The organism is Proteus sp. LHD240705 (genome assembly GCF_047921555.1).
Classification (GTDB): Bacteria; Pseudomonadota; Gammaproteobacteria; order Enterobacterales; family Enterobacteriaceae; genus Proteus.
Window position 1 is genome coordinate 288,358 of record NZ_JBLRMI010000001.1, and the last position, 115,343, is coordinate 403,700.

Consider the following 115,343-nt stretch of genomic DNA (forward strand, 5'->3'; position numbering starts at 1 on the left):
ATCGGTGCGACTTTAATGGTTTGGGCTGATTGGCTTGGGCAAATATTGATTTATCCTGCACAAATTGCCGCAGGAACTTTAGTAGCGATTTTAGGTGGTAGCTATTTCCTTTGTTTAATGCTGTTAAATCGTAGTCGCTGATCGAAAAAAGCCTAAGATATCAACATTAATCTTGCTGATATTCTTAGGCTTTAATTATTATTGATTGTGCTTAAATCTTACTGTTGTGATTATTTATGCGTTTAAAGCCAATAAATGCAATTAACATCACTAAAGTACTTGCGCCAATGGCAACCCATACGCCAGATTGAACACCAGAATAATCAACAAGTTGCCCTGTTAATGTTGCACCAATTGCTGTGCCTACATTTAATCCTGAAAGTAACCATGTCATTCCTTCAGTAAGCTGATTTTCTGGAACTATCTTCTCAATAAGTGACATTGTCACGATATATCATTAACGCTTATTTTAGCAATTGAGTAAATTGCTGATATAGCATATTACCTAATGTTTTTTCGGTATATTCTTCGCTATGATCTAAATTATCAACCGCAGCATGCATACCATGATAAATCAATGTACTGGTTAATTCCGGTTGTGTAACATGCCAAGTTTTATTTTCTGTACCCGAAATTAACAGTGTTTGAATTTGCTGTAATGCTCTATTTTCATGAATATTGCTGCTTTGATGAAATACTTGATGAAAAAGCATGTCGTGTAATTCTTGTTTCTCAACATAAGCAATAACGCTGATTTCACACCACTGTTTTAATTTCTCACGATGATCTTGTTGTGAGCAGGCATCCATGGCGTTATCTATTTTATTTAAATACCAATCCATATAACGTGTTCTGAGCGCATCAAGAACGTCTGTTTTGGCAGAAAAATAGTGATAATACGTTCCTTTTGCTACCCCTGCTTTTTTTACAATATCGCTAACGGGTGTGGCATCAAAACCTTTATCAAGAAATAACGCTTCTGCGGCATTCATTAACTCTTCTAAACGAACCTCTGCGGGTTTTGTTCTTGGTTTATCTGTTATTTGTTCTTCTAATGACATTGCTTATCTCCCTCAAAGTCGCTTGTAAAGAGTACTCTATATTAAAGCGAGTCACAATGATGACAAATGAAACTCATTATCAACACCAATTGACCGACGGTCGGTCGAGTATTATTATGCCATTATTATTCATCATTAAGGCAATAAAAGCTTATGACTTATTTAAAACGACTGTCACTTATCTGTGCCATTTGTTTAGGTACTTTTATGGCAACTCTCGATATTAGTATCGTGAATGTAGCTCTGCCAACTATTCAAAATGATATACATGCTGATATGGCAACCTTGCAGTGGATTGTTGATGCTTATGCGCTTTGTTTGTCAGCCTGTATTTTGTCATCAGGTCCTTTGAGCGATCGCTTTGGGCGAAAAAAGGTATGGCTATGGGGCGTGATTATTTTCACGTTAGGTTCAGTAATTTGTGCGATTGCACAGCAACATGAAATATTAATTCTTGGACGTATTATTCAAGGTATTGCCGCGGCTGCACTTATTCCGGGTGCATTGTCTTTAATTACTCATGCTTTTCCTATTGATATTGAACGGGTTCGCATTATCGGTATTTGGTCTTCAGTCAGTGCATTATCGTTAATTATTGGTCCTATTTTAGGCGGTTTTTTAGTTTATGTGAGTGGCTGGGCGAGTATATTTCTTATTAATATTCCTATTGGCATTATTACCGTCTTATTAGGTTGGTATGGATTAAGTGAGAGTGCTGATCCTGAAAATGTTGCTTTAGATCCTTTTGGCCAATTAACCAGTATGTTGGGATTAGGATTACTGACTTATGGTTTAATTGAAGCTGGCTCTGTGGGTTGGTCACATTATAGAACAGTATCAACACTGATTGCGGGGATTATATTCCTTGCCCTTTTCTTAATGATAGAAAAACGTGTGGAGCGTCCTTTATTACCACTGGCTTTATTTAAAGATCGCACGTTCTTTCAATATAACCTTTCTTCTTTTACCTTGGGTTTTGCTACATACAGTAATGTATTTTTTATCGCATTCTTTTTGCAAAAAGCACAAGGTTGGAGTGCATTAGAAGCGGGTTGGAGAATGGCACCAGAATTTATTGCAATGGCACTATTTTCTATGTCTTTTGGACGGTTATCTTCTTATTTCTCTGTTAGAAAACTTATGATCTGTGGTTTCTTATTAATCGCTATTTCTTCTTGTTTATTAGCGACATTAGCAACAAATAGCCATTATGGAATAACAGGAAGCTATCTGTTTGTATTAGGTGCTGGAATGGGATTAGCAACACCCGCAATAGGTGCTTTAGTGATGAAAAGTGTGTCACCATCTCGTTCTGGTATGGCGTCTGCAACCATGAATGCATTAAGACAAACGGGTATGACAATGGGAATTGCTTTATTAGGCACTTTGATGGTGCAGCAAGCAATTCATTATATGGTGCTCCAAAGTCAGACATTGGGAATATCTGTAAGTTATACCGATATTGTTAGTTTGGTGACTGAAAATACGACAAATAGTTTAGACAAAGGATTTGTCACTCTATTACCAGAGGCATTTAATTCGGGGTTTGCTTATGCAATTGCGATCGCGGGGATCTCATGTTTTGTGACTTTATTTATTGTGCTCTTTCCTGTTAAAGCAAAACATAAGGCACTTACTCAACAAATCACAGATTAATATCTATAAACGTTGAGCTAGAAATTCAAGAAAAGACTCAATATTACGTGAGAGTGTGCTACGAGTTGCATATATTGCCACTAAGTTAATCGTTGCGGGTTGTTGAGGAAACTCGATAGCTCGTAACTTCCCTTCTTTAATCATATCAAGGCAGCAATGCTCAGCTAAAATAGCAAATCCCAATCCTTTTAATACTGCTGATTTTGCTAATATGGCACTGTTTACTCGATAATTACTATTAATGGTTACTCTGATTGGCTTTTTATCTTCATCCATAAATATCCAAGGTTGCCCTTCTAGTGCGCTTAAGCTAGAAATACAAGGCATTTTGCTTAATTGTTCAATATGTGTGGGTATTCCTGTTTTTTCTAATAATTCATTAGATGCCACAACAATACTGCGCCATGATTTAATTAAGCGTGAGTGATAGCTACTATCCGCTAAATTTCCACGATGAAAAGTTAACAGTAAATCAATATCATCATCGATGATATTTCTTGGCATTAGTTGGGTATCACATTGAATAAGTAAATTAGGATGAAGTGCAGCAAAATCAGCCAAAATATCACCAAGTAGCTCACTGCCATATTCACTCGGAATAGTTAAACGGAAAGTACCCGTTAATGGTCCATCACTAGTGATATTGCTTACAACATTGTCTAATTCAGTTAAGGTTTTTATTCCTTGCTGATAGAGTATTTTGCCTTGTTCAGTAAGGCGCATTTTTCGAGTTGTTCTATCAATAAGTTTACAATTGAGTTGCTGTTCAAGCTGTTTAATTGCACGACTGATATTTGAGGTAGGCATAGATAATAGCCGAGCTGCTGCTGCAAATTGCCCTTGCTCTGCTACGGCAGAAAAAATACGTAATAAATTAAGATCGATTTGCATAAATAATTCACTGCCTACTGTATTTCTATTACTCAATATAGGCAGTGTATCATTCATTTTCTTTTCACTCGTTAATAATTAACAGTAACCATGAGACATGAGTTTTTGATAGCGTTTATCTAAAAGTTCTTCGGTTGAATAGCTTTTTAATAAGGCTAAGTCAGTTAATAACTGTTGTTTAAGAAATTCGGCAGCTTGTTGATGATCTCGATGAGCTCCACCTAATGGCTCTGGAATAATGGCGTCGATAATACCTAATGATTGTAATTTAGGTGCTGTCATTCCCATGGTTTCTGCCGCAATTGGCGCTTTATCAGAACTTTTCCACAGAATAGATGCACAGCCTTCTGGTGAAATTGCTGCATAAGTACTGTATTGCAGCATATTAACTTTATCACCAACACCAATAGCTAGCGCACCTCCAGAAAATCCTTCACCAGTAATAGTGCAAATAATAGGTGTTTTTAATCGTGACATTTCAAGAATATTACGTGCGATAGCTTCAGCTTGTCCGCGCTCTTCAGCACCAACACCAGGGTACGCTCCCGCAGAATCAATAAAAATAATTACGGGTAGATGAAAGCGCTCCGCCATTTTCATTAAACGTAATGCTTTTCTATAACCTTCTGGTGACGGCATACCAAAATTGCGAAGAATTTTCTCTTTTGTATCACGCCCTTTTTGCTGCCCAATCACCATAACTGGCATTTTGTCTAAACGCGCTAAACCCGCAACAATCGCTTTATCATCGGCATAAGCTCTATCACCCGCCAACTCCTGAAAATCAGTAAAAACCGCTTTAATATAGTCAAGGGTATATGGACGCATTGGGTGACGAGCGAGTTGCACAATTTCCCAAGCACCTAAATCAGTAAAAATAGATTTTGTCAGCGAAAGGCTTTTTTGCCTTAAACGTGCGATTTCTTCATCTAAATTAATACCTGTTGGTTCATCTTGAGATTGCTTAAAGGTGAGCAATGCATCTATTTTTTCGTCTAATTCAACAATAGGTTTTTCAAATTCAAGATGAATAAAAGACATAACGACCTCAGATTTAATTCAGTAAATAAAACAATGATTGGCTCAGTTTAGAAAAAATAACAATGTGTTAATAGATTGGAATTTGATAAACACTATTATCAAAAATGGGATAATTGAACATTACAACAAGATCAGCAAGAAAAAAGATAAGATCAAAAAGAGCTTTTTTTCTGACTTTAAGCTATACAGTAATTACTAAGTTATGTATTAATATACAGTGCGAATTTGTTCTTTTTTTCACCCGTAAAAAATCGTACGAATTATAAAACACGCCATAAAATACAAATAATTAGAATAAAGATAATATGTTCTCAAAAAAAACACGCTCAACAGCTGCACTGCTATTTTCATCACTTCTTCTTACAATAGGAAGAGGTGCAACATTACCGTTTATGGCTATCTATTTGTCGAGGGAGTATCAATTACCTGTCGATGATATTGGTATTGCCATGTCTATTGCATTAACAACGGGGATTTTCTTCAGCCTTGGCTTTGGCATGCTTGCTGATAAATTTGAGAAAAAACGTTATATGATCCTTGCAATTCTAACGTTTATTTTTGGATTTGCTGCAATCCCTCTTGTTCATAGCACTATTTTAGTCGTTATCTTTTTTTCTGTGATTAACTGCTCTTATTTAGTGTTTTCAACCGTATTAAAAGCGTATTTTGCCGAAACCTTATCAGTTTCAGCAAAACCTAAAATATTCTCTCTAAACTATACCTTTATCAATATGGGATGGACGGTGGGGCCCCCTATCGGCACCTTATTATTAATGTATGGAACACAATTACCTTTCTGGCTTGCGGCTATTTCGGCAACATTTCCACTATTTATGATCCAAGTTTTTGTTCAACGCTCAAAAGCGGTGAATACAGATGAAGAAAATAGTGTGAAATGGGATCCGAAAATAATGCTAAAAGATAGAGCATTAAGTTGGTTTGTACTCTCAACTTTTTTCGGTACATTAACGTTTGGCTCTTTTGCCTCATGTATTTCGCAATATATTTTAGTGGTTTACGATGCAAAATTAGCAGAGTCTGTTATCGCCGTGGTATTACCTGTAAACGCTGCCATTGTAGTCTCTTTACAATATATAGTGGGTAAACATGTTACCGCAGAAAGGCTACGTAAATTAATGACATTAGGTACGTTATTTTTTATGACAGGCTTACTTGGCTTTATGTTTGCTGGTGACAATTTAATCTTTTGGGCACTAGCTATCGCTGTGTTTACCTTTGGTGAATTAATTTATGCACCAGGCGAGTATATGATGATTGATAACATTGCACCGTTAGGAATGAAAGCAAGTTATTTCTCTGCACAGTCACTCGGTTGGTTAGGTGCGGCACTTAATCCACTTGCCAGTGGTTTTATTTTAACTGCATTTCCGCCCGCCTCTTTATTCGCTATTTTAATGGTGGTTTCTGCATTGGCTTGGTTTTGTATGATCCAAGGTATGAATGCCAGCCGAAATAAAATGATATCTGTTTAATATATTAGGTATTAATAAAATCATAACCCCCCATCTTACGAGTGGTTATGATTTTTAGCCGAGTGGGATTTATAGTTTATTCAGTCTCTGACTTTATGCTTTTTTCTGCCAATAGATTAAGTAAAGCATATTTCTTTTCAATATTACGTTGTGCTTGATTCGCTAATGCCATTGCTTTATCAGGATAGATTTTAAATAGTCGACTAAAACGTTGCTCTTTATTTAACACCGCAGAAGCGACTTGGTTAGGAGCTCTTGAATCTAGCGTTAACGGATTTTTGCCCTCTTGTTCACGGCGAGGATCAAATCGATAGAGAGGCCAGAAACCTGATGCAGTCAGTTGCTTCATTTGTTCATAGCTAAAGGCCAAGTCATAACCATGCTCTTCACAAGGACTATAAGCAATAATCAGTGAAGATCCTTGATAGGCCTCCGCTTCTTGAATGGCTTTAATAGTTTGGTTCATTTGAGCACCAATAGCGATTTGAGCAACATAAATGTTGCCATACATCATCATGGTGATACCCAAATCTTTGCGAGCTTTATTTTTTCCATCCTCACCAAATTTAGTAATAGCGCCCATTGGGGTTGCTTTAGATTGTTGTCCACCAGTATTGGAATAACATTGTGTATCTAACACCAGTACATTAACGTTTTCACCGCTACTCAATACATGATCAAGTCCGCCAAAACCAATATCATAAGCCCAACCGTCACCGCCAACCATCCATACAGATTTTTGCATTAAATAGTGCGCATCATGGAGTAACTCTTTGGCTAGTGGATCACTACTGTGACCTAATAAGGTGGATAACTCATTAATTCCATTGCGTTTATCCTGATTAGAATTATTCGTATCAGTCAACGTTTGATAAAGTGAAGCGGGTATTTCTGTTGCAAATCGATTTAATAAGCGCTCAACACGTTTTTTATGCTGATCTAAGGTGAGACGAAAACCTAGACCAAATTCGGCATTATCTTCAAATAAGGAGTTAGCCCAAGCAGGCCCTCTGCCTTCTCTGTTTGTGGTATAGGGTGTGGTTGGGAGATTACCACCGTAAATAGATGAACACCCTGTGGCATTTGCAATTAATAATTCATCGCCATAAAGCTGAGTTAATAATTTAATATAGGCGGTTTCACCACAGCCAGAACATGCACCTGAATATTCAAATAGTGGCGTAATTAATTGTGATGTCCTGATATCTATTTTTTCTAATTCAGAAGGATGTAAATCAGGTAATTGATTGAAGAAATTGAAGTTTTGTTTTTCTTGTTCTAATACACCAAGCTTTTCAATCATATTGATCGCCCTGATGTTTGGATCTTGTCTGTCTTTGGCTGGGCAAACTTCATAGCATAAGTTACAGCCAGTACAATCTTCAGGTGCAACTTGTAAAATATAGTCTAACCCTTTCATTTCACGAGATTTTACAGGAAGTTTTTCAAGGGTTATTGGTGCATTTTCTAACAGGCTAGGCTTGGTCACTTTAGCGCGAATAGCAGCATGAGGACAAGCGGCAACGCAATAGTTGCACTGTGTACATAAAGACGGTTTCCAGACAGGAATAAATTCAGCAATATTACGTTTTTCCCATTGTGTTGTGCCAGTTGGCCATGTGCCATCAGGTGGAAATGCCGAAACAGGTAAACTATCACCAAGCCCTGCTATCATTATGGCGGTGACTGTTTTGACAAAATCAGGCGCATTATCAGCGACAATCGGGGATTTATAAGGACTTTCGGTTAATACAGCCCCAACAGGAACGCGCTCTAATGCAGACAATGTTTGTGAAATCGCCATTAAGTTCGCATTGACCAATGCTTCGCCTTTATTTTGATAACTTTTAATAATTGTCTTATGCAGATAATCATTTATCTTTTCGGCAGGGAAAAGAGATGTTAAGTGGAAAAATGCTGTTTGCATTATGGTATTAATTCGTGCGCCTAATTGGCATTCACGCGCAATCTTATAAGCATTAATAACATAGATGCGCGCTTCTTTTTCAATAAGTAGCGCTTGAACTTCTTGCGGTAATTTAGCCCAAACGGTTGGCGCTGAATAAGGGGTATTTAATAGAAGTGTGCCCCCTACTTTTAATTTCTCAACAATTTGGTATTTATCAATAAACTGCCATTGGTGACAACCAATAAAATCAGCCTGTTTAATGAGGTAAGTTGAGTTAATAGGCGTTTGACTGATCCTTAAATGAGAAACAGTTAATCCACCCGCTTTTTTTGAGTCATAAACAAAATAGCCTTGGGCATATAACGGTGTGTTGCTACCAATAATATTAATATTATTCTTAGTCGCAGAAACAGAACCATCACTACCTAATCCATAAAAGAGTGCGCTAAGTTTATGATGTTCAGGTAATTTGGCATCCATAGGCATAATTGATAAATGTGTTACATCATCATAAATACCAACAGTGAACCGACGTTTAGGTTTAGATTGCTGTAATTCTTTAAACACAGCCATAACACAATCTGGATCGAATTCTTTTGAAGATAATCCATAACGACCAGAAATAGTCAGAGGCAATATTTCACGTTCACCTTGATGATAGGCTTCGGCAAATGCCGTAATAACATCAAGATAGAGAGGTTCAGCCTGTGCGCCTGGCTCTTTAGTTCTATCAAGAACAGCAATAGACTCAACTGAATTTGGAATAGCATCAAGAAAATGACACGCCGAAAATGGGCGATAAAGGTGTACACAAAGTAAGCCGAGTTTCTCGCCTTGTGTATTGAGCATATCAATAACTTCTTTACAAGGACCCGCGGCTGAACCCATTAGAACAATAATTCGTGTAGCTTGAGGATGCCCATAATATTCAAATGGCTGATAAGTACGCCCAGTTACTTTGGCAAACAAATTCATTGCCTCTTCAACATGTTGATAACCACTGTTATACCAAGGGTTCGAGGCTTCTCTAGCTTGAAAATAAGTATCAGGATTGGCGGAAGTTCCTCTTATCACAGGCGATTCTGGCGATAATGCACGTTGGCGATGAGCTTCAATCGCAGAGTATGGGATAAGCTGCTTGAGTTCATCATCAGAAATAGACATTATTTTATTCATTTCATGTGATGTTCTAAATCCATCAAAAAAATGAACAAATGGAATACGGCTATTGAGCGTTGCTATCTGCGCAATCACCGCAAAGTCTTGCGCTTCTTGCACACTATTGGCACAAAGTAGCGCACAGCCCGTTTGTCGTATTGCCATTACATCCGAATGATCACCAAAAATAGACAAAGCATGTGTTGCGACAGTACGTGCAGCGACATGCAATACAAAAGGCGTTAATTCCCCTGCTATTTTATAAAGTGATGGGATCATTAATAATAATCCCTGAGATGAGGTAAATGTGGTGGCTAACGCACCTGTTTGTAATGCACCATGAACCGTTGCTATCGCACCGCCTTCGGATTGCATTTCCATTAATCGAGGTATATCCCCCCAAAGATTGGGCTGGTGAGCAACTGCCCAACGATCAGCATATTCCGCCATCGTCGAGCTAGGTGTTATGGGATAAATAGCAATAACTTCATTTAAGCGATAAGCGATAGAAGCAACAGCTTGGTTAGCATCTGTTGTGATATAAGGGTGCAGTTTATGACTCACAATAATTACCTTTGTTGTTGATCTTTTTTCTTATGCTTTTGAAATTAGCAGAAATTAATTACAAGGAATTATCGTATTTGTGGCTCAAGAGCGATTTATTTGCCAATTAGATGATTTTAGTCAACATTGGCAAATAAATAAAATTGTTATTTAACAATGAATTAAATAATAGTTTTATTGTCGTTGGTGTTGTTTACGGTAACCAGATAAAGAATTACCCGTTTCTCTTTTAAAGTATCGGCATAAATAAGAGGGATCATCAAAATGGAGCTTCACTGATAATTCATTTACCGACAGCGAAGTGCGCATTAATAACGCCTTTATTTCAAGGATAACTTGACGATTAATCAAAGCCTTAGGCGCATCATTAAAGAATTGCTTTGTTATTTGAGATAAATAAAACGGTGTAATGTTAAGCTGATTTGCATAAAAAGCCACCTCCCTATGTGCTAAACAATGCTTGCCAATCAATTCCCAAAACTGCCAGCAGAGCTTTTCTTTACGACTAAATTCTTTTTTGGCGATAGAGAAATGAGCGGGTATTGATTCAGTAATAGCAAAAAAGAGATTTTGTAAGTGGTTTTTTAACATTAATTTTCTGTGTTCAGAATAACTGCTATCTATATGTGTTAATTGTTGAATCCATCTATTTAAGGCTTCATATTGTTCTTTATGTGGATGGCAAATAGGGTTGTCATGGAGAAAAGCAAATAAAGTATTTGAAAGAGAATAAGCAATTTCTGAAGCAAAAGATTTATCGAGAAAACAATAGAATAAGCGAAAATTCGCTGATTTTCGACTCAAAACCGCCATCATATCATCGCCTAAAATAAGAATATCATTCGCTTTGATCACCTGTTTTTGAAAACTAATATTGATTACCGCCCTCCCTTCTAAGCAAATCATGACTACGATATAGGATAATGGTAAAGGATAACCTATTTCATTCATCATATTACTTTCACCCATAATGGCATATTGCGGTGAAGTATTAAGTTGTGACAATACTTGGTTCAGCATAAATCCATTACCTCTTTTGCTCCTGACTTAACCCACTTTATGTTTTTATATTTGACGATATTGAACGTAATAACAAGTATCCCCTCTCATTTAGTTGTCAAAAGTACCGATTTTACCTCTTTTATGACATTCGGTTTTTTAGTTGTTTTCTTTAGAATACATACATCTTAAAGACGTAAGATAATTTGCAGAATATTTGAAAACTAAGAGAAGTTATTGAAATGAAAATATTAAAAACAGAGAGACTTATATTACGACCATGGAAACTTTCTGATGCGTCAAGTTTGTATCAATATGCAAAAGATGAACGCGTTGGCCCAATTGCAGGTTGGCCAGTGCATAGAAGTGTTGAAGAAAGTACCGAAATTATTCGTACTATATTTATGCGTGATGATGTTTATGCCGTTACGTTAATTGATGATGATCTTGTCATAGGCTTAGTTGGATTATCTTTCGCAAATGAGAGTAATTTCCCTATTGGGGATAATGATGCTGAAGTTTCTTATTGGATTGGTGTTCCATTTTGGGGCAAAGGTTTAATACCAGAAGCCGTAAAAGAAATCAGTCGGTATAGCTTTGAAACACTGGAATTAGATAATTTATGGTGTGGCTATTTCGCTGATAATGAGAAATCACAAAAAACACAAGAAAAATGTGGATTTAAATTCCATCACGTCATTGAAGAACAGTACGCAGAATTTTTAGATGAAGTGAAAATTGAAAATATTTGCCGCTTAACTAAAGATGAGTGGATTGAAATCCAAAAACAAGTCTATTAAAACAAAACACCAGAGTGTGAAATTCACATTATCTGGTGTTTTTTAATATTAACAGGGCAATTTAATTAAGCACTTGCTAATGCTTGGGATAAATCAGCAATTAAATCTTGTGGATTTTCTATCCCAATAGATAAACGAATAGTGGTGTCTTGAATGCCAATGCTATGTCGTAATGTTATTGGTACACCCGAATGCGTTGTTGAACCTGGATGACATGCTAGAGATTCCGTTCCCCCCAGACTTACTGCAAGTTTAAAAATTTTCATTGCATTAAGAAAACGGAAAGCTTCACTTTCTCCACCTACAATATCAAATGAGAAAGTTGATCCCGCACCTGTACATTGTTTAGCAAAAAGCTGGGCTTCAACAGAATTTTTATCAGCAAAAGGTAAATAATGAATTGTTTTTACTTTTTCATGATCACGCAGAAACTCTGCAACTAATAATGCATTCTGATTGGCTTTTTCCATTCTAATTTGTAACGTTTCTAAAGAACGGCCTAGCATCCAGCAAGAATGCGGATCCAGTTGTGTCCCTATTGCTCCTCTTAATAATCTGATTTGATTAATAAGTTCACGAGAGCCCATTGCGGCACCAGCGACTAAATCTGAATGCCCACCAACATATTTAGTTAAAGAATAGACTGAGATATCAGCACCTTGTTCTATCGGATGTTGATATACAGGGCCAAGTAATGTGTTATCGCAGACAATAATAGGACGATAGCCTTGCACTTTTTCTAATTGATCAGCAACGTTTTTTAATGCTTCAATATCGACTAATGAATTAGTTGGGTTTGCGGGAGTTTCTGCAAAAATAACGGATACACGCCCTTTTTGACAGGCTTTATCTGCTTGTTCTTGAATAAGTGAACGGTTTAGCCCATCAGTAAATGGTGTGGCTTGGATCCCAAATTTAGCAAGTGTTTTGGCAATTAACGTTTCAGTTCCGCCATAAAGTGGCTGTGAATGTAAAATAACATCACCGGGCTGCGTTAATGCCATTAATGTTGTGGTAATTGCGGACATTCCTGATGAAAATAATACACAAGATTGCGTATTTTCATAAACCGCCAGTCTGTCTTCAACAATTTCACTATTAGGTTGATTAAAGCGAGAATAAACTAAACCGGCTTTTTCACCTTCTGGTAAAGGTTTTCTACCACTTACGGTATCAAAAAAAGCTTTACCCTCTTCAGCACTTTTAAAAATAAAGGTGGATGTTAAAAATACAGGTGGTTTAACTGAGCCTTCAGAGAGTAATGGATCATAGCCATAACTCATCATTAGTGTTTCTGGTGATAGTTTATGCTCGCCGATATATTGTTTTTTCAGTTGAGAGTCAGTCATTTTTTTATTTCTTATGTTTAATGAAGGATCTTTATCATACTGAAAAAAATTCATGTTGTTAGAATGTTTTATATAGAATAAAAACCAGTAGTTATATAAACATAACGCGTTTAAACATAAAAATAACGTTAAATAAAAGGTTCTATTTGTTGAGTGATATTTAATCAAGGTAATTTGACTAGATAAAAGTTGATTATTCTAGTTAAAAAGAAGGAAAAAACAGTAGGATAAACTTAAAGATAAAAAGAATGAGTGCCTCTTTTTACCTTTAAGTTAAGGGCGGTTACCAAGCTCTTACCGCATCACCTTTATACATTTCTTTGAATTTTAACTCGATTTGTCTTGAATGCAGAACTGAAACCAGTTTTTTTATATTTTCATCATTTTTGTTATCTTCACGCGTAACAACAACATTAGCATAAGGTGAATTTTTAGTTTCTAAGATCAGCCCATCACGAGTCGCAATGAGCCCAACTTGAGATGAAAAATTATTGTTGATTATAGCCATTGTGATATTTGGATCATTTAATGCTTCAGTCAGCTTAGGTGTGTCGACTTCAACAAAAGTGATTTCTTTTGCGTTATAGATAATGTCATCTACTGTTGGCGTGAAACCAACATCATCATTAAGAGTAATGAGATGATTTTCTGCGAGTAATAAAAGGGCACGCCCTTTCATGCTGACTTCATTTGAAATTGCAACGACATCACCAGACTTTAATTCATTTATATCGCTAATTTTTTTAGAGTATGCGGCTAAAGGAAAGATATACGTTTTGCTGGCAATATGAAATTGGTAGCCATGTTCTTTTATTTGAGCTTGAAGATAAGGAATTGATTGAAATACATTCGCATCAACTTCTTTATCGTTCAATGCCTTATTAGGCTGAACATAATCATTAAAAGCAACAATCTCAACATCTAACCCTTCAGTTAATTTCGCTAAACGAATTACTTCATCCCAAATCACTTGATCAGGCCCTGTATTAATTGCCACTTTTACTTTATGTGTATCTTCTTGTGAGCAAGATACAGTAAATAGTGATATTGAGGCTAGAAGTAAACCTGTAATAATTTCCTTCATATCTTCCTCTTAAACAGACTTTGATAAAACAGCGCCATAAAAATCATTTTGATTAAGAAATATCCTAACAGTAGATTAATAACAAGGAACAAGAAATGATACAAGTACCCAATGCATATAAAGAAAGGAATATTATTTATATTTACACAATGTGTTGTTTTATAAAACAAAAAACAACACGTCATAATATGATGTGTTTGTTATTTAATTGTAGGTTTATTCATTAATAATTTTGTTTATACAATTATCAGAATACGCATCTTCTACACTAAGATAAGATGATTCAGTTACACAATAGCTATTAAATTGCCATTTAAATTGAATTTCATCACCTTTTTTATTTTCTAAAATAGAATAACTTGAAAAGCGGATTGGAGTGGCTTTTTGTAGGTTGTTTCCTACTTTTTCAGCACTTAACAATACAACGTGATTTTTTTTCTCAATAAATTTGAAATCAGAGATGGTGATATCTGTACCTTTAATCTTATTGTTAAAAAGACTCAAAGCATTAGCATATATGGACGGAACAATATAAACCTTTTGATCACTTCCTTTGATATAAACCGTTGCCAGATCAACAGAGGTTGAATCATTTAATGCTCGTCTAGATTTAACGACAACATCAGGAACACCATCACCATTAAAATCGATAAGATTTACTCCATATTCAAGTTTAATATCTACTGCTGTTGAAGCAAATGGCAACGATAAAAAAAGTAATCCTAGCCCAAGTTTTAATATATTCTTCATTGAATTCACTTCTTTTTTTGCTTATTACTTGCACATCAGACTACTTTGTAACAGTGATTAGTCAAGGGGTTTTATGTTTCAAAATAATACAAAATTTACATTTATATTATTTATAAACTATTTTCATGATAACCACTATACTTATTTGACTATTATAAAAAGAATATATTTTTAGTGGTTATATTTTTTAGATTGAACATTTTTCTTTAATATAGAGCAATATAATTTTTAAGGTCGCTAATTCTTTCTTTTGTTTTATCTTTTAAACAACTGCTATATACCATTGGTGCTAAACTGCCACCTTGATAATAGTCAGCTTCATATTGGCAAGAGAGGTCTCTAAAATTAATCCAAACCAACTGGGCTTGTTTAAGCTGATCTTTTCGATCACCGTCTAATTTAGCGTAATATTGTTGATAAATATGGTTAAGTTCTTCATCTTTTTGCTGAAAATCTTGATGTACACATTGATTAATTTCAGTTTGAGTCGCCGCATTTCGACAATCAAAATTATCTGCTTGTAAATGTATAGACCAAAATAGTATACCGCCAGATATTGCACCGAATAGGATAAGTTTTTTCATCACACCGTCCGTTTTTTGATTAAAAATATCGCTAAAGATATTTACTTCATTCCTTTACTACTTAATTTAAAAGATAAAAACAAAGTAAGCCATTTATCATTTTAGCAATATTTCTTACATGACAATTACGTGAAGATAACGCAAAAATACTCTATTTTAGATAATCCGATTTAGACAACAATATTTAACCTTGAGTAATTATACTGATATTTTGTTTAGAGAGAATATCTATTTAATAAAAATTTAAAAAAATGATAACTCAATATCTCTTTTCTTTAACAATAAATGTCATTTGTAAAAAAACTAAGTAAAACAGTAGTTATATTCTATTGTTTGTTTTTTTGTAGTGAATCACGTTTATTGAAAATATCTAATCAATTTTACTTTAATAAGTAACTCGTCTTACCAGTTTCTATTTAAGCAAATTTTAATAAAATCATTTTAATTAATTAGACTAACCAGTCTAATTGGTACATATTATATGAAATAGAGACATAAATGATTTATTTATATTACTCACGGGTCTACACCCATAGTGGATTTTTCAAGATATGAAAAAATGTTTCAAATCAATTTGGTTTTATTTAGGATTTATTGTACTTCTTTTTGTGATTATCATTAGTCGTGACCAGTATTCTGATTTTGAATTGGATGATCATGCCTTAGCGATAACCCCGATTAATTTTACTTCTAAAACAGATACTTTATCTGGAACATTAATTTTACCTAATCAGAATAATATAAAAGCAGTTGCTATTTTTGTTCATGGTGATGGTGCTCAAGATCGCTTTTCAAATAGTGGATATTTGCCATTAATTAATAGCTTGCTGGATTCTGGCATTGGTGTGTATACATGGGATAAAGCCGGTGTAGGAGAGAGCCAAGGAAATTGGTTGCTTCAATCTATGCAAGATAGAGCAGATGAAGCACAAATAGCATTAAAAATTATTCAAAAAAAATTTACTCATACAGATATTAAAGTTGGTTATTTAGGATTTTCACAGGCTGGATGGGTTATCCCTATTGCAGCGACGCAATCTAAACCTGATTTTTCCGTTATTATTGGTGGAGCTGTGAATTGGCGAGCTCAAGGCGTTTATTATCAGCAAGTACGTTTAAAAGCCGACAATATTGATGATAATGAAATTTCTCGAAGAGTCTCAGAGCAACTGCAACAAAATGATCGTGTGTTTGGTATTAATGGTAACCATGATATTTCAGCGCAAGGAGATATGTCTGACGATCGTTTCTATTTTGTTGTTCAAAACTATTTAAGTGATTCATCTCAATATTTACCGCACATGAATGGGCGGGTACTGGCTATGTTTGGTGAGTTAGATCTTAATGTCGATGCTCCAAAAAACGCATGTTTATATAGAACACTATTAGGAAATCATGTAGATAAAACAGTCACCCTATTCCCCAATGCTTCTCATGGTTTATTAAAAGCGCCTTTCTTTAATTACCAGTTAGATAATCAATGGCCTTGGTGGAAGCAGATGCTTTTCATTTATCAAGGTCAAGATAGTTATTCCCCAGATGCTTTAAATTACTTAACATCGTGGATCACTGAAGAGACGACAATATCTTCTGATTACATTGATTTTAAATGTGAAAATAGGAATACAAATTTAAAATAAAATGTAAATAACGCCTAAATGAGAGTTTCTCCTTAGGCGTTAAAGTGTAAAAAATATATTATAAATCAATTTGATACTCAATGATTTCTCTGATTTTTATTAATGCATCACGCAATAAATTAATATCAATTGAAGCTAGTGCAATACGAATTGCATGAGGAATATTGGTCGTTGTGGCATAAGGCTCAGCGGTTGCAACAGATATTTGTAATATTAGTGTTTCAGCATGGGTAGGCTTAGGCTATGTCTCGCTTTTTAGTATGTTGATTGGCTTTATATTTTGGTACAAAGGATTATCACAAGGTGGGATCGCGGCAGTAGGACAACTTCAATTATTACAACCATTCTTTGGCTTAGGTTTAGCCGCTGTATTACTTCATGAATCTGTCAATTTATTGATGTTGTTAGTCACCATTGGTGTTATTTTTTGTGTCGCTGGCTCAAGAAAATATGCTTAATTAAAGCTTGCTTTAAAAAACTAAAAAACACGCTAAATAGGGTTATTTAGCGTGTTTTATTCTTCAATTAAATTGGCAACTTCAAGCAAGTTATTATCAGGATCACGTAAATAAACCGATATAATAGCGCCAGTTGCACCCGTTCTAGGAACTGGCCCTTCTTCTATCTCTACACCTTGCTGATTTAAATGCTCAATAATCTCTGATAACGGTGTTTGTGTTAAAAAACACAAATCAGCCGAACCTGCGGTTGGTTTTGCTGCTTTGGGAAGAAATTCCTTTCCTAATTGATGAAGATTTATTTTTTGAGAACCAAAAGTGAGTGCTTTGCGTCCTTCTTTAAACGTAATAACGTTAAAGCCTAATACGCGGTGATAAAAATCACAGGTCATCTGAATATCAGCAACCGTTAATACCAAATGATCAAGGTGTGTAATTTTCATCAAGCTCTCACTTTTTATACATCAATTAAAGTTCACACTTCGTTTTTAAAACAGCCGTTTTTCTATGGTGATCTAGTGCTAACTCAATTAATTTAGTAATTAATGATTGATAGCCTAAACCTGCACTCTGCCATAATTTTGGATACATACTAATATTGGTAAAACCAGGTAGTGTGTTTATTTCATTGATCACAACACGATTATCTTGAGTTAAGAACACATCTACACGAGCCATACCTAAGCAATTAAGAACACGGTATGCTTTTAATGCAACTTGGCGAATATTCACACTCGTATTTTCTTCCATTACCGCAGGGACAACGACTCTAGCACCGTCTTCATCGATATATTTTGTATTATAGGCATAGAAAGCATCGTTTAATACGATTTCACCACAAGGGCTAACTTCTGGATCCTCATTACCTAAAACAGCACACTCTATTTCACGACCTACAATAGCACTTTCAACAATCACTTTAAGATCGTATTCAAAAGCCATTGCTAATGCAGCGTTGAATTCTTCTTCATTATTAACTTTGCTAATTCCTACAGAAGAACCTAGGTTTGCAGGCTTAATAAATAAAGGAAGTCCTAATTGACGAACCATTTCGTTGTAAGGAATATCATTAATTTGATGCGCCATAATAGTAATAAATGGCGCAACCGCTAATCCGGCACCATCAAGTAGGCGTTTAGTAATATCTTTGTCCATACAAGCAGCTGAACTCATGATATTTGGTCCTACATAAGGCATATCAATCATGTGTAATAAGCCTTGGAGTGTTCCATCTTCACCGTACGCACCATGGACAATTGGGAATACAACATCAATTTGAGGTAATGCCTGGCCATCTTCAAGTGAAATAAATTGGTTTTTTACACTACCAGGAATAATAGCAACCGCTCTTAAAGGTTTGCTTAATGAAATAGTTTTAGGATTATCGCTATTTAGTAAATAATCAGTTTCTGAATATTCATGCCACTGACCTTGTTCATTAATACCGATTAAGCAAAGGTCGAATTTCGTTCGATCTAATTCATTAATAATGTTTTTTGCTGACTGTAATGAAACTTGATGTTCTGTGGATTTACCACCAAAAATAATAGCGACTCTTAATTTACTCATTTTCTAACCTTTTATAGGACAGCTATAGCGAATAGGTAGCAATATATCATGATAAAAACTCCCAATGTAGGTGGATAGTTCTTATCTGCGAAAAATTACGATAAAATGATGAAATTCTATGATTTAGAGTGTTAAAACATCACTATTTCAAGTTATAGAGTTTCTCTAACGATGACCATGCTATAGAAAAAGAGTAATGCCATGACTGATATAAAACAACCGATTGAGATGGATATTACTGAAGTTGCAAAAGCAACGGGACTCGCCTCTTCCGCGATCCGTTATTATGAGAAAAAAGGGCTTATTCATTCGATAGGTCGCAAAGGACTTAAGCGCGTATATCATAGAGATGTTCTGACTCGTTTAGCGTTAATCTCTTTGGCACAACAAGCTCATTTTTCTTTAGATGAAATAGCCCAACTGAGTCTTAATCAAAAAGTACCTGAAATTGATAGAAATATGGTGCGCTCAAAAATTGAAGAAATTGATATTAAAATTAGTGAATTAATTCAGTTACGAGATGGATTAGAGCATATTTTATTTTGTCCTGAAAAGAATCACTTTCAGTGCAAGCATTTTCAAGATGATCTCGCATTAAGTTTAGAAAAGAATAAGAAACGACTGCTTGAATAATCGACACAATTTTCATTTTTAATAATAAAAACAATATATTAAAAACAACCTTGATCAAACTGCCTTTCTATTGACTTGAAGTTAACTTCAAGTTGTATGATACAAATTCTTTCTTTATTTGTATCAGTGGAGACCTTTTATGCCTAAATCAGTTTGGTGGTTGGCATTTTCTTTAGCACTTTTTATTACAGGCAATGCATTAGTCCTTTCTGTCGCCGTTGTTATTGGTGAACAACTTGCTAAAGATCCTATTTATTCAACAGTTCCATTATTAAGCCAATATATTGGTATTATTTCAGCCACCATTCCTATGGCCTACTTTATGATGAAATATTCACGTAAAGCGGGCTTTATTATTGGTAATCTTGCCGGTTTAATTGGTGCTTTATTTGCTATTGCTGGAATATATTATCAAAATTTAATTTTATTTTCGGTAGGCACATTATTTACGGGTGTTGCGATTGGTACAGCACAACAATATCGATTTGCGGCTATTGAAGAAACACCCCCTAATATGCACGCAAAAGCGATTGGATTAGTCATGAGTGGCGGTATTATTGCTGCTATTATTGGCCCTACCTTAGCGGTTGTTACTCGTCAATTTTTTGCTAATTATCCTTTTATTGGTCCTTTTCTTTCACTTACGGTTATTTATATTTTAGCGTTTATTCTGTTGTGGAAAATTCCATTAAAAAAAGTAGTTAAATTAGTAGCAACACATAAGGAAAAATCCAGAAGTTATTTGCAACTTTATCGCCAGCCACTGTTATTTCTAGTCACAATAGTAAGTGCATGTGGTTATGGTATTTTAGTTTATATGATGGCTGCGATCCCGCTATCTATGAAGCAAAATGGATTTGAATTTGCCACCATTGCTTTTGTATTTCAATGCCATATTTTGGGAATGTTTGCGCCTTCATTTATTACAGGTCAACTGATCCATCGATTTGGTGTAAAGAAATTCTTTTTCTCTGCAATTATTTTACTTATCATCGCATTAGTGATTAATTTAACGGGAATAAGTTTTTATCACTATTTTATCAGCTTTGTTCTTGTTGGAATTTCGTGGAATCTAAATTTGATTAGTTCAACACATTTATTATCCAATACTTACCTACCTCATGAGCGAGCAAAAGTACAAGGAACTAATGATTTTCTGATTTTCTTCTTTGGTGCAGTTGGAAGCATTACGGGAGGTGTCGCCTTTTATCTCATCGGTTGGCAAAATACGAATATCATCAGTATTGTCATTAGCGTCATTATTTTATTGATTGCGATAAAACTACGAAAGTACTTACCTGTTACAACACAATAGAACAACCATGTTAAAACCTGAAAATTAGAGTAGATAAAACGATCCTTTATTTATTCATAATTATCTTAAACCCGCTTAAATAGCGGGTTTTCACACAAAATGACACCTTTTACCTCTTTTATAAGATTGTATGTTGTAACTCTATCTTGATAGAATCACACTACCGATTAACTTTTAAACTTAGAGAAGGAGGCTAATTATGTTTTTGTGTGATCTTATTAAATACTCACACTTCTTTGGTAATCGCCACAGCTCAGGCTTTCACAGTAATTTACTGCGTTAACCTGCCTGAGCGACGTTAACTATTACCTCTCCTCAGCTTACAGGGTTATCGCTTGATATTGCCCAAGGCGTTTTTACGCCTAAAGAATGAGTAAGCTATGAGCACATTATTATCTACACAAAATCTGTCTTTCCATAATAATCACGGTTTATTATTAAACGATATTTCTTTAGCACTGATTAAAGGTGAGAAGATTGGTTTAATTGGTTATAACGGTTGTGGGAAAAGTACTTTATTAAAATTACTTTCACATCAATTATCACCAAGTTCGGGTGTTATTTCTGTCGCTAATCAAACGGTTATGGCGTATATAGAACAACACTTACCCACTGAATTACAGTCAATGACTTTAATGGATGCTGTACTTCATAAATTACCTGAAGAATACAGATCATCTGAAGGCTGGCGAGCTGAATTATTGCTAAGTGAAATGGGATTTAAACTTCACGAAAAAGATCTCCTTGTTTCGCAATTAAGTGGTGGTCAACACACTCGTTTATTATTAGCGAGAGCGTTAATTATTGAGCCTGATTTATTATTACTTGATGAACCAAGTAACCACCTCGATTTACCCACTATTTTATGGTTGGAAACATTTTTAAAACAGTGGCGTGGTAGCTTCATTCTAGTTTCACATGATAATACGTTATTAGACAACGTAACGAATTGCACATGGATTATTCGTGATAAATCGCTATCTATATTTCGGTTACCCTGCTCTCAAGCTCGAGTTGCACAAGAAGAGCAAGATATCAGTGCACAACATCGCTATGATGCACAACAAAAAGAGATAGATAGAATAGCCCAAAGTGCGAAACAACTCGCAATATGGGGGCACGTTTATGATAACGAGAATTTATCTCGTAAAGCTAAACAGATGGAAAAGCATATTGTTCGTTTAAAAGATGAGCAAACTGAAGTGACGTCTGGAAATCAATGGGTATTACAGTTTTCTGGTACGGCATTACGTGCTGATAGGCTCTGCGAATTAAATCAACTTGCTGTTATTCCTGCTGAAAATACACCCGTTTTATATACTGTTGAAAATCAGCGTATAAAAAGTGGTGATCGAGTAGCAATAATTGGGGCTAATGGAACAGGTAAATCATCATTATTAAAAATGATTTGGTCACTTAGTTTAGTTGAGATAAATGAACAAAATGCAATAAAGCTGCATCCCCGAGTTGAATTGGGTTATTACGATCAAAAAATTGCTCAATTAGTTGATAATGATACCCTTTCTGATGCATTAAAACCTTTTGCACCATTAACGGATGAACAGAGAAAAATGGCGCTTATTAGTGCTGGCTTTGTTTATACGCGCCACGGGCAGAAAGTGAGTACATTAAGTGGTGGTGAACGAGCGCGTTTATTGTTTGTTGGCCTGAGTTTAGCAAACTATTCTTTATTAATGTTGGATGAGCCAACAAACCATATTGATATGGAAGGCAAAAAGGCATTATCTGAACAAATTAGTCAATTTCCCGGTGGTGTTTTATTAGTTAGCCATGATAGGGAATTGATTGAAAATAGCTGTAATCGTTTTTGGTATATTCATAATGGTGTTTTAACAGAACATCATGATATTGAAGCGATTTATCAGCTTATTGCTGAAGAAGAAATGCCAGAAACTCTGCTAGTGGATAAACTCAATAATTTGCAGAATATCTCATCAGTTCCATTAGTTTCACATCATGATGATGATGAAAAACTCTTTAAGTTAATTGAGCTAGAAGAAAAATTAGAGGCCGATTTAGCACGTAAAATTAACCATCAAAAACCTGCTTTGCAAGCACAATGGAAATTAGAGATTAACCAGCTAAAGCAAGCACTTAATTTGATTTAAGATAGATAAGATTTTGTTTAAGCAAAAAGGATCACGCTGTGATCCTTTTTTATTTATTCTTATCTTACTAATTGATATTCAATAAGATATAAAGATTTCGTTGTCGGATAAATATCTTTGATAAGCGCTTTCAACACTGGAAGTGTCATGCCTTCCTGTTGTGCGTGATACTCATTGATATCATCATAACGTAAAGGAGATACCGCTATGATTTTCAATTTTCCATAATGAGTACGATGTTCATTAGCAAATAATTCAACAATGCTTCCTGGTTTGTAATTACTTTCACTTTCATCTCTGATAGTAATCACTTTTTTTTCTTCAAGAATGGAAGGGATCAAACGTTCAAAAAAAGTAATTTCTGTTGGTATTGCTGACATAATATTGACTCATAAATTTATTGATAAATTACTGATTATCTTATCATGCAATAACTACTTTTTATTCTTTTTTACCCGCAAGGGTATTATTTAAAGCCTCCGTCTGAAGCAACTTAGCCTTACGTTCAATGCCCCAACGATAACCAGATAATTCACCATTTTGTCGAATAACACGATGACATGGAATAGCAACTGCTAGCTTATTAGCTGCACAAGCATTAGCGACAGCGCGATATGCCTTAGGTGCTCCAATTTTGTCGGCGATTTCTTGGTAAGTCATCGTGCTACCAAAAGGGATATCTAATAATGCCTGCCAAACTTTTTGCTGAAATACCGTACCTTGGATATCAAGAGGTAAAGATAAGGGTTGTTTGGGTAATTCAATAAAACCGATGACTTGTGCAATGACTTGCTCAAACTCTTCATTGGCACCAATTAATTCAGCATGAGGGAATTGTTTTTGCAAATCTTCTAATAACAGCTCTGCATCATCCCCCAACATAATGGCACAAATCCCCTTTTCACTTTGCGCCACAAGGATACTTCCCAAAGAGCACTGAGCGATAGCAAAAAAGATAGCAATATTCTTACCACCTGTACGCCAATTTGTTGGCGTCATTCCTAATATCGCTGTTGCATTTTCATAGAAACGGCTATTCGCATTGAAGCCTGATTGATAAATCGCATCTGTAATACTGCCATCTTGAACTAACGCTTTTTTTATTAATTTTTGACGATAAGCATTAGCATAATCTTTTGGTGTGATCCCCATCGTTGATTTAAATAAGCGATGGAAATGATATGGGCTTGCCATAACATGCTCTGCAATACAGGTAAGCGACACGTCACCGTTATTTTCTTCAATAAAACGGCAGGCTCGCTCAATAAGTTGATTATGTTTACTTTCCATTATGATAGTCCTTTAAATGCGGGATTATGGCTATTATTGACAAACATAATGAATAAAGAACTCCGTTTATTGCTCAATCACTCTGATTCTTTAGATAATGCCCATAGATAAAGCGATGCCGTGGAGCCATAAGGTGAATAGCGTTTTCGGTAACGTTCGAAGCGTACTTTATCTAATGTTTTATGGCGATATAGACGCATAATTCCACGTTGAATAGCCAAGTCTCCCCAACTTAAAATATCTGGCCGATTAAGCGAAGAAATTAATAGCATTTCTGCAGTCCAAACCCCTATACCTTTTAGTTGAATTAAAGTATCGATAACCTCTTTATCTGTCATCTCAGGAATTTTATTTAAATCTAATCTTTCTGAAATAACGGCGTCAGCAATACCGATAATATAACTAGCTTTGCGCATAGTCATTCCACACTGTTGTATCTCTTGTTCTGATAATTTTGCGATACGTTCTGGTGTGTAAATACCGTCACATAAATTGAGTAACCGCTGATTAACGGTTATGGCAGCAGAAACCGAAATTTGTTGTTCAATAATGTTTTTAACTAATGCTGTAAATAAATCAGGTGTTAATGGACGTTTAATTTCTCCTATTCTTTCAATGAGTTTGGCTAAGCGCTTATCACGTTTTTTTAATGTGTTTATCTCTGTTTCGCCATACTGAAAGTGCATAATTTAACTTAATTTAAATAAAATATTTATGTCAGTATAACGTGAAGATAAGTGTATTACGCACTCTATTTCTTGCTTTTTTTTGAATTGAACCTTCTACCTTTTATCGTAGACAAAGAAGATAATATTTGGCAAAAGAGTTTAATTGTTTTTTAGAAGAAGTTAGTCAATCAAAAATATCATCACATTTAAAAACTATAGTTTCATATTAAAAGTTATAAAAAAATATAAAATTTAAATTACCGTCTATACTTTATTTGATTTTTTGAATTTTTACTTAGGTCAATTCTTAGTTATTCTGTAATTTCAGGATTTAATATGAAAAATTATGCACTCAATTTACAAAACAAAGCTGATGCGCTGGCAGTAATGAAAAAAGCAATGAGCTTTACTATTCCTGCCGCATTAAGAGTTGCTGCTAAATTAAATATCGCAGATTTATTAAAAGAAGGTTCTAAGAATATTAATGAACTTGCAGAAAAAACAAACTCCATCCCTGTTGTTTTAAATAGAATATTAAGAATGTTAGCTTCTGAAGGTATATTCTCTGAGTCAGAAGGATCTCGCTATTCTCTTGCTCCTGCGGGATACTTTTTATTAAGCGACCATGAATATAGCTTGCGTGATGCCGTATTAATGTTAACAAATGAAACGCTATGGCGCCCAGTAGGTGATGTTATTGAGTCAGTTCAGGGCAACCCCGCTTTTGAAAACTTATATGGCATGCCTTTTTATCAATATTGGCAAGATAATGTAAGAGATGATCATGATTTTCAAGCAGGTATGAACTCACTTTCAAAGATAGAAAATTATTTTATTATTAAGCATTACGAATTTCCTGAAGATATAACTATCACAGATATTGCTGGCGGATTGGGTGGGCTGTTATTAAACGTATTAAAAGAAAATCCGACTCTGAAGGGACAATTATTTGATAGGCCACATGTGTTGGAAAGAACGTTATTGACTGAATTAAATGACGATAGTCGCTGGAAATTAATATCAGGTGATTTATTTGGAGAGTATCCAGAATCTGATATTTATTTAATAAAATATATTATTCATGATTGGGATGATGAAAGCGTCATTAAATTTTTTAAAAACTTCCGTAACGCAATGAAGCCTAATTCAAAAATACTTATTATTGAACCGGTTATTTTTAAAAAGAATGTACCTGATATGGCTAAATATATGGATCTTCTATGCATGTCTGCATTTCCTGAATCAGGTGAACGTACAGAAGATGAATTTATTGCTTTACTAGATCAAGCAGATTTGAAAATCAATAAAGTGATTAAAACAGGAACATATAACTCAATACTAGAAGTTGTTATTAAATAATCTATTGAAATAGCCATTTATTTGTAGCAAAAAAAAGCCACTTTCAAAAGTGGCTTTTTAAGTTAAAAAAAGATTATGCAGTTAACGCCAGCTTGGCACCAAAAAGTAAGAACACTGCACCAATACAACTATTTGATAATGAAGCTAACCGTTTGTTATGTTTTACTTTATTAGTAATAGCAACACCGCCAAATATAAGAACTGATAAATAAAGCATACTGCATGTTTCTAAAATCGCACCTAATACAAAGAATGGAACACCCGCATTTTCATACTTAGGATCGATAAACTGAATAAAGAAAGAAACATAAAAAATGATCATTTTTGGGTTAAGCATACTCAAAAATAACGCCTTAACATAAAGACCATCTTTTGTTTTTACAGTTACTTCAGACACTTGTTCTGGCGTCTCTTTTTTCTTTTGGAACGTTGCATATAACGTTTTTAACCCTAAATAGGTTAAATAAAGTGCACCAGCATATTTAATGACAATAAAGAAGACGGGTGAAGTCTTGACTAATGAAGCAACCCCCAAAAATGCCAAAAAGATTAATAATGCATCACCCGTAAAAACACCAAGAGCGGCTTTATACCCCCCTTTTACGCCATGCTTCGCACTGGAAGTAAGGACGAAAATCGAGTTTGGACCTGGTACTAAAGTAATAAAAATAACGCCTAAAAGGTATGTCCAAATATTTGAAATACCGATACTTTCTAACATACGACGCCTTTTTTAAAAAAATAACATGCTGAATATGTGAGCTATCATATCTACAATATTTTTTTTGTAAAACAATAATCTTTATACCATCTAAAGATAAGTTAGTTACTCTGCTTTTGTATGTAAAAAGCAGTTTATAAGCCTTTTTTTACAATTAATTTTGGATTAAAAAACCAATTTAAATGTGTGTTATAGTATGATGCTGAAATTAAAATTTATACAGACTTAGTATCTAATTAAGGTCACATATATGGAATTATAAACTGCATAGTGAATTAAATTCAGATGCAATACCCTATTGTTTGTTTTATGTTATGGTGCATTATTCTTTTTGTGACCTTAGGCGATATTTTATTTTTAACATTAAAACAGCCTTACTCATTAATTTTATGAAAAATAAGTGTTTTTATTGATATTAGGTGAGTTAATTAGCACGAAAAGCGAGGGAATAAAAAAGATTATATTTACCAAAACCATTACTCTAAGTTGTTTTTCATTTTTACCTTTATCTTGCATTTATCTTCACACCAGAGATGGAGTTACGCCATTTTGCTCAAAATGAGACTATTGCAGCTGAAGATTACATTGATAATAGTGATGTACATCACCCTGAGCGTATTGCATGCCAAGCACAAGCGACTTTTTATGATAATTTTACACAAACAGGTAAACTAACAATAAAACAGATTGCTGTCGGTGAAAGGCCTATGCCTAAAGATGAAATGCCAATTATTGGAGAAATATCTCCTTATCAGAGATTATATCTTGTTACTATGCACGCCGCCGTGACACTGTCACCTTTATTATGTGAATTAGTTGCACAAGAACTTATTTACGAAAAAGCGGAACCTCTATTAACGCCTTATCGCGTATCACGATTCAGCTAGAGAACCATTATGGATGCACAACTGTATAAAGAATTTAAAATAGTAGAAAAAGCCTTTTGGTCAGAAATTTGTGAAAATAATATTCGTATTGGTGATCATACTCACTGCTTTATGACACCAATGGATGCTGCCATTTTTAACTTTATTTATTTGCGCCAAGGCGCAACAGAAAGTTCATTCCAGCAAGCCAGCACCCTTTTTACTTCGCAGAAAAAAAATCATATTTTGGTATTACCCGAGTCATTGTTGCCTGAGTTTGAAGAAATAATAAAAAATGCAGGTTATACCGGTGATGGTATGACAACCGCAATGTATTTAACATTATCGGAAGCGGTATTTCCATCTTATAGAAATAATCCTTGTGATATCATTTTAACCAATCACAACCTTGAACAGTGGGCACACCCATTAAAAACGGCGTTTCCAGTAGGAGATGATAGTGATGATACGATTGTTAATGAATATATTCGCTATCATCAGAAAGCATTAGATAATGGCGCAGCTATTTTCCATTACGCGTTATTAGTTGATGGTCAGCCAGTCTCTTCATTAACGTTAACAATACACGATAAATTAGCGCGTTTTGATGATATTGGGACAGATATTGCCTATCAAGGTAATGGTTATGCGACACATTTGATTAAGCATGTTTTAGAGTTTTGCCGTGAGCAAGGCGTTGAACGTTGCTTCTTAGATGCATCAGCAGATGGTTTAGCGCTATACCGTAAGTTTGGTTTTAAATCGCTCTTTAACTATCTTAGTTTTATTAAAGAATAAAAGCAGCTATATGAATAGGCTCAATCATGTTTGTTGAGCCTATTTTTTAAATATTAATAAAGACTAAGCTTTTTCTCAGCATCTTGTTTATCTTTATCGCTAATTTGTCTTATCACTCGACAAGGATTTCCAACAGCAACGCAATTAGCTGGAATAGATTTTGTGACTACACTGCCGGCACCTATAACGCAATTATCACCAATAGTCACACCAGGTAAGATAATACACCCTGCACCTAACCATACTGAATTACCGATAGTAATCGGTAATGCATATTCTAATTCACTGTTGCGTATTTCAGGATCAATCGGATGAGTTGCAGTTAAAATACTGACATTTGGCGCACACATCACATTGTGTCCAATTTTTACTGGAGCATAATCTAATATCGTTAGATTAAAATTAGCGTAAAATGATTCACCAATTTCAATTAACTGACCATAGTCACAATGAAATGGTGGCTCAATAGTAAAATTATTGCCCGTTTTTCCTAAAAGTTGTTTTAAATATGTCTTTCTCTTTTCAACGTCAGAAGGACGCGTCATATTAAAATCATAAATAATTTCACGCGCTTTTACTCTAAGTGGTTCTAAACTATCATCTTTACTAGCATGATAAAGATGACCTGATACCATTTTTTCGTATTCTGTCATTGTGATACTCCGAATTTGAAATAAAACAGTTTAGATAAACGTCAATATTGATTTTCTTATTCTAGCGTTAATTGACTTAAATTAGCGGTGTTTTTTAAGTCCATTAAGTGCGGCTTACATTTTATTAAGAATAAATACCATTAAATAGCAGTGAGCCACCAGCAAAAATTAGCATGGCATCTAATAGCCATTGAAAAAGTTTTGGTGTCAGTTTTAATACCAGTTTTTTACCAAAGTAATTTCCTACGGTTAAGCCACAACCTACTAACACTCCACTAATAAAGATAAAGCTATTAACTGCACCTAGTTGGCTAAATGTCAGGGCTTTAGTGAGATAAATAACAAATGAGGCAGCTGCTTCAGTTGCAAGTAATGGCCCTAATGTCAGACCATATGCAGAGAATATTGGAATAGTTAATGGTCCTGTAGAAAACACAATCCCTGTTAAATAGCCGATAACTGCACCCGCAATAATAACTTGGTAAGTTTTCATTTTGATTTGATGTTTGCGTAATAAGTGGATCACGGGGATCATCAATATAAAAAATATTCCCATACCAATATTTAGCCATTTTTCAGACATTATCCATAATGTATTAGCACCAAGAATAACGGCTGGAATACTGGGTAATAGATAATAAAATAGTGGTTTAAAGCGAATACTGTGACGCCATAAATAAATACGTGATAAATTTCCCATCACTGACGCTAATGCCATAATCGGTACGGCTTCCTTAGCACCAAATACATAAGTCAAAGCGGGAATTAATAAAATAGAAGAGCCCGTTCCTACAACGCCACTGATTACACCAGACAATACAGCCAATAAAATAACCGCGATAAAACTCATTATCATCCTTTAAGTTCAATAAGTTAAAGACGTTGTATCATACCCGTCTTCTTTATTTTTACCTGTGATAAAATGTCACGGTATTGTGAGTTTTAATCAGAAAGCCGCTTTATTTATGATGAATAAACTATAATGAGAAAATTATGATGAGAAACCTTCCTCCATTACCTTCATTGCGTGCTTTCTTAGTCGCTTGCCATAGCCAAAGTTATACTGAAGCCGCACAGACATTATGTGTCACTCATGGTGCGATCAGTCGTCATATCCAAGTTATAGAAAAATGGTTTGGTGTCACCTTATTCAATAAACAAGGTTTACGCCGCGTACCCACTCCTTATGCATTGACGCTAGCGCAAGAGTTAAGTGACGTTTTTGATAAATTAAATGATATTGGTTTTCGTTATGGTAATGGTGGAAAAAACGATATTTTAAATATCAGTGTTCCTACAACACTTTGTTTAAAATGGCTTATTCCGCGAATGGAGGATTTTTATCTTCAATATCCTAATGCAAATATCCAAGTTGCTTCTGCAAATAGCGAGCGATTTCATTTGATTAGTCATGATGATCTGATTATTCGCCCTCAACCTCAGCAACAAGAGTATTCATCCGTTGTTTTTTTAGAGGATAAACATTGTTTAATTGCTTCTGAAAAATTCTTAAAACGTTACAATGTCACTAGATTTGAAGATGTTTTTGACTGCCCCGTTATTGATACACTTACCCGCCCTGGTCATTGGCAACAATGGTTAATGGCGACTCATCTTAATACTCAGCGTTCATTCTCACGTCACTATCGCTTTGATCACTTTCATATTTCTCTTCAAGCCATTATTGAAGGATTAGGCCTCGGTATTGGCCCTGTTTCGATTTTGTCGAATGAAATAAATAGCGGTACTTTAAAAGTGTTATTTCCAAATATCCAAATTGTACCGATAAGCTACTACGCTTTAACACCATTGGGTGTACAAAAAACCAAAACACATCTTGATTTTGAACAATGGCTCACCCAACAAAAAAGTTAATTTCACTAATGAAATAAGTAATTTTTTTTCATAGAAATAGCGATTTCAATCCTATGCATTATACTTTTTACAACTAATTTACAGCTATTTTATTAAAAACATCTAATGTTTATCTTCTTTTTGTGAATAGGTAAAAACGCTAATCGTGCTGTTTTTATAATTCGCGATCTTTCTCTGTCATATTATTAAATTTATTTAAACTCAATATATTAAGCTAAAGAAATAAGTAAATTAACTTATTTAAATTATTTTGATTTTAAATAATCTGTTATAAACACTTATTGTTTAACTTAAATTAACGTTCTATGCTGATATTTATATATAAAATTTATTAATTTATTTGCTAGCAACGAAGGACGATAAGATGTCTGTAGCTGTGACAAAAAAAGCAATAGAAAAACTAATTAATGGGTATGAATCTGATCCTTTTGCACTTCTTGGTATGCATGAAACATCGGCAGGTTTAGAGGTTCGTGCTTTTTTACCAGATGCAGTTGCAGTCAGTGTCATCGATAGAAAAAATGGCCGAAAAGTAGCAACACTAGAGCGTAAGCACCCTAGTGGTTTTTTCTGTGGTGCTATCCCCCGACGTAAACGCCGTTTTAGTTACTGTTTAGATGTAACGTGGGAAAATGCACAAGGTGTCGTTGATGATCCCTATCAATTTGGCATTTTATTGCAAGAAATGGATATTTGGTTTTTAGCGCAAGGCCATCACTCCCGACCTTACCAATGTTTAGGTGCACACCCTGCAAAACTGGGTGATATCGATGGTATTACTTTTGCAGTATGGGCGCCCAACGCAAAAAGCGTAAGTGTTGTAGGCGATTTCTCATTTTGGGATGAACGTCGTTTTCCAATGCGATTACGCCGTGAAAGTGGAATATGGGAGCTCTTCCTTCCACAAGCTCATCTAGGTGATTGTTATAAATATTCTATTCTTGATGCGAATGGTGAACGTCGATTAAAAGCCGATCCTTATGCTTTTGAAACACAAATACGCCCTGAAACCGCATCAATTATCAATACATTACCACCAATCAAACCAATGCCATTATCGCGTCAGCAAGCGAATCAGCGTAATGCACCTATGTCTATTTATGAAGTTCATTTAGGTTCATGGCGTAGACATACTGACGATCAAAGCTGGTTAAGCTATCGCGAATTAGCTGAACAGTTAATTCCATATGTTAAAGAAATGGGTTTTACTCATATTGAGTTGCTCCCTATTAATGAGCATCCTTTTGATGGCTCATGGGGATATCAACCATTAGGGTTATATTCACCAACTCGTCGCTTTGGCTCCCCAATGGATTTCCGTGACTTTATTGAAGCAGCACATCAAGCAGAAATTAACGTTATTTTAGATTGGGTTCCGGGTCATTTCCCTGAAGATGATTACGGTTTACGTAATTTTGATGGCACATCACTCTATGAATATGCGGATAGACGTGAAGGCTTTCATCCCGATTGGAATACTTTAATTTATAACTATGGGCGCAATGAAGTGCTGAATTACCTTTCTGGTAATTTATTGTATTGGCATGAGCATTTTGCACTAGATGGTTTCCGTTTCGATGCTGTTGCCTCCATGCTTTATCGTGATTACAGCCGAAAAGAAGGCGAATGGATACCCAATAAACACGGTGGACGTGAGAATTTAGAAGCCATTGATTTTATTCGCCATACCAATAAATTACTGGGCACAACTTGCCCCGGTACTGTCACAATTGCAGAAGAATCTACTGATTTCCCGGGTGTTACCTTACCGCCTGATGATGGTGGCTTAGGTTTTAATTACAAATGGAATATGGGTTGGATGCATGACACGTTAGCTTATATGCAACGTGATCCTATCTACCGTAAATTTCACCACAATCAAATGACCTTTGGCATGCTCTATGCCTATAACGAAAACTTTGTTCTGCCTCTTTCTCATGATGAATTTGTGCATGGTAAAGGTTCGTTGATTGGCCGCATGGTGGGCGATGATTGGCAAAAATTTGCCAATTTACGTGCATATCTCGGTTTTATGTGGGCTTATCCCGGCAAAAAACTGCTATTTATGGGATGTGAGTTTGCACAATGGCGTGAATGGAACCACGACAGTAGCTTAGATTGGCATCTTCTCGAAGAACCAAATAGCCCACATCAAGGTGTTCAACACTTTGTACGTGATTTAAATCTTTCCTATCAAGCTAATGCTCCGCTTTATGAATGTGATTTTGAACGCGAAGGCTTTGAATGGCTTACCGTTGATGATCACGATAACTCTGTCTTTGCTTTTTGCCGTAAAGATGCGCAAGGCAATGAAATTATTATTATCAGTAATTTCACGCCTGTTGTTCATCACAATTACGTTGTCGGCGTAAATAAAGCAGGTACTTATCAGGAAATTCTTAACAGTGATTCTGAGTTTTATAACGGCAGTAATGTAGGAAATTTAGGTGAAATAGAAGCAACCGCAAGTACATTTAATGGCAAACCTCACTCCTTGCCATTGTCACTGCCTCCGCTTGCGACGCTGTATTTAAGATTGAAGGATTAATATGTCTTTAGATTATGGTCGCCATTTTCCTATGGGAAGTCATTATGATGGCTATGGAGTAAACTTTACACTCTTTAGTGAAAATGCCACTAAAGTCATTCTTTGCCTGTTTGATAAAGCAGGCAAAGAGATCCGCTACCCATTACCAGGTAAAACGGGCGCAATTTGGCATGGATATTTGCCTGGTGCAGGGCCAGGTTTACATTATGGTTATCGTGTAGAAGGCGAATGGAACCCAGAGCAAGGATTGTTCTATCAACCTCAGCAACTATTATTAGATCCCTATGCAAAACAGGTGACAGGTATTGTTGATAATACATTGCCTTACACCTCCCCTGTTTTTAATGCATTAGAGCATGATGATAGTGCGATTACACCTAAAGCAGTTATCACAGATGATAGTGGTTGTTTTTGCCATTCTTATAAAGAAAAAGGCACGTATCAGCGTTTAAATACGCCGTGGTCAGAAACCATTATTTACGAAGGACATGTAAAAGGGCTGACAAAGCTTCATCCTGAAATACCCGAGAAAATTGCGGGCACTTATGCAGCATTAGGGCATCCTGCCTTTATTACGCATTTGCAAAAATTAGGTATTACAGCATTAGAACTGTTACCCGTTCAATACCATTTAACAGAGCCACATCTTCATAAAATCGGATTAAAAAATTATTGGGGTTATAACGTATTAGCGCCCTTTGCTTTATCGACACAATATTATTCCAACACAGGTCGGAATATTATGGATGAATTCCGAGAAGCAGTAAGGTGTTTACACAAAGCCAATATTGAAGTGATTTTAGATGTGGTATTCAACCACACAGCAGAATTAAGTGATCAATATGAAGGTTATATTGTTTCGCAGCGCGGTATTGATAATCAAAGCTATTATTGGCTAAACGACGAAAATAAAGCACAAAATTGGACTGGCTGTGGCAATACTCTAAATTTAAGTCGCCCTGAAACAGTGCAGTGGGTTATGGATTGCCTGCGTTATTGGGTGACAGAATTTCATATCGATGGTTTTCGTTTTGATTTAGCGACAAGTCTTGGTCGAGTTCCTTATTTTGATACTCAATCACCACTACTGACAGCGATACGACAAGATCCGCTGCTGTCACGTATCAAACTTATCGCAGAGCCTTGGGACTTAGGCTCTGATGGTTATCAAGTCGGTAATTTCCCTGTTCCATTTACAGAATGGAATGATGGCTATCGCGATGTTATTCGTCGTTTTTGGTTATGGCGTGATGTGGCTATTGCGACATTTGCAGACAATATTACGGGCTCTGCAAAGCTGTATCACAAAAACGGTAGACCTCCCTATTCTAGCGTCAATATGATAACAAGCCACGACGGCTTTACACTACGGGATTTAGTGAGTTATCAGAACAAACATAACGAGGAGAATGGAGAATCAAACCTAGATGGACATAACACCAATTACAGTGTGAATTTTGGTGAAGAAGGTTTGATAGTCAACGAAAAAATAAGTCAACACAGATTGCTTGCAACTCGGAATATGCTTGCAACCTTACTGCTTTCTAGAGGAACACCTCATTTACTCGCCGGTGATGAAGTGGGTAATACGCAATATGGTAATAACAACGCTTATTGTCAGGATAATAAAGTCAGTTGGATCAAATGGTTTCAACAACCTTATGATTTAACTGATTACATTCGCCACCTTATTGAATTACGTCACCAAATTACACCTTTAAGTTCGCTTAAGTGGTGGGAAGAAGATAGCCAAAACGTGGTTTGGTTAAATCAGAATGCTCAACCTATGAGTCATGAAGAATGGCAACAACTTCCACCCTCACCATTACAACTTCTTTTAGCGCAACAATGGATCTTAATGTTTAACCCATTAAGAAACAGCGCTGTTTTTTCTTTACCTGAAGGGTCTTGGTCTTGCTTGCTTGATACGGTTAGCTGGCCTGATTGTCACCCGACACAATCTCAGCATTGTGAAATACAACCTAACAGTATCACCCTTTGGCGAAATAGCGTTTTTTATACTCAGTCTTCTACTGAAAAATTACCCATTATTTCCTCCCAAGTTAAGTAATTTGATTGGAGTGCTATAACTATGATGACAACAGAACAAGGCCAAAAATTAATGTTGGCACAACAACTTCCTAAAGAGGCAATTGCACTCGTTTTAGCGGGAGGTCGTGGTACACGCTTAAAAGCATTGACTTCAAAACGTGCAAAACCGGCGGTTTTCTTTGGTGGGAAATTTCGAATTATTGACTTTACGCTATCAAACTGTCTTAACTCAGGAATTCGTCGTATTGGTGTAATCACCCAATATCAATCGCACTCTTTGGTTCAACATATTCAACGTGGTTGGTCATTCTTTAACGAAGATATGAATGAGTTCGTTGATTTATTACCCGCTCAGCAACGTCGTAATACCGAACATTGGTATATGGGTACAGCTGATGCTATCTATCAAAACCTCGATATTCTTCGTAGTTACAAAGCAAAATATGTCGTGATTTTAGCTGGCGACCATATTTATAAAATGAACTATGCGCGTTTATTACTTGATCACGTTGAAAACAAATCAAAATTCACCGTAGCTTGTATTCGTGTTCCTAAAGACGATGCATTCCAATTTGGTATTATGGATATCGATGAAAATCGTAGAGTGCTCAATTTCTTAGAAAAACCATCAAACCCACCTTGTATTCCTGATGATCCAGAACACTCATTAGCAAGTATGGGTATTTATGTGGTAGATAGAGATTATCTCTTTGATTTATTGGAAGAAGATAGCGGCGATCCAAATTCACATCATGACTTTGGCCAAGATATCATTCCTAAGATCACAGAACGTGGTGATGTTCTTGCCCACCCATTTGAACTCTCTTGTGTCAGCTCAGATCCTTCAGTACCACCATACTGGCGCGATGTAGGTACTATTGAAGCATATTGGGCAGCTAACCTCGACTTAGCCTCTGTAACACCAGAGCTTGATATGTATGCGAAAGATTGGCCAATCCGCACCTTTATGACACCTTTACCACCAGCCAAGTTTGTTCAAGATAATCATGGTGAACATGGACAAATGATGAACTCGCTGATTGCTGACGGCTGTATTATCAATGGTTCAACGCTCTATTCATCTATTCTATTCCCATTAGTTCGTGTTGAATCTTTCTGCCATATTGAAGATTCTGTGATTTTACCTGATGTGACGGTGAGCCATCATTGCTACTTAAAACGCTGCATTATTGAACGTAGCTGTACAATTCCAGAAGGCACAGTGATTGGGATGAATGCAGAAGAAGATGCTGCGCGTTTCCACCGCACTGAAGAAGGCATCGTGCTTATAACAAGAGAAATGCTTGAGCAACTAGCACGTAAAGAAAAAGAAAATCCAACTGAAACAAGTGCAGAACAAAAACCTCAAAATGAGGAGGCATTTTCGTGAATGTCCTTCACTGTTGTTCTGAATTATTCCCTCTGCTAAAAACAGGGGGATTAGCTGATGTTATGGGCTCTTTGCCTTTAGCTCAGAAAAAAATAGGCTTAGATGCGCGGGTGGTTATTCCCGCGTTTCCTGCTATCAAAGATAATATTCCCGATCTCAAATTAGTGACTAATATCGATACGTTTGCAGGTAATGTTTCTCTGCTTTACGGACAATACCACGGTGTTGATATTTATCTTATTGATGCACCTCATCTTTATCAACGTACAGGTAGTCCTTATCACGATCAACATCAACATCCTTATGGTGATAATGTTTTTCGTTTTGCCCTGTTAGGTTGGGTGGCAAGTGAGCTATCAGCGGGATTAGATCCCTTATGGCGAGCGGATGTTGTTCATGCTCATGATTGGCATGCAGGACTAGCTTGTGCTTATCTCGCGGTTAAACATTACTCCGCAAAATCTGTTTTTACTGTTCATAATCTGGCTTATAAAGGCGAGTTTTCACCCTATCATCTGCATCAGCTTGAATTACTTGATTACAGTTTTTCAATTAATGGGCTGGAATATTACGGGCAAATTTCATTCCTAAAAGCAGGTCTTTTTTATGCTAACCATATTACGACAGTCAGCCCCACTTATGCCAAAGAGATAACCACTCACGAGTTTGGTTACGGTTTAGAGGGATTATTACGCCAACGCGCTTATGAACAGCGATTAAGTGGCATCTTAAATGGTATTGATGAGGCCGTTTGGGATCCTGCAACAGACGGCTTAATTACGCGTCGTTACGATGTTAAAAACCTGAATAAGCGTTTAGAAAATAAAACCGCATTACAGAAAAAATGTGGTTTACCTGTTAACAATAGCGCCCCACTTTTTGCAGCTGTCAGTCGTTTAACTTCGCAAAAAGGGCTCGATTTAGTGATTGAAACGCTCCCTGATATCGTTGAACAAGGCGGTCAGTTTATTTTATTAGGTACTGGCGATAGTCACCTTGAAGCGGCATTTTTACATGCACAACAACAGTATCCGCAAAATGTAGCGGTACATATTGGCTATGACGAGAGTTTTTCACACCAAGTTGTCGCAGGTGCTGATGTGATTATGGTGCCTAGTCGTTTTGAACCTTGTGGGTTAACTCAGTTATATGGCTTGAAATATGGAGCCCTACCTTTAGTAAGACACACAGGTGGATTAGCCGATACGGTTAATGATTGTTCATTAGAAAATTTAGCGCATCACCAAGCGACTGGTTTTGTTTTCTATGAAGCGACTCCTGACTCTCTGCGTCAAGCTATAAACCGAGCCTTTACCTTATGGGGTATGCCTAAACAGTGGCAACAAGCTCAAACTGATGGCATGAATCAAACTATTTTTAGTTGGGAAACCGCGGCAAAAACGTATGCGACACTGTATCAAAATTTATAGACATGAAGTCTATTTGAACCAGTGGATAACAAAAAGAGATTTATAATGAAAAATTTATGTGAATTTGATTATTTATCACCCGATAAGGATATTGAATCATTAAAGCGTTCCATTGTTTATAAACTTATGTTTATCGTTGGTACGTCGCCAAAATATGCAACACCAACAGATTGGTTAAATGCAACCTCTTACGCTATTAGAGACCGTTTAGTAGAGCGTTGGTTAAAATCGACCAAAGCAGAGCTTTCACCGAAAGTAAAACAAGTTTATTACATTTCGATGGAGTTTCTCATGGGGCGCTTTTTGACAAACGCCATGCTCTCTTTAGGTGTTTATCACGAAGTCAAAGAGGCATTAAAAGAGTTAGGTCTTGATCTTGAAAAACAAATCGAACTCGAGCCCGATCCAGGTTTAGGTAATGGGGGTTTAGGTCGATTGGCTGCATGCTTCCTTGATTCTTGTGCCACACTAGGTTATCCCGTTACAGGTTATGGTATTCGTTATGAATACGGAATGTTCCGCCAACAAATTAAAAATGGCGAACAACATGAAGTTGCGGATAACTGGCTTGAAAAAGGTAATCCTTGGGAATTCCCTCGTCATGATCTGCAATTTGAAGTGGATTTTGGCGGACGTTTGCAACAAGAAGGTGAGAAAAATTATTGGGTCGATACCTTTAATGTTATGGCACAACCTTATGATTCTATTGTTCCTGGTTATAACACCCAAGCGACAGATACCATTCGTTTGTGGTCAGCCAAATCAAATGTTGCGTTTAACTTAGGTAAATTTAATAAAGGTGAATATCTAGAAGCAACAGAAGCAAAAGATCGCTCTGAAAATATCTCTCGTATTCTCTATCCTGATGATTCAACAATGTCAGGTAAAATGTTGCGTTTACAGCAAGAATATTTCTTAGTGAGTGCTTCTGTTCAAGATATTTTGCAACGTCATTATCATCTGCATCAACGCTTTGATAATTTAAAAGATTTTATTGCAATTCATCTTAATGATACTCACCCTGTTCTTGCTATTCCTGAGTTAATGCGTCAGCTGATTGATAATCATGGATTTAGCTGGGATGAGGCATGGGAACAAACTATTCATATATTCTCATACACCAACCATACATTAATGGGTGAAGCATTAGAGACTTGGCCTGTTGACATGCTAGGCCGTTCGCTTCCTCGCCATTTACAAATCATTTTCCAAATCAATGATAAATTCTTGAAACAAGTTAGAGCACAATTCCCTAACGATAACGATTTATTGCGTCGTGTTTCTATTATTGATGAAGAGAATGGCCGTAATGTTCGTATGGCATGGTTAGCGGTTATTATTAGTCATCAGGTTAATGGTGTTTCTGAACTTCATAGCCAACTAATGGTGCAATCTTTATTTGCTGATTTTGCGATGATCTATCCTAAGAAATTCTGCAATATTACCAATGGGATCACACCACGTCGTTGGTTGGCATTAGCAAACCCTTCTCTCTCTAAAGTAATTGATAGCCATATTGGTACAAACTGGCGAACTAATTTAGAGCAATTGGGTGAATTAATGCCATTGGTAAAAGATAAAAATTTCTTGCACCAATTAAAAGATTCAAAACGTATCAATAAACAAAATCTTGCTCAGATCATTAAGGAAGATTTAAAGATTGATATTAATCCTGATGCACTGTTTGATGTACAAATCAAACGTATTCATGAATATAAACGTCAACTTCTGAATGTGTTAGGTATTATCACTCGTTATAATCGCATTTTAGAAAATCCAGAGAAAAACTGGGTACCTCGCGTATTTATTTTTGGCGGTAAGGCTGCTTCAGCCTATTATAATGCGAAGAAAATTATCAATCTTATCAACGATATTGCAAGTAAGATTAATAATGACGAGCGTATTAAAGATAAACTAAAAGTGATCTTTATTCCTAATTACGGCGTAAGTTTAGCGCAACATATTATCCCTGCGGCAGATTTATCTGAACAAATATCATTAGCAGGAACAGAAGCTTCTGGTACAGGAAATATGAAATTTGCCCTAAATGGTGCATTAACCATCGGTACACTTGATGGCGCGAATATTGAAATTGGCGAACATGTTGGTTTCGATAATATGTTTATCTTTGGCCACAATGCACAAGAAGTGGCGGAATTAAGACAGCGTTATTCCCCTCGTCGTTATTACGATGAAGATATTGAGTTACACACTGTGCTTAATCAAATCGCTAATGGTTTCTTTAACCCAACGGATCCTGATAAGTACAAATCAATTTTCGATAGCTTAATTGAATTTGGCGATCATTATCAGGTATTAGCCGATTATCGTAGTTATGTTGATACTCAAGATAGTGTTGATGTTCTCTATCAAGATGAAGATGCCTGGTTGAGAAAATCTGCGTTAAATATCTGCCAAATGGGTTATTTTTCTGCGGATCGTGCGGTAACAGAATATATGCAACGAATTTGGAAAGCTTCTGCGATTACATTGTAAAAACTAAGCTAAACTTCTAAGGACAGAACAGTAACCGCGCTTTATTGTGCGGTTTTTGCTTTTATCGTTTAAGACAAAATTCTTTTTATTTTTAGCATTAGCACCATTAATGGCGATTTATACAGCGTGGAAAATAACACGTTGTTCTTATTAAACCTTATACTTAATATTATAAAAAAGTAGTGATATGTTTTTACCTGTTTCTTATTAGATTTATTTGTTTTATTTATGAAAGATTTTATCATTTATTCTGTCAAAATTTCCTTTAATGACAAAAGGAGTTTTTATGAAAAATATTTCCAATAGCTTTGTAATTAAAAAGCAAAATACAGGAGCTTTTTTTAATGACTATAATTTAAAAGGTTATACGAAACTTTTTAATAATATTAAAGATATTAAAAACACCCCTTTAAAAGACATATCTTGTGGTTGTAATGGAAAAAAGGTTAGTATAAATATTGCAGAAATTAGTCGTGAATTACTATCAAAAATACTAAAACTTTATACACCCACCAAAATATCCTCTTACAAAATTAATACCGAAAACAGAGAAAAATCAATAAAATTATTAAATAAAGCTTATGGAAAAATAGATGGATATATTTCAGACTGGTGGGAAAATGAAATAAAAATTTTTCCTTCTTCAAGAATTAATCGAGAAATTGACAATCTATATCATGATGAAAAATTTATTATGAACAAAGAGACTAAAAAAATTTTATTTTTTTTAATTTCTAAAAAATTTAATCTAGATTTAGATAATAATGCGGCTCAAAGCACGATAATCCAACATTTACAAGATATCCCTGAAGTTGTAAAAGCAATAGATGAATTAGGAATTGCTAATGATTCACATTCAAAATATGAAACTTATTGTTTAATAGCTGAATATATTTACAATATTTTATCAGAAAATAAAGTTGATTTTTCTAAAATAAAAGATGCAGTGAAAGAAATCGCTGAACGAAATTTAGTTACTCCTGAAGATAAATTAGCTTCTCCTTATTCTACGCGTACTCTTACTTTTTTATAAAAAAGTAAACTATTGATCTAATGATAGACGTTATGTATAACCAGATGTACATTTTATCTAACTTAAGTGAAATAGGAAAACACAATGACCTCACATATTATCCAACAAAATATTGAAGCACTCTCTTTACCTGGTGGGCATTACTCTCATGTCGTGACTGCAAACAATATGTCGTTTATTTCAGGGTTATTACCCTTAGATAAACAAGGTAAACCTTTAGCAGACAAACCTGTTGAAGCACAAATCACACAAGTCCTTGAAAATTTACAAGCTTGCCTTATCGGAATAAATGCAAAGAAAACCGATATTGCTCAAGTTAAAGTCTATGTGACAGATATTAATGAATGGCCTATCGTTAATGAGTTATATGCAAAATGGATTGGCGAGCATAGACCAGCAAGATTAGTGGCGGGTGTAAAAGAGCTACATTTTAGGAGTAAAATTGAAATTGAAGCTGTTGTTATTAAGGAATAATCTTATGAATAAGTTACTTGCTCCCACTTATAAAGATGTTACTGAAGCTCATCAACGCATTCTGCCATATCTTAATAAAACACCGGTTTTAACCTCTCGCACTATTAATGAGCTAACAGGGGCGCAATTTTATTTTAAATGTGAAAACTTTCAGCGAATGGGTGCATTTAAATTTCGTGGTGCGATGAATGCGTTATCTCAATTTACCGCAGAACAACGTAAAAATGGTGTCGTGACTTTCTCATCAGGCAACCATGCACAAGCTATAGCTTTATCGGCAAAGCTATTAGGTATTCCTGCAACAATTATCATGCCTGAAGATGCACCAAAGGCAAAAATGGAAGCCACAAAAGGCTATCGTGGTCGCGTGATCACCTATAACCGTTATACAGAAGATCGTGAAGAAATTGGGCAACAACTGGCACAAAAGGAAGGCCTAACATTAATTCCACCTTACGATCATCCTCATATTATTGCTGGACAAGGTACTGCCGCAAAAGAGCTGTTTGATGAAGTGGGTGCATTAGATATGCTATTTGTTCCATTAGGTGGTGGTGGCTTACTTTCTGGCTCTTTATTATCAACCAAAGCTCTCTCACCAGATTGTAAAATATTTGGCGTGGAGCCTTTAGCCGGAAATGACGGACAACAATCATTACGCAAAGGCGAAATCATTCATATTGATACACCGAAAACAATTGCAGACGGTGCGCAAACGCAGCACTTAGGCAATTATACTTTTGAGATTATTCGTAACCATGTGAACGATATTTTAACGGCAACAGATGAAGAATTAATTTTGGCTATGCAGTTTTACGCTCAGCGAATGAAAATAATTGTAGAGCCAACTGGCTGTTTAAGTTTAGCGGCTGCTCGTCAATTTGGAGATAAGTTAAAAGGCAAAAAAATTGGTATTATTATCAGCGGTGGTAATGTCGATATCGCGCAATATGGTCTATTTTTAGCGCAATAAACTTGCATGTTCTAATATGAAAAAAAGCAGTATAGAAAAACCTATACTGCTTAAAAACACCAACATACAACCAATCAACTAAAATAACGGGGGCGTTTGTTTAACAAATTTTAATTAAGTGAAAAAGTGATACCTGCTTTTTTACATAATTGAGTCAGATTTTCTTTTAATTGTTGATTTTCTTCAGGCAATAAATCGAGTTGTGGCAAACGCATATGACCACCTTCTAAACCACGCATGGTTAATGCCGATTTAAATATTGCCATATTCGCGCCAGACTTAAGTGCATCACTAAATTTCACACAAAATTGTTGCCACTGTTTCGCTTCTTGGTAATTACCTGCGATATAAGCTTTATACATATTCACAAAAGGCTCAGGGAATACGCAAGCACAACCAGAAACCGTACCGTCACAGCCCGCATCTAATAAACCTAGGAATAATTTATCGTAGCCATGAAGGACGGAAAAATTATCGGCTACAGCAAGGTAGCTTAATGTTGTATTGTTATCAGCAAAACTGTATTTAATACCAATTACATTTTTACACTGTTGTTGTACTTTTGCCGCTAATTCAGGTTTTATATTATTTGCCGCACATTGCGGAATGTTATACAGATAAACAGGGAAATTATCCGGCACACTATTTGCCACTGTCACAAAATAGTTTTCTAATTCTCTGTCTGTCACACCAAAAAATTGTGGCGTCACCACACCAATACCATCGGCACCAATTTCAACTGCGTGTTTGGCTAATTCAATGGTTTCAGTTAATGTCATTGCACCAACATGAATAAAGACAGGTAAACGCTTATTCGCTGTTTCAACAACGGTTTTCGCAACATTTTTACGTTCTAATGCAGATAAACGCAACATCTCACCCGTTGTACCACAAGGATAAAGGCAATCAACGCCCTTGGTTACTAGCATTTCAGTTAATGCAGATAACGCTTTAATATCTACTTGATCGTTCGAATCAAACGGAGTAACCATTGCCACTGTAACGCCAAATAATTTTTTCATATAAAGACCTTTATTAAATCAGATTGCTTCAACAATAACTTTAATTGCCAACATACCCGGATCATCTAAACCAATAGATTTTTCTGGGAACATACGGGCTCGACCTAATAAATTAGGTTTTTGGCGAAATTCATTAAGCGTACTATCGACGCTTTGTAAGGCTGCTGCTTTTAAACTATCGATAGCTAAAGTTGGTTTTAGCGCTTCAGATAAATGGTAAAGAATATCGAGTACGGATTTTTGCCCTAACTCCCCTTTTCCCCTTGCCATCATGCTTTGGTATGCAATAGTTAATAGCGATGAAATGTCGGAGGACGATATTTCTTGAAGTTGGTTTTCTTTGCAGTATTTGGCCATTGCCATAAAAGCGGTTGCTTGCAATGTACCAAAAGAAGAAGCACAGGCTTTTTGTAATGATTTACTGCATTGGAAAAGTGCTTTGCTTAGATCTTCAGGCCAATCTTGTGAATCATCTGCAATTTGTCGCCAGCCTTTTTGCATGGTGATCCCTAAATCCCCATCACCTAGACGACTATCTGCTTCACATAGCATTGATTGAGATTGCTCGCAAGCAATAGCGATACGGATCACCGCTTGTTTGAGCATATCAAGCGTAATATTCATCGCTATACCCTCCAGAATGCACAATGAGCCGGTGCATTCATCAAGGCTTCTAGCTCATCATCCAATTTGCATAATGTTAAACTTGCACCGGTCATTTCCATGGATGTGGCATAACGTCCAACTAACGGATGCACAATTGTTGCACCTGTTTTATCAATCAGCTGTGCAATTTTGTTGTACAGAATATAAAGCTCTTCTAATGGTGTTGCGCCTAAAGAGTTAACTAATACAGAGACTTTATCTCCTGTTTTTAATGATAATTCTGTCTGTAAGCGATCAAACATCTCTTGTGCAATATCATCTGCGTTGCGTAATTTATCACGCCAAATTCCCGGTTCACCGTGAATACCCATCCCCATTTCCATTTCATCGTCACCAATTTCAAAAGTAGGATGTCCTACTGCGGGTAAGGTGCAAGATGTCAGCGCACAACCAATGGTTCGAGTATTTTCCATGGTTTTTTGAGCAACACGCGTGACTTCATCAAGTGTTGCACCTTCTTCGGCTTTGGCGCCCGCCATTTTAAAACCATAGATCATTCCAGCAACACCACGGCGTTTGTGCGCTTCTTCTGGTTTTGCTGAAGCCACATCGTCAGTAGCTAAAACGGTTGTACAACGAATATCATCTTCAAAATCGACAGTTTCGGTCGCCATATCAAAATTCATGATATCGCCACCATAATTGCCATAAAGTAACAATACACCTAAGCCACTGTTTGCTTCACGAATGGCATCTGCCATTAAATCGGCTGAAGGTGAAGCAAAAACATCGCCTACGGCGGCTGCATCTAATAAGCCCTCACCGACATATCCTGTAAATACAGGTAAGTGACCCGACCCGCCACCCGTTACAATACCCACTTTGGGCTTATTGGCTTTTTTCGAACGAGTAATCAATCTTGGCTGTGGTTGACGATAAATACCACCATGAGCAAGGCATAAGCCTGCTAATGTTTCATCGACATAATTTTCTGGCTTATTTAATATTTTTTTCATGTGATCACCCGATATTTTTATTTATCTGCTGATTTTTATCATCTTAAAAAAATCATTTCGTTTATTTAAGATGAGTTTTCCCTGATACTTAAAAAGCATCTCTATTTAAATAATTGTTTATAAATAAACGAGGCTTTATTTAGCTTTAAACGTACCTCTAATTTGCATAATAACAATGAATAAAAACACACTGGCTAATATCATCGAAATAGGCCTATTAACAAAATTAATAAAATCACCATCTGACTTCATTAATGATGAAAGTAAATTCTTTTCTAACATTGGCCCTAAAATCATGCCCAAAATAATGGGTGATATTGGGAATTTTCGTTCTTGAAGGAAATAGCCGATAACACCCATTACTAACATAACAACAATAGAAGACATCGTATTAGTAATTGCGTAAGAGCCTACGAGACTAAATAAGATAATTGCTGGATAAATAATTGCATTATCAATAGCAACGATCTTCTTCAATAAATTGACAACAATAAAAGCAATCGGTAATAAAATTAAATTAGCAATAAAGAAAATAATAAAGACAGCATACAATTTATCTGGGTTGAATAAAAATAGTGTTGGTCCTGGTTGCATATCTTTCATATACAAGACACCGATAATAATTGCAGCAGCAGAATCGCCCGGAATACCAAATACTAAAGATGGGATCCAACTTCCCGCTAAACTTGCATTATTACTTGCTGAAGCATCAACAATACCTTCTTCAGAACCATGACCATATTTTTCTGGGTTTTTAGAGAGTTTCTTTGAAACGGCATAAGAGATCCATGCCGCAATATCGGCACCCGCACCGGGTAAAGCACCAATTAATGTTCCTATTATTCCGCTACGGAAAATGCCGCCTTTACGCTGGCAAACAACACCACCAATTCCTTTAAAAATATTGTAAGAATTATTTTCAGCATTCACTTCACTTAGCGTGATTTGCTTTTCTTTCCAACGCTCAACGTAATATTTAATTGCACCGGAAATTGCAAATAATCCTATCATTGCTGGAATAAAACTTACACCTTGCATTAAAGAGACTTCACCGAAAGTAAAGCGTGCTTGCCCTGTAAATTCATCATAACCAATGGTGGATAATGCAATACCAAAGAACAGTGCTAATAAGCTTTTTCTAATATGTGAACCTGAAACAATAGTTGCACAGCTAAGCCCAATTAAAGACAGCCACATATATTCATAAGAACTAAATTTTAAAGCAAACTCAGCTAAAACTGGCGCTGTTGACGCTAATATAATTGTACCAATAACGCCACCAATCACAGAGCTTGTTAACGACATACCTAATACACGGTTGGCTTTACCTTCTTTAACTAAGCTGTGTGCATCATTGGTATAAGCCGCTGATGCAGGTGTACCCGGAATATTTAATAAAGCACCAGGAATATCACCTGCAAATATAGAAGACGCGCCAACAGAAATCATTAAGGCTAATGCAGGAATGGGATCAAGAAAAAAAGTAAATGGCACCATTAATGCGATAGCCATTGTTGATGTTAATCCAGGAATTGCACCAACAAATAAGCCAAATAAACAAGCACCAATAACGACAAGTATTGTTGTGTAATCAATATAAGCAAGGGCGCTAATTAATATATCCATACTGTTGTTCTCTATTTATGAAAATAGCTGAGGTAGCGGTACTAACAGTACAGCGGTAAATAAGTAATACACACCTAACACCACACTGGCTGAAATAATAAAACTGTATATAGGTTTTGTTGTTGCATACTTTATCATTAACGGTGCGGTAATAATTAATCCTGTTAAAATAAAACCTAGATAATCTGATACAAAAACATAAAAAAGAATAATTCCAATAATTAATAAAACAAATTTTATTTCATGCCATGAAACTAATGGAATATCACTTTCTTGATTGCGTGAAAATATATCTATTAATGAAAATATAATCATGCCACCGCCAATAATAGAAGGCATAAATGCGGCGCCATATTCACTAAAATCACCTAATGAATACGCACTATAAACAATAAGAAATAAACCAAAGCAGCAAAATATTAGCGATAGAATATGACGATTTAGCATAGGCATAAAAACGGCTGTTGTTCAGCCGTTTCCTCAGTTATTTCTTTATAATTTCACCAAACTTTTTATCTTCATTGGCCATAAATTGAGTGGCATCATCTCCATATAGCTCGATCACTTCAAATCCTTGTTTATTTGCAAACTCGGCTAATTCACCAGATGCATACACTTTTTTCATTGCAGCCGTGAGTTTATCTTGCACTTCTTTATCTAGCCCTTTTGGCGCAACTAGCATATTCCATGCTTGCAAATCCCAGTTATAAGGTGTGGCTTCTTTAAATAATGGTACATCAGGATAAAAAGCCGATTTCTCATTTGACATAATTGCCATATGCTTCACTAATCCTGCCTTTACCATACTGTCTGCCTCACCTAATGAAGAGGTCACAATATCAACACCACCAGAAGCAAGCTCTTGTAATGCAGCACTTGCACCTTGAGATGGGATAAAGCGAATGGCGTTATCAGGCAATCCTGCGGCACGCAACATACCAATAGTATTGAGATGCCAGATTGAATTTAACCCACTGCCAGATGCTTTTAATTTACCCGGATTTGCTTTTGCGTAATCAATAATTTCCTGTGCATTTTTAAATGGTGAAGATTTCCCAACCTGTAATCCACCATAAATAACGGCAAGACGTGTAATCGGTGTGTAATCTTGATAAGTTAAATTTGTCATTCCTTGATGATGCATCATGGTAATTTCAACCGTTGCAATACCTAATGTGTAACCATCGGGTTTTGCATTTTTAATGGCATCATGACCTACAACACCACTACCTCCAGTTTTATTTACCACATTAACGGTCACGCCTAATTCTTCTTGTAGCCCTTTAGCCGCTAGGCGTGCAACAGTATCAGTATTACCTCCCGCAGCCCAAGGAACAATAATAGTAATCGGCTTTTCTGGATATTGAGCAAAAGCTGGAAGTGTAAAAATGGAACTGCATAGGGTAAATGCCAGAAGTGTTTTTTTCATTATATGCACCTTTTCTCATTGCAGATTATTTGTGGTCGAATATCTTCGAGCCTTGATTTAAGGCGAGCCTGAACCTGAGAAAGTACAGGCATTGCTGTTACGCCTTTTTGTTCTATAAACGCAGAGAGGAAAGCACTGGCAAATAATACACTCTCATGCATTGTGCCTCCTGCCGCTATTTTTGAAGCAAATGCGCCATTAAAAGCATCCGTGGCTGCCATCGTATCCACTCGTAACGATGGCATAGGGGGAATATGAAAAGTGGCGCGTCCGTCAAAATAGACCACACCAAGCTCATCCATATAGATAATGACTTTCTTATTTTCATCACCTGAAATAACGTTAATCGCTTGTGTTGCGTCTTTAATATCGTTTATTTCAATGTCAGCCCAGTGTGATGCTTGATTTGCATTTAACGTAATAAAATCAAGAGTGGAATAAAGTTGCTTTAAATCTTCGCTGTAAGGTGCAACATTAAGTACGATAATTTTATTAACAGACTTTGCAAACATCGCTGCTTTAATATTGGCTTCTATATTAATTTCACCTTGGAGCAATAACACATCTGCCTCACTTACATAAGGCAAAGAAATATCAATCTCTTGCTCAGAGAATGTATTGTTCGCACCTAAATAAGTCGCTGTAATATTGTTTTGTGTTTTATCTGCTAAATAACTAATTGAACTGCCTGTCGGCTCTATTTCTGTTTGAAAAATAGTGAAAGAATCAATTCCACTTTCTTGTAAATATTTATATGCATATTTACTAAAATGATCTTCACCAACTTTTGTTATTAAATGCACTTTCGCATCAGAAAAACTGGCAGCCATTGCCTGATTTGTTCCTTTACCACCAGGACCTATCGAATTGCTTTTAGAGTTAATTAACTCTCCGACTTTTGGAAAAGAATCGACATTGGCAATAATATCTACCACAAATGACCCAAGCACACAGACTTTACCTTCTGGCTTTCTATCTTTACGTTCTCTCACGATTAATAAATCGTGCAATAAACATGAAATATCAAAACTATCACTAAATTTACTTATTTTTTTAATTTCTTGTTTCCCTAGTATGGCGCCACCATGACAACGTTTGATCAACCCTTCTCCTTCGAGGTATTTCAAATCACTGCGAATAGTTTCCAATGTGACACTGAATTTTTCCGCAAGCTGAGCCACTTTAACTTTCTTTTGTTCTCTGATAATGGTGTAAATTTCCTGTCGCCGTTCTTCTGAAAACATATAAAGTGCCTCCGTATCATTGATAACGAGAATAAGGAGATTAGGTCAGTGATTCTGCGATGGTATTCAAAACAAAAAACCAAAAACAGAAGCAAAACCAAATCAAAGCAATTTAGATCACATTTTTTTAACACAACATCAATTGGCATACGTTAAAAATGAGAGGTGAAACGAGTCGAATAATGAATGGAGATTTAGAAAAGAGAGGTAGAATCAGCCGTTCAAGAACGGCTGATAAAATAATAACTTAGATTATTACAGATGTGATAGTTTTAAAATGTAAATACCATGTTAAATAAAATCACCTTGGTATTTAATTTAACAAAGCATTAAGCAGATAAAAGCCCACTAATGTCAGCAACACGACCACTAAGGTATTACGTATTTTAAGCGCTAATCCTACACATAATAAGGTTCCCCAAAGATAAGGATTATCTAGAATACCTTTAAATTCGCCTTTTTCTAACAGCACAATGGGTGCACAAATTGCAGTTAATAAACAAGGTGCAGAATATCCTAATGCCTGTCTGATCACAGACGGTAATTTGACGGGGATCGCCGGTTCAAGAAAGAAATAACGCAACATAAAAATGACGAGTGCCAAAATTAATAATAACGACCATGTCATTTTTGTTCTCCTCTGGCTCTAGCAACACAAACAGCAATAAACATGCCTGTTAATCCACCAATCACTACGCCACCTTCTATATTCAACCAGCTGAAAATAATAGATAGGCAAAAAGAGACAATAACGCCTACTAATGTACTAAATGTTTTTATTAACGGAATAACAATTGCCAATAACGTGGCAACAATAGAAAAATCAAGATGATAACGAGATAAATCAGAAACTTGGCTTGCCATAATAATACCAACAATACTAACGGCAACCCACGCTAAATAAAAACATAATCCCGCACCTATCATATAAGCGGGTGTGAGTTTTACTTTAGGTTGTGCTGAAACAGCAAAAAGTTCATCCGTTAATAAAAAACCTATTGTAATGCGTTGATACCATTTTAAATGGGCAACATGAGGACGTAAGGTTAGTCCGTATAAAAGATGCTGAGCTGTAATAAAAAAGACAGAAACAATAATGGTCAGCATTCCCGCACCAGAAACCACTAATCCTAATGTCACCAATTGCGCCGCCCCTGCAAATATAATTGCAGACATTCCGACACTTTGTGCAAAGGTTAATCCTGCATCAACGGCCATTGATCCCGCTAATATTCCCCAAGGAATAACCGCAAGGCATAAAGGTAAAACATGCAAAGCACCAAGGCCAAAAGCACGCATTACTTGCCTATCTTCATTATTATTTTTGATTTTTTCCATTTACCTGTCTTCACTTTTAATACATTAATTCTATAGAGAATAATTATCAGTCAGTAAAGATAAATGATATTGCATAAAATTGCTCAATCTTATTTATGTCGTTGGTGTATTTTTGCTGGAACAAAAATTTGGTGAGTTTCTAAATTTGCTTGGTTAATTAATCCCATAATGAGTCGAAAGCAGTGAGAGGCTAATTCAGGATTATTTTGTGCAATAGTATCTATTGGTATCGATAATGAATCATAAAGATAGTGATCATCAAAGCCTGCTAAATAAACATCATCTTGCATGATTTTATTTTGGCTTAAATACCGTAATACACCCTCTAGCAAACCGCAGGCTGAAGTAAAAACAAACTTGGGTGGACGACCTAAAGACGCACATAAAGAGCCGAACATTTCATAGCCTGAACTTGGATGATAGTGCCCGTGAATGATCCACTCTGTTTTCAAATTAATATTGGCTTGAGAAAGCCCTTGCGTAAAACCTAAAAGGCGATCTTTTGTGGGTGAAATCGTTGATTGTCCACCTAAAAAGTAAAATTCATCAATGCCTTTTGTTGAAGCAATCTCCGCAATAAGTTGTTGTGTCGTGGTAGTTGAATCTGTGACAACAAAAGGTAATGTTGTACCGTCAAAATAACGGTCAAATAACACAACGGGAATTTGTTTACTTAAGCGCTGATATTCAAAATCATTTTGTAAACAAGAAGCCACAATCAAACCGTCGATTTGTCGTGATAACAAATGTTCTATTGCAAGAGTCTCTTGAGCCGCATTTTCATCCGTACAGGAAATAAGTAGCTGAATACCCGCTTCTCTACATAATATTTCTAGTTCATAAGCCACTGAGGCAAATCCGTAGTTAGTAATATCAGGAATAACCAATCCCAATGCATAACTGCGATTATCACGTAAAGAGCGAGCATGAATGTTAGGTTGATACTGATATTGTTGGGCAATAGAGGTAATACGCGCAATGGTGTCATCAGCAACACGCATCTCTTTACCTCGGCCATTCAATACCAAACTAGCTGTTGTTTTTGATACACCTGCTAGTTTTGCAATATCTGTAATAGTCGTACGCTTTTGTTTTTTCACTATTATTTTACTTAAGGCTGCATTTGCTGAATTTAAATTAATTTATTGTTTATCTAATCTTATTTAACTAAACAATGCATCATTTAATTGCCAAGTTGTTAGCTTTATTGTGTTTTTACCCGAAAAATTAATGATCTGTTTTGCTGAAGGGAAAAAACGACTACTCATCACACCCAAACCATGATTAAAGAAAATCTCCACGCTCGAACTGTCACATAATATTTGAAGATGTTTTATATCACCAGACCAGAAACGTGATTGCCATTCACCATTTTTAACACTACGACGTTTTAATATTGCTTGATTATTCTCAATGGTTAATTCAAGTGAATCAGAAAATTGAATTAAGAGAGAGTCTATTAATTCCACCTCTAATTCAACACAAAACCCGTTAATTTCAGGCGCATCATCTGCAATGCCTTGCCAATATTGTACATTTTGTCTGAGTTGCTGTAATTCTTTTACGGGTTGCTGATAAAGTTGCCCTTCGCTTATTTGTAATTCACGAGGACAGGTCATTTGATGTATCCAGCCATTAGCAATGGTCGGTTGATACATTTCCTCTCCATCAGGAACCCCCATCCAACCAAATAATAAACGCCTACCATTAACTTGTGTGGTTTGCGGCGCATAAAACTCAAAACCTGCATCAAGTTCGATTAAATCACCATGTTGAAACTGCAATGTTGAATAATCAAAACTGCCCATTAAATAAGCACTAGAGTGCGAATTTAAAAATCGATATTGTTCTTTTTTTATTCCTTGAGGACAGGTTAATAAAATAAAGTGTCCACTAAGTTCAAAGAGATCTGGGCATTCCCACATATAACCCACATCATCTAATCCACCTAAATGACTTCCTGCTAACTCGCCTATTAATTGCCATTGATATAAGTGAGATGCGCGATAAAGTAAAACCTTACCCTGTTTATCTAACGTTTGCGCCCCTAACACCATGTACCATTTATCGTTGTGTTGCCAAATTTTAGGATCACGAACATGTCCGCTATAACCTTCAGGAAGCCCTAAAACAGGCCCTAACTTATCAAAACCACCCTGCTGGTTTTCAACTGCTAAACACTGCCATGCAGTACGAGAACCATCATCAAATTTTACATTTCCGGTATAACAAAGCGTTAATTGTCCTTGATTGATCACAGCACTGCCAGAATAACAGCCATCTTTGTCATAAAATTCATCAGGCAATAAAGCAATAGGTTGATGTTGCCAAGTAATAAGATCCTTTGAACGCCAATGCCCCCAACATTTATTTTTATGCTCACAAGACAGAGGCGCCCATTGATAGAAAAGATGATAATACTTACCATCAAAACAAAACCCATTGGGATCATTTAATAACCCAGTTATTGGCGCTAAATGCCAACGCGGATAGTATTTATCTTTTGCAGCTTTAGCACTATTACGCATAACCGCTTGTAAAATTGCAGATAATCCTTCGCTTTTTGTCATTTATGCAGACTCCACTTTATATTTCAGTAAAAGAGAAAGAACAAAAGCTGTTAAGAATGCGATCACTAAACCAATAACATAATTAATAATTGAACCCGTTTGTACAATCGCAATACCCGGAATAGCGGTAAGACCAACAGCGGTCATATAAACGTGAGAGCCAACAACCCAAGCGCCTCCAGCAGCACCTCCAATTAGTGCAGCAATAAAAGGTTTACCATAACGCAAATTAATCCCGAAAATTGCCGCCTCTGTAATACCTAACATCGCGGAGAAACCCGATGGGATCGTAATAGCTTTAATTTTCGCATCGTTGGTTTTAAACCAAACGGCAATACAGGCTCCTCCTTGTGCAATATTAGCCATCGCCCAAATAGGTAATAAGAAATTTACGCCAATATTCGGATTCCCTAATAATCCAGCTTCGACTGCATGGAAACTATGGTGTATTCCTGTAATAACAATAACAGAATAAAGACCACCAAAAATAAGCCCTGCAATCCAACCTGCCTGCGTAATTAACGTACTTAGTATTAATGAAATACCATCACCTAAAAGACGACCGACAGGTCCAATCACTAATAACGCAACAAAGCCTGAAATAATAACGGTTAAAAATGGCGTGATAATTAAATCAAGTGCATTAGGAACAACTTTACGTAATTGTTTTTCCAGTACACTCATAAACCAAACTGCCAGTAATACTGGGAAAACAGTTCCTTGATAGCCAATCATGGCGACTTCTAACCCAAAAAAATTCATGGTATTAAATCCAGCCGCAACCCCCCACGCGTTAGTTAAGGCTGGATGCGTTAAAATTCCGCCTAATGTCGCGCCAAGATAAGGATTTCCGCCAAATTCTTTTGCAGCAGTAAAACCAATAAGAATGGGCAAAATAATAAAAGCCGCGGAGCTACACATATCAAGCATGATATAGAGTGCATTATCGGGACTTACCCACTGGTTAGTTTTCATTAATCCCAGCAATCCCATTAATAAGCCTGACGCTACAATGGCAGGAATAATAGGGACAAAGATATTGGAAAGCAGTCTAGCTATTCGTTGAAATGGATTGAGCTTTTTAGCCGCAATATTTGCAGCCTCAGATTTACTAGATTCACTAATACCTGCGGCAGCAATAAATGCAGCATGTACTTTATTAACTAACCCTGTGCCGAAAATGACCTGAATTTGCCCAGCGTTACTAAAACACCCTTTTACACCCTCTAATTTATTTATTGCCTCTTTATCTGCTTTTGAGTCATCAACAAGAACAAGTCTTAAGCGCGTAGCGCAATGTGCTGCACTTGCGATATTTTCAGCACCACCTAATAAAGGCACAAGCTGGTGAGCAACTTTTTCAATATTCATCATAGCCTCTGTCATTCTTTTTTATTTATGTAGCGAGTATTTAGTTTAATTGAAAACTAAAACGGTTTAGCTAACAATTGGATTAAATAAAAATCAATTCAAGATAGCAATAAAAACTCAGGTAAAGGTCGTTTAATTGTGATCTTAATTACAAAAAAGCACGTTTATTAATCATGTTTTGACTCTTTTAAATAATTAAAAACAACGAAAGCTAAACTAGCTTTAATTTTTGTTTAGCTAAATGGGTTAATTAGTTGTTAGATAATTACAGCCCCTAAAAATGATAGTTAAGCATGAATAAAAATGACTATTGAACCAACAAAATCATATAGATATAAACAAGTAAGCAGGCTTAATAAATGTTACTGATAACATCCAAACACTTAACTAATCGTTATATATTTATTTATATAAAGGTTATTAATCAAATGATTAAATACAACCAATACAAAAACTTAAGATAATCTTAAAAACTGGTAACGCTTGTAATAAATCACTTTTCTTTGATGTAAAGCAACTACAACTTTCAGGAAATACGTAGTATCCACATTAACAGTTGGGTTTTATTGCCTACGTTAAAGTGCTTATTTTTTAACAACAATAACAATCATTATTTCTTTATAAGCTTATTAGCTGCTGTTTTTTCTTAAAATTTTAATAATCAAGTGAGTAATGTATGAAAAACATCAAAGAGATGGCGTTACTTTCCACTCCCTTATCTCGCCGTCGTTTTGTAAAAACAGGTGCAGCGGGTGGTTTAGCGATAACCGCAGGTGGATTATCACTCCCCTTTCATCAAGCCATTGCCTCGGAAACAAAACCAACAACGAATAGCGAAAAAGTCGTGTGGAGCGCATGTACTGTAAACTGCGGTAGTCGTTGCCCATTACGTATGCATGTGATTGATGGTGAAATTAAATACGTTGAAACCGACAACACGGGCAATGATGTCTACGAAGAATTACATCAAGTGCGTGCTTGTTTACGTGGTCGTTCTATGCGTCGCCGTGTTTACAACCCAGACCGTTTACGTTATCCAATGAAACGTGTAGGTAAACGTGGTGAAGGTAAATTTGAACGTATTTCATGGGATGAAGCGTTTGATACTATTTCAGATACCATGAAACGTTTAATCAAAGATTATGGTAATGAATCTATTTATCTAAACTACGGTACAGGAACATTAGGTGGCACCATGACGAAGTCTTGGCCACCAGGTGCAACATTAATTGCACGTTTAATGAATTGTTGTGGCGGTTATCTGAATCATTATGGTGACTATAGTACGGCGCAAATCGCAGCGGGCTTAAATTATACTTATGGTGGTTGGGCAGATGGTAATAGCCCTTCAGATATTGAAAACACCAAACTTGTCGTGATGTTCGGTAATAATCCGGGTGAAACCCGTATGAGTGGTGGCGGTGTCACCTATTACGTTGAACAAGCTCGTGAAAAATCTGATGCACGAATGATTATCATCGATCCACGCTATACCGATACGGGTGCTGGTCGTGAAGATGAATGGATCCCAATTCGTCCAGGAACAGATGCTGCATTAGTTAATGCATTAGCTTATGTCATGATTAAAGAAGACTTAGTTGATAAGCCTTTCTTAGATAAATATTGTGTTGGTTACGATGAAACCACTATGCCAGAGGGTGCGCCAAAAAATGGCCACTATAAAGCCTATATTTTAGGTAATGGTGCAGATGGTCAGCCAAAAACGCCTGAGTGGGCGGCGCAGATCACTGGTATTCCTGCTTCACGCATTGTTAAATTAGCCCGTGAAATCGCAACAGCGAAACCTGCTTATATTACACAAGGCTGGGGTCCTCAACGTCGTTCTAACGGTGAGCTTGCTTCTCGTGCTATCGCAATGCTCTCTATTTTAACGGGTAATGTGGGAATTAACGGCGGTAATACTGGCGCTCGTGAAGGCTCTTACAGTATTCCTTTTGTTCGTATGCCAACCTTTACTAACCCTGTTACCACCAGCATTTCTATGTTTATGTGGACAGATGCCATTTTACGTGGTCCAGAAATGACGGCAACCCGTGACGGTGTTCGTGGTAAAGACAAACTTGATGTACCAATCAAAATGGTATGGAACTACGCGGGCAACTGCTTAGTAAACCAACATTCTGAAATCAATCGTACTCATGACATTTTGCAAGACGATAAAAAATGCGAAATGATTGTGGTGATCGATAACCATATGACAGCATCTGCTAAGTATGCCGACATTCTACTTCCTGATTGCACAGCATCAGAACAAATGGATTTCTGTATGGATGCATCAGCAGGTAATATGGCTTATGTTATTTTCGCTGATCAGGCAATCAAACCTCGCTTTGAAAGCCGTAATATCTATGAAATGACAAGCGAAATTGCAAAACGCATGGGTGTGGGTGAAAAATTCACTGAAAACCGAACACAAGAAGAGTGGCTACGTCACCTTTATGAGCAATCTCGTCAAAACTTACCTGAATTGCCGACTTTTGAAGAATTCCGTGCTCAAGGTATCTTCAAAAAACGCGATCCTGAAGGTCATCACGTTGCTTATCGTAAATTCCGTGAAGATCCTGAAAACAACCCATTAACAACGCCATCAGGTAAAATTGAGATTTATTCTTCTCAACTTGCCGACATTAAAGCGACATGGGAACTCGCGTCTGACGATGTGATTGATCCACTGCCTATCTACTCTGCTGGTTTTGAAAGCTATGGCGATCCAGCAATGGAAAAATATCCATTACAAATGACAGGATTCCACTATAAATCACGCACTCACTCAACGTATGGCAACGTTGATGTCTTAAAGGCAGCTTGCCCTCAAGAAATATGGATCAACCCTGTTGATGCTACTAAACGCGGTATCAAACACGGTGATTTAGTGCGTATTTATAACGATCGTGGTGAAGTTCGGATCAATGCGAAAGTCACACCTCGTATTTTACCGGGCGTGGTCGGCTTAAGCGAAGGTGCTTGGTATAACCCAGACAGTAATCGAATTGATCACGCAGGTAGTATTAACGTGTTAACGACACAACGCCCTTCACCTCTCGCTAAGGGTAATCCTTCTCACAGTAATCTTGTTGAAGTCGTCAAGGCGTAAGGAGTCTGGTTATGTCAACGCAATATGGTTTTTATATTGATTCAAGTCGTTGCACCGGCTGCAAAACCTGTGAACTGGCGTGCAAGGATTTTAAAAATTTATCCCCTGAAGTGAATTTCCGCCGTATTTATGAATATGCGGGTGGTGATTGGACTGAGCAAGATGGCGTTTATACACAAAACGTGTTTGCTTATTACCTATCTATTTCGTGTAACCACTGTGATGATCCAGCTTGTGCCAAAGTTTGCCCAAGTGGCGCGATGCATAAACGTGAAGACGGCTTTGTTGTTGTTAATGAAGATATTTGTATCGGTTGTCGTTATTGTCATATGGCTTGCCCTTACGGCGCACCGCAATTTGATGAAGTCAAAGGTCATATGACCAAATGTGATGGTTGCTATGAACGTGTGGCTGAAGGCAAAAAACCTATTTGTGTCGAATCTTGTCCACTGCGTGCATTAGATATGGCACCTATTGAAGAGTTACGCGCTAAATATGGTGATTTAGCTGAAATTGCACCACTTCCTTCAGCAAAATACACCAAACCAAATATTGTCCTTAAATTAAATGCCAATAGCCGTCCTGTGGGTGATACCACTGGTCATCTGGCAAACCCAGAGGAGGTGTAAGATGGTGGGATTGCATGAATGGCCACTAATGTTTTTTACTGTTATCGGCCAAAGTGTTGCGGGTGCCTTTATTATTATGGGGTGCGCTATCCTTTCGGGTAAGCTTTCCGCAGAAATGAACCGAAAAGTGCATTACAGCATGTTTGGACTCTGGGCATTAATGGGTATTGGCTTCTTATTATCCATGATGCATATGGGAACCCCATTACGCGCATTTAACTCATTACTTCGTTTGGGTCACTCATCATTAAGTAATGAAATTGCTAGCGGTTCAATTTTCTTTGCGCTGGGAGGTATTTACTGGTTACTGGCTGTACTTAATAAAATGCCTGCTGCATTAGGCAAATTATGGGTCGCACTGGTTATGGTATTAGCTGCATTATTTATTACGGCTATCTCTCGTGTATACCAAATTGATACTGTTCCGACTTGGTATAACAGCTATACCACATTTAATTTTGCGCTAACGGCCTTTATCTGTGGCCCTATTTTAGCGGCACTCTTAATGCGTATTGCAGGTTTTAATCTAAACTGTGTCAGTGCATTGCCATTACTCAGTGTTATCGCCATTCTTGTGAGTGCTATTGTGGCAACATCACAAGGTTTTGAATTAGGTTCTATTCAAACCTCTGTGCAAAAAGCGGTGGATTTAGTCCCTAACTATGGAGCTTTGATGGGGATTAAATTAGTGGCTTTAGTCTTAGGCTTGAGTTGTTGGATTACCCCACTGTTACGTAAAAATAACCCTTCGATTGCTTTGTTAACATTGGGCTTTATTTTAGTGTTTGCTGGTGAGTTTATAGGACGCGGCGTGTTCTATGGTTTACATATGACTGTCGGCATGGCAGTCGTGGGTTAATTAATTTCTCACCCTTCTAAACCGCTGTAATAGTTAAAAAGCACACTCTTTTTATCTGTTATGGCGGTTTTCCTTTTATATTACGGTATCGCTCTTTTTTAATCTTCGTCATTATGTTTAGATAGAAAATCGCATATAGTAAAGACAATAAATCTAAGCGGATTATAAAAATATTATGGAACAACAACTTATTACTGATATTTCTCTCACTGCCCGTATTTTAGGCGCGGCTTTTTATTATGCACCTACTGAGAAAAGTGACATTGTCGAGCTGCTGTCTAGTCAAAAGTGGGTTGAAGAATGGCCTTATGGCAGTGATGAAGAAAAGCAACGCATTGCTAACCTTCTTTCACAAACTGCATTAGCGGAAGAAACTTTAGCACAGGCATATCAACGTTTATTTGTTGGCCCTTACGCACTGCCTGCGCCACCTTGGGGCTCTGTTTACCTTGATCATGAAAATGTATTATTCGGTAATTCAACATTAGATCTACGTGAATGGATGCTAGAAAATGGCATTGATATTGCGTTAACTCAAAATGAACCTGAAGATCATTTTGGTTTAATGGTGATGATGGTGGCATGGATTGCAGAAACTCGTCCTGAAAAATTAAATGAGCTATTAGCAGAACACCTTCTGCCGTGGGGTTATCGTTATTTAGAGAAGTTATCTCTGCAAGGTGCATTCCCTTATTATGAAGGTTTAGCTATGCTGGCGACATTAACGCTAAAAAACTGGCAATCTCTGCTAAATATCACCCCTGCTGAAAAACAGTTATTTTGCTAATAACTGTTTTACTAATAACAAAATAGCGTTATTAATAGATAGACCAGCCTTAATGGCTGGTTTTTTATAATATTACTTCAAATTATAGTTAAATTCATATTGACCTAATATATTCTCTTGGATAAACCCTATATTAATCATTTTTTCGATTATCACTTTTTTGGTGTCATTATTTTCCAAAAGAATGGAAGTGAAAATATCTTTATTAGAAATAATTTCAACTATATTAATTAGTTCTGAAAATTCGTCTTTTCCATCTAACTCATTAAGTAATTCAATATAGATTTTTAGTTTTGGAACTATTTTTTTAAACTCATTTTCCATTTTTTTTGATATATGAGTATTAATATAATTATCTATAAAAGAATCAAAATTAACACTTTGTTTTTCTTTTAAATTTCTAAGATCATTCGTAATAACATCAAGATCATTTGAATAAGCTCTACCGTAAACAACACTAAAATTAAAAGAGTTATAACCCGATAGTTTCTGACATAAATAAAATAAAGTATTTAAGCTATATCTTCTTTTATCTTTAAGATGCGACATAGCATAAAGTACAATTAAATGATCTATATTTAATAGAGCTTTATCTTTAGAATCTATATTTTTTGTTATTGGTGCATATAATAAAATATCGACATTTTCTAAATCTGAAAATATATTTATAATGAGTTCTTCTACTCGGTTCCAATCCAATCCACCATTGCCACAACCTAATGGTGGTAATGCTATTGAGTTAATTTTTCTTTTTATTATTTCTTCTTTTAACGTTAATAGTCCTTTTTCGATATATTCATATTGTGATTTTTTGCGCCATGTATCTTTTGTAGGAAAATTAACAATTAATTTTCCTTTTTCGCTAGTAATAAGAATATTGCCAATCTTAAATCTATTTTCATCACAAGCGGTTTTATAATTTATAAAATTTTTCGGGAATTTTTCTTTGAATTGATAGGCAATGCCTTTACCCATCACACCTTGGCAGTTAACCGCATTAACCAATGCGGTTGTATTCGATTCAAAAATATCACCTGAAGAATATATAATCATTTTTTTACGCAGAAATGTTCCATGATATCGACATGTATATTTAACTTATTTTTTTTCAATAAGTCTCTCACAACATCTTCCATATTAGCATCTTTTACATAAATATTGAAAAAAGAACTTGCAAGAACAGTATCAGGGGAAAGACACTCCGCCATACAAACAAGTTTACACATTGTATCTTTATAATCTCTTTTATCTAATAACTCCCAGTTTATGGCTTCCATGCCTTCATCATAGCTCATTATATCCACTCCCTCTGACGCTAAAGGATGTGCCGGAATTATTTTCCAATTATTAACTTTAGCTAAATTACGGCGAACAGTTATAACGCAAAAATCAAGATCTTTATTGTCAACCAATACGCGACCATCAAATGGATTACCGGCGAAAAAGTGAAATGGTACCATTTGTTCAAGTGTTTTTGCCTCTCTTCCTTGTATTATATTTCCATCAGCTACATCAATAAAATCATCACTCAGTGAAGCTCTTGAGCGCAATCCTGTTTCTAAGATATTTGGTAAATTATCTAGACATGTCAAATGATAAAGCAAGGCTTTGTCGCGAATAGAAGTATTTTCAGACATAGTAACTCTTTATATAATGGAATAATTAAATTAAACAATTCTTTATTTTATTTAAAATAAAGTCGAGAACAAAACAATGCATTATAAAAAGAATATTGTCACATTAATTAATCTAATTACATTTATATTAATTCATATTTTTAATTATCAATGATTTTATATTAAGTGAATTATTAAAATTCATTTTTAATAATTTCATTTCGATATCATTATTATGAATAATCCCCATTTTTATACTTTTTTTACACTTCTCACCTCTCTTTTATCAACATCTTTACAGCCCATTCAGTACGCTCACTCAATCTAAATAGTAAAAGGATTGTTCTGATGCTGATATTCGGTGCTGTGACGTTAGTTGTTTTGCTCACTGCTTATCTTATCTATGTGTTATTCCACGCAGAGGCATTTTAAAAATGGCAACAACGATGTTGATCTATCTTGCTGTTTTTCTGATCACATTATTAGTGATGGGGAAAATGCTTGGACATTATTTAGCTCGCCTTATTGAAGGTGACTTACCTCATTGGGTTACTCAAACCGAACATGTTATTTGGCGTTGTTGTGGTTTTAAGCCCGCAGGAAAAGCAATCCAGCCGATGAGCTGGTATCACTATATGCTTGCCCTACTTATTTTTAACTTAATGGGCGCAATTCTATTATTTGTCATACTGCTTAACCAAGGCTATTTACCTTTAAACCCTCAATTTGCATCTAATATGAATTGGGACTTAGCGTTAAATACCACAATTAGCTTTATCACTAATACTAATTGGCAAGCTTACAGCGGTGAAACCGCAGTGAGTTATTTAAGCCAAATAACAGGGCTTGCAGTGCAAAACTTCTTATCTGCAACAACGGGTATTGCTGTCGCTTTTGTTTTAATTAGAGCGCTAACACAGTCCTCTTGTTCCTCATTAGGGAATGCATGGGTCGATATTGGGCGCATTACATTATATGTCCTACTCCCTTTATCAATTGTTTGGTCACTGTTATTTGTCAGCCAAGGGGTAATACAAAACTTTCACCCAGCGATATTAAGCCAAGGTCTTGATGGTCAACAGCAATGGTTACCTATGGGGCCAGTTGCTTCTCAAGAAGCCATTAAATTGTTAGGAACAAATGGCGGTGGCTATTTCGCGGCAAACTCTGCCCATCCTTACGAAAATCCAACATCATTAAGTAACTTCTTGCAGATACTTGCCATATTTCTTATTCCTACTGCCTTATGTTTTGCCTTTGGTCGTTTAAGTGGATCACAGCGCCAAGGTCATACCTTACTTTGGGCTATGACGTTTATTTTTATTGTTGCTGTTATTGTGGTCACTTGGGCTGAATGGCAAGGAAATCCAGAATTTATCTTTGCTGGTACAGATAGCTCGCTGAATATGGAAGGCAAAGAAACGCGCTTTGGAATAATAGGTAGCGCTATTTTTGTTGCTGTCACAACAGCAGCATCTTGTGGTGCAGTTAATGCCATGCATGACTCATTAACCGCTTTAGGTGGCATGGTGCCAATGTGGTTAATGCAAACAGGAGAAGTGGTATTTGGTGGTGTAGGATCAGGATTTTACGGCATGATCCTCTATGTATTATTAGCGGTGTTTATCGCTGGATTAATGGTTGGTCGAGCACCTGAATACCTTGGTAAAAAGATTGGTGTTGCCGAAATGAAATGGGTAGCGGTTGCTATTTTAATTTCTCCTGCTGTTGTTTTATTAGGTACAACCCTCGCCTTATTTACTGATGTTGGTCGTGAAGCCATTTTAAATCCGGGTCCTCATGGCTTTAGTGAAGTGTTATATGCCTTTACTTCTGCTGCTAATAATAACGGTAGTGCTTTTGCTGGGCTTAATGCCACCTCACCTTTTTACAATCTATTATTAGGGCTTTCCATGTTGATTGGTCGCTTTGGTGTCATGTTACCTGTTTTAGCTATCGCAGGTAGTTTAGCCGTGAAAAAGCGTCAGCCAGAAAGCTTGGCAACACTCTCTACCACTTCACCGCTATTTATTTTGTTATTGATCCTCACTGTATTAATGATCGGCGCTTTAACTTTTGTTCCGGCATTAGCACTTGGCCCTATTGCAGAACACCTACAGCTGTTCTGGGCTAAATAAGGAAACGTATCATGAAAAAAACTCAACTATTTGACAGAAAAACTGTGATATCGGCTTTCTTTGATGCGATAAAAAAATGTACGCCTCAAGCACAATGGCGTAACCCCGTTAAGTTTATTGTTTATGTGGGTGCGCTCTTAACTACCGGAATTTGGATTGCTTCGCTGTTAGATTATCTTCCTGATGATAATCACTTTACTTCACAAGTCATGTTTTGGTTATGGGTGACATTGCTATTTGCCAATTTCGCTGAATCATTAGCAGAAAGTCGAAGCAAAGCACAAGCTGCTAGCTTACGAGGTGCTAAACAACAATCCAAAGCGATACGTTTACATCATGCAGACATTAATGCCTCGAAAGAAACCGTTGACTCTTTCTCATTGCATAAAGGTGATATCGTTTTAGTCAACGCTGGCGAAACTATTCCTTGTGATGGTGAAGTCATTGAAGGTGGTGCTTCTGTTGATGAAAGTGCGATTACGGGTGAATCAGCACCTGTTATTCGTGAATCAGGTGGCGATTTTTCTTCTGTGACTGGTGGCACTCGAGTATTGTCAGATTGGCTGATTATTCGCTGCACTGCTGAGGCAGGTAATTCATTTCTCGACCGCATGATTGGAATGGTAGAAGGTGCAAAGCGTAGAAAGACGCCGAATGAAGTTGCTTTGACCATCTTATTAACTGCACTGACGCTGATTTTCTTATTGGCTTGTATAACACTTTATCCATTTAGTGTGTTTGCTGTCGAATTTCAAGGTCATGGTGAGGTTATTTCTGTTGTCACTTTAATTGCTTTGTTGGTGTGTCTTATTCCCACAACGATTGGCGGCTTGCTTTCATCAATTGGTGTGGCGGGAATGAGCCGCATGTTAGATGCCAATGTGATTGCAACCAGTGGGCGTGCTGTTGAAGCCGCCGGTGATGTTGATGTCTTACTTCTTGATAAAACAGGCACGATTACACTCGGTAACCGTCAAGCTTCTCGTTTTATCCCTCTTTCGGGTATTAGCGAAAAACAACTTGCTGATGCAGCACAATTAAGCTCGCTTGCAGATGAAACGCCCGAAGGCAGAAGTATTGTGATCCTCGCTAAACAGCGTTTTAATTTGCGCGAACGTGATTTAGCGTCAATTGGAGCTTCTTTTATTCCCTTCTCTGCAATGACAAGAATGAGTGGTGTCAATTTAGGAGAGCGCTTGATCCGCAAAGGTTCCGTTGATGCTATTCGTCGCCATATTGAAGTCAGTCACGGCCATTTTCCTGATGAAGTCACCGCGATAGTTGAGCAAGTAGCGAGATCCGGAGGAACACCGCTGGTGGTAGTGGAAAATCAGAAAATTTTAGGTGTTGTTGAACTTAAAGATATTGTGAAAGGTGGAATTAAAGAGCGCTTTGCTCAACTTCGCCAAATGGGTATAAAAACCGTCATGATCACCGGTGATAATCATCTTACGGCGGCGGCTATCGCAGCAGAATCTGGTGTTGATGATTTTCTGGCTGAAGCAACACCTGAAGCAAAACTGGCATTAATTCGCCAATATCAATCAGAAGGTCGATTAGTCGCAATGACGGGTGACGGTACTAATGATGCTCCAGCTTTGGCGCAAGCGGATGTCGCTGTTGCCATGAATTCAGGCACTCAAGCTGCCAAAGAAGCGGGAAATATGGTCGATTTAGACTCTAATCCAACAAAATTAATCGAAGTTGTGCATATTGGTAAACAAATGCTAATGACACGGGGCGCTTTAACCACATTTAGTATTTCCAACGATATCGCCAAATACTTCGCCATTATTCCTGCGGCTTTCGCTGTCACCTACCCACAGCTCAACATGCTTAATGTCATGAACTTACATTCACCAGCATCTGCCATGCTATCTGCGGTTATTTTTAATGCCTTAATCATTGTCTTTTTGATCCCTCTTGCCCTTAAAGGTGTGCATTATCGCCCTGTTTCTGCGCATTCATTATTGCGCCGTAACCTCTCTTTATATGGGATCAGCGGATTATTAGTCCCTTTTATTGGCATTAAAATCATCGATATGATCTTAGCGTTTATTGGGTTTTAAGGAGCTCTATATGCATCTATTTCGTTCATCCTTAGTAATGTTATTATTACTCACATTAATAACCGGACTCGCCTATCCTTTGTTTGTTACAGGATTAGCCAATCTTATTTTCCCATGGCAAGCGAATGGTTCATTGGTTTATCAAGATAACAAGCTCATTGGATCTGAATTTATTGGGCAACAATTTACACGGGATGATTATTTTAAAAGTCGTCCATCAATGACGTCAGAAATGCCCTATAACAGCATGGCTTCAGGCGCTAGCCAATTAGCATCTTCAAATCCATTATTGCTTAATGAGGTCACGAAACGCGTTCAAATGTGGCAAAAAGCGGTTGATAATGATCAGGCTGTTCCTGTTGATTTAGTGACCGCATCAGGGAGTGGACTTGATCCTCATATTTCATTACAAGCGGCCTATTACCAAGTTGAAAATATTGCACATTCTCGTCAACTCACTAAAGATGAGATTAAGCAATTAATAAAAGAGAATACGACAACACCATTAATCTCATTTTTAGGTGAGCCTGTGATTAATGTCTTTAAGCTTAATCAGGCACTTGATAGATTAAGTGCAGAAAAACATAAAAGAGTGAGTGTTCAATAAAATGGAACATGACCAACAATGGCAACGTCCCTCACCCGATGATTTACTCGCTTCAACGCGAACAACAACTCGTGGACGACTAAAAATATTTTTTGGGGCTTGTGCAGGTGTAGGGAAAACTTACACCATGTTGCAAGAAGCTCAACGCCTCCACCAGCAAGGTATTGATGTGCTTGCTGGTATTGTCGAAACGCACCAAAGACAAGAAACGGCGGCATTACTTCACGGATTACCTTTATTGCCGCCACAACGTATTCATCATCATGGTAGAAAGCTTGTCGCATTTGATTTAGATGCCGCATTAGCCAGACACCCAGCAGTGATCTTAATGGATGAGCTGGCATTTAGTAACCCTCATAAATGCCGGCATCCTAAGCGTTGGCAAGATGTGGAAGAGCTGTTGGATGCAGGTATTGATGTACTTGCCACAATAAATGTGCAACACATTGAAAGTCTTAATGATATCGTGGGAAGTATTACAGGAATTCGTGTCCAAGAGACGATCCCTGACTATATTTTTGATAGTGCTGATGAAGTGGTTATGGTGGATTTACCGCCTGATGATCTACAACAACGGTTGCATGAAGGCAAAGTATATCTAGCTGGACAAGCAGAACGGGCCATCGAACACTTTTTTCGTAAAGGTAATTTAATCGCACTACGAGAATTAGCTTTACGCCGTATGGCAGATAGAGTTGATACACAAGTTAAAGAGTTTCGAGATAGCCAAGGAACGGCTCCTGTTTGGCACACCACAGATAGTCTGATGGTATGCCTTGGTGCTCATGGCGGTAACGACAAATTAGTTCGCACGGCAGCGCGTTATGCTGCCGCTTTTGGTTGCCAATGGCATGCTATTTATGTTGAAACCCCTAAGCTTCATCAAATTGGAGAGCATAAACGCCGAGCTATTTTACACTCGCTAAAACTGGCACAACATCTAGGTGCAAGAACCGCGATCCTTTCTGATAATCAAGCTGAAAAAGCGGTGATCCGCTACGCCAGAGAGCATAATCTTGGAAAAGTGATTATTGGTCAACGTGCTTACCAAAAATGGCAATGGTTAAAACGTTGGATACGGATGCGTTTTGCAGAAAAATTAGCACGTTATGCACCCGACCTCCATGTTATTAGTGTTGCTCTCAATGATGAGGACATTCGTTATAAAACCAAAACAGCACCACTGCAAAATGATAAATGGCGACAAGAGATAAAAGGCTATTTAACAGCGATTGGATTATGTTTAGCGATAACCTTATTCTCTCGCACATTTCTATTAGCCCTTGATAAAGCCAACTTAGTGACACTCTATTTATTGGGTGTTGTATTAATTGCACTCTTTTTTGGTCGTCGTCCTTCTATTTTTGCAGCATTAATCAACGTTATTAGTTTTGACTTGTTTTTTGTACAGCCCCACTTTTCACTCGCTGTACTCGACATGCAATATTTGATCACTTTCACCGTCATGCTTATTGTAGGATTAGTGGTCGGTAATTTAACTGCGGGTATGCGTTATCAAACTCGTGTCGCCCGTTATCGAGAACAACGCACTCGCCACTTATTTGAAATGACAAGAGAACTGGGTCGAGCGGTAACGTTACAAGACGTTGTTCGTACCAGTTACCATTTTTTATCAAGTGCGTTTGATGCCAAAGTTTGCTTATTGCTTCCCAACAAACAAGGTGAATTAACACCTTTTTATGCGCAAGGTATGGGGCATTTACCTATTGATAATGCAATTGCACGTTGGTGTTGTGATAAAGACCAAATTGCTGGTGCAGGCACAGATACTCTGCCAAGTGTGCCTTATCAATTGCATCCGATTACAGCATCTCAACAAGTTTTAGCTATTTTAGCGATTGAACCGAATAATCTTCGCCAACTGCTTATCCCTGAACAACAGCAGCTATTGCAAACTTTTAATGGTTTGATTGCTAATGCACTTGAGCGATTACAACAGGCTGAAATTGCAGAACAATCTCGAATTAACATCGAACGAGAACAATTAAGAAATGCATTATTGGCTGCGCTTTCTCATGATTTAAAAACACCGCTTACTGTTCTTTTTGGACAATCAGAGATTTTACTTCTCGATTTAAGCGCTGAAGGTTCATCTCATACAGAACAAGTTAGCCAAATTCGACAACAGATCCTTACCACCTCACGCTTGGTCAATAATTTACTTGATATGGCACGTATTCAATCTGGCGGCATTCAAGTGAATTTACAATGGAATTCGTTGCAAGAAATTACAGGAAGTGCCATTCGTTCTCTCTCTTATTTACTTGATAAACATCCATTAGAAATTGATATTTCCGCTGATTTATTGCTCTATTGCGATGGTAATTTAATTGAACGAGTTATCACGAACTTACTTGAAAATGCAGTGAAATATACGACATCAAGCACAAAAATTGGAGTAAGAGCCTATATTGAAGCTTCTAAAATTCATGTTGAAGTGTGGGATGAAGGCGATGGTATTCCAACTGACCAACTACAACTTATTTTTAATAAATTTTCACGCGCAGTAAAAGAATCCGCAATTCCTGGTGTTGGATTAGGTCTAGCAATATGTAGCGCGATTATTCGCTTACATGAAGGTGAAATCTGGGCTGAAAACCTTAATTTGTCTGAAAACCATAAAAAAGGTGGAGCAAGTTTCCACTTTGTTTTACCTTTAAAATCACTCCCTGATATTGATGAGATTGAAATAAAACAGTGACTCCATATAACATTTTAATTATTGAAGATGAAAAAGAGATCTTACGCTTTGTTCGGCTTGCTTTAGAGAACGAAGGATTTCGTGTTTATGAAGCCAATGAATGTCAACGTGGGTTAATTGAAGCCGCATCAAGAAAACCTGATTTAGTCATTCTTGATCTGGGTTTACCTGATAAAGATGGGCTGTGTTTTATTCAAGACTTTCGCCAATGGAGTAGTACACCCGTTATCGTACTTTCAGCGCGAGATTCGGAACAAGATAAAGTGAAAGCGCTTGATGCAGGAGCGGACGACTATCTGACTAAACCCTTTGGCATCAGTGAACTACTCGCCAGAGTCAGAGCATCACTACGCCGTTTTGTTAAACAAGAAACACAGAGCACGCAATTTACGTTTGGCGATATTACAATTGATTGGGTTAATCGTATTGTTACTCGTCAAAATGAACCCGTTCATTTAACACCAACAGAATTTCGTTTGCTAAGCGAATTGGTTAATAACAGCGGTAAAGTGCTTACTCAACGGCATTTAATGCAACATGTTTGGGGACCAAATTTCGTTGAACACAGTCACTATTTGCGCATTTATATGGGACATTTACGCCAAAAACTAGAAACCGATCCCGCATGTCCAGTGCATTTAATGACAGAAACGGGGATCGGCTATCGATTTATGCCTTAATATTTTCTATAACATAATGACATTAAGCCATTGCCGAAATGGTTTTTCTAAAACGTAATAATGCTAATGAAAAAAACACAGAGCCAATAACAATTAAGATAATGAATTGTGGCCACACAATCGAGAAGTCAGCACCACGATATAAAATAGCCTGAGCTAAGCTAACAAAGTGTGTAGTTGGCATTGTTTGCATTACATCCTGTACAAACTGGGGCATACTTTCTCGTGATGTCATCCCTCCTGATAGCATATTTAATGGCAACAATACCATAATCATCAATAAACCAAATTGAGGCATTGAGCGAGCCATTGTTCCTAAAAAAATGCCTATTGAGGTTGTCGCAAATAAGCTTAAAGCAACACCACACATAAACAGTAGAACAGAACCTTCGATAGGAACATGAAGTAAAGATTTCACGACTAAGACCAGCGACATAGCTGATGCCAATAATACAACCAATCCCATTGACCATATCTTAGAAAGCATGATTTCAAAGGGAGTTACAGGCATAACCAGTAAGTGCTCAATGGTGCCATGCTCTCGCTCTCTTATTAATGCTGCTCCTGTTAATACTATCGATAACATATTGATATTATTGATAATTGCCATAACAGAACCAAACCAAGATTGTGTCAGATTCGGGTTGAAACTCATTCTAACTTCCAAATCAACAGGCAGTGGATCGTTGGTTCTATTTTTCGCTAAAAAGGTTTTTGCTTCACCCATTACAATATTTTGAATATAGCTATTACCTAAAAAAGCTTGGCTCATTCTCGTTGCATCAATATTAACTTGTATTTCAGGTTTTCGACCTGCTAAGAGATCACGCTGAAAATTAGGCGGAATATCGAGTGCAAAGGTATAAGCTCCTCTATCTAATAAACCATCAATTTGCTCAGGAGTAATCTCAGCTGGAGGTAAGAAATAAGGCATATAAAAACTATTTACAATACGTGCAGATAGCTGAGATTTGTCTTGATCAGCAACAGCAATCGGCGCGTGATGCAACGAACCGGGTGTAACAGTTGCTGATGAATAAATAGACACAGTAAAAGCAAACACAATTAACGCCAACATCGCTTTATCACGAGAGAGACTGCGTAGCTCTTTTACGCCTAAATTAAACACATTTTGAATTGTGCGCCACATTTAAGCCTCCTGCTTTTTCAAGAAAAAGATACTCAACCCAATAACAATTGGGATAGTGATAAGCAAAGGAATAAAAGACCAAGGTAAATCAAAAAGGTTTAATCCCTTAGAGAATGTTCCTCTTGAGATAGTTAAAAAGTGAGATGTAGGATAAATATGCCCTATCCATTTACCTATACCTTCCAGTGACGAAACAGGATCAATCATTCCTGAAAATTGTGTTGCTGGAATTAAGGTAATAATTGAAGTACCAAAAATGGCTGCAATCTGACTTTTCATAAAGCAAGAAATGAGTAATCCCATTCCAGTAGCAATGGTGATATAGAGTAATGCACCTAAAGAAAGCGTTAACATACTCCCTTTAAAACTTACCCCAAACACAAAGACAGAAAGCGCACAGAGCATAAAAAAGTTAAACATACCCAACAAGATGTAAGGAAATTGCTTGCCTAGCAAAAATTCTGCTTTGGTGATAGGTGTAACATAAAGATTAATAATAGAACCCAGCTCTTTTTCACGAACGACACTCAATGCACTTAACATTGCAGGGATCATCATCAATAACAGTGGAATAACTGCTGGTACAATGGCGGGTAAACTTTTTACATCAGGATTATAGCGATAACGGGTTTCTATATTAATAGGTGATAATTTATCAACCACATTAGTTGGTTGACGCATAGCCATATCAAGCATCCATGTTGTATGCATTGCCTGAATATAACCGCGAACAGTTTCAGCCCGATTAGGCATTGCGCCATCAATCCAGACACCTATTTTTACAGTATGGCCTTTGGCAACATCTCGCGCAAAGTTAGGAGGAATTTCAATCGCAACCGTAATATCACCACTACGCAACCGCTTTTCCAGTTGGTCATAATCGGTGATAGGTGCCTTTTCAATAAAATAACGAGAGCCTGAAAGGTTTTGGCTATATGCCTGACTTAACCCTGTTTTATCTCTATCCATAATACCGAAGCGTAGATTTTCTACATCTAGACTAATACCGTAACCCATAATAAACATCAAGATCACCGTACCTAATAGCGCTAAAGTAAGGCGTACCGGATCTCGGCGTAATTCCATACCTTCACGAATACTATAGCTAAATAAACGCCGTAAACTAAATCGTTGCTTTAACGCTTTTTCTGCACTTTCATGACTAGATGCTGGAAGTTGTAGGCTTTTTTCATCAAGTTCAGGTGCCTCTTGTTCACCTGATGCCTTTTTAAGGTAATCAATAAAGACTTCTTCAAGCGTATCAAATTGGCTATTTTTAACTAAATTTTCAGGTGTATCTGTGACTAATACTTTACCAGCATGCATCAGCGACATTCGGTCACAACGTGCCGCTTCATTCATAAAGTGAGTTGAGATAAAAATAGTGACACCGTCACGTCTTGATAGGTCAACCATCAAATTCCAGAACATATCTCGCGCAATGGGATCAACCCCTGAAGTTGGTTCATCCAATATCAACATTTCAGGTTTATGGATAACAGCAACGGCGAGCGACAAACGCTGACGAATTCCTAATGGCAAACCATCAGGCATTATTTCTTCAACATCCGTTAAATTAAAACGCTCACTCATTTCCCTAACACGTTGAGGAATTTCCTCTTCTGGAATATGAAAAAGCTTGGCGTGTAATTCAAGGTTTTGTCGTACAGTCAATTCACTGTAAAGTGAAAATGCTTGAGACATATAACCAACACGACGACGTGTTTCAATATCTTTAGGATCAACTTCTTGACCAAATAACCAAGCTCGCCCTTCACTCGCTTCGAGTAAACCTGTCAGCATTTTCATAGTAGTTGATTTACCACAACCATTCGATCCTAAGAATCCAAAAATTTCTCCTTTAGGAATACGAAAGCTTACATGGTCTACTGCAACAAATTGCCCAAAACGCATGGTTAAATCTTGTGCTTCAATGGCGATAGTATCATCGTCACTTTTATCTCTTGGAGGGATAATCACTTTTTGATGATCTTTCTTTTTCTCTTCTGGCAATAACTCGATAAAAGCAGCTTCTAGTTCATCAGTATGAGTTTGGGCTTTTAATTCATCGGCATGGCCTGTTGCTAATATTTTTCCGGCATCCATAGCAACCAACCAATCAAAACGTTCAGCTTCTTCCATATAAGCGGTCGCTACTAATACGCTCATATTTTTTTGACGCTTACGTATACGATTAATTAATTCCCAAAATTGCGCGCGGGATAACGGGTCAACCCCAGTAGTGGGTTCATCGAGAATAAGTAACTCTGGATCGTGAATAAGCGCACAACATAAACCCAGTTTTTGTTTCATTCCTCCAGAAAGTTTACCCGCAGGCCTATCACGGAATGGGGCTAAACCCGTACTTTCAAGTAAATCATTTATGCGTTCTGCCCGCTCTTGTTTTGATTGACCAAATAAACGACCAAAAAAATCCACATTTTCAAAAACAGAAAGTGTGTGATAAAGATTTTTACCTAATCCTTGAGGCATATAAGCAATACGAGGACAAACAGCTCTTCGGTGTTCAACATCATTCATATCACCGTTTAAAACAATTATTTGCCCAGTTTGGATTTCTCTCGCACCAGCAATAAGAGAGATCAAGCTCGATTTCCCTACACCATCAGGGCCAATTAGCCCGACCATTTTTCCAGCAGGAATAGCCAATGTCACATCATCAAGCGCTTTGGTATCGCCATAATGTTGGGATACATGAGTCAATTCAATGATATGAGAATGACTTTGCGTTCTCATTGTTTGACTCATTGCGGTAATTTTACCTCTAAATCAGTTGGCCAAGATTGGTTATTATCTAATCTAATATAAGCACGACCCGGTAATCCTGTTTTGACATATTCAAGGTGTTTTTCAAGTAATTCAGGTGCAATACGCGCTCTTACACGAAACATGAGTTTTAATCGTTCATTATCAGTTTCAACAGTTTTTGGTGTAAATTGAGCGACACTAGCAACGTAGGTTGTTTTTGCAGGAATAACGATATGAGGTGCCGCATCTAAAATAATGTGAACTTCACTTCCTAATGCAGCTTTACCAGCAGCTTCTGTTGGTAAAAAGAACGTCATATAAACATCACTTAAATCGACCATATTTAATACACGGCCGCCAGCGCCTAAAACTTCACCAGGCTCTGCGACACGATACTGAACACGACCATTACGCGGTGCTTTTAAAATACTGTCATCCAATTCTGCTAAGATGCGTCTTTCGGTTGCCGTTGCAGCATCCACTTTTGTATTAGCTTGAATGATCCCCGCTTTTGCCGATTCTATTGCAGCAATGGTTGCGGTTTCTTGAGCTTTAGCTGCTTCAACCGCCGCTCTTGCTCCTTCTGTTCTTGCAATATCATCATCTAATTGTTGAATAGAAATAGCATTAGTTTTTACTAATGCACGAGAACGATTAAGTCTTTTTTGTGCAGCATCAAGCTCCGCAATACGTTGACGAACAACTGCCTGAGCTGCAAGTTGTTCACTTTTACGTTGTGATAATGCAGATTGTGCAGTGACCACACTGCTTTTTGCTTGGTTTAATTGAGCTTGAACTTCATGAAGTTGTTCTTTAAGTGTTCGAGTGTCCATGTTTGCTAACACTTCACCCGCTTTAACAAAATCACCTTCTTGAACTAAAATAGAGTCTATTCTTCCCGGACTCTTTGTTGAAATATCGATTTCTGTTGCTTCTATTCTCCCATTACTTTGAGCAAATCCTGAAGGAAGTGTTGGTGCTTGAGATTTCCACCAAAAAATTCCCGCAGCAACAACCGCGACAAGAATGATGCTATAAATAAAAAAACGACTCTTTTTTTGATTTTTCATATAAATTATTTAACCTTCCTTTAGCCATAAAAGAATACCAAAAATATGTTTATCCGCTGTATGTAAGAAAATAGTTAAATAATGAGACGTATTAATTTTTATTTTTTATTTATATTTAAAAATAGTTCATTTGTATTGATAAAGCTAACGCACTCACTATAAAAAAATAAAATATTAAAAGCTAACCTTATGAATTATAAATGTTATGTTATTATAATAGAGCCTTAACCCAAATTAATGTAGTACTTTTATCACATAATCTACCATCTATTTTTGATTATTCGAGGAAACACACAAATTGTATATAGAAAGTTAGTTTTCGTTACATTAAAATACAAATGAAATAATAACAAAACGTTATCAAATATTAATCAATATTAAAATAAAACTTAATTTTTTGATAAAACCCAATTAATAACCGAATTATCCCTAATTTAAAATTATCAAAAATTGTATTTATTATATTATTTAATAAATTTTATATTTTAAATTTCATAATATAAAATAAAAACAAAAAGTAAAAATAACATTATTATTTTTATTCTTAAAAAAATACTATTAGCTACGTCTTATATTTATTATCTTCATTAAACAAAGAAACATTAAAAATATACACCGCATTAACTTTTCCATTTAAAAAATAACGAAATCAGTCTATTACATGATGAAGATCGATAATTTAAAAAGAAAGTTGAGTGTTCAGACCACTTACACTTTAAACTTTTTATATAGTGATTATTGCAGTTAGTAATCAAAGTACTTTGATGTAGTTAATTAGAATTTAAGATCAAGATCGTAAAATCCATATGATGATACCACGTCAATTTTAATTAAAAACAAGAAGGGTTATATGAATAATATTAAGTATAAACTCGCTACAATAACACTTTGCACACTGTTTGCTACCTCTGTTTTCGCAAATACTGATACCCCTATTCGCCTTGTAATTCATGGTGGTGCAGGAACAATTACTAAAGACACCATCACACCAGAACAAGAAAAAGAATATAAAGAAAAACTAACTGAGGCATTAAATGCTGGATATGCTGTTTTAAATAGTGGAGGTACCAGCATAGAAGCTGTTCAAAAATCCATTAATGTGATGGAAGATTCCCCCTTATTTAATGCAGGGAAAGGTGCCGTTTTTACCCATGATGGTCGTAATGAACTTGATGCTTCTATTATGGATGGTAAAACCCGTAAAGCTGGCGCTGTTGCGGGTGTAACTACGGTTAAAAATCCAATTAACGCAGCCATTGCAGTGATGGAAAAAAGTCCACATGTTATGATGGTTTCTAATGGTGCTGATCTTTTTGCTAAAGAACAAGGGCTTACAATTGTTGATCCTTCCTATTTTAGGACTGAACATCGTTGGCAACAACTTCAAAAAGCAATAGAGAAAGAACAAGTCGTTTTAGACCATGATGGTAAAACAGCTGCTCTTTTTGTTGATCCTATGATGTACGATTATAAATATGGCACTGTTGGTGCAGTTGCTCTTGACCAACATGGCAACTTGGCAGCGGGAACTTCGACGGGAGGCATGACAAACAAGCGTTATGGCCGAGTTGGTGATTCCCCAATTATTGGTGCGGGTAATTATGCTGATAATGAAACCGTTGCTGTATCTGCAACAGGATCTGGTGAAATGTTTATCAGAACATTAACGGCATTTAATATCGCAACCCAAGTTAAATATAAAAATTTACCTTTAGAAGAAGCTGCTCAAAATGCACTTGATGAAGTTAAAGCGATTGATGGTAGTGGCGGTGTTATCGTATTAGATAAAACAGGTAACTACACAATGAGTTTTAATTCTGAAGGTATGTATCGTGGCACGATTGGTAATGATGGAAAGCCAGTTGTCGCCATTTATAAAGAGTAAATTTAAACGGTTATTTTTCTATTTCGTACCCAATATTTATGTTTGATCTTCTCCTTTTCTAAAAAGAAAAAAGATAAAACATTGGGTACGAAACTCATTATATAAGCCTATTCCCCCCTTATTTCCTGCATTCTATCTTAAATCTATTTAACGTTATTTTTATCATTAACGCGCTCCGATTATTATCCCCCCCCAAAAAGCTCATTTAATAAACGATATGATGGTAAAGCATACAAGATCGATTCTACTTATTAAAATGATCCTTTGAAAAAGTAGCTTTTTTCTTTTTTGGATCTGTTAGAATATTCATCATGGTTATGTTGATTTAATAAGGAAATCACAGTGGAATTTCACCACGACGATCAGGATTTAACACCCGAAACATCGCTAGTGTTGTCTGAAAAACAAGCAATATTGGATCTGAATGCAACATTCACCTCGCCTGCTCATACTAACCCTGCAATGGCATATTTAATGAGTTTAGGTTCAAAACGTAGTCGTCAAACAATGGGATCGTTTCTAACTATTGTTGCCAAAATGATCGGTTTCTCTTCTCTTAAAAATTGCCAATGGGGAGCACTTCGTCGTCATCATATTCAAGCAATTATTGATATGTTGTCTGATGCCAATAAAGCCCCCGCCACTATCAATACTTATCTTGCTGCCTTAAAAGGTGTTGCTTTAGAAGCTTGGGCAATGAAACAAATGGATACTGAAAGTTATCAGCATATCCGCCAAGTTAAATCGGTAAGAGGAAGTCGGTTACCCAAAGGGCGTGCACTAACTAGCAGTGAAATCCGTGCTTTATTTAGAAGTTGTGAAAAAGACAATTCATCGAAAGGTTTAAGAGATGCCGCAATATTAAGCGTGCTATTAGGTTGTGGATTACGTCGCTCAGAAATTGTGGCTCTAAATTACGAACATATTCAGTTTCGTGATCAAGCCTTTATTGTCAGGGGTAAAGGTAATAAAGAACGCATGTCTTATATGCCTGATGATACTTGGGATCGTGTTCAATTATGGATCGATGAAATAAGAGGTACTCAAGATGGCGCCCTTTTTACTCGAATTCGTCGGTTCGATGATGTTACTGATGAGCGAATAACAGACCAAGCCATTTACTATATTTTAGAAATACGCCAACAAGAAAGTGGTATTGATAAATTTGCTCCCCATGATTTGAGAAGAACCTTTGCTTCAGCAATGCTTGATAACGGTGAAGATATTGTCACGGTAAAAGATGCTATGGGACATGCCAGTATTATGACAACTCAGCGTTATGATAGACGTGGAGATGATCGACTAAGAAAAGCGGCTCGACATTTACGTTTTTAGTCTGAAAAATACCCAATTTAATAAATTAAATTGGGTATTTAAATTAAGCTTATTTTTATAACATGCTATTTTGCTGTTATTTTATTGTATTTTATCTGAAAGGTGGTTCGTTAAACGTTCTTAACTTACGAGAATGTAATTTATCTTCTTCTTCTTTTAATAGCTCAATCGCTTGAATACCAATTTGCAGATGTTCTGATACCGCACCTTCATAAAAATGATTAGCCTGACCAGGCAATTTAATTTCACCATGTAACGGTTTATCTGATACACACAATAAGGTGCCATAAGGAACGCGAAAACGATAACCTTGTGCAGCAATTGTGGCACTTTCCATATCAACAGCGACGGCGCGACTTAAGTTAAATCTTCTCGCTGAAACGGAAAAACGTAATTCCCAGTTGCGATCATCCGTTGTAACAACAGTTCCCGTTCTTAATCTCTGTTTTATTTCATGTCCTGGTTTACCACTAATCATTTTCGTCGCATCATAAAGTGCACGTTGTACTTCAGCAATATTTGGGATAGGAATATCAGGAGGTAAAACGTCATCTAAAATATGATCATCACGTAAATAAGCATGAGCCAAAACATAATCACCAAGTTGCTGGCTTTCACGTAGCCCGCCACAATGACCAATCATTAACCAAACATGAGGGCGTAAAACCGCTAAGTGATCGCAAATTGTTTTCGCATTTGAAGGGCCAACACCAATATTCACTAATGTTATTCCGGGACCTTCTTTAGCAATTAAATGATAGGCAGGCATTTGATATTTCTTCCAAGTTAAATCAGAAATTAACTTTTCAGGATCAACGGTTTCCGCCGTAATTTGCTGAAATCCCGCACAAGAGAGTGCGCAATATGCGCTATTCTTATCTGCAACTTGTTCACAAGCCCAACGAACAAACTCATCAACATAACGATTATAGTTTGTATATAAAATATAAGGTTGAACATCTTCAGGTAATGTTCCCGTATAATGTTTTAAACGTGCTAATGAAAAATCAGTACGCAATGCATCAAAATGAGAAAGAGGTAAAATATCCCTATCACTGATTAAACCATCGGTAATTTCATCACCAATTTTAGACAAATCAGTAGTAGGAAAGTATTTTGCTAAAGAGGCACTCATCTTTCTATCAAAACCAATGCCTGTACCATCAATGACAAAAGGATAAGGAATTTCTTGTTTTGAAGCAGTTACTTCAAAAGTAGCATGGTAAGCATCAGCAATAAGTTGCAGTTGTTCTGACAGATAATTTTCAAATAAAGCCGGATTAGTAATCGTGGTAGAATAATTACCTGATTTTGATAATCTACCATAAGCACGCGTTTTATCTTCTGTTTTAACTTCACCATACCAATGTACAGTTAATTGAGGGTAAGCAAATATTCCTTCAGCTCTTTGTTTTATATCTGGTAATTTTCCATCTTGAACATAATCAATAATGGCATTGCGTAATGCATCAACAGCATTTTGATATTGTTGTTTTAATTCATTAATAATTTTTTGAATTTCTGGATTATGAGGTTGTGACATAAAAGAGCCTCTTATTTATTATTGGTTTATAACCATAATAGCAAGAAGCTCTGTTTAGCCCAATAGTCAACATTCTAAGATCGCGTATTTATATTCACTTTTACTATCTAGAATAAGTGTTTTATTTTTAAAATCATATTCGAAAATTAATTTTGTATGATCTTCTAACGTAATTTTATTTCCGACTAATAATAACTCTGAAAGATTAGAATCAAGTGCAGTTACATTAAAATATTTATCCAATGAAAAAGGCTTTCCTACAAGCTCCTCACTAACGAGGTTGACTAAATTATAGTGTTTTTCATTAACGTACGCTAACTCTGTATTTACTAAATTGTCTATATCATTAGTATTTTTATCTTGTAATGATTTTTTATTTTCTACTTCAATTCTTATTTTATTTTTACTATCATCTTTTATAACATTTATTGTTGTTTTTCCTGAATAAGGAACATTAATTAATCCTGCAAATGGATCTTGTTCCATCAAAAATGATTTAAATTCAAGAATTCCTTTTTGATACAATAAGGAGTAAATTATTTCTTTATCATTTTCATTCAAATTTGTAAATTTATTTTTTAATTTTTTGAATTCTAACTCTTTGAATTCTATCTCATCTAAACCTTGTGGTTTATTTTTTAGATCACCGATTGGAATAGAATCAATACTCAGCGTCATTCTTGATAGATCTTTAAATAGTTCAGTTTCAATTTTCTCTAACAGAGTCTTATATTTTGATGCTCCTTTTATACTCTCTTTTTCAATTTCAATAAGCTCTTTTAATTTATCTGGGAATAGCTCACAATCAAATTTAGCATTTTTATACAATTTATGTTTTAATATATAATCTCTATTGAATTTTTCCTCACTTCTGAATCTACTTATATTATTGATGATCATTTCGCTAATAATATCTTTTTTAATATCATCACTTTCAATTTTTTTCTTCTTTATTTCGATAGCCTTATCTATAGCATAGAATAATAAATCATCAAATCCAATTTTTTCTAACGATAGAATTATATCTTTTATGATTTTTATTTCATCAGATCCATCTTCATTTATATTACATATAAAGCTTATTTTTTCATCATTAAAGTTACCATCCAAAAGAATGGAGAAAATTATTTCATTATGTTTCTTTTCAATAAAAAAATTCTCTTTATATGCATCACCAGTAAGATCCCTTAATTTGCAAAATCCTTTTATTTTCTCAAAGTCATTTATTCTATGATCAAAAAAAGTCTCTTTAATTAATGGGATAACGATTTCTTCTTTCCCAAAACCAAACCAATTTTTTATTTTCTCCCATAAGGTCCTTACATTTAATGGTTCTTCTGTGTTTTTTATCTGTTCCATTCTATCATGATGAATTGAAACACCGTTGATTTTCATAGTTTTTATACCTAAGTCTAGAGTTTATGAAATTCAAAATATCACGAAGTAGAATTTATGATATAAAAAAACACCATTTAATTTTGAAATAGTATTTTTTTAATAACGCCAATTTTTCTATGGTACTAAAAGATTTAAAATAATAGGTAATGTAATCGTAGCAAATATCGTTTGAGAAGTAATTATCCCTGCCATAAGTTCAGAATCTCCCCCTAATTGTCGAGTTAAAATATAAGAAGTAGGAGCAGTTGGAATAGAAAAGAAAATAACGAGAAGTATTGTCACAAGTGGTGATAAACCTAAAAAGTAGGCAACACTATAGGCGATTATTGGCACAATAAGTAAACGAGTAACCGTATTAATACTAATCATTTTACTTTCTGCTTTTAGTGTTGATAAATGTAATGCTGCACCAATACAAATAAGCCCCAAGGGTAAGCTGGTTGCTGCTAGCAATTTGAGAAATTGATCGCTACCAAAAGGAAGCCCCACTCCTGACAGATTTATTATGATCCCAATAACACAAGAGATAATTAAAGGGTTTTTTATGATAGGTAATATTAGTTGACGCAATGTCACATTTTGCCCTGCGGTTAAACAAAGTACTGAAGTGACATTTGATAAAGGAACCAGTGTTGCTAATATCAAGGCGGCTATTCCTAATCCTTCAACACCAAATAAATCAGCGACAATAGCTAAACCTAAATAGGTGTTAAATCGAATATTGCCTTGAACGATTGCTCCAAAACGTCCAGCTGGCCAACCTGTGATTTTTTTCAAAATAACACACAAAATAGTGACAGTAATGACTACAGAAAAAATAGCTACAGCAAGGTGAGGTAATTGAGGATCAGATAAAGGTGCATTTGCCAAACTATTAATTAGTAAAGCAGGAAAAAGTAAAAAATAATTTAATTTTTCAGCCCCCACCCAAAACGCAGGCTCAAACGTTTTATTTCTTCTTAAAATTGCACCTAGCGCAATTAACGCAAATAACGGCCATAACGTTAATAACACATTTTGCATAATATTTATCCTAGAGATATTGTGATACTTTACAATATCGCAACATTATGCAAATTGCTATTTCATGTTATTTAATATAAAAGCTAATTCAAAAAATGATAAAAATAAATTTATACCGCATTTTAAGAATAGCTTTTTTATTATTAGTCTATTATAAAAACCATCCTTAAAAATGGTTAAAATACAAACAACTAATCTAAATCAATGCACATGCGGTAACAAGGTAAATTTGCTTTTGCTAAATCAGAATAATAATCACGTTCTTCTAATACTTTAAAACCCTGCTTTAAATAAAATAATACTGCATTAGGTGTTGCATCTAAAAACAACTTGGATTGACCTCTCTTAATTGCTTCATGTTTAAGTTGTTTTAAAATTAGTCCAGCGAATCCTTTCCCCATGTATTCAGGTAATGTAAAAATGGCCTCAGCAAAACCAGTTTTAACATCTAAAAAACCTGAAGCAACAGGAATATTGTATTCTTGATAATCAATCACATAAAATGGATTATCAATAATAGCCTGCCGATATCCTTCAGGCATTTTATCAGGAGTCCAAGCGGCTAAAATCTCTGATGGATAAACATTCTCACAACCAAATCGCAATGCTTGATTTCGTAAATACCATAACCTTCTGGCTTCTTGTGGTTCAGCGAGTCTAAGTTGAATCATACTTATTTCCATCTTATTCATTAGAATTAACAGCCTCAAATTAGTGAAACAATTTATTCTAATAATGCTTTTTAAATTTTAATTTTTTAGTGTTACTTTTTTTAAGAGCGTGATATGTTTTTGAAGAAGGAATAATGTAAGGAAATCTTATGCCTAATTCAACATTGCCTTCATCAATAAAAAAACCTCCTCTTTTGTTGCTGGTTCTCCACTTCCTTTTTATTATCGATTCATCTCGAGTGCAATTAGAGAAATCTACTTTTCCAAAATTTCACTTATTTACCCTAGTAGATCTCAAGCTGAAAATACACATCCAAAGTTAATTCTATGTAGTCATCGGAACAGTGCATTTGATGGTTATGTGGCATTAAAAGCATTTCCCGAAGCTCAAGCTTTAGCATCAATACAATTATTAAATAGTCGGTTAATAAGACTCTTTTTTACGGGTATTCCGGTAGTTAGAAAAAAAGATAGGCAGCGTTTGGGTATAAATACAAATACTTTTTCAAGTCCTTCAGAGGCCGCGATTGCACATATAAAAGCAGGTGGAGATTTACTTTTATTTCCTGTATGGGATTATGTCCAAAGAATTAATAAGTTAGGTGCTGATTACTTTTTACCTAATATTGCCATATCCTTAACTCAGCGCTCACTCTATTCCGCATTAATGGCATTGCTAAAACTCTTCTTTAAAGAAGAAAAATATGCACATACAGCATTCGATAATTTAATTGCTATGTCTGAAACTAAAACTGGACAAGTGAATGCGGAACTTTGGACTCTTTCTCGCTATGTGCGTCAGCACCCTCAACTTCTCAAACTTATAACATCCATTGTTCCTGAAAGCATTATGCAAGAAATTGAGGTATGTGATCCTCATTTCTACCAGCAATTTACCTTATTCTTAGCTAATCATGGCCATAGAGAATTAGATTTTGATGCATATCATCCTACTTGGTTAGATGCCCCACATATTGTATTAACTCAAATTAAAGCAATGGCAGACTTAGCAGATGATAAACAAACCGATGATCCATTAGGTAAAAAAATTCTTCAGTCAGAAACTGAATTTTCAATTCTCTCTGATGCACCAGAAGAGTTGCGCTTTTTCTTACAAGAGATTATTCGATTAGCTCGTGTTTATACTGCACTTGATGACTTAGAGCATTATCAAACAACTCGATTAGCTTTACCTATGCGTCGCGGATTAAAAGCATTAGGAGAGCGATTGGTTATTCGTAGCGTCTTAGATTGCCCAATGGATATTTATTTTGCTAATGAAAAACCTTTAGCTGATGCAATTCTTGCAGATAACCCTACTGAGTGGAATCAGTTACGTCATCATATATACCAAAATAAGGCGGGATATCTAAAAGCAAAATCAGTCACACCACAATGGATCTATGGTGAGGATAGTTGTAATGCACTAAATACAAATGAGCATCAATTAAAGGGACTAGCTGGTAGTGCAGGTATTGTTGAAGGTGAAGTTTATCTTGTTTATGGTTCAGAGAATTTTGCCTAATTTCCGCAGAATGCCATTTTAGTTGCAAGAACAACTAACCCTGCTTGGACAGCACTTTTTTACCGTGCATCTGGCATTATTACAGAAAGTGGTGGGCCATTATCTCATGGTGCGGTTACTGCTAGAGAATTGGGATTACCCGCAGTAATGGGTGTTCGCAATATCTTAAATATTTTAAAAAATGGGCAAAAAGTAAGGGTTGATGGACAAAAAGGTATTATAGAAATCTTATCTTAATTATTAGATCAATAATGCCTATTAAGCAGAAAAAGCATCTTTTCGGATGCTTTTTCTATTTTTCATACTATCAATCTGTCTTTTAACTGATTATTTTATTTTTTACTCTCTTTGGCGTCTTTATTAGTATCAATATCGACTTTATAAGCTGATGGTGCAAATAAAGCAACCAACCCAGCGATTAATAATATAGAAAGCAATACCATTAACATAGATGGTGCATTAAATAATAAGTATGGTGTTAATAAAATAGGACTAGCCGTTAAAATAATTGAAATAATAATAGGATAGCCTATACCTATATCTCTTATTCGTTGAGATAAAATAAGTGTAAATATGTAGACTTGTACTATTAAAAACACCATTTCTATTAGGCCATATGGTGTAAAAGAAAAGTGATAGTAAAAATAACTTTCAGTAATTGACTCCATTTTTTCGGGGTAAAGTTCTATATACCATCGATCAGCTAAGTTTTCTGCAATAGAAAAGAAAATTGTCCAAGCAATTTCTAGACCTAAAAAAGAGAGTCTCCCACGTCTTTGTTGTTTCCATTGATAAGCAAGTTTAGCTTGCATAACAAATTCCTTCATTTTTAAATGATAATTTAATCCTTTTAATCATAATACACTTAATATCTTTATCAAAATAATGTATTAGTTTAAAAAATACTGCTCTTTTATCGATTAAATAAAAGAGCGGATATCATTATTAAAAATTAAATTATTAATAATCATCTAACCTGCTTATTGATCCACTTAATCTCTTCATTAGTGAATCGAATATTGCTTTCTTTAGTTGTATCAGTATCTAACAAGATTTTATCTTTAATTAATTTACTGACAGGTACAATGATATTGAAATGGTCACCATTTTTAATGTTATATATTTTTAATGGAATATCATGCACCATTGCAACCGCTCGTAGCTCATTAAACTCATTCCAAAAATAGTCACGCCCTTCAAAATAGAAAGTTGGTGTTTTTATTGATTTAATATAGCGATATACAGAGCGAACATTAAACTCTTCTTCGTTATTTCTATCAAAAGGCAATTCAACTATCATATCTCCTTCAGCTCTTAATTTAAGATCAGGTATTCCACCCAAAGAGAAAATAGCTCTAAATTTGTCACTATATTCACTCGCTAATAATGCTCTAGTTCCCCCCGTACTATGTCCAACGACATAGATACGCTTAGAGTCAATATAAGGCAGTGATGCTAAATATTCTCTCGCTGATTCTAAATCTTCTAATTCGCCATAAAACATTTCATAACGACCTGGGTTAGTATTTTCACCTCGGAAAGACGGGATCATCAACACCATATTGGGATCACGGAAAGTTGCACCTGTTTGGTCATTATCAACTGGTTTAGGTTGCCAAAAATAATCATCACCACCAATTCCGCCGTAGCCTCCATTTAACCAAATTACAGCAGGTAATTTCATTTTTTTATTTGCTGGAGGTGGTGTTAAATAGGCATACATATCTCCTGGTTTTGCCGGATATTTAATAACATTAAATATTTCAGGCGGCGCTTCCCAAGGCGGATCAATATTATCAAAACTGTCGTTTATAATTTCTGTTTTAAAGCGTTGATGCGCTTCATATAAAGTTTCATCACGCACTTCAATATCTGCGTTGACAGAAAAAGAACTAGCACATAGCAGGGAAAAAAATAGCGCAGGTACAACTTGTCTAAAACACATTTTATTTATATTCATATCAACTTCCCTATAAATTATTAATTTTGCGTGATAATAGCATAGGTTATTTGGGGTTTATGAATAGGATTTTTAAGGTAAGTGGAAATTAATGCAGAAAAAAGCATCTCGATTGAGATGCTTTAAACGATATAAAATAATTAAATTTTTTAACGTTGATTTGCTTATTTTGCACTTGTGCGAATCAAGTAATCAAAGGCGCTAAGTGAGGCTTTTGCACCTTCACCAGCGGCAATGATGATTTGCTTATAAGGTACGGTTGTACAGTCACCTGCTGCAAACACACCTTTGATATTAGTTTCGCCACGAGCATCAACAATAATTTCGCCCATCTTATTACGCTCAACAGTACCTTCTAACCACTGTGTATTAGGTAATAAACCGATTTGAACGAAAATACCTGCTAATGCAATATCATGCATAGAATCATTAGTACGATCTTTATATTTTAGACCTGTTAACTTAGTGCCATCGCCATATACTTCTGTAGTTTGCGCATTTAAGATAACTTCTACATTGCTTAAGCTACGTAATTTTTTCTGTAATACTGCATCTGCTCTCATTTCTGGAGCAAATTCTAATACTGTTACATGTTCAACTAAGCCAGCTAAGTCAATTGCAGCTTCAACACCTGAGTTACCACCACCAATAACAGCAACTCTTTTACCTTTAAACAGAGGGCCATCACAATGTGGGCAATAAGTTACACCACGAGTGCGGTATTCATTTTCACCGGGAACATTCATATTTCTCCAGCGAGCACCTGTTGCAATAATTAGGCTACGAGTTTTTAAAATTGCACCTGATGCTGTTTCAATTTGATGTAATTCCCCTTCTGATGCACCCGGAATTAAGCGACTAACAGTTTGGCTATCAATCACATCCACTTGGTAATCATCAACGTGAGCTTTTAATGCACCTGCAAGTTTTGCACCTTCAGTTTTTGGTACTGAGATGTAGTTTTCAATATCAACAGTATCAAGAACTTGACCACCAAAACGTTCGCCAATAAGGCCTGTATTTAAACCTTTACGAGCGGAATAAACAGCTGCAGATGCACCCGCAGGACCACTACCCACAATTAATACATCAAATGCAGCTTTTTGATTCAACAATTCTGCAGTACGTTTTTCTGCATTGCTATCTACTTTGTTAACGATTTCAGCTAAGGTCATACGGCCTTGACCAAACTCGTTACCATTTAAGAATACAGCAGGAACGCCCATGATATTACGTTCCTGAATTTCATTTTGGAACATGCCTCCGTCAATCGCAGTATGTGTGATCTTCGGATTTAAAATCGCCATTAAGTTTAATGCCTGAACAACATCAGGGCAGTTATGACAAGAGAGCGAATAATAGGTTTCGAAATGAAACTCACCGTCTAACTGACGAATTTGTTCAAGTAATTCTTGTGCTTCTTTTGATGGGTGTCCACCAGTTTGCAGTAATGCTAAAACTAATGAAGTAAATTCATGACCTAATGGTGAACCTGCAAAACGAACACCAGTTTCTTTCCCTGGGTTGGTAATAAGAAAAGATGGTTTACGTACATTTGCGTTATTATCTTCACGATAAGTGACTTTATCGGATAATGGTTCGATTTCTTTTAATAGCGCTTGGATATCAGCAGAATGTTTACTGTCGTCTAATGTTGCTACTAACTCAACTGGCTGGGTTAATCGTTCTAAATAAGCTTTCAATTGAGCTTTTAAATTATTATCTAACATTTTTGCACCCTCAATAAAATCGGGTGCCGAAACACCCGATAAATAACTTTTTAGTGGCTTAATTCTTATTTAGATTTTGCCAACTAAATCCAGTGATGGAGCTAAAGTTGCATCACCTTCTTTCCATTTTGCTGGGCAAACTTCGCCTGGGTGGCTAGCTACATACTGAGCGGCTTTAACTTTACGCAGCAGGTCTGATGCATCACGGCCAATACCTTCAGCTGTGATTTCAATTGCTTGGATGATACCTTGTGGGTCAACAACGAAAGTACCACGGTCTGCAAGACCTTCGTTCTCACGCATATTTTCGAAGTTACGAGTTAATGCGCCAGTTGGATCGCCAATCATGCCATATTTGATTTTACCGATAGTTTCTGAGCTGCTATGCCATGCTTTATGGGTAAAATGTGTGTCAGTAGAAACTGAGTAAATTTCTACGCCCATTTTTTGGAACTCAGCATAATGATCAGCTAAGTCACCTAATTCAGTTGGGCACACAAAAGTGAAGTCTGCAGGGTAAAAGAAGAAAACGCTCCATTTGCCTTCGACGTCCTTTTCAGTCACTTCAACGAATTGACCGTCTTTAAATGCCATGTTTTTGAATGGTTTGATTGGGGTATTAATTAAAGACATTGTATTTCCTCCTGTTTGGTATGGGACTAATGTACCTATTCCATTTGAGAATAGCTAATACATTCCTGCTATCAGTTCAATAGGTTTTACCTAATTAGTTGAAGAAATTGATAGAGATAGGTTAACGAAATGTAGCTATTAAAGCAAATGGACAACAAGTCAATTACGCCTACTTTCTATTAGCCTACTCTCTGTTTAATATCCTTAGCTTCAGCAACGAAATGATTATAACATTATGAATTATAAAATTAATATTCAATCCAGCATAGATAGATTCAATATTATTGCGCTAATTTGGCAGGTTTAAGAATAGTATAAGTACATTCAAATGCTGCCTTTTGAATACGATAAACATCTTGGCTATCTGTTGTGGATTGCACAACGGCATCGCCCGATTGAAAACGTTGTAATTCTCCCCAAGGAGCTTTCATTGCAAACGCGGGTGTAGATTCAGGCACAATAAAATAATTCATTTCGATACCTTTAGGGATAAAAGGCTGATAATTATCGGGATAAGACGTTATATTGATTTTGATCTTATTTTTATCTGTTTCGCTATAACGCTGAATAAATTTGTTTTTCCTTACCAGGATTTCCTCATTACCTGTTTCTGGGCAAATATTTTGTACTACCCAATCTCCTGCTTTTGCAGGTTCTGAAACTGTTTCAATCCCTTCACCTTTAATTATCGTTGTAATGATCTCACCTTCTTTGGCTGGTCTTGCTAGGACAGGCTTTGTTTTAATTGCAACACCAGTGATCCCCGCTTGCTGAGCTTGCGTAAAGTAAGCGACACGTTCTTTTTGCGGTAATTGAGAAAGATCATTAGCAAACACAAATGAAGGAATTAAGGTTAAGCCTATTAATAGTGGTTTTGTTCTATTTTTCTTATAGGTCTTGTCGTTATTTGAATTACTGCGTTGTATATAGAAAGGCATTGAATTGTTTCCTGATAAATATCATCTGCACTTAATACGCTAGTCAGCGTCTGTAAACATTAAACCGATTATGGCAGGAAATAAAACAATGGCACGAGTAAAATCAGATACCTAGTCGAAAAAGATCAAAAAATCGAGAGATCTCACAACTTAGAAAAGAGAACATGTAATTAAGAGAAAAAAGGTTCAAGTAGTTAAATAAAACGTTAGGATATTTCTTCATCAAACCTATTTAATTAAAAGGAATTACTTATGCAAATAATTTACCCTGATGACTATTCAAAAACAGGAAAACCTGATGAGGCCTTTGAACAAGAATATCGTTGCGCTCAAATGCTAAATATTCATTGTTTGTTACTCTCATCAGAAGATATGGCATTGGGCAAATATAAGTTTTCACATCCTTTTAAATCAGACTCTCCTGTTATTTGGCGTGGATGGATGCTAAATAAAGACGAATATCAACAGCTATACCATGCTGTGAATACTCATGGTGGTCAAATGCTTGAAACTTCTGAAGATTATATCCGTAACCATCATATAACGGGTTGGTATGAAAATTGTAAAGAGTTCACACCAAGAACAGTTATCACAACTATGGATACTGACTTTGAAAGCTTAACTAACCAACTTCAATGGCCAGCTTACTTTGTAAAAGACTATGTAAAATCTTTAACAACCACGAGAGGTTCCATCGCTAAAAATGCAGATGAAATTAGAGAAATACTAAAACTTATTGCACAGTTTAGGGGAAACATTGAAGGTGGTGTAAGTCTTCGCTATGTTGAGGAATTTATTAATGATAGTGAGCGCAGATATTTTGTTTTAAATAAGAAAATATTCTCTGCGGATGATGAAATTCCTGAGTTTGTAAAAAAAGTAGCGCAGCATGTAAACACACCCTTCTATTCCATTGATGTAGTCAAAAATGCAGTAGGAGAATTACGTTTAGTTGAAATTGGTGATGGGCAAGTTTCAGACATTAAAGAGTGGTCAGCTGAAAAGTTAGTTAAGGCTTTTTTCTTATCGGGTATCTGATGTTTTATATCCCAACACTGAGCAAACTATATAAAAATATAAAGACCTCAATTAGCCAACAATACGCTGTATCTTGAAGTCTTTATATAAAATCAATCTCTAACAAGAAGTACTAAGAATAAAGTTAAAATAGATACTTAAAGCGAATACGGGCACCGTAACGATCTTTATCACTGCTATTTACATTAATGTCGTCTTTACCATCTATACGTGAATAATAAGCACCTAAATAGGTTTTAAAATTATCCATATCTAAAATATTAGGCAGTTCATAAGAAGCAAATACAGTGTTGATATTGTACTTACCAGGATTGAGTGTTAAATAGGTGTCATTTTGACCACTGCTATTCCCGTTTTTGTGATAGTAAGTTTTAATATCATTATGAGCATAAATATAACCAAGTTGAAATTTACGCCACAACACATTACTACCAATAGAAAAATCATTTTCATCTTTAGCGTCGAGATAAGCAGCACTTAAATTTGCAACAATACCGTTAATAGGATCATCAGCTAAAGTGTCCCATTTTACAGTTAAGCCATAACCTGTACGTCGCGATTGATCTTGGAATTTTCCATTTTCATCATCATAGCCATAGGCTTTGTTTATCACATTTGCATCTATTGCTCCTGCAATAGTTAAATTATCTTTCTGCCATGCAACAACAGGACGCATATAAATAACATTTTTGCGATTATCAAGTTTACGTCCATGATATTCATTGTCTTTAAAAACAGAAGTTCCATCTTCAACTAAAGCATTTAGCTCAAAATACCAGTCGTTATAGTGTGTATTAACCATCATACTACCACCGTCACTACTACGACCTCGCCCTTCTTTCATCATATAGATATAGCCAAAACCATCACCATATAAATCATTTGCTGTATTACCTGAATACTCAACAAATGTATCTTGGTTTAGAGGGAACATGTCGTAAGCTTCATAACGACCAATTTTATATTGCCATTTATCGCGTTGACCAAAGTAGAAAACAGCATCATCTAGATTCATTTTACCTGTCATGTCAGCCATAGGCTGAGCACGAAAACCAGCATAATTGCCGTTTTTTAATTCTCGTTCACCATCCACACCAATTAAAATGCGCCCGTTAAGTGACCATTTTTCATTATCATCAAAGTCTTTTTGATTACCGGGCATCATTCTCATCGAGGTTAGTTGCCCTTTTTTACTCGCCGCATCGATATTATATTCAACGTCACCATACAATTTGAGATCACCCCAATTTGTATTGGTAGAGAAAAAGCCCGTACCTTCTTTATTTTTCGTACTAGCAAGCTGAGCCGATTGTTTTTGTTGGATTTCATTAAGCTGAGTTTGTGCAATGTTTACTTTTGCTTGAGCCTCATCAGATTGCTTTTCTAATATAGCAACGCGTTGCTCCATGCCGACGGTTGTAACATGATCCGTTTTAGATAGGCTGTTGGAATTAATTAATTGCTCAAGGCGAGCCGCTTTTTGTTCTGCAGCAGCGGCTCTAGCTTCAGCAGCAGTTGCACGTTGTTCAAGTGCATTTAATCTTGCTTCAATAGCACTTATATCAGTTTGTGCATTTGCACATAATGGCGTAGCGAGTATTAAACTTATCACAACAGATAATGCTTTTACTTTCATTCGAATATTCCTAAATTAGCAAATGTTGGTTTAACAGGTACGGCAAATACATAACAATCAATTTAGTTGATTGATTGTTCTATCTGGTGAGCGTATTGTTATTTTTATTCGATGATATTTTTATAAATATCAATCAGTTATTCGCATCATTATTTCTATTCTTAACAATAAATAAACCGATACCTCATCACTTTGCCATTATTTATGCTGACTAGCGTCCTACATCATAAGTAAGGCTACGTTTGAACTAAGGTACTTATTCTCGTTTAAGTACTTACAAACGCTTATTATTTTGATTCAGTATTTAATTTATTATTTCAAGCATATCTCTGGTTCAAGTTTTCAAATTTTATAATGGGTTCACTAGCTAAATAAAATAATAGTTAATGTGGAACATTTCCACAATCATTTGTGATTTTTTTGAGGTTAGTACAATAACCTAAGAAAAACGATGTAATCCTCATCAAAAAATGATGATTTACAAATAAATGAAGTTAAGGATTAACTTAGATAGCGATAGAAGATAAAGAGAGTTTTATCAGGAATTAGACGGCTTTGATATTTAGAAACCATTTATAATGATAACAAGTGGGTAGGAATAGCTTGATTGAAGGGAAAATAACAGAGGTCATATCATTATAACCTCCGTCCATCATTATCATATTCTGCCAGGTTTACGTAACGCTCTACGAAAATAAGAAACTGGCATTTTAGGGCAAATTTGTTCTTTTACTGCTGGATTATTTTCCAAATCATCTTTGTCTATTTCATTATTTCTTCTTGAATTTTGTAGCTGAGTATCTGTTTTATTCATCTTCCCTTTCCTCTGAGATCAATGCCTCATTGATAGCTTCAATTTTCTCAACTGCTTCATTAAGAATAGAAGCAATACGTCCTGCTCTTTCCACAGAGAGCTCTTTTAATACTAATTTATGGCGTAAAACTGCTTTTAATTTACCAACAGCAGATTCAATTTCCTCAGAAACACCACCTGCGTTTTGAGATAAATCTCTCGCATAAGCCAGTTTCTTTTGAATATTGGCATCTATATCCTGATGTTCTGCTAAAAATGCAGTGCCTTCAGGTGTAATGCTGTAGTTTTTACGGCCTTTTTCAGCAATCGTCGCAACTAATAGATCTTGCTCTTCAAGTAGTGTTAGCGTTGGATAAATAACACCTGGGCTAGGTACATATAATCCTGAAGATGCCTCATCTATTTCTCTAATAATTTCATAACCATGGCTTGGTTTTTTCGAGATCATGCTAAGTAGCAGAACGCGTAAATCACCATGATCAAACATACGTTTTAACTGGCGACCTTGGCCTTTACCTCTGCCACCGCATCCACGACCACGTTGTTTTCCATGCCCTTCAGAACCATGCTCACCATGACAACACTCACCACGACCTTCATGTCCATGACCGTGTTCACCATGACGGCATTCGCCACGACCTTCGTGTCCATGACCGTGTTCACCATGACAGCATTCGCCACGACCTTCGTGTCCATGACCGTGTTCACCGTGACAGCATTCGCCACGACCTTCGTGTCCATGACTGTGTTCACCATGACAGCAATGCTCACCATGATTTTCTTGGTGCTGGCTATGTTTGCCTTTACCACCACAACGCCCTTTTCCGTGACCATGTCCGCCATTTTCAGCACGTTGTTGATAAAGTGAGTTTAATGCTCGAATCATCATAAATATTCCCTCATTGTTTTAGATATATCGAATTCATGGGGTGTAATATAATCCGATATATCTAAATGATCAAGTTTTAGATATATCTAAATACACATCTAAATTCTCTTTCTTATTAACAATATGATTTATCTATGATTATATCTTTCAAACGTAGCCTTAATTATGAATGATTATCATTCTCTGGCTTGCTTTTACGTGCTATCAATAAAAATAAAAGAAGATAATTAACAATAATGAATAAAAAGCAGACACCTTTAGCTTTAGATGCACACAAAAAAGAACATATTTACAACACAAAGAGTGACACTGTCACCTTTAATTCATTTAAAAAAAGCGAAGATAATGAGTAACAACCCACTACTTCGCTTTTTAACAAAATTTATTTTAATTGTAGGAAATATAAAAAAGAGATATTGCTACTGGTCTAATGCGGATAAAACTACTTTCTTAATATATTGATATCCAGCTTCAATTTGTTGATCATCACAAATTTCAGTACTTTTTATAGTAAGCTGCAACAAATTTAAGTATTTGATAGTTTCCCACTCATTGTTATCAAAACCGCACTCAGAACAAAACTGCGCTGGTGCATCATCGCTATTACGAGCACAAAACGTTAATAAACTTAAATCTTGTTTATGATGACTTTTTATAACCAAGTTTTCATAGATTGTTTTATTCAGATCATTTTGCGTTTCTAAGTCCTTATTTCCTTTCTTTACAATCGCAAAATTTAGTTTATTAAAGTCAGATACAGATAAAATACGAATATAATAGTGATCACCTTCTTTTTCGAAAGCTGCGGCTTGATTAAAAAACTGCTCAAGTTTGACACGCGTTTCCCATTGAATTTGTGCATATTTTCCATATCCAGATGAAGTAAAAGGATAGAGTTGATGCACACTCCACATCGACGCCACTGCCGGTGCGGATTGAATACCATCAATTTCAGGAACGTTATCTGCTTGATCTGGACATAATCTAGGGGGACTTGTTAAAAAACGACTAAGACGCGCATCTTTAATACATACTACACCAGTTGGATATGGTGAAAATCCAGCTTGAAATGGTTCAAAAGAGACTGAATCAGCGAAAGAAAGTTGTGTGATGCTTTCATATATTTCAGATGTCAATTGCAGTAGTGGTGCTTCTTTCTTTAATTTCTTACATAAAATCTGATAAGGAATAAGATCATAATTGTCATCAAGAAATAAGCTTTTCATATAACCAAATTGCGATGCATCAATATGGATATAAAATGAATTGTTGTATTTTTCCTCACACTCTTTTCTTAGTTCAAAAAGTGGTTTTAACTTATCAACACAACCATAAGACGGTGTGCCTAATATTCCTATAACGCCAAGAATAGGCTCGCCTTGTTCAATCAGGCGAAAAACAATACTGCGTGTTTTTTCAATATCGGTTTTAAATGTTTCATCAATAGGCAATGCAATAAGATTGTCATATCCCAACCCAAGGATATCCATTGCTTTTTTCCAAAATTCAAAACGGGAAACAGGAACAAGCAGTTTTCCTAAATGCATTGTTTTTGTCATGCCTGTTCCTCGGCATGTTAAATGACTAACATCATCAAAAATCCCACGCTCATTGAGTTGTTCGCTTATTGCTAAAATATCTGTGACAGACATATTGAATAACTCAAAGGCTTTTTTATCTGCAACCAAATCCCGTGATTTTGGATGACGAGCAATTGCCATTGGTAATGTTTTTAAATTTCTAAGTGCCCATAATATTTCATAGCAAGCAAGAGTATGGCTTGTTGTGATATGACCAAATGCATCTTCTGATGAGAAACCGATTAATTTACAGAGATCATCTGTAATTTTCTTTTCTTGTTCTTTTAGTAAGGGGGAATGATTATTAAAAACATTATCTGAGTTGCATGCTAATGCAGAAAGATAACCAAATTTCGCCAATTGCATCACTTGTGAATGATGATGGGAAAAATAAGGTTCAATATCAGATTGATTATAATTATTTTGTTGTTTTAAAGTTTCTAAAATACGTTCATAAGCATTATCTACTGCTTTTTTTTCAATAGTGTTACTTTTTATTTTAGCGTCTAAACTCTCGCTATTATTTCTTTTCATTTTATTTGCTTTAGGAAAAGAATACTCACTATTCATTAGTATTTTTGCCATCTCTCGATGATAACATGTAAGAATATCAATGGTTCGGGTATGGTATACACGCTCTGTAGCACTCAGACAGGTTTGTTTGTAATTTGCCATCATCGCACCTATATATAAATTTTTATTATCTGTTTTAATGAAATTTGTGTTTATTAATCGTCAATAATTAATCTTTATTCAAATGATATACTACATGATGAGTAAGAATCTTCTTTATTTTATTGATATCAGTTAACATTTTTCTAGTTTGATTTAAGCAAAAGATACTTTAATGATAAATGATTTAGCTTTATTTGTTAGTTTACTAAATTCACTATTAATTTTGATTTAAGTTATATTTCTGTAAATGTGATATTATTTTTGATAAGGTCAATATTTAAATCTACCTTAATCAGAATTAATGAATATTTCTATTGCTTAATATCTATTAAAAAGAATAGATATTAAATTACTTATCTAAAATAAGAATTTATTTATTTAAATGTTATTCATTTTTTCTTCAATACATAAAAAAACACATGAAATATTTAACATGTGTTTTTCGGAATATTCGCTTTTTAGAAAGTAACAGAAGTGCTTACTCTTATATCAAATACGTTTTAAGCACTCTTATTTTTACTCTTTTCCGTTATAAGATAAGATTTCAAGCATTACCTTACCAATTAAATCACCAGACTCCATTAACTCATGTGCTTTACCCACTTCTTTTAATGGAAAAATAGCATTAATGATTGGTTTAATTTTTCCTTCAGCAATAAGTGGCCACACTTGCTGTTTTAATTCTTGCGCTATTTGTGCTTTCTCTTCTATTGAGCGAGATCGCATCGTTGAACCAGTATGAATTAAACGCTTAATCATCATTGGCATCATATTTAAATTTTTAGGCATTCCTTTCATCATGCCCACTTGTATAACGCGCCCAAACTTGCTGGCAACTTGATAATTTTTTTCTACGTAATCCCCACCAATAATATCGAGAATAACATCAACGCCTTTCCCTTCAGTTAAAATAGGAATTTCTTTAGCAAAATCGGCCTGTTTGTAATTGATGACATAATCAGCGCCGAGTGCGCGGGCTGTGGCAGCTTTTTCTTCAGAGCCAACTGTTGTATAAACTGTCGCACCTATTGTGTGAGCAAGCATGATGGCAGTTGATCCTATTCCCGATGTTCCACCATGAATAAGAACAGATTCACCTTGTTTTAGTTTTCCTAACTGAAATAAATTAGCCCAGACAGTAAAGAAATTCTCAGGCAATGCTGCTGCTTCAATGTCCGTTAAATTCATTGACGGTAATGCGATATCTTCATGCGCAATACAATATTGAGCGTAACCACCACCAGCAACTAAAGCACAGACTCTATCGCCCAACTGCCATTTAGTGCAACTTTCCCCTAATGCAACAACCTCTCCAGCAACTTCAAGACCTGGAATAGGTGAAGCATCTGCTGGTGGCGGATAACTGCCTTGACGTTGAAAAATATCAGGGCGATTCACACCAGAAGCTGCAACTTTGATCAAAAGATAATGTGGAGGAAGTGGCGGTATCGGTGATAGTTGGGGTTGTAATTTATCTATACCACCAGGCTCTATAATGGCAATTTCTAACATATCCGCAGGTAAAACAGTTGTTTTCATCATATGCTCCCATTTTATTTTGCCACTCTCAAAACTTAATAATAAATAAAATTAACATGTTATCTCTCACTTTAATAAGGATGTGAGCTTATTAAGCAATAAATAACTTAAGTCTATTTGAGAGAGATTATAACCAACCTTGCTTCTGATGTTGTATGCAAATCGGGCACAATTTTACATCTGGAGTCCAAGATAAGAAGGCTAAACGACATTTTTCACAGTGGGCATTATAATAATGGTAATGTGTTGGTTCGTTATTTTTAGCAACTTGTTCATTAACATGGATAGATTTAGGAAAACAAACCACTTCACAATTCATGCAACCCGTACAACGCTTTTCATCAAGCATGAATATATTGTTTTCAAGTTTAATCGCACCTTCATCACACACTTTGGCGCAGGCAGAGCAAAGAATACAGCTGTCTTTGTCTAACTGAATTTGGAACCAACTATCTTCAGGATAAAGTTGTTTTCTTGCATTTAATCCTGTTCTTACTTGATTTTTATTGAGCGGTTTTTCATCTAATTTTTGACGAAAAAGCATAAAACGACGTCCGCTATCAATATCAGTAGGCTCTGTGATAATTAATTGCCAAATAGGCTCTTGTAATGTTTTTAGTTGAAGATTTAGGTTTGCTAAAACAGGAAGCCATTTATCCACTAAAGGCTGTGCTATCTTCATTCCTCTAATTTGATATTGGCGATGCCACACTAATAATTCTTCTGTACTTGCTAACGGTTCATCATGATTAACAACAAGGTAATTATCTTGGTGTGTTCTTTCGTGAGGCGCGATATTTTCTATCGCGTCAACGGGACAGGTAAATAGACAATTACCACATTGAAAACAGAGTTCATTGTCTATTTTTACATCTAAGTGAGCAAAAGTGATAGCGCCCACAGGGCAAACTTTGGAACAACTATCACATAGGCTTTGTTTGAGGCGTTTTCTAACACATTTATCATTAATAATCGGTTCAGGAGGAAGATCTACCTTAATAAAACGCCTCATACATCACTACTCCACTACTTAACAATAAAAAATGCAAAACGATTAAGAATTTCTGCAATCAGTATTATTGCGCTACTTGCTAACACCATACGCAATCCTGAAGTAAATACAGCATTACGATATTTCCATACACTGTATCCCATCATTAAAATATCAAGAACTGACATAAGCTATGCAGATATTCTTAATCCGAATGTTTCATTATACGCAATGATAGGCGTGTGAGGGAACGTTATTGCATCATTTGTTGAAATGACTGCTTCAAGGTAGCATTAAGTTGTATCAAAAATACATCTAGTTAACTTTACCTAATCTTTTGTTATAAAAATAAAGAGTTATGCATAAAAAATACGAATTTAAGGTAGAGCCGTAAATAAAATGTCAATATAAAGGTAAAAAATATTGAAGCGCCTCTTCATTTTTGGCTTTTGACAAGGATAATTTAGTAATAGCACTATGACTTCGTTAGAAAATCGAATAATATACCAATTGAGTATAGGGTTAGCGCAAATTGTTCTAAATAGACCTTTAAGCAAAACATTGTTTTTATCAAGATACATGTTTTGTTACATTCAGAATTATTTCCACACGTACCGTTATTCCCCTTACTAATTACTGCAATATGTGTTAAAATTGACGCATATCAATATTTTTATTTGTAATGAGCAAGCTTATGATCCCAGAAAAACGCGTCGTTCGCCGAATCCAATCTGGCGGTTGTGCAATCCATTGTCAGGATTGCAGTATTAGCCAGCTCTGCATCCCGTTTACTTTAAACGAGCATGAGCTTGATCAACTCGATAATATTATCGAGCGTAAAAAGCCCATCCAGAAAGGTCAAACCTTGTTTAAAGCAGGTGATGAGCTGAAATCACTTTATGCCATACGTTCCGGTACAATTAAAAGTTATACCATCACGGAAGAAGGCGACGAGCAAATAACAGGATTTCATCTTGCTGGTGATTTGGTTGGCTTTGACGCCATTATTAATACTGAACATCCAAGTTTCGCACAAGCTTTAGAAACATCTATGGTCTGTGAAATTCCATTCGAAACTTTGGATGACCTGTCAGGCAAAATGCCTAACTTACGTCAACAAATGATGCGCCTAATGAGTGGTGAAATCAAAGGTGACCAAGAAATGATCTTACTGCTATCGAAAAAGAATGCAGAAGAACGTCTGGCTGCTTTTATTTATAACCTCTCACGCCGTTTCGCACAGCGTGGTTTTTCTCCTCGCGAATTCCGTTTAACCATGACTCGTGGTGATATCGGTAATTACTTAGGTTTAACTGTCGAAACAATTAGTCGCTTACTGGGTCGCTTCCAGAAAAGTGGCATGTTAAGCGTTAAAGGCAAATACATTACTATCGAAGATAGTACACTGTTAAGTGAACTTGCAGGCAAACTTCCTTCATCAGTTGAAGTTTAATCTGTTACATTTCACACGCTAATTTTATAACGGGGCACACAAATTTGTGCCCCGTTTTCTATTTTGTACTATTGCATTTTATCTTCTTGGGTTATCTTTAAATTGTAGATGGATAAATCCAGCCCTAAAGAGGATATTACAATGGAAAAATATCAAAACCTTCTCGTTGTCATTGATCCTAACCAAGATGACCAACCAGCACTTCGCCGTGCTGTCTATATCGTTCAGCGTAATGGTGGGCGGATAAAAGCTTTTCTACCTGTTTATGATCTCTCTTATGACATGACAACCCTTTTATCTCCCGATGAACGTAATGCAATGCGTAAAGGTGTTATCAGCCAAAAGGCAGCTTGGATCAAACAGCAAGCACGCTATTACCTTGAAGCGGGCATAGAGATTGATATAAAAGTCATTTGGCATAATCGCCCCTATGAAGCCATTATTGAAGAAGTTGTTGCACATCAACATGACTTACTCATAAAAATGGCTCACCAACATGATAAATTAGGTTCACTCATTTTTACGCCTCTGGATTGGCAATTGCTTAGAAAATGTCCTTGCCCTGTTTGGATGGTCAAAGATAAAGAGTGGCCTGAATACGGTACTATCGTTGTCGCCGCAAATTTATCGAATGAAGAATCTTATCATGATGCCCTTAATCTGAAACTGATTGAGCTAACAACCGACTTATCTCATCGCATACAAAAAGATCCTGATGTTCATTTACTTAGCGCTTATCCCGTTGCGCCGATTAATATTGCGATTGAGCTACCTGATTTTGATCCTAATCTTTATAACAATGCACTACGTGGTCAACACCTTATTGCGATGAAGGAACTTCGCCAGAAATTCAGCATTCCCGAAGAGAAAACACATGTTAAAGAAGGATTGCCAGAACAAGTGATCCCTCAAGTTTGTGAAGAGTTAAATGCTGGCATTGTTGTTTTGGGTATTTTAGGAAGGACGGGGCTTTCAGCCGCATTCTTAGGAAATACTGCGGAGCAACTGATTGATCATATCAAATGTGATTTATTGGCTATCAAACCTGATGGTTTTACCTGCCCTATTACTGTTGATAGTGATCACGATTAAACGCTCTGTATACTAAATAAAAAAGCCAGTCAAAATTTTGACTGGCTTTTTGCTATTCGCTATCTGTATCTATTACAGTGCTTTTAAAATTGCATCCACACTGGCTTTAGCATCGCCAAACAACATCTGTGTATTCTCTTTAAAGAATAGTGGATTCTGAACCCCTGCATAACCTGTATTCATTGAGCGTTTAAACACAATAACATTTTGCGCTTTCCACACTTCTAATACTGGCATACCTGCAATTGGGCTATTTGGATCATCTTGTGCCGCTGGGTTTACTGTATCGTTAGCGCCAATAACCAAGACTGTATCAGTGTCGGAGAAATCATCATTGATTTCATCCATTTCTAATACAACGTCATAAGGCACTTTAGCCTCTGCTAACAACACATTCATGTGACCCGGTAAACGCCCTGCTACTGGGTGAATACCAAAACGCACTTTCACACCACGCTGGCGTAATTTTTCAGTAATATCATGAACAGGGTATTGTGCTTGAGCAACCGCTAATCCATAACCTGGAGTGATAATGACTGAGGTTGAATTTTTCAGCATATCAGCCACTTCTTCCGCGGTTGTTTCGCGGTACTCACCCATTTCACCTTCTTCTGTTGAGGCTGAGCCATCAGTACCAAATCCGCCCGCTATTACGCTAATAAAAGAGCGATTCATCGCCTTACACATAATATAAGAAAGGATAGCACCTGAAGAACCCACTAATGCACCCGTTACAATTAACAAGTCATTGCTTAACATAAAGCCTGCTGCTGCTGCTGCCCATCCTGAGTAAGAGTTCAGCATCGAAACAACAACTGGCATATCCGCACCACCAATTGACGCAACTAAATGCCAACCAAATGCCAAGGCAATCACAGTCATTATGATGATTAAGAAAACTTGTAAACCAACACTGTCAGTTTTAACAAACCAAACCATCAATAAAAAAGAAACCACTAAAGCTGCAAGATTTAATTTATGACGATTAGGTAACATCATCGGTTTAGATGACATTTTCCCACTTAATTTACCATAAGCGACAATCGAACCCGTAAATGTAACAGCACCAATGAAGATCCCTAAAAAGACTTCTGTTAGGTGGATATTCACCATAACAGGATCCATTGCTGTATTGTGGTCAAGATAACTGTTAAAGCCCACTAAAACTGCCGCTAAACCTACAAAGCTGTGCAAGATTGCGACCAATTCTGGCATTTGAGTCATTTCGACTTTTTTAGCTAAACGAATACCAATAACGGCACCGATTACCATTGCAATAATGATCCAACTCACATTGCCAGCATAAGGCCCGAAAATGGTTGCGAACAATGCAATTGCCATCCCTGCAATACCAAAGTAGTTACCTTGTTTAGAGGTTTCATGCTTTGATAAGCCGGCAAGGCTGAAAATAAATAATATTGCGGCGACAATATATGCCGCTGTAACAACTCCGCTGGACATAATTGTCTCCCTTATCCTTTACGGAACATTTTCAACATACGTTGAGTAACAGTAAATCCACCAAAAATATTAATACTCGCAATCAATATTGCGATAAACGAAAATAGGCTAACCCAGCCACCACTACCAATTTGGAGTAAAGCACCAACGACAATAATGCCTGAAATTGCATTTGTTACTGACATTAATGGCGTGTGCAATGAATGACTTACATTCCAAACAACGTAATAACCTACAACACAAGAAAGTGCGAATACCGTAAAGTGAGATAAAAACTCTTTCGGTGCAACATTTGCAAGCCATGCAAACAATAAAAAGGCTATCGCTAATAAACTGTATTTCTTCCAAGGTGAAACCGGTTTAGCAACGGGTTTTTCTTGTGGTTTTGCAGCAGGAGTAACTTTAGGTTGTGCTGAAACTTGAATTGGTGGCGCAGGCCATGTTACTTCACCCGCACGAATTACAGTCACACCACGGATGACAACATCATCAAAATCAATATTGATATTACCGTCTTTTTCTTTACACAATAATTTCAATAGATTAACTAAGTTAGTACCATAAAGTTGAGATGACTGTGCTGGTAAACGAGCAGCTAAATCAGTGTAACCAATGATTTTTACACCATGTTCTGTCGTAAAGACTTCATTAGGCACGGTATATTCGCAGTTGCCACCATTTTGAGCCGCAAGGTCGACTACAACACTTCCTGGCTTCATTGAATCGACCATCTCTTTCGTAATTAAACGAGGAGCGGGTTTTCCTGGAATTAATGCCGTTGTAATGATGATATCAACATCTTTTGCTTGTTCTGCAAATAATGCCATTTCAGCATCAATAAATGCTTTTGACATTACCTTAGCATAGCCATCACCACTGCCCGCTTCTTCTTTAAAATCAAGCTCAAGGAATTCAGCACCCATGCTTTGAACTTGCTCTTTAACTTCAGGGCGAGTATCAAATGCGCGAACAATTGCACCAAGACTTCCTGCGGCACCAATCGCAGCAAGACCTGCAACTCCAGCACCAATAACCATCACTTTAGCTGGTGGTACTTTACCTGCGGCGGTAATTTGTCCAGTAAAGAATCTTCCGAATTCATGGGCAGCTTCTACAACAGCACGGTAGCCTGCAATATTTGCCATTGAACTTAACGCATCAAGAGATTGTGCACGAGAAATACGTGGCACACTATCCATTGCCATCACGTTAATATTCTTTTCAGCTAACTTTTCGAGTAATGCCGCATTTTGAGCTGGCCAAATAAAACTTACCAGTGTCGCGCCATCTTGTAGCAACGTAATTTCATTATCCAGAGGTGCATTTACCTTCAAAATAATGTCTGATTCCCAAACATTTTGAAGAGCGAGGATCTCGGCACCGGCGTCCTGATAAGCTTTATCTTCAAAGCTTGAGGCAATACCTGCGCCATTTTCAACTGCGACTGTAAATCCTAATTTTATGAGTTGAGTCACTGTAGCTGGTGTAGCTGCAACCCTTGTTTCATTAGAAAGTCGCTCTTTGGGTATACCAATTCGCATAATTTTCCCTTCTTATCCATAGAGTTCTGTTAAAACTTCTCCGTTAACTTCACATTCATGCAAAAAAAATGTTAAAAATAATAATATGCATGCCATTAATCGGAGTTCTAATAACCTACTGAAAATAAAACCAATAATCTATATCTGTGTAAAGCTAAAATTGAACTTAATTAGATCATTTTAGTCGAAAAGGCATATTTATGAATTATTCACTATATTCAGGTAAATATCTGGTAACATATACTGGTCATTTGACTCTGTGGTGATTCGCTAAATAAAATAATGCGACAAATGCTATTATTACATGTAATAATTAATCCCTATGTGATAAACCACGACGTTCAGCACATGACCAATATTAATTGCGCAAGGCGGAAGGATTTTGTATGAAGCTGAAAACCTCAGTCATCGCAGCAGCGATGTTGTCTTTAACTAATATCACTGTTGCGCAGGCTGCTCAGGAATTAACACCCGAACAAGCTGCAGAACTAAAACCATTTGAAAGAATTACAGTTATCGGTCGTTTTAACGCTATTTATGAAGCCGCTGATGCGGTATCTCGTCGTGCGGATAAAGTCGGTGCTGATAGTTTCTATATTCAAGGCCTAGATGATATTAGTGATAGCGGCAACATGAGTGTTACTGCTGATCTATACCATAAAGATGCACCCAAAGCAGATCAAGAAAGCTATCGCGTCTTTCATGGCGTGAAAGAACTACCAAAACCTGAAGCAATTCTGCTACAACCATTTGATACAGTTTCTATCCGCGGTTACTACCCTACAACCCCTGATATTAACGACGCAATTGCAAAAGCAGCTGCTAAAAAAGGTGCTGCATCATTCTTTATTGTACGTAACGTATCAACAAATGATGGTGGTAACCAAGAAGTAACAGCTTATATCTACAAAAAAGATGCGCCTAAACGTGCAATTCAAGCACCAGAGGCTGTCGTTCCTTATGACTCAGATGCAGGTCGCGCACTTATTGCAGAAGGCGGAGCCGCTGCCAATAAAGTTGAGAAACCAGGTCTTGCATCAAACACTGATTTTGATAGAAGTGTAGGAACATTTGCTGATACACAAACTTCGGGTGCTAGTGGTCGTTACACTGTCACATTACCTGATGGTACTGAAATCCAAGAAGTCAACAAAGCAGCTGCTGCATTAATGGATCCATTTGATACCATTACATTTAGCGGATACTTTGTAAACTCACCAGAGATTTCTTATCAAGTTGCTAAACGTGCAGCTGCAAAAGGTGCCAAGTATTACCATATTACAAATGAATGGCAAAGTGATGGTGGTACAGTCACTATTACCGCTGACCTATTCAAGTAATAAAGCGTCCTAATTAAAAAAACCTTGCTGATGCGAGGTTTTTTTTACTCAAAATATCATCAAAACCAACCTCATTTTGTAAAAGTGCATAATTTTTATGATTTAATGCATAGACAACCAAGTCAACTCTACGTAAAATCTCGCTGTTTTTTAGTGTTTTTATCTTTATTTAAATTTGAGATATTCATATTTATTCTATTTACTGACCAAAAAACAAGAAAATACGCTATTTATTTACAATTTTAATCACGTAGGTAATTATCCTTGAATAAGAAACTTGGCTTAATATCACTCACCGCGTTAGTATTAAGCTCAATGGTTGGTGCAGGTGTATTCAGTTTGCCTCAAAATATGGCCGAAGTTGCCAGCCCTGCCGCATTGATTATTGGCTGGGTGATAACTGGCATTGGCATCCTCTTTCTTGCTACATCTTTATTACTCCTCTCGCGCCTTCGACCTGATCTTGATGGTGGCATTTTTACCTATGCGAAAGAAGGATTTGGTGAATTTATTGGTTTTTGTTCAGCATGGGGTTATTGGGTCTGCGCTGTTGTTGCTAACGTTTCTTATCTTGTTATTGTTTTTGCTGCCTTTAGTTTTTTTACAGATACACCAGAGAACGTTATTTTTGGTGATGGGAATACATGGCAAGCATTAATTGGAGAGTCAATCTTACTTTGGGTTGTCCATTTTCTTGTATTACGTGGTGTTCAAACTGCAGCCAGCATTAATTTAATGGCGACAATGGCAAAACTCCTTCCTTTAGGGTTATTTGTTATTGTCGCCCTATTAGCTTTCAATATGGATATATTTACCCTTGATTTTAAAGGTGTAAATCTGGGTGTCCCTGTTTGGGATCAAGTCAAAAATACCATGTTGATTACACTGTGGGTATTTATTGGTATTGAAGGCGCGGTCGTAGTTTCCGCAAGAGCTAAAAATCGTCGTGATGTTGGTTTAGCAACAGTACTCGCCGTTGTCATCGCATTAGTTATCTATATTCTTGTCACTTTATTATCGCAAGGTTTAGTTAGCCAAGCAGAATTAGCAGCGATGAAAAACCCGTCAATGGCGCCGTTACTTGTTCAGCTTATTGGTAACATAGGCGAGATAATTATTGCAGCGGGTCTTATTCTCTCTGTATGTGGTGCATATTTAAGTTGGACAATTATGGCGGCAGAAGTGCCTTATATTGCCGCACTACATCACTCTTTCCCTAAACAATTAGGGAAGCAGAATAAAAATGATGCGCCTTCATCTTCATTATGGTTTACCAATTGTGCAGTCCAATTCTCTTTAGTTTTAATTTGGTTGACGGGAAGTAACTACAATACATTACTGACCATTGCATCAGAGATGATCCTTGTTCCTTACTTTCTCGTCGGTGCATTTTTATTTAAAGTGGCAATTGCACGCAGTAGCCGTGCCTTATTATTAATAGCCATACCTGCAAGTCTTTACGGTTTATGGCTACTTTATGCATCAGGTGTTATTAATTTATTACTCTCTGTCGTTCTGTATGCACCAGGTATCCTAATGTTTTTATATACACGCAAGCAGTATAAAGATAAAAAACCATTGCATATAAGTGAGCGAATTCTGTTAGCACTAGTCTTATTTGGCGCTATTCCGGCATTAGGCTACTTAACTATTTACTAAAGACAATCTGAGAGGTACTCGAAAAACAGTGCCTCTCTTACCTTTCCCTTCCTTCTCTCCAAAAATCAATTTCACTTAAGTCAAAAAAATTCCCCTGCTAAGCTGTTTTTTTTAATATCGATGGTTAGGTAGTTATAAATTAAGAAATACATTGTATGTTGTAACTAATAAATAGCTAGCTATTTATTAGCTAGGCAATAAAAACCCACAAGAAGCATGAGTTCCCGTGGGTTTAAAAATGTCACTATTAAATTAGTTAAAACTAACTTGTTCCATCGCCTGCAATATACGTTTATCTGATATTGGATACGGTGTACCTATCTGTTGAGCGAACAGGCTTACTCTCAGTTCCTCTATCATCCAACGAATATTTTGCACTTCCTCTTGCTGCTTTTGTTTCTCTGTTAGCTTACCTAACCACTGTTGCCACTGTTGAATAACATTTTCAACTCTGCTCATTTGAGCGCGATCGCGATTAGGATCAATGGCCAGTTTTTCCATTCGTTTTTCAATTGCACTCAAATAACGAGGAATATCCGCAAGACGTTTCCATCCATGAGAGGTAACAAAACCAGGAAAAACTAACTGACTAAGTTGAGCTTTAATATCAGACAATGCAAAAGCAACGCTAATATCCACCCGCCCTTTTAAACGTTTATTGATGGCAAAAACTTGAGTCAAAATAGATTCAACTTGTTTTGCTATTTCGACTACAGCATCGTTTAGTTCAGCTCTGACATATTCTTGCAGTTTTTGATACTCGCCTTCTTGCCAAACTAAACCACCATAAGACGCCATTAGTTTATCAACACCACAAGCAATACAATCATCAATCAACTCTAACACTTTGCCATAAGGGTTAAAGTAAAGACCAAGTTTTGCTTTATTTGGTAATTTCTCATGTAGGTATTTTATCGGTGACGGAATATTTAATAATAATAGTCGTCTTACTCCTTCCCACATTGAAGCTTGCTGTTCAGATTCTGTTTCAAAAAGCTTAATACCCACACTGTTTTTTTCATCAACGAGTGCTGGATAAGCTTTCACTGAATAGCCACCCCGTTTTTGCTCATAACGCTGAGGCAAATCACCAAAACTCCAAATATGTAAATCTTGTTGTTCGATACCATCATCCGCTACTGCTGATAATGTTTCTTGCACTTTTTCCTTTAAGTTCTCTTTTAATTTATTGAGATCTTTACTTTCTGCCAGCGTTTTATTTTTATCGCCAACAACACGGAATGTCATTTTTAAGTGATCAGCAACTTGATCAAGTTGCCAACTCTCTCTATCAACGGTCACTCCTGTCATTCGGCGTAATTCGTTTTCGAGTTTATCGAGTAAGCAGCCCTCAACTTGAGGGACACGTTCTAAAAAAGCAGAAGCATAATTAGGTGCTGGTACAAAATTACGACGGATAGGCTTTGGTAATGACTTAATTAAGGCCACTATCAATTCATGACGAATACCTGGAATTTGCCAATCAAAACCTTCATCTTTTACCTGATTTAAAATCGGTAATGGAATATGAACAGTGACACCATCAGCTGCCGTACCCGGTTCAAATTGATAAGTTAAGCGTAATTTTAAATTATCTTGATGCCAATAATTTGGATAATCTAGTGCGCTAACACGTTTGGCATCATCCTTGATAAGCATACTTTTTTCAAAGTTAAGCAGATCAGGTGATGCTTTTTGTGCTTCTTTCCACCATTTATCAAAATGACGTGATGAAACAACGTCTTGTGGTATTCGCTGATCGTAGAAAGTAAACATTGTTTCATCATCAACAAGAATGTCACGACGACGAGATTTATGCTCTAACTCTTCCACTTCAGTCCGTAATTTTAAATTGTCACGGAAGAATGCATGACGAGTTTGCCAATCACCTTCTACTAACGCATGGCGGATAAATAGCTCACGACATAATAACGGATCAATTTGGCTATAATTAATAGGTCGAGAGGCAACAATAGGTAAACCATATAACGTAACTTTTTCATTAGCCATTACAGCGCCTTGCGCTTTTGACCAATGTGGTTCGCTATAGTGATGTTTCACTAGATGTTCGGCGATAGGTTCAATCCATTCAGGTTCAACGCGCGCTGCGATTCGTCCCCATAAACGAGACGTCTCGACTAACTCTGCCACCATAGTCCATTTTGGTGGTTTTTTAAATAAACCAGAGCCAGGATAAATAGAAAAACGAGCATTTCTCGCACCTGTAAATTCTTGTTTATCGGCATCTTTTTGACCAATATGTGACAACAAGCCACTGAGTAGAGCAACGTGAATACGTCTAAAATCAGCGGGTTCGCTATTAACAGGAAAACCTAATTCTTTAACAACTTGTCGCAATTGCGTATAAACATCTTGCCATTCTCGAACACGCATAAAGTTTAAAAATTCTTGGCGACATAGCTTTCTAAATTGGGAATGGCTCAACTCTTTTTGTTGAGTTTTTAAATAATCCCACATATTTAAAAAAGACAAGAAATCAGAATCTTTATCTTGGAAGCGTCGATGCTTTTCATCAGAAGCTTGTTGTTTATCCATCGGTCTTTCACGAGGATCTTGAATTGAAAGTGCGGATGTAATAACCATCAACTCTTTTACTGCACCATATTTACGTGCTTCAAGTACCATTCTCGCCAAACGAGGATCAATAGGAAGTTGTGCAAGTTGTTTCCCCATTGGGGTTAAACGATAAGCACCATTGTGATCGGTTTCGTCTTGTAACGCGCCTAGTTCTTCTAATAAACGAACACCATCCTGAATATTGCGTTTATCAGGTGGCTGTACAAATGGGAAAGCACTAATATCACCTAACCCTATCGACGTCATTTGCAAAATAACAGATGCAAGGTTAGTTCTTAATATTTCTGGATCAGTAAATTCAGAACGAGAAATAAAATCATCTTCTGAATAAAGACGAATACAAATACCATCGGAAACACGACCACAACGCCCTTTTCTCTGATTTGCTGAAGCTTGAGAAATAGGCTCTATTGGAAGTCGTTGTACTTTAGTGCGATAACTATAACGACTAACACGCGCAAAACCGGTATCAATAACGTACTTAATACCCGGCACAGTTAATGAAGTTTCGGCAACGTTAGTGGCTAAAATAATGCGCCTGCCATTATGAGGATGAAAAATTCGGTTTTGTTCACTGTTAGATAAACGGGCAAATAAAGGCAATACTTCAGTATGGCGAAGTTGTAATTTATTCAGCGCATCAGCAGTGTCACGAATTTCTCGCTCACCGCTCATAAAAATAAGAATATCACCCGCACTTTCTCTGCTTAATTCATCAATAGCATCAACAATGCCATCGGTCATATCCTTATCACTGTCAAGTTCGTCACCACCAATAGGACGATATCTCACTTCAACAGGATAAGTTCGGCCAGATACTTCAATAATCGGTGCTTGATTGAAATGCTTGGAAAAACGTTCAGGGTCGATGGTTGCAGAAGTAATAATAACTTTTAAATCAGGGCGCTTAGGTAATAGCTGCTTTAAATAGCCAAGAATAAAGTCGATATTTAAACTACGTTCATGGGCTTCATCAATAATGATAGTGTCATATTGTAGTAACAGCTTATCTTGCTGTAATTCCGCCAATAAAATACCATCTGTCATTAGCTTAACGAGGGTGTTATCGCCAACATGATCACTAAAGCGAACCTTATAACCTACAGATCCGCCTAACGTACTTTTTAATTCATGAGCGATACGTTCAGCTACTGAACGTGCAGCTAAACGACGAGGCTGAGTGTGACCAATAAAACCCTTGATCCCTCGTCCTAATTCAAGACAAATTTTAGGGATCTGTGTTGTTTTACCAGAGCCAGTTTCCCCTGCAATAATAACGACTTGGTTATCTTTTATTGCATTATAAATAGCATCTTTCTTTTGACTAACAGGCAGGTTTTCTGGGTAAGTAATTTCAGGACAATTAGCACGACGGCGAATTATCATCTGTTGTGCCGTATTAATATCTTCTTTAATTGCACTTAATACCGCTTGTTTAGACTCTTCATTATTAATTTTAGCGACGCCACGTAGACGTTTTCTTAATCGCTGCTGCTCCCGCAACGATAATTGCTCTATTTCTTGATAGAGCGTGGCAGATGATAATGTCACCTTTTATTATCCTTTTTGAGGTTATTCTAATCAAAACTATTGAGTTCATAATATCACAACAGGCTATTTGCACATAAAGGCTTGATTAAATTTCTTAGTATATGATTTCATATAATCAATAATTTTGAATAGCATATTCAAAGGATTGTGATGTGATATTTTAAAGATTGGGTAAACTACTATTAACCAATAAATTTAAATAAATAGAACATTTTATAGACCACGAGAAAATAATGAAAAAGATCCTTGTACTGAAATCCAGCATTTTAGATAGCTATTCACACAGTAATAAAATGACCGATTACTTAATTGAAAATTGGCAAAAAAACCATAAAGACGACCTGATTACTGTACGTGATCTCGCTAAAGATCCTATACCAGCTCTAGATCAAGCCACCTTATTTGCCTTTGGCAAAGATGTTTCCATACTCTCTGATGAACAAAAATCAGCTAGAGCTTTATCAGATGAACTAATTAATGAATTAAAAGCACACGATATGATTGTGATTGCTGCACCAATGTATAACTTCTCAATTTCAGCGCAATTAAAACATTATATCGATTTTATTGCTCGCGCAGGCGAAACATTTACTTATACAGAAGCGGGTGCTGTTGGTTTACTCGAAAACAAACAAGCTGTTGTATTAACCAGTCGTGGTGGTGTTCATAAAGATAAACCTTCTGATTTGATTGTTCCATTCCTTACACAGTTTTTAGCTTTTATCGGTATCAATGACGTACAATTTATTATGGCTGAGGGTACTGCATTTGGTGAAGAATATGCACAGCAATCTCATCTGCAAGCACAAAAAGAAATTGATACTGTAATTAGTACAAAAAATATCACCGCAAAATAATTAATTTTATCTTTTTATAAAAGCACCTAACTAGGTGCTTTTTTTATATCTAAATATTAAAGATATATCAATATCACTTAATTTTTTATAAAAAAGACCTTATTGAGTTATAACTAAAAAACCTTAAAAGAAGATAATTCCGAAATAACCTGATTTATTAAAAATATAATTTAAGAATTAGTTTTAAAAAAAGAATTTATTCTATTATTCACGCTAAAAATAGATATATAGGATTGAATTAAATTTGATTTTAAAAAGATAAATTAATAATATTTTTTTGCTTCTAGAGATAAGAAGATTATTAAATAATTTTATTAATTCAATAAATGGAATTTTAAATGAAAAAGAATTTACTCTCAATGCTCATTTTATCTACAAGTTTTTTATCGACCCAATCAAATGCAGTTGAATATGTAGAAAATGGTATAGGTTCAGTTGAAATTAGTGGCTTAGTAACACAAAATCTTCGCTGTGAGTTACAAAATATAGCACCAATTAAATTACATGACGTTCAAGCAAATAATTTTGCAGATACCCATTTGACAAACGTGGACGCACTACCAATTAACATTAATTTTACAAATTGTTCTGATGGCCTTCAGAATATAAAATTAAGAGTTAAAAATAACGGAGAAAGTATATTAAAAAATACAGCAAAAGATGGTAGTAATGTATCTGTTGCTATTTTAAATGCAGATGGAAATGAAATAGACTTATCAATAGCAGAAAATCCAGCATTTAAAGTAAATATTGATGGTGATGATAATACGGCAAGTTATGAATTTCTAGCCAATTATAAAAAACCAGACAATGCAAGCGCAACACCTGGCCAAGTAACGGCTAGCTTAAGTTTTGATGTTATTTATTCTGATATTGAAGACCTAAATTAAAATTCAAAAAGTAAACAAAGCTGGTTATCCAGCTTTGTTTTAACATTCCTTATTTATAAATAATAATATAATATTACTATATAACAATAGAAAATGATTAAAAAAATAATAACCACCACACTATATCTATTTATAATCATCCCTACTTATGGTTACGCATCAATAGAAATAAATAAGGATAAATTTATTTTTATTGAAAGCAAAGGTCAGGAGATTATTGAAATAAAAAATAACACAACTAATGATTATTTTATACAAAGCTGGATTTCGCATTATGATGAAAATAATGATACTGAATTACCTTTTATTATCACCCCCCCACTTTTTAAAATAGAAAAAAATGAAAACTATTCTTTAAAAATTTTTAAAACAGATGAGATAGAAAAAAAGGATCAAGAAACACTATATAAAATAAACATTAAGAGAATACCATTGCTATCTAATTCAGATGAAAATAGAAATTTATTACATATATCAATGAATTCTGTCTATAATTTAATATATAGACCAATATCAATAGAAAAAGGTGCAAAAGATGCTTATAAAAGAATTGAGTTTTTAAAAAATAAAAATAATGAATTTATTATAAACAATCCCACACCCTACTTTATTACTTTGCTTAATGTTAGTTACAATGGTGTACTACTGATGAATAAAAGCAAAACCATACCTCCATTAAAAAAATACAATACAAAAAATATAATTAAAGAAGATGGATTAATTAAATGGGAAAACAATTAATCAATATGGCGTGGAAATAAATGCAACAGATAAGGCCATAATAAATGAAGATTAAATATAAAAAAATGGAGTTCACTTTCTTTATTTTTATAATTATTTGCACCAAAGATGCTATCGCTCAGAATAATTTCCTCTCTCTTTATTCTAATTCATTTTCTAATATTAATGATGAAACGATTAAACTACTTCTTGAAGATAAAAAACCTGAAGGGTTT

General features: G+C 36.1%; 95 protein-coding genes and 2 pseudogenes (2 of these 97 only partly in view). 43 read left to right on the forward strand and 54 right to left on the reverse strand.

The annotated features are described in order from the left end of the window. Positions 1-141: the final stretch of a Fe(3+)-hydroxamate ABC transporter permease FhuB gene (gene fhuB / locus ACNART_RS01410; protein ID WP_198619514.1), read on the forward strand. The gene continues 1,827 nt to the left of window position 1, outside the view; the window shows 141 of its 1,968 coding nt (coding positions 1,828-1,968); its start codon lies off the left edge, out of view; it ends in the stop codon at positions 139-141. A gap of 70 nt (positions 142-211) precedes the next feature. On the opposite strand, the gene ACNART_RS01415 is transcribed toward fhuB, so the two are convergent. Beyond that, positions 212-442, reverse strand: a complete 231-nt coding sequence (locus ACNART_RS01415) for an MFS transporter (protein WP_308301892.1) — start codon at positions 440-442, stop codon at positions 212-214. A gap of 22 nt (positions 443-464) precedes the next feature. Beyond that, positions 465-1,061, reverse strand: coding sequence for a TetR/AcrR family transcriptional regulator (locus tag ACNART_RS01420; protein WP_368926756.1), 597 nt, complete (start codon positions 1,059-1,061; stop codon positions 465-467). 153 nt (positions 1,062-1,214) lie between these two features. Between ACNART_RS01420 and ACNART_RS01425 the strand changes: the two genes are divergently transcribed. Next, positions 1,215-2,717 (forward strand): MFS transporter, encoded by a 1,503-nt coding sequence (locus ACNART_RS01425; RefSeq protein WP_198619512.1) that lies wholly within the window; start codon positions 1,215-1,217, stop codon positions 2,715-2,717. A 3-nt stretch (positions 2,718-2,720) separates the two neighbouring features. On the opposite strand, the gene ACNART_RS01430 is transcribed toward ACNART_RS01425, so the two are convergent. Both ACNART_RS01430 and accA read right to left on the reverse strand, forming a co-directional pair. Further along, positions 2,721-3,608: a LysR family transcriptional regulator gene (locus tag ACNART_RS01430; protein WP_102086831.1), complete on the reverse strand. Its 888-nt coding sequence runs from the start codon at positions 3,606-3,608 to the stop codon at positions 2,721-2,723. 78 nt (positions 3,609-3,686) lie between these two features. Further along, positions 3,687-4,649, reverse strand: coding sequence for an acetyl-CoA carboxylase carboxyl transferase subunit alpha (gene accA / locus ACNART_RS01435; protein ID WP_100158242.1), 963 nt, complete (start codon positions 4,647-4,649; stop codon positions 3,687-3,689). 305 nt (positions 4,650-4,954) lie between these two features. Here accA and ydeE point away from each other — a divergent pair, with 305 nt between their 5' ends. After that, on the forward strand, positions 4,955-6,142 hold the full coding sequence (gene ydeE / locus ACNART_RS01440) for an efflux MFS transporter YdeE (RefSeq protein ID WP_196532712.1): 1,188 nt from the start codon (positions 4,955-4,957) through the stop codon (positions 6,140-6,142). Positions 6,143-6,218: 76 nt separating this feature from the next. Here the strand turns inward: ydeE and nifJ are convergent, their stop codons facing one another. Then, complete coding sequence (nifJ, locus tag ACNART_RS01445) at positions 6,219-9,773, reverse strand: pyruvate:ferredoxin (flavodoxin) oxidoreductase (RefSeq protein WP_368926753.1); 3,555 nt, start codon at positions 9,771-9,773, stop codon at positions 6,219-6,221. 174 nt (positions 9,774-9,947) lie between these two features. Then, positions 9,948-10,727, reverse strand: a complete 780-nt coding sequence (locus tag ACNART_RS01450) for a helix-turn-helix domain-containing protein (protein ID WP_232797448.1) — start codon at positions 10,725-10,727, stop codon at positions 9,948-9,950. Positions 10,728-11,014: 287 nt separating this feature from the next. Here ACNART_RS01450 and ACNART_RS01455 point away from each other — a divergent pair, with 287 nt between their 5' ends. Further along, entirely contained in the window at positions 11,015-11,572 is a 558-nt protein-coding gene (locus ACNART_RS01455) for a GNAT family N-acetyltransferase (protein WP_368926751.1), read from the forward strand. Positions 11,573-11,637: 65 nt separating this feature from the next. On the opposite strand, the gene ACNART_RS01460 is transcribed toward ACNART_RS01455, so the two are convergent. From ACNART_RS01460 to ACNART_RS01475, 4 genes are all read right to left on the reverse strand, one after another. Beyond that, on the reverse strand, positions 11,638-12,921 hold the full coding sequence (locus ACNART_RS01460) for a cystathionine gamma-synthase family protein (RefSeq protein WP_349443131.1): 1,284 nt from the start codon (positions 12,919-12,921) through the stop codon (positions 11,638-11,640). A gap of 283 nt (positions 12,922-13,204) precedes the next feature. Continuing rightward, complete coding sequence (locus ACNART_RS01465) at positions 13,205-14,005, reverse strand: MetQ/NlpA family lipoprotein (protein ID WP_102086722.1); 801 nt, start codon at positions 14,003-14,005, stop codon at positions 13,205-13,207. 216 nt (positions 14,006-14,221) lie between these two features. Further along, positions 14,222-14,755, reverse strand: coding sequence for a carbapenem self-resistance protein CarG family protein (locus tag ACNART_RS01470; RefSeq protein ID WP_416303416.1), 534 nt, complete (start codon positions 14,753-14,755; stop codon positions 14,222-14,224). 206 nt (positions 14,756-14,961) lie between these two features. Then, positions 14,962-15,339 carry a lysozyme inhibitor LprI family protein gene (locus ACNART_RS01475; protein ID WP_102086720.1) on the reverse strand — a complete coding sequence of 126 codons (378 nt, stop codon included), beginning with the start codon at positions 15,337-15,339 and terminating at the stop codon, positions 14,962-14,964. Positions 15,340-15,890: 551 nt separating this feature from the next. On the opposite strand from ACNART_RS01475, the gene ACNART_RS01480 reads away from it, so the two are divergent. Then, positions 15,891-16,979: an alpha/beta hydrolase family protein gene (locus ACNART_RS01480; protein WP_368926747.1), complete on the forward strand. Its 1,089-nt coding sequence runs from the start codon at positions 15,891-15,893 to the stop codon at positions 16,977-16,979. A gap of 212 nt (positions 16,980-17,191) precedes the next feature. After that, a pseudogene (locus tag ACNART_RS01485) lies at positions 17,192-17,437 on the forward strand (EamA family transporter); the annotation flags it as partial. Positions 17,438-17,493: 56 nt separating this feature from the next. Here ACNART_RS01485 and ACNART_RS01490 read toward each other — a convergent pair. Both ACNART_RS01490 and ddlA read right to left on the reverse strand, forming a co-directional pair. Then, the gene (locus ACNART_RS01490) at positions 17,494-17,880 is read right to left on the reverse strand and encodes a VOC family protein (RefSeq protein ID WP_198625630.1); all 387 of its coding nucleotides are present in this window, start codon (positions 17,878-17,880) and stop codon (positions 17,494-17,496) included. Positions 17,881-17,905: 25 nt separating this feature from the next. Then, a complete protein-coding gene (ddlA, locus tag ACNART_RS01495) occupies positions 17,906-19,006 on the reverse strand; it encodes a D-alanine--D-alanine ligase (RefSeq protein ID WP_198619508.1) in 1,101 nt (366 codons plus the stop codon). A 201-nt stretch (positions 19,007-19,207) separates the two neighbouring features. On the opposite strand from ddlA, the gene ACNART_RS01500 reads away from it, so the two are divergent. The 3 genes from ACNART_RS01500 (at position 19,208) to ACNART_RS01510 (ending at position 23,083) form a co-directional block, all read left to right on the forward strand. Further along, positions 19,208-19,639 (forward strand): helix-turn-helix domain-containing protein, encoded by a 432-nt coding sequence (locus ACNART_RS01500; RefSeq protein WP_180949070.1) that lies wholly within the window; start codon positions 19,208-19,210, stop codon positions 19,637-19,639. A 139-nt stretch (positions 19,640-19,778) separates the two neighbouring features. Beyond that, complete coding sequence (locus tag ACNART_RS01505) at positions 19,779-20,954, forward strand: MFS transporter (RefSeq protein WP_102086716.1); 1,176 nt, start codon at positions 19,779-19,781, stop codon at positions 20,952-20,954. 380 nt (positions 20,955-21,334) lie between these two features. Further along, on the forward strand, positions 21,335-23,083 hold the full coding sequence (locus tag ACNART_RS01510; protein WP_102086715.1) for an ABC-F family ATP-binding cassette domain-containing protein: 1,749 nt from the start codon (positions 21,335-21,337) through the stop codon (positions 23,081-23,083). A gap of 59 nt (positions 23,084-23,142) precedes the next feature. Here the strand turns inward: ACNART_RS01510 and yqfB are convergent, their stop codons facing one another. The 3 genes from yqfB to ACNART_RS01525 form a co-directional block, all read right to left on the reverse strand. After that, positions 23,143-23,463, reverse strand: coding sequence for a N(4)-acetylcytidine aminohydrolase (gene yqfB / locus ACNART_RS01515; protein WP_102086714.1), 321 nt, complete (start codon positions 23,461-23,463; stop codon positions 23,143-23,145). Between the two features lie 61 nt (positions 23,464-23,524). Next, positions 23,525-24,373 (reverse strand): bifunctional DNA-binding transcriptional regulator/O6-methylguanine-DNA methyltransferase Ada, encoded by an 849-nt coding sequence (gene ada / locus ACNART_RS01520; RefSeq protein ID WP_349443127.1) that lies wholly within the window; start codon positions 24,371-24,373, stop codon positions 23,525-23,527. 77 nt (positions 24,374-24,450) lie between these two features. Beyond that, a complete protein-coding gene (locus tag ACNART_RS01525) occupies positions 24,451-25,059 on the reverse strand; it encodes a DNA-3-methyladenine glycosylase family protein (RefSeq protein WP_102086711.1) in 609 nt (202 codons plus the stop codon). Positions 25,060-25,377: 318 nt separating this feature from the next. On the opposite strand from ACNART_RS01525, the gene ACNART_RS01530 reads away from it, so the two are divergent. Continuing rightward, positions 25,378-26,400: a methyltransferase gene (locus ACNART_RS01530; protein ID WP_232799493.1), complete on the forward strand. Its 1,023-nt coding sequence runs from the start codon at positions 25,378-25,380 to the stop codon at positions 26,398-26,400. Between the two features lie 73 nt (positions 26,401-26,473). On the opposite strand, the gene leuE is transcribed toward ACNART_RS01530, so the two are convergent. Then, positions 26,474-27,121: a leucine efflux protein LeuE gene (gene leuE / locus ACNART_RS01535; RefSeq protein WP_102086710.1), complete on the reverse strand. Its 648-nt coding sequence runs from the start codon at positions 27,119-27,121 to the stop codon at positions 26,474-26,476. Between the two features lie 533 nt (positions 27,122-27,654). Between leuE and ACNART_RS01540 the strand changes: the two genes are divergently transcribed. Beyond that, on the forward strand, positions 27,655-28,008 hold the full coding sequence (locus ACNART_RS01540; protein WP_102086709.1) for an FAD-binding oxidoreductase: 354 nt from the start codon (positions 27,655-27,657) through the stop codon (positions 28,006-28,008). Positions 28,009-28,017: 9 nt separating this feature from the next. Then, positions 28,018-28,785 (forward strand): GNAT family N-acetyltransferase, encoded by a 768-nt coding sequence (locus tag ACNART_RS01545; RefSeq protein ID WP_196532695.1) that lies wholly within the window; start codon positions 28,018-28,020, stop codon positions 28,783-28,785. A gap of 53 nt (positions 28,786-28,838) precedes the next feature. Here the strand turns inward: ACNART_RS01545 and ACNART_RS01550 are convergent, their stop codons facing one another. Together ACNART_RS01550 and ACNART_RS01555 are read right to left on the reverse strand one after the other, a co-directional pair. Further along, on the reverse strand, positions 28,839-29,438 hold the full coding sequence (locus ACNART_RS01550) for a sugar O-acetyltransferase (protein WP_368926742.1): 600 nt from the start codon (positions 29,436-29,438) through the stop codon (positions 28,839-28,841). A 124-nt stretch (positions 29,439-29,562) separates the two neighbouring features. Further along, positions 29,563-30,288, reverse strand: coding sequence for a sulfite exporter TauE/SafE family protein (locus tag ACNART_RS01555; protein WP_232806242.1), 726 nt, complete (start codon positions 30,286-30,288; stop codon positions 29,563-29,565). Between the two features lie 143 nt (positions 30,289-30,431). Between ACNART_RS01555 and ACNART_RS01560 the strand changes: the two genes are divergently transcribed. The 9 genes from ACNART_RS01560 to ACNART_RS01600 all read left to right on the forward strand — a co-directional run bounded on the left by ACNART_RS01560 (position 30,432) and on the right by ACNART_RS01600 (position 43,709). Beyond that, positions 30,432-31,313 (forward strand): LysR substrate-binding domain-containing protein, encoded by an 882-nt coding sequence (locus tag ACNART_RS01560; RefSeq protein ID WP_102086704.1) that lies wholly within the window; start codon positions 30,432-30,434, stop codon positions 31,311-31,313. A 364-nt stretch (positions 31,314-31,677) separates the two neighbouring features. After that, positions 31,678-33,861: a 1,4-alpha-glucan branching protein GlgB gene (gene glgB, locus ACNART_RS01565; RefSeq protein WP_368926740.1), complete on the forward strand. Its 2,184-nt coding sequence runs from the start codon at positions 31,678-31,680 to the stop codon at positions 33,859-33,861. Position 33,862: 1 nt separating this feature from the next. Then, positions 33,863-35,932 (forward strand): glycogen debranching protein GlgX, encoded by a 2,070-nt coding sequence (gene glgX / locus ACNART_RS01570; protein WP_368926739.1) that lies wholly within the window; start codon positions 33,863-33,865, stop codon positions 35,930-35,932. Between the two features lie 21 nt (positions 35,933-35,953). Continuing rightward, a complete protein-coding gene (gene glgC / locus ACNART_RS01575; protein ID WP_368926737.1) occupies positions 35,954-37,303 on the forward strand; it encodes a glucose-1-phosphate adenylyltransferase in 1,350 nt (449 codons plus the stop codon). Beyond that, entirely contained in the window at positions 37,300-38,733 is a 1,434-nt protein-coding gene (glgA, locus tag ACNART_RS01580) for a glycogen synthase GlgA (protein ID WP_416303417.1), read from the forward strand. Before glgC ends, glgA begins: the two co-directional genes overlap by 4 nt. Before the next feature lie 45 nt (positions 38,734-38,778). Next, the gene (gene glgP, locus ACNART_RS01585; RefSeq protein WP_198619500.1) at positions 38,779-41,229 is read left to right on the forward strand and encodes a glycogen/starch/alpha-glucan family phosphorylase; all 2,451 of its coding nucleotides are present in this window, start codon (positions 38,779-38,781) and stop codon (positions 41,227-41,229) included. Positions 41,230-41,515: 286 nt separating this feature from the next. After that, the gene (locus tag ACNART_RS01590) at positions 41,516-42,262 is read left to right on the forward strand and encodes a hypothetical protein (protein ID WP_368926734.1); all 747 of its coding nucleotides are present in this window, start codon (positions 41,516-41,518) and stop codon (positions 42,260-42,262) included. A gap of 84 nt (positions 42,263-42,346) precedes the next feature. Continuing rightward, complete coding sequence (locus ACNART_RS01595; RefSeq protein ID WP_368926733.1) at positions 42,347-42,736, forward strand: RidA family protein; 390 nt, start codon at positions 42,347-42,349, stop codon at positions 42,734-42,736. 4 nt (positions 42,737-42,740) lie between these two features. Continuing rightward, entirely contained in the window at positions 42,741-43,709 is a 969-nt protein-coding gene (locus ACNART_RS01600; RefSeq protein ID WP_198619497.1) for a threo-3-hydroxy-L-aspartate ammonia-lyase, read from the forward strand. A gap of 110 nt (positions 43,710-43,819) precedes the next feature. On the opposite strand, the gene ACNART_RS01605 is transcribed toward ACNART_RS01600, so the two are convergent. From ACNART_RS01605 to ACNART_RS01660, 12 genes are all read right to left on the reverse strand, one after another. After that, on the reverse strand, positions 43,820-44,731 hold the full coding sequence (locus ACNART_RS01605; RefSeq protein ID WP_198619496.1) for a dihydrodipicolinate synthase family protein: 912 nt from the start codon (positions 44,729-44,731) through the stop codon (positions 43,820-43,822). Between the two features lie 18 nt (positions 44,732-44,749). Beyond that, positions 44,750-45,355, reverse strand: coding sequence for a DAK2 domain-containing protein (locus tag ACNART_RS01610; protein WP_368926730.1), 606 nt, complete (start codon positions 45,353-45,355; stop codon positions 44,750-44,752). A 2-nt stretch (positions 45,356-45,357) separates the two neighbouring features. After that, positions 45,358-46,353 carry a dihydroxyacetone kinase subunit DhaK gene (locus tag ACNART_RS01615; protein ID WP_102086694.1) on the reverse strand — a complete coding sequence of 332 codons (996 nt, stop codon included), beginning with the start codon at positions 46,351-46,353 and terminating at the stop codon, positions 45,358-45,360. A gap of 135 nt (positions 46,354-46,488) precedes the next feature. Continuing rightward, on the reverse strand, positions 46,489-47,979 hold the full coding sequence (locus ACNART_RS01620; RefSeq protein ID WP_368926726.1) for a tripartite tricarboxylate transporter permease: 1,491 nt from the start codon (positions 47,977-47,979) through the stop codon (positions 46,489-46,491). A 15-nt stretch (positions 47,980-47,994) separates the two neighbouring features. Continuing rightward, a complete protein-coding gene (locus ACNART_RS01625) occupies positions 47,995-48,432 on the reverse strand; it encodes a tripartite tricarboxylate transporter TctB family protein (RefSeq protein ID WP_102086692.1) in 438 nt (145 codons plus the stop codon). A gap of 31 nt (positions 48,433-48,463) precedes the next feature. After that, positions 48,464-49,408 carry a tripartite tricarboxylate transporter substrate binding protein gene (locus ACNART_RS01630; protein ID WP_102086691.1) on the reverse strand — a complete coding sequence of 315 codons (945 nt, stop codon included), beginning with the start codon at positions 49,406-49,408 and terminating at the stop codon, positions 48,464-48,466. Continuing rightward, complete coding sequence (locus ACNART_RS01635; RefSeq protein WP_102086690.1) at positions 49,408-50,652, reverse strand: PfkB family carbohydrate kinase; 1,245 nt, start codon at positions 50,650-50,652, stop codon at positions 49,408-49,410. Before ACNART_RS01635 ends, ACNART_RS01630 begins: the two co-directional genes overlap by 1 nt. Positions 50,653-50,965: 313 nt before the next feature. After that, the gene (locus ACNART_RS01640; protein ID WP_075673103.1) at positions 50,966-51,280 is read right to left on the reverse strand and encodes an AzlD domain-containing protein; all 315 of its coding nucleotides are present in this window, start codon (positions 51,278-51,280) and stop codon (positions 50,966-50,968) included. Continuing rightward, positions 51,277-51,990 carry an AzlC family ABC transporter permease gene (locus ACNART_RS01645; protein ID WP_226892290.1) on the reverse strand — a complete coding sequence of 238 codons (714 nt, stop codon included), beginning with the start codon at positions 51,988-51,990 and terminating at the stop codon, positions 51,277-51,279. The genes ACNART_RS01640 and ACNART_RS01645 overlap by 4 nt, the downstream gene beginning before the upstream one ends. Before the next feature lie 89 nt (positions 51,991-52,079). Then, positions 52,080-53,090 carry a substrate-binding domain-containing protein gene (locus ACNART_RS01650; protein ID WP_198619491.1) on the reverse strand — a complete coding sequence of 337 codons (1,011 nt, stop codon included), beginning with the start codon at positions 53,088-53,090 and terminating at the stop codon, positions 52,080-52,082. A 63-nt stretch (positions 53,091-53,153) separates the two neighbouring features. Beyond that, the gene (locus ACNART_RS01655; protein WP_102086688.1) at positions 53,154-54,560 is read right to left on the reverse strand and encodes a sucrose-6-phosphate hydrolase; all 1,407 of its coding nucleotides are present in this window, start codon (positions 54,558-54,560) and stop codon (positions 53,154-53,156) included. Then, positions 54,561-55,931 carry a sucrose-specific PTS transporter subunit IIBC gene (locus ACNART_RS01660; RefSeq protein WP_349443118.1) on the reverse strand — a complete coding sequence of 457 codons (1,371 nt, stop codon included), beginning with the start codon at positions 55,929-55,931 and terminating at the stop codon, positions 54,561-54,563. 676 nt (positions 55,932-56,607) lie between these two features. Here ACNART_RS01660 and dmsA point away from each other — a divergent pair. From dmsA to dmsD, 4 genes are all read left to right on the forward strand, one after another. Further along, complete coding sequence (gene dmsA, locus ACNART_RS01665; protein WP_102086686.1) at positions 56,608-59,046, forward strand: dimethylsulfoxide reductase subunit A; 2,439 nt, start codon at positions 56,608-56,610, stop codon at positions 59,044-59,046. An 11-nt stretch (positions 59,047-59,057) separates the two neighbouring features. Then, complete coding sequence (locus ACNART_RS01670; protein ID WP_023582154.1) at positions 59,058-59,675, forward strand: DMSO/selenate family reductase complex B subunit; 618 nt, start codon at positions 59,058-59,060, stop codon at positions 59,673-59,675. A 1-nt stretch (position 59,676) separates the two neighbouring features. After that, positions 59,677-60,534: a DmsC/YnfH family molybdoenzyme membrane anchor subunit gene (locus ACNART_RS01675; protein WP_368926721.1), complete on the forward strand. Its 858-nt coding sequence runs from the start codon at positions 59,677-59,679 to the stop codon at positions 60,532-60,534. Between the two features lie 175 nt (positions 60,535-60,709). Beyond that, a complete protein-coding gene (gene dmsD / locus ACNART_RS01680; protein ID WP_198619488.1) occupies positions 60,710-61,321 on the forward strand; it encodes a Tat proofreading chaperone DmsD in 612 nt (203 codons plus the stop codon). 72 nt (positions 61,322-61,393) lie between these two features. Here the strand turns inward: dmsD and ACNART_RS01685 are convergent, their stop codons facing one another. Beyond that, a complete protein-coding gene (locus tag ACNART_RS01685) occupies positions 61,394-62,374 on the reverse strand; it encodes a macro domain-containing protein (RefSeq protein ID WP_198619487.1) in 981 nt (326 codons plus the stop codon). After that, positions 62,371-62,958, reverse strand: a complete 588-nt coding sequence (locus ACNART_RS01690) for a DarT ssDNA thymidine ADP-ribosyltransferase family protein (protein WP_198632146.1) — start codon at positions 62,956-62,958, stop codon at positions 62,371-62,373. Before ACNART_RS01690 ends, ACNART_RS01685 begins: the two co-directional genes overlap by 4 nt. Before the next feature lie 413 nt (positions 62,959-63,371). On the opposite strand from ACNART_RS01690, the gene kdpA reads away from it, so the two are divergent. From kdpA to kdpE, 5 genes are read left to right on the forward strand one after another with little or no spacing between them, the layout of a single operon-like run. Continuing rightward, the gene (kdpA, locus tag ACNART_RS01695; protein WP_368926719.1) at positions 63,372-65,075 is read left to right on the forward strand and encodes a potassium-transporting ATPase subunit KdpA; all 1,704 of its coding nucleotides are present in this window, start codon (positions 63,372-63,374) and stop codon (positions 65,073-65,075) included. An 11-nt stretch (positions 65,076-65,086) separates the two neighbouring features. Further along, positions 65,087-67,144 (forward strand): potassium-transporting ATPase subunit KdpB, encoded by a 2,058-nt coding sequence (kdpB, locus tag ACNART_RS01700; RefSeq protein WP_416303418.1) that lies wholly within the window; start codon positions 65,087-65,089, stop codon positions 67,142-67,144. Between the two features lie 10 nt (positions 67,145-67,154). Next, a complete protein-coding gene (kdpC, locus tag ACNART_RS01705) occupies positions 67,155-67,751 on the forward strand; it encodes a potassium-transporting ATPase subunit KdpC (protein ID WP_368926715.1) in 597 nt (198 codons plus the stop codon). Position 67,752: 1 nt separating this feature from the next. Beyond that, positions 67,753-70,473, forward strand: coding sequence for a two-component system sensor histidine kinase KdpD (gene kdpD / locus ACNART_RS01710; protein WP_102086678.1), 2,721 nt, complete (start codon positions 67,753-67,755; stop codon positions 70,471-70,473). Beyond that, positions 70,470-71,153, forward strand: coding sequence for a two-component system response regulator KdpE (kdpE, locus tag ACNART_RS01715; protein WP_100158294.1), 684 nt, complete (start codon positions 70,470-70,472; stop codon positions 71,151-71,153). The genes kdpD and kdpE overlap by 4 nt, the downstream gene beginning before the upstream one ends. A 22-nt stretch (positions 71,154-71,175) precedes the next feature. Here kdpE and ACNART_RS01720 read toward each other — a convergent pair whose 3' ends face one another. Genes ACNART_RS01720 through ACNART_RS01730 form a run of 3 tightly spaced genes read right to left on the reverse strand, consistent with a single transcriptional unit; the run spans position 71,176 to position 76,142 of the window. Continuing rightward, positions 71,176-72,303, reverse strand: a complete 1,128-nt coding sequence (locus tag ACNART_RS01720) for an ABC transporter permease (RefSeq protein ID WP_416303419.1) — start codon at positions 72,301-72,303, stop codon at positions 71,176-71,178. Next, positions 72,304-75,060, reverse strand: coding sequence for a ribosome-associated ATPase/putative transporter RbbA (rbbA, locus tag ACNART_RS01725; protein WP_180949084.1), 2,757 nt, complete (start codon positions 75,058-75,060; stop codon positions 72,304-72,306). Between the two features lie 8 nt (positions 75,061-75,068). Then, the gene (locus ACNART_RS01730; RefSeq protein ID WP_102086674.1) at positions 75,069-76,142 is read right to left on the reverse strand and encodes an HlyD family secretion protein; all 1,074 of its coding nucleotides are present in this window, start codon (positions 76,140-76,142) and stop codon (positions 75,069-75,071) included. 850 nt (positions 76,143-76,992) lie between these two features. Between ACNART_RS01730 and ACNART_RS01735 the strand changes: the two genes are divergently transcribed. Beyond that, positions 76,993-78,027 carry an isoaspartyl peptidase/L-asparaginase family protein gene (locus ACNART_RS01735; RefSeq protein ID WP_198632149.1) on the forward strand — a complete coding sequence of 345 codons (1,035 nt, stop codon included), beginning with the start codon at positions 76,993-76,995 and terminating at the stop codon, positions 78,025-78,027. 342 nt (positions 78,028-78,369) lie between these two features. Then, positions 78,370-79,362: a tyrosine-type recombinase/integrase gene (locus ACNART_RS01740; RefSeq protein ID WP_198619482.1), complete on the forward strand. Its 993-nt coding sequence runs from the start codon at positions 78,370-78,372 to the stop codon at positions 79,360-79,362. Between the two features lie 91 nt (positions 79,363-79,453). Here ACNART_RS01740 and ACNART_RS01745 read toward each other — a convergent pair whose 3' ends face one another. The 4 genes from ACNART_RS01745 to ACNART_RS01760 form a co-directional block, all read right to left on the reverse strand. Continuing rightward, a complete protein-coding gene (locus tag ACNART_RS01745) occupies positions 79,454-80,905 on the reverse strand; it encodes an AMP nucleosidase (RefSeq protein WP_349443114.1) in 1,452 nt (483 codons plus the stop codon). Between the two features lie 66 nt (positions 80,906-80,971). Next, the gene (locus ACNART_RS01750) at positions 80,972-82,300 is read right to left on the reverse strand and encodes a hypothetical protein (RefSeq protein ID WP_349443113.1); all 1,329 of its coding nucleotides are present in this window, start codon (positions 82,298-82,300) and stop codon (positions 80,972-80,974) included. A 117-nt stretch (positions 82,301-82,417) separates the two neighbouring features. Further along, positions 82,418-83,326: an AEC family transporter gene (locus tag ACNART_RS01755; protein ID WP_349443112.1), complete on the reverse strand. Its 909-nt coding sequence runs from the start codon at positions 83,324-83,326 to the stop codon at positions 82,418-82,420. 191 nt (positions 83,327-83,517) lie between these two features. After that, a complete protein-coding gene (locus ACNART_RS01760) occupies positions 83,518-84,003 on the reverse strand; it encodes a GNAT family N-acetyltransferase (RefSeq protein WP_196532740.1) in 486 nt (161 codons plus the stop codon). A gap of 355 nt (positions 84,004-84,358) precedes the next feature. Between ACNART_RS01760 and ACNART_RS01765 the strand changes: the two genes are divergently transcribed. Then, on the forward strand, positions 84,359-85,522 hold the full coding sequence (locus ACNART_RS01765) for a hypothetical protein (RefSeq protein WP_349443111.1): 1,164 nt from the start codon (positions 84,359-84,361) through the stop codon (positions 85,520-85,522). A 12-nt stretch (positions 85,523-85,534) separates the two neighbouring features. Continuing rightward, positions 85,535-85,759, forward strand: a pseudogene (locus tag ACNART_RS01770) (PEP-utilizing enzyme); the annotation flags it as partial. A 95-nt stretch (positions 85,760-85,854) separates the two neighbouring features. On the opposite strand, the gene ACNART_RS01775 reads toward ACNART_RS01770, so the two are convergent. The 5 genes from ACNART_RS01775 to ACNART_RS01795 form a co-directional block, all read right to left on the reverse strand. Next, positions 85,855-86,334 carry a hypothetical protein gene (locus ACNART_RS01775; protein WP_232797452.1) on the reverse strand — a complete coding sequence of 160 codons (480 nt, stop codon included), beginning with the start codon at positions 86,332-86,334 and terminating at the stop codon, positions 85,855-85,857. A 155-nt stretch (positions 86,335-86,489) separates the two neighbouring features. After that, the gene (locus ACNART_RS01780) at positions 86,490-87,482 is read right to left on the reverse strand and encodes an alpha/beta hydrolase family protein (protein WP_198619477.1); all 993 of its coding nucleotides are present in this window, start codon (positions 87,480-87,482) and stop codon (positions 86,490-86,492) included. A gap of 164 nt (positions 87,483-87,646) precedes the next feature. Next, the gene (ahpF, locus tag ACNART_RS01785) at positions 87,647-89,212 is read right to left on the reverse strand and encodes an alkyl hydroperoxide reductase subunit F (protein ID WP_198619452.1); all 1,566 of its coding nucleotides are present in this window, start codon (positions 89,210-89,212) and stop codon (positions 87,647-87,649) included. A gap of 69 nt (positions 89,213-89,281) precedes the next feature. Next, positions 89,282-89,845, reverse strand: coding sequence for an alkyl hydroperoxide reductase subunit C (gene ahpC, locus ACNART_RS01790; RefSeq protein WP_006536680.1), 564 nt, complete (start codon positions 89,843-89,845; stop codon positions 89,282-89,284). A 281-nt stretch (positions 89,846-90,126) separates the two neighbouring features. After that, positions 90,127-90,783 (reverse strand): hypothetical protein, encoded by a 657-nt coding sequence (locus ACNART_RS01795; protein WP_232797453.1) that lies wholly within the window; start codon positions 90,781-90,783, stop codon positions 90,127-90,129. A 252-nt stretch (positions 90,784-91,035) separates the two neighbouring features. Here ACNART_RS01795 and ACNART_RS01800 point away from each other — a divergent pair, with 252 nt between their 5' ends. Next, on the forward strand, positions 91,036-91,821 hold the full coding sequence (locus tag ACNART_RS01800) for an ATP-grasp domain-containing protein (RefSeq protein WP_198630515.1): 786 nt from the start codon (positions 91,036-91,038) through the stop codon (positions 91,819-91,821). A gap of 124 nt (positions 91,822-91,945) precedes the next feature. On the opposite strand, the gene ACNART_RS01805 is transcribed toward ACNART_RS01800, so the two are convergent. The 7 genes from ACNART_RS01805 to ACNART_RS01835 form a co-directional block, all read right to left on the reverse strand. Beyond that, positions 91,946-93,457, reverse strand: a complete 1,512-nt coding sequence (locus tag ACNART_RS01805) for a carbohydrate porin (RefSeq protein ID WP_198632154.1) — start codon at positions 93,455-93,457, stop codon at positions 91,946-91,948. A 658-nt stretch (positions 93,458-94,115) separates the two neighbouring features. Next, the gene (locus ACNART_RS01810; RefSeq protein ID WP_164996164.1) at positions 94,116-94,271 is read right to left on the reverse strand and encodes a hypothetical protein; all 156 of its coding nucleotides are present in this window, start codon (positions 94,269-94,271) and stop codon (positions 94,116-94,118) included. Next, entirely contained in the window at positions 94,264-95,160 is an 897-nt protein-coding gene (locus ACNART_RS01815; RefSeq protein WP_368926672.1) for a PadR family transcriptional regulator, read from the reverse strand. The genes ACNART_RS01810 and ACNART_RS01815 overlap by 8 nt, the downstream gene beginning before the upstream one ends. A 419-nt stretch (positions 95,161-95,579) precedes the next feature. Next, positions 95,580-97,415 carry a tyrosine decarboxylase gene (locus ACNART_RS01820; RefSeq protein WP_368926670.1) on the reverse strand — a complete coding sequence of 612 codons (1,836 nt, stop codon included), beginning with the start codon at positions 97,413-97,415 and terminating at the stop codon, positions 95,580-95,582. A gap of 516 nt (positions 97,416-97,931) precedes the next feature. Beyond that, on the reverse strand, positions 97,932-98,957 hold the full coding sequence (locus ACNART_RS01825; RefSeq protein ID WP_198620021.1) for an NAD(P)H-quinone oxidoreductase: 1,026 nt from the start codon (positions 98,955-98,957) through the stop codon (positions 97,932-97,934). 124 nt (positions 98,958-99,081) lie between these two features. Beyond that, a complete protein-coding gene (locus ACNART_RS01830) occupies positions 99,082-99,966 on the reverse strand; it encodes a 4Fe-4S binding protein (RefSeq protein WP_368926669.1) in 885 nt (294 codons plus the stop codon). A gap of 14 nt (positions 99,967-99,980) precedes the next feature. After that, complete coding sequence (locus tag ACNART_RS01835; RefSeq protein WP_198625658.1) at positions 99,981-100,133, reverse strand: hypothetical protein; 153 nt, start codon at positions 100,131-100,133, stop codon at positions 99,981-99,983. 506 nt (positions 100,134-100,639) lie between these two features. Between ACNART_RS01835 and ACNART_RS01840 the strand changes: the two genes are divergently transcribed. Both ACNART_RS01840 and uspE read left to right on the forward strand, forming a co-directional pair. Further along, positions 100,640-101,398 carry an FNR family transcription factor gene (locus tag ACNART_RS01840; protein ID WP_036912995.1) on the forward strand — a complete coding sequence of 253 codons (759 nt, stop codon included), beginning with the start codon at positions 100,640-100,642 and terminating at the stop codon, positions 101,396-101,398. Between the two features lie 141 nt (positions 101,399-101,539). Beyond that, positions 101,540-102,490 carry a universal stress protein UspE gene (gene uspE, locus ACNART_RS01845; RefSeq protein ID WP_109372272.1) on the forward strand — a complete coding sequence of 317 codons (951 nt, stop codon included), beginning with the start codon at positions 101,540-101,542 and terminating at the stop codon, positions 102,488-102,490. 72 nt (positions 102,491-102,562) lie between these two features. Here the strand turns inward: uspE and pntB are convergent, their stop codons facing one another. Then, on the reverse strand, positions 102,563-103,951 hold the full coding sequence (pntB, locus tag ACNART_RS01850) for a Re/Si-specific NAD(P)(+) transhydrogenase subunit beta (RefSeq protein ID WP_198620018.1): 1,389 nt from the start codon (positions 103,949-103,951) through the stop codon (positions 102,563-102,565). A gap of 11 nt (positions 103,952-103,962) precedes the next feature. Continuing rightward, on the reverse strand, positions 103,963-105,492 hold the full coding sequence (pntA, locus tag ACNART_RS01855) for a Re/Si-specific NAD(P)(+) transhydrogenase subunit alpha (protein WP_198620017.1): 1,530 nt from the start codon (positions 105,490-105,492) through the stop codon (positions 103,963-103,965). A gap of 386 nt (positions 105,493-105,878) precedes the next feature. On the opposite strand from pntA, the gene ydgH reads away from it, so the two are divergent. Together ydgH and ACNART_RS01865 are read left to right on the forward strand one after the other, a co-directional pair. Continuing rightward, entirely contained in the window at positions 105,879-106,832 is a 954-nt protein-coding gene (gene ydgH, locus ACNART_RS01860) for a DUF1471 family protein YdgH (protein WP_100158325.1), read from the forward strand. 264 nt (positions 106,833-107,096) lie between these two features. Beyond that, positions 107,097-108,491, forward strand: coding sequence for a basic amino acid/polyamine antiporter (locus tag ACNART_RS01865; protein ID WP_109372269.1), 1,395 nt, complete (start codon positions 107,097-107,099; stop codon positions 108,489-108,491). A gap of 252 nt (positions 108,492-108,743) precedes the next feature. Here the strand turns inward: ACNART_RS01865 and hrpA are convergent, their stop codons facing one another. Next, positions 108,744-112,640, reverse strand: coding sequence for an ATP-dependent RNA helicase HrpA (gene hrpA / locus ACNART_RS01870; RefSeq protein WP_416303420.1), 3,897 nt, complete (start codon positions 112,638-112,640; stop codon positions 108,744-108,746). Positions 112,641-112,873: 233 nt separating this feature from the next. On the opposite strand from hrpA, the gene ACNART_RS01875 reads away from it, so the two are divergent. From ACNART_RS01875 to ACNART_RS01890, 4 genes are all read left to right on the forward strand, one after another. Further along, a complete protein-coding gene (locus ACNART_RS01875; RefSeq protein WP_198620014.1) occupies positions 112,874-113,497 on the forward strand; it encodes an FMN-dependent NADH-azoreductase in 624 nt (207 codons plus the stop codon). A gap of 338 nt (positions 113,498-113,835) precedes the next feature. Then, positions 113,836-114,387: a fimbrial protein gene (locus ACNART_RS01880; protein WP_416303421.1), complete on the forward strand. Its 552-nt coding sequence runs from the start codon at positions 113,836-113,838 to the stop codon at positions 114,385-114,387. Positions 114,388-114,480: 93 nt separating this feature from the next. Next, positions 114,481-115,128: a molecular chaperone gene (locus ACNART_RS01885; protein ID WP_416303422.1), complete on the forward strand. Its 648-nt coding sequence runs from the start codon at positions 114,481-114,483 to the stop codon at positions 115,126-115,128. Positions 115,129-115,172: 44 nt separating this feature from the next. After that, positions 115,173-115,343 carry the 5' end (the start) of a fimbria/pilus outer membrane usher protein gene (locus tag ACNART_RS01890; protein WP_416303423.1) on the forward strand. It continues 2,199 nt past the right edge of the window, so the window shows 171 of its 2,370 coding nt (coding positions 1-171); it begins with the start codon at positions 115,173-115,175; the stop codon falls past the right edge of the window.

Coding starts and splice junctions, on each gene's coding strand:
- ACNART_RS01415 (WP_308301892.1), bottom strand. CDS start 442: ATGTCACTTATTGAGAAGATAGTTCCAGAAAATCAGCTTACTGAAGGA.
- ACNART_RS01420 (WP_368926756.1), bottom strand. CDS start 1,061: ATGTCATTAGAAGAACAAATAACAGATAAACCAAGAACAAAACCCGCA.
- ACNART_RS01425 (WP_198619512.1), top strand. CDS start 1,215: ATGACTTATTTAAAACGACTGTCACTTATCTGTGCCATTTGTTTAGGT.
- ACNART_RS01430 (WP_102086831.1), bottom strand. CDS start 3,608: ATGCAAATCGATCTTAATTTATTACGTATTTTTTCTGCCGTAGCAGAG.
- accA (WP_100158242.1), bottom strand. CDS start 4,649: ATGTCTTTTATTCATCTTGAATTTGAAAAACCTATTGTTGAATTAGAC.
- ydeE (WP_196532712.1), top strand. CDS start 4,955: ATGTTCTCAAAAAAAACACGCTCAACAGCTGCACTGCTATTTTCATCA.
- ACNART_RS01450 (WP_232797448.1), bottom strand. CDS start 10,727: ATGATGAATGAAATAGGTTATCCTTTACCATTATCCTATATCGTAGTC.
- ACNART_RS01455 (WP_368926751.1), top strand. CDS start 11,015: ATGAAAATATTAAAAACAGAGAGACTTATATTACGACCATGGAAACTT.
- ACNART_RS01460 (WP_349443131.1), bottom strand. CDS start 12,921: ATGACTGACTCTCAACTGAAAAAACAATATATCGGCGAGCATAAACTA.
- ACNART_RS01465 (WP_102086722.1), bottom strand. CDS start 14,005: ATGAAGGAAATTATTACAGGTTTACTTCTAGCCTCAATATCACTATTT.
- ACNART_RS01470 (WP_416303416.1), bottom strand. CDS start 14,755: ATGAAGAATATATTAAAACTTGGGCTAGGATTACTTTTTTTATCGTTG.
- ACNART_RS01475 (WP_102086720.1), bottom strand. CDS start 15,339: ATGAAAAAACTTATCCTATTCGGTGCAATATCTGGCGGTATACTATTT.
- ACNART_RS01480 (WP_368926747.1), top strand. CDS start 15,891: ATGAAAAAATGTTTCAAATCAATTTGGTTTTATTTAGGATTTATTGTA.
- ACNART_RS01490 (WP_198625630.1), bottom strand. CDS start 17,880: ATGAAAATTACACACCTTGATCATTTGGTATTAACGGTTGCTGATATT.
- ddlA (WP_198619508.1), bottom strand. CDS start 19,006: ATGAGTAAATTAAGAGTCGCTATTATTTTTGGTGGTAAATCCACAGAA.
- ACNART_RS01500 (WP_180949070.1), top strand. CDS start 19,208: ATGACTGATATAAAACAACCGATTGAGATGGATATTACTGAAGTTGCA.
- ACNART_RS01505 (WP_102086716.1), top strand. CDS start 19,779: ATGCCTAAATCAGTTTGGTGGTTGGCATTTTCTTTAGCACTTTTTATT.
- ACNART_RS01510 (WP_102086715.1), top strand. CDS start 21,335: ATGAGCACATTATTATCTACACAAAATCTGTCTTTCCATAATAATCAC.
- yqfB (WP_102086714.1), bottom strand. CDS start 23,463: ATGTCAGCAATACCAACAGAAATTACTTTTTTTGAACGTTTGATCCCT.
- ada (WP_349443127.1), bottom strand. CDS start 24,373: ATGGAAAGTAAACATAATCAACTTATTGAGCGAGCCTGCCGTTTTATT.
- ACNART_RS01525 (WP_102086711.1), bottom strand. CDS start 25,059: ATGCACTTTCAGTATGGCGAAACAGAGATAAACACATTAAAAAAACGT.
- ACNART_RS01530 (WP_232799493.1), top strand. CDS start 25,378: ATGAAAAATTATGCACTCAATTTACAAAACAAAGCTGATGCGCTGGCA.
- leuE (WP_102086710.1), bottom strand. CDS start 27,121: ATGTTAGAAAGTATCGGTATTTCAAATATTTGGACATACCTTTTAGGC.
- ACNART_RS01540 (WP_102086709.1), top strand. CDS start 27,655: ATGGAGTTACGCCATTTTGCTCAAAATGAGACTATTGCAGCTGAAGAT.
- ACNART_RS01545 (WP_196532695.1), top strand. CDS start 28,018: ATGGATGCACAACTGTATAAAGAATTTAAAATAGTAGAAAAAGCCTTT.
- ACNART_RS01550 (WP_368926742.1), bottom strand. CDS start 29,438: ATGACAGAATACGAAAAAATGGTATCAGGTCATCTTTATCATGCTAGT.
- ACNART_RS01555 (WP_232806242.1), bottom strand. CDS start 30,288: ATGAGTTTTATCGCGGTTATTTTATTGGCTGTATTGTCTGGTGTAATC.
- ACNART_RS01560 (WP_102086704.1), top strand. CDS start 30,432: ATGATGAGAAACCTTCCTCCATTACCTTCATTGCGTGCTTTCTTAGTC.
- glgB (WP_368926740.1), top strand. CDS start 31,678: ATGTCTGTAGCTGTGACAAAAAAAGCAATAGAAAAACTAATTAATGGG.
- glgX (WP_368926739.1), top strand. CDS start 33,863: ATGTCTTTAGATTATGGTCGCCATTTTCCTATGGGAAGTCATTATGAT.
- glgC (WP_368926737.1), top strand. CDS start 35,954: ATGATGACAACAGAACAAGGCCAAAAATTAATGTTGGCACAACAACTT.
- glgP (WP_198619500.1), top strand. CDS start 38,779: ATGAAAAATTTATGTGAATTTGATTATTTATCACCCGATAAGGATATT.
- ACNART_RS01590 (WP_368926734.1), top strand. CDS start 41,516: ATGAAAAATATTTCCAATAGCTTTGTAATTAAAAAGCAAAATACAGGA.
- ACNART_RS01595 (WP_368926733.1), top strand. CDS start 42,347: ATGACCTCACATATTATCCAACAAAATATTGAAGCACTCTCTTTACCT.
- ACNART_RS01600 (WP_198619497.1), top strand. CDS start 42,741: ATGAATAAGTTACTTGCTCCCACTTATAAAGATGTTACTGAAGCTCAT.
- ACNART_RS01605 (WP_198619496.1), bottom strand. CDS start 44,731: ATGAAAAAATTATTTGGCGTTACAGTGGCAATGGTTACTCCGTTTGAT.
- ACNART_RS01610 (WP_368926730.1), bottom strand. CDS start 45,355: ATGAATATTACGCTTGATATGCTCAAACAAGCGGTGATCCGTATCGCT.
- ACNART_RS01615 (WP_102086694.1), bottom strand. CDS start 46,353: ATGAAAAAAATATTAAATAAGCCAGAAAATTATGTCGATGAAACATTA.
- ACNART_RS01620 (WP_368926726.1), bottom strand. CDS start 47,979: ATGGATATATTAATTAGCGCCCTTGCTTATATTGATTACACAACAATA.
- ACNART_RS01625 (WP_102086692.1), bottom strand. CDS start 48,432: ATGCCTATGCTAAATCGTCATATTCTATCGCTAATATTTTGCTGCTTT.
- ACNART_RS01630 (WP_102086691.1), bottom strand. CDS start 49,408: ATGAAAAAAACACTTCTGGCATTTACCCTATGCAGTTCCATTTTTACA.
- ACNART_RS01635 (WP_102086690.1), bottom strand. CDS start 50,652: ATGTTTTCAGAAGAACGGCGACAGGAAATTTACACCATTATCAGAGAA.
- ACNART_RS01640 (WP_075673103.1), bottom strand. CDS start 51,280: ATGACATGGTCGTTATTATTAATTTTGGCACTCGTCATTTTTATGTTG.
- ACNART_RS01645 (WP_226892290.1), bottom strand. CDS start 51,990: ATGGAAAAAATCAAAAATAATAATGAAGATAGGCAAGTAATGCGTGCT.
- ACNART_RS01655 (WP_102086688.1), bottom strand. CDS start 54,560: ATGACAAAAAGCGAAGGATTATCTGCAATTTTACAAGCGGTTATGCGT.
- ACNART_RS01660 (WP_349443118.1), bottom strand. CDS start 55,931: ATGAATATTGAAAAAGTTGCTCACCAGCTTGTGCCTTTATTAGGTGGT.
- dmsA (WP_102086686.1), top strand. CDS start 56,608: ATGAAAAACATCAAAGAGATGGCGTTACTTTCCACTCCCTTATCTCGC.
- ACNART_RS01670 (WP_023582154.1), top strand. CDS start 59,058: ATGTCAACGCAATATGGTTTTTATATTGATTCAAGTCGTTGCACCGGC.
- ACNART_RS01675 (WP_368926721.1), top strand. CDS start 59,677: ATGGTGGGATTGCATGAATGGCCACTAATGTTTTTTACTGTTATCGGC.
- dmsD (WP_198619488.1), top strand. CDS start 60,710: ATGGAACAACAACTTATTACTGATATTTCTCTCACTGCCCGTATTTTA.
- ACNART_RS01685 (WP_198619487.1), bottom strand. CDS start 62,374: ATGATTATATATTCTTCAGGTGATATTTTTGAATCGAATACAACCGCA.
- ACNART_RS01690 (WP_198632146.1), bottom strand. CDS start 62,958: ATGTCTGAAAATACTTCTATTCGCGACAAAGCCTTGCTTTATCATTTG.
- kdpA (WP_368926719.1), top strand. CDS start 63,372: ATGGCAACAACGATGTTGATCTATCTTGCTGTTTTTCTGATCACATTA.
- kdpB (WP_416303418.1), top strand. CDS start 65,087: ATGAAAAAAACTCAACTATTTGACAGAAAAACTGTGATATCGGCTTTC.
- kdpC (WP_368926715.1), top strand. CDS start 67,155: ATGCATCTATTTCGTTCATCCTTAGTAATGTTATTATTACTCACATTA.
- kdpD (WP_102086678.1), top strand. CDS start 67,753: ATGGAACATGACCAACAATGGCAACGTCCCTCACCCGATGATTTACTC.
- ACNART_RS01720 (WP_416303419.1), bottom strand. CDS start 72,303: ATGTGGCGCACAATTCAAAATGTGTTTAATTTAGGCGTAAAAGAGCTA.
- rbbA (WP_180949084.1), bottom strand. CDS start 75,060: ATGAGAACGCAAAGTCATTCTCATATCATTGAATTGACTCATGTATCC.
- ACNART_RS01730 (WP_102086674.1), bottom strand. CDS start 76,142: ATGAAAAATCAAAAAAAGAGTCGTTTTTTTATTTATAGCATCATTCTT.
- ACNART_RS01735 (WP_198632149.1), top strand. CDS start 76,993: ATGAATAATATTAAGTATAAACTCGCTACAATAACACTTTGCACACTG.
- ACNART_RS01745 (WP_349443114.1), bottom strand. CDS start 80,905: ATGTCACAACCTCATAATCCAGAAATTCAAAAAATTATTAATGAATTA.
- ACNART_RS01750 (WP_349443113.1), bottom strand. CDS start 82,300: ATGAAAATCAACGGTGTTTCAATTCATCATGATAGAATGGAACAGATA.
- ACNART_RS01755 (WP_349443112.1), bottom strand. CDS start 83,326: ATGCAAAATGTGTTATTAACGTTATGGCCGTTATTTGCGTTAATTGCG.
- ACNART_RS01775 (WP_232797452.1), bottom strand. CDS start 86,334: ATGCAAGCTAAACTTGCTTATCAATGGAAACAACAAAGACGTGGGAGA.
- ACNART_RS01780 (WP_198619477.1), bottom strand. CDS start 87,482: ATGAATATAAATAAAATGTGTTTTAGACAAGTTGTACCTGCGCTATTT.
- ahpF (WP_198619452.1), bottom strand. CDS start 89,212: ATGTTAGATAATAATTTAAAAGCTCAATTGAAAGCTTATTTAGAACGA.
- ahpC (WP_006536680.1), bottom strand. CDS start 89,845: ATGTCTTTAATTAATACCCCAATCAAACCATTCAAAAACATGGCATTT.
- ACNART_RS01795 (WP_232797453.1), bottom strand. CDS start 90,783: ATGCCTTTCTATATACAACGCAGTAATTCAAATAACGACAAGACCTAT.
- ACNART_RS01800 (WP_198630515.1), top strand. CDS start 91,036: ATGCAAATAATTTACCCTGATGACTATTCAAAAACAGGAAAACCTGAT.
- ACNART_RS01805 (WP_198632154.1), bottom strand. CDS start 93,457: ATGAAAGTAAAAGCATTATCTGTTGTGATAAGTTTAATACTCGCTACG.
- ACNART_RS01810 (WP_164996164.1), bottom strand. CDS start 94,271: ATGAATAAAACAGATACTCAGCTACAAAATTCAAGAAGAAATAATGAA.
- ACNART_RS01815 (WP_368926672.1), bottom strand. CDS start 95,160: ATGATGATTCGAGCATTAAACTCACTTTATCAACAACGTGCTGAAAAT.
- ACNART_RS01820 (WP_368926670.1), bottom strand. CDS start 97,415: ATGGCAAATTACAAACAAACCTGTCTGAGTGCTACAGAGCGTGTATAC.
- ACNART_RS01825 (WP_198620021.1), bottom strand. CDS start 98,957: ATGATGAAAACAACTGTTTTACCTGCGGATATGTTAGAAATTGCCATT.
- ACNART_RS01830 (WP_368926669.1), bottom strand. CDS start 99,966: ATGAGGCGTTTTATTAAGGTAGATCTTCCTCCTGAACCGATTATTAAT.
- ACNART_RS01835 (WP_198625658.1), bottom strand. CDS start 100,133: ATGTCAGTTCTTGATATTTTAATGATGGGATACAGTGTATGGAAATAT.
- ACNART_RS01840 (WP_036912995.1), top strand. CDS start 100,640: ATGATCCCAGAAAAACGCGTCGTTCGCCGAATCCAATCTGGCGGTTGT.
- uspE (WP_109372272.1), top strand. CDS start 101,540: ATGGAAAAATATCAAAACCTTCTCGTTGTCATTGATCCTAACCAAGAT.
- pntB (WP_198620018.1), bottom strand. CDS start 103,951: ATGTCCAGCGGAGTTGTTACAGCGGCATATATTGTCGCCGCAATATTA.
- pntA (WP_198620017.1), bottom strand. CDS start 105,492: ATGCGAATTGGTATACCCAAAGAGCGACTTTCTAATGAAACAAGGGTT.
- ydgH (WP_100158325.1), top strand. CDS start 105,879: ATGAAGCTGAAAACCTCAGTCATCGCAGCAGCGATGTTGTCTTTAACT.
- ACNART_RS01875 (WP_198620014.1), top strand. CDS start 112,874: ATGAAAAAGATCCTTGTACTGAAATCCAGCATTTTAGATAGCTATTCA.
- ACNART_RS01880 (WP_416303421.1), top strand. CDS start 113,836: ATGAAAAAGAATTTACTCTCAATGCTCATTTTATCTACAAGTTTTTTA.
- ACNART_RS01885 (WP_416303422.1), top strand. CDS start 114,481: ATGATTAAAAAAATAATAACCACCACACTATATCTATTTATAATCATC.